Origin of the sequence: Achromobacter denitrificans NBRC 15125 (genome assembly GCF_001571365.1) — a bacterium.
Taxonomy (GTDB): Bacteria; Pseudomonadota; Gammaproteobacteria; order Burkholderiales; family Burkholderiaceae_B; genus Achromobacter; species Achromobacter denitrificans.
This window is the reverse complement of record NZ_BCTQ01000001.1, coordinates 389,750-500,431: the sequence shown is the minus strand read 5'-3', so window position 1 is coordinate 500,431 and position 110,682 is coordinate 389,750. Positions and strand designations below refer to the sequence as shown.

The window sequence follows — 110,682 nt, the reverse complement described above, 5'->3', positions numbered from 1 at the left end:
TCGCTGGCCACCGCGACCAGCGCCTACGATTCGATGACCAAGGCCGCCAAGCAGGCCGCCGAAGTCGCCGAGTCGAACCTGAACGCCGCCGCCAACGCGACCTTCAAGGCTGCCTCGGACGCTGCCGACGCCGCCACCAAGGTTGCCGCCCGCAGCCGCCGCAGCGCCTAAGTATTTGGCGCGCGATGGTGCGCAAACCGCAGTAATGTAGTACTGTTGAGTGACAGAGCAGAGCTGGAATTAGGGCCACCCACCGGGTGGCCCCTTTTTTTTGCCCTTCAGCGGGCCACCGCCCGCACGCATTCGCCCACCAGCGCCGGGCCGCGGTAGATCAGGCCGGTGTAGAGCTGGACCGCGTCGGCGCCGGCTTCCATCTTCTCGCGGGCCTGGCGGCCCGACAGCACGCCGCCCACGCCGATGATGGCCAGGCTGCCGCCCAATTGTTCCTTCAGCCGGCGGATCACCGCCAACGACAACTCATGCACTGGCGCGCCGGACAGGCCGCCCGCTTCCTCGGCATGCGCCTGGCCCGCCACGGCGTCGCGCGACAGCGTGGTGTTGGTGGCGATGACGCCGTCGATGCCGTGGCGCGGCAGCGTGTCGGCGATGGCGTCGATCTGTTCCCGCGTGAGGTCGGGGGCGATCTTCACCGCCATCGGCACGCGCCGCTGGTGCCGGTCTTCGAGCGCCTTGCGCTTGTCCGCCAGCTGGGCCAGCAATGCCGAGAGTTCGTCGCCGCTTTGCAGCGCGCGCAGGTTCTTGGTGTTGGGCGAAGAGATGTTCACCGTGACGTAGTCGGCGTAGGGATACACGCCTTCCAGCCCGATCAGGTAATCGTCCGCGGCCCGCTCGATCGGCGTGTCCGCGTTCTTGCCGATATTCAGCCCGAGGATCCCCCCCTGCGTGCGCCAGACGCTGCGCTGCACGTTGGCCAGGAACGCATCCAGACCCTGGTTGTTGAAGCCCAGGCGGTTGATGAGCGCGTTGGCGCGCGGCAGCCGGAACATGCGGGGCTTGGGGTTGCCGGGCTGCGCGCGCGGCGTGACCGTGCCCACCTCGATGAAACCGAATCCCAGGTTGCCCAGCGCGTCGATGTAGGCGCCGTTCTTGTCCAGCCCGGCCGCCAGCCCGATCGGATTGGCCATCCGCATCCCCATCAAGGTGCAGGGCGCCTGGGGCTGCGCGTGCAGCAGCTTGCGCGTGGCGCCGCATTCATAGGCGCGCTGCAGGCCGGACAGGGTCACTTCGTGGGCGGTTTCCGCGTCCATGGCGAATAGCGCCGGGCGGGCCAGGGGATAGGCGTGGAAGAGGATAGACATGGGGCGGAATTGTAGAGCGAATTCTGGCGGCCCAGCATCCGGCCGGGCTCGGCGGACGCCGCGACGCGGCGAATCAGGGGGCGGGCGGCGCGGGCTGGTCGCGCCAGGCGCCGTCGACCAGGAACTGGGCGGGGTGGAAGCTCGACTTATAGGACATCTTGCGGCTGTCGGCGATCCAGTAGCCCAGGTACAGCCAGGGCAGATTCAGGCTGCGGCACTGCTCGACCTGCCACAGGATGCTGTAGGTGCCCAGGCTGCCGGCGATGTCGGGATCGTAGAATGTGTAGACGGAGGACAGGCCGTCGTCCAGCACGTCGATGATGGACACCATGACCAGCACGCCCTCCGGCGTGCGGAATTCCACGAGTCGGGTGTTGACCCGGCTGGTGAGCAGGAACTGCGCGTACTGCGTGCGGCTGTCTTCGTCCATGCCGCCGCCCGGATGGCGGCCCTGCTGGTAGCGCGTATAGAGCCGGTAGTGCTCGGGCGACCAGGCCAGCTCGGCCACGAAGGACTGCAGGTCCTGGTGCTGGCGCCAGGCGCGGCGCTGGCTGCGGTTGGGCTCGAAGCCCGCTTCGGCGGAAACCCTGTTCCACCAGCTGGGAATACGTGCCCGCGTTGATCAGGTGGCCGGGCGCGGCGACCTGCGACCGAGCCTGGCGACCCGGCAGGTAGCTGCAAGGGTAGGGAGCGGTTGCGTAGAACTGTAGGGTAGAGAAGGGAAGTTCTTTGAGCTGGCTCATGGGCGATCCCGGAAGACGGCGGCAAGCCCGTGACGGGATGGCTACATATTAACGCCTAACCCGGGGCCGGACGCAGCCTCCGGATGCAGGAGCCCGGCGCTGTCCAGCCAGCCGCGCGCCCACGGGACGGGAGGCTGCGCCGTGGCCCCGCGGATGTGCTGGAGGAAGGCCGCGCGGGAGATGGGGCGGGCCCCCAGGCTCGCCAGGTGGCGCGTCTGCTGCTGGCAATCGATGCGTTCGACGCCCTGGGCGGCCAGGTAGCCCACCAGGTAGGCCAGCGCCACCTTGGAGGCGTTGGGCGCGCGGGTGAACATGGATTCGCCGAAGAACATGCGGCCCAGGCTGATGCCGTAGAGGCCGCCGGCCAGTTCGCCGTCTATCCATGTTTCGATGCTGTGCACGTATCCGGCCTCGTGCCAGGCGCGATACGCCTGCTGCATGGCGCCGGTGATCCAGGTGCCCGGCTGGCCGTCGCGGGGCGCGGCGCATTCGGCCATCACCTGCGCGAAAGCGGTGTCCACGCGCACTTGCACGCGCGGGGCGGCCTGGGATTCCTGGCCGGCGATCTGGCGCAGCAGCTTGCGCAGGGAGTGCGAGGGCGCGAAATCCCGGGTGGCCAGCACCATGCGGGGATCGGGGCTCCACCACAGGATGGGCTCGCCTTCCGAATACCAGGGGAAGATGCCGTTGGAATAGGCCTGGATCAGCCGCGGGATGGACAGGTCCGCGCCCGCCGCCAGCAGGCCGTCCGGATCCGTCAGCGCGAACTCAGCTGGCGGGAACGGCGTGTCGACGGCAAGCCAGGGCAGCTTCAACGGTGCGATTCTAGGGTGTAGTGATGCGGGCCGAACTCGCCAAGCTTGCGGTCCTCGAAATAGTGGCGCAGCGTCGTCGCCACGGTGCGGAACGCCAGGTCGTCCCAGGGGATCTCGGATTCCTCGTAATAGCGCGCTTCGAGGCTTTCGGGGCCCGGGTCCAGGTCGGGGGACAGCGCCTGGGCCAGGTAGAAGACGTGAACCTGGTCGATCTGGGGCAGGTCGATGATCGTGTAGAGCTCGCCCAGCCGGATGCGCGCGCCGGCTTCCTCCAGGGTTTCGCGGGCCGCGCCCTGCGCGGTGCTTTCGCCCAGTTCCATGAAGCCGGCGGGCAGCGTCCAGGTATTGTAGCGCGGCTCGATCGCGCGGCGGCAAAGCAGGACGCGGTTCTCCCAGACCGGCAACGTGCCGACCACCAGCCGGGGATTCTGGTAATGGATGGCGCCGCAGTGATCGCAGATGTCGCGTTCGCGGTTGTCGCCCTCGGGCACCCGGCGATTGACGGGCGAGCCGCATTGGCTGCAGAAATGCGAACGGCGCGGCGCGGGGAAGTATTCGATGGGCGATTTTGCGGTCATGGGTACGATTCTAACGGCTGCGGCGAGGACTGGCGCGCCGCCCGGGGGCCGGGACGGGCGGCGTCCCGAACCGGTCTTCCAGGTGTTCGACGAACGACCGCACCTTGGGCGACAGGAAGCGCCGGTGGGGATAGATGGCGCACATGGAGATCGGCGTGTGCGCGTAGTCGGCCAGCAGGGTGACCAGCCGCCCCGCGCGGATGTCCTCGCCCACCAGGAATTCGGGCTGCAGGATGATTCCATGGCCCGCCAGCGAGGCCGTGCGCAGCACGTCCCCGTTATTGGCGCGCAGGGCCGCGTTCACGCGGACCAGGTGGGTCACGCCGTCTTTCTCGAAATGCCATTCGTTGCCGGTGCTGGCGTAGGCGTAGTGCAGGCAGCGGTGCTGCTTCAGTTCTTCCGGCGTTTGCGGCGTGCCGTGGCGCGCCAGGTACGAGGGGGCGGCGCAGACCAGCAATTGCTGGGGCGCGAGCGGCCGCGCCACCAGCGAGGAATCCAGCAGCGGGCCGATGCGCACGGCCACGTCGAAGCCGTCTTCGACCAGGTCGACCACGCGGTCGTTGAGGTCCAGGTCGATGATCACGTCGGGGTAGCGCTGCAGATACTCGGCGATGGCGGGCCCCAGGTGCAGGATGCCGAACGATACTGGCGCGCTCACCCGCAGGCGGCCGCTGGGCCGCTGGCCTTCGGCCTGCAGCGATAGCTCCAGGTCCGCCACTTCGGCCAGGATGGGGCGCACGCGCTCGTAGAAGGCGCGCCCGGCGTCGGTCATGCTCAGTTTGCGCGTGGTGCGGTTCAGCAGGCGCACGCCGTACTTCTGCTCCAGATAGGCGATCTGGCGCGTGACCACGGAGCGGGCCTGGCCCATCTTGTCGGCGGCCGCCGCGAACGAGCCCAGCTCCACGACCTTGGCGTAGGTCTGCATGGCGGTATGGGTGTCCATGATTGTTTCCTATCGGGGAACAATAATTTGCAATTCTGCATGTTTATCTTTGTTTTTGGAATCGCAAGAATAGCGCTTCCGAAGAATCTTCCCGTCCTGGGCGATTCCCCAACCGCTCTAGGAGAGTGCAATGGTTGAAACCCGTACCGCGCCCTATGCCGCGCTGCTGCTGCGCGTCGCGCTCGGCGTCATGTTCCTGGCCCACGGCCTGACCAAGCTGCTGGTCTTCACGCTGCCGGGCACCGCTCAGTTCTTCGCCAAGATCGGCTTCGCCGGCTGGCTGGCCTATCCGGTGACTTTCTTCGAAATCGGCGCGGGCGTGATGCTGATCCTGGGCATCCTGCCGCGCTGGGTTGCCGCCGTCGCGGCCGTGCAGTTGTTCGTCGCGTCGACCGTGCACTTCGGCAATGGCTGGGGTTTCGGCAATCCGGGCGGCGGCTGGGAATATCCCATCTTCCTGACGGTGGCGGCCGCCGCGCTGGCGCTGCTGGGCGACGGCAAGTTCGCGCTGCGCAAGAGCGGCCGCGGCTGAATGCCGCGCGCACCCGAAGTCCATAGCCAGGGGAGGCCGCCATGTTCCTGACCATTTCTTGCTTCAAGCGCGCCGCGGGCGCGGCGCTGCTGGCCGCCGCCCTGTCGCCGGCCGCCCACGCATCCGCCGGGCAGGAAGCTGCCAACAAGGCGGCCGTGCTGGCCTTCTACGAGCAGGGCCTGAACCGGAAGGACGCGGACGCCGCGCTGAAGTACCTGGGCGAGCGCTACGTGCAGCACAATCCGAACGCCGCGGACGGGCCCGAGGGCTTCCGCAAGTTCGTCGCGTTCCTGCGCGAAAAGTATCCCCGGTCGCACAGCGAAATCAAGCGCGTTTTTACCGATGGCGATTACGTGATCCTGCACGTGCATGCGGTGCGCGAACCCGGCACGCGTGGGAGCGCCATCGTCGACATCTTCCGCCTGGAGCAGGGCAAGATCGTCGAGCATTGGGATGCGGTGCAGCCCATTCCCGAGCGGTCCGCCAACGCCAACGGCATGTTCTGAAGCTAGGGCCTGGGATCGGGATCGAAACCGAGTTCGCGCGCGACGTCCTGTCGCGCCACGGCCGACAAGGGCGCGGCGGCATAGGCGCCGGGGAAGGCGACCCCCAGCGTGTCGCCGGGAGCCAGGCCGGCCAGCGCATCGAGCAGCGGCGCGCCGTCTTCGGTGACCAGCTTTTCGAGCAGCATGGGAAGGTCGCGGTCCAGCACGATGCCGGCCCCCAGCGGCGTCATCGCGTACAGCTGGCCGGCGTCGTCCAGCCGCCAGGCATCGACCGCGTCGACCGTGGCGTCGGTATGGGTGAGCAGGCGGAGATTGTCGTCGCTCAGCCGCAGCGTGTAGGGCGCCGCGTCCAGCCGCAGGTACACCCGTTGCGGGCCGTTCTGGAAATACCAGCGGCCCGCTTCGTCATGATCGTAGTTGCGGTTGATGAATGCCAGGATCTGGCTGTTGGTGATCGACTCGCCCGGCCCGCCTTGCGCGGACTGGCCCTGCGGATGCAGGCGCCAGCGGCCCCTGGCGTCCAGCGACAGCCAGCCGTAGACCGCTGGCACGTCGGGCCAGCGGACCAGGGCGTCTTTCACCGATTGATCCATGGTCAGGGGCGAATGATGATGGGGGGCGGGTTGATCACGATGGCGGGCGCCGGCATTACGGGCACCACGACCGGCTGCGGCGCGTAGCCGTAGCGGTATTCGTCGCGGCACTTGCGCTTTTCCTGGTAGTCGCCGTTGCGCTTCCACTTGCGCTCGACTTTACAGGCGCCGTCCCAGTACTGCTCCTTGTATTCGCGGCCATGCCGATGGCGATGCTTGTCCGAATCGGCCTGCGCCGCCATCGGCGCCAGCGCGAACACAGCGGCGGCCGACAAGGCCAGCAGCGGGGAGGGAAGGCGGGAGCGGGAACTCGGAATGGTGCGCATGGGATCGTCGTCAAATGAAAACGGCGTCACCATAGCAATCATTCGATTGACGGGGCGTAGGGAAGGGTAACTAGATGCAGGGAAGCTGCTGGAGGCGCAAGCCGGAATCGAACCGACGTACACGGATTTGCAATCCGCTGCATAACCACTCTGCCATTGCGCCAGCACTTCAAGAAAAAAGGAAGCGCGGTGTTGGCCGTTGCTTCCTTTTTGTATTTGGAGCGGGAGACGAGTCTCGAACTCGCGACCTCAACCTTGGCAAGGTTGCGCTCTACCAACTGAGCTACTCCCGCATATGGGCATGCATTGCTGCATCGCCGCTTTGGTGCGTTTCCTGAAGTCTTCCATTGAAGCGCTTTCAGAAAGGGCCGTGTTCACCAAAGACAGCGATTATACACAGAAATTTTGACTTGTGCTGCGTAGGTGAAAAAACGCGGAAAGAAAAAGCGCCCGCGCGAATAGTCGCGCGGGCGCCGGGGTTCGTCCGCGCCCGGATCGGGGTCAGGGCGTTTCGGCAGGCTGCGTGTCGGCGGCCTGGGCGTCGGCGGGCTGGGCGTCGTCGGGCTGCGGGGCAGCTGCCCCGGCTTGCGGCGCGGCGGCCTTCTTCGCGGGACGGCCCTTGGGGCCGCCCGGCCGGCGGCTGGCCTGCCGGCGCGCGTAAGCGGCCTGCTGCGCGGTCACCTTGCCGACGGGCTGTCCTTGCAGGTCGACGCGAGGCGCGTCTTCCGTCAGGCAGGCCCAGTAGCGGCTGCCCTTGCACCAGGCGGCAATGGCCAGCTTCAGCTGCTCTTCCGTCATGGACAGCGCATCGAGATGCTGCGCGGCATCCGCCAGGATGCCTTCCTTGAGCGGCACCTTGGGCGCGGGATTCTTCGGGAAAGCCAGCGGGAACTGCTTCTGCAGGCGCCAGATCGCTTCGACCGTCGGATCGACCGGTTCCCGCTGCTTCGCGGGTTCCTGCTTTCTTGCGGACTCACGCTGCCTGGCGGGATCTCGTTGCTTCGAGGGGTCCCGCTGCTTGGAAGATTCCCGGCGCTTGGCCTGGCCCGCCGCCTTCGGCTGGGCCGGCGCCGCTTGCTGAGCTTGCGCCCGGAGCTGCTCTCGCAGGTCGGCAAGTTTTTCAAAACCCATTGTTCTTTCCAACACCTCTGATTTGTGCAACCAGAAGGTTACCCCATGTACGTGACTGGAGGCACTGTGAGCGGTTGCGGATTTGCCGGTCGATATCGCCGGCGACGGCGGGATTCCGGGTCGCATGGCCGGCGGTGCCGGCAGCGAAGGAGATCCGTCGAAATGAAAAAAGGGCCCGGGGGCCCTTTTTCCTGGACTTCCAGGAAACCGCGAAGGCGGCTGGAAATCGAAATCTGGAGCGGGAGACGAGTCTCGAACTCGCGACCTCAACCTTGGCAAGGTTGCGCTCTACCAACTGAGCTACTCCCGCATTTTCCTGCGCCGAACGCCTCTGGATCGATCCGATCCGGCAGCTGTTCTTTGCAAGAGAGGCGGAAGTATACCCAAATTCTGAAACTTTGCACGCGCAGGTGCCGGGCTTTGCGCATGGACCGGGCAATGCGGCAGGCATCGGCTTGATCTATATCAATGTTCCTGCGTTGCGTTGATGGACACCGCCGCGCCTCTGGTTCCATACTTTGCACCAGATAAAATGATACAAAAAAATAATGAATCCAATAAATTTGGTATCACGTAATCGGGTCGCGATCCCCGCGATCGAACCGTGCCACGCACAACCGAGGAGGAAATGTAGCCATGGAAAAGCAACGCTATGCGGCCACGCAGGAACTGCCGCCCCCGATAGAGCAGCCCAATGTGTACCCGCTGTCCTGGGTCTGTAAGACCAAGAAGCTGCAGGAGGTCTGGGAGGCATCGCTGCGCGAGAACTGGGATCCGGAGAAGCTGCCCTGGGATACCCTGGACCTGGAAAGCTATACCTGGGAAGAGCGCGAATCGATCGCCTACTGGTGGACGCTGCTGTCCGTGTTCGACGCGTCGGCGCCGCCCGTGTTCGCCGAGGCCCTGGTCAAGACCTACGAGGTGCACGAGGAAGACGTCGTTCGCAAATGCTTCTTCTCCGTCACGCGCGACGAGCAGAACCACGAGATCATGTGCGGCCTGGCGATCACGCGCCTGCTCGGCCATTCCGATCCCCTGACCTACGTGCCCAAGACCGAATTGGGCAAGCGGCTGCAGAAGAACGCGCAGTGGCTGTATTTCAACGGCGCCCGCTACTGGACAGGCTACAAGAAGGCCGTGCCCAAGTATGACCTCGCCGTGCTGTTCAGCTCGTTCCTGATGGGCGAAATCGCGGCCGCGACGATCTTCAAGCAGATGTACGAAAACTCGCGCGAGGCCGTGTTCAAGGAAGGCTTCAAGAACATCGGCCGCGACGAGGGGCGCCACATGGCGATCTGCATGGCCGTCATGGAGCGCGACTATCCCGGCCTCAAGGACGACATCAAGGCGGTGGTGACCAAGCAGATCCGCGCGGGCTATCTGTTCCTGTCCGCGGTGCTGTTCGAGCCGCCGATGGAATTCTGGGACCTGCCCGCCGACTTCATCGCGAACCAGCGCGAGGCGGAAGAGGTGGCTCGCGCCGCCGGCTTCGGCATCCCCAGCTATGAGGCCAAGCTGGAGAACTGGCGCAACGCGATGATCAACCTGAAGAGCGTCCTGGATCGCTACAACATCCCGTTCCCCGCCATTCCCGAAGTCGGCATCACGGGGCAGGAAGTCTCGGACGTGGACCTGGAAGACATCATTCCCGTGTTCTGAGCACATGGCGAGGCGGCCGGCGGACGCATTCGCATTCCGCCGGCCGCACAGGGAGCAGCCTAGACATGGCAATCATCACGATACAGCCGTCCGGCAGGACGGTGGAGTGCTCGCCCGGCGATACGGTGCTGACCGCGCTGGAGCGGGCGGGATATGCGTTACCGAACAACTGCCGCGCAGGGGCCTGCGGCGAATGCAAGGTCAAGGTGCTTGCGGGCGCCTTCGACCAGGGCACCGTGCTCGACATGGCCCTGACCGCCGACGAGCGCGCCCAGGGCTATGGCCTCATGTGCATGGCCAAGCCGCTGGCGGACAACCTGGAGATCGAGTGGGGCACCGCCGACGCGCGGCCCAAGCTTTTCCCGCCGCGCGAGAACATGCTGTTCGTCGTGACGGACAAGCGGCGGCTGACGCCGCGCGTCATGGAGTTGCGCCTGCGCCCCTTGGGCAAGCCCATGCGCTACTGGCCCGGCCAGTATGTGATGCTGGGCAATCCGGATGCCGGCATCCCGCCCCGGGCCTACTCGGTTTCGAACGCGCCGCGTCCCGACGGCGAGCTCGTCTTGCAGGTGGCCCTGATGGAGGGCGGCGCCACCAGCGCGTGGGTGCATGACACGCTGATGCCGGGCGAGGGCATCAAGCTCTCGGGGCCCTATGGCACGTTCATCGGCGATCCCGCGGTGGACTCCCCGATACTCTGCCTGGCCGCGGGAACCGGGCTCGCGCCGATACTCGCCCTGACCGAGGCGGCCATGCGGCGCGGATTCCGCCAGCCGGTGATGCTGCTGGTCTCGGCGCGCACGCTTGAAGACGTGTACGGGCTGGGTCTGCTGGCGTGGTGGCGGGCCAGGCATCGGAAGTTCGATTACCGCGTCACCCTGACCCGGGAAGAGCGCGACGGCTGCCTCGCGGGCCGCGTCGGCGACGTCCTGCCCGCCGTGGCCGCGGACCTGTCCAGGCATACGGTATTCGCGGCCGGCAGCCCGGGCTTTGTCACGGCGAGCGTCGAGGCGGCCCTGCGCCTGGGCGCGAAGCCGGAAGCGGTATACACGGAAGGGTTCCATGCCCAGCAGCGGCCGACGGTCGTCGATGACGAGCATCTGCTGTTGGGGGGCGAGGCGGCCTAGCGATTCCAACGGCCCGCGCTCCCCGCGCGGGCCGCGCAGCGACGCTTGCGCCGAAGGATGACCCCATGCGCGGCGGCGGCCGCGCACCGCCGCGCATGGCCAGGCGACTGTTCCTGGCGTGATCGCATTCGCGATCGGACTTGAGGCTGGGCCCGGCCAGGGCCATTCATCATATCAATGATGATATACGCATTATCAATTTGTCGGATGAGTGACCGGACGAGTTTAATCCGGTGAAACACCACGACCGATTCCACTCCTCAAGAACCGATGACAGCAGACCTCGACCAAGCCATACGTCCTTGGCAAAAGGATATACACGCCGCCTTCCAGGGATGCGGCGTGGGACACGTTGCCTACGTGCCCGATGGAGGGCATCGCGGACTCATCAACCTTTGCGCCGACGATCCGTCGATCGGCACGACGGTGCTGACCACCGAAGAGGAGGGCGTGGGCCTGTCCGCGGGGCTGTGGCTCGGCGGCGTGCGCAGCGTGCTGCTGATGCAATCGTCCGGCGTCGGCAACTGCCTCAATCTCTTTTCCCTGGCCGAGAATTGCCGCATGCCCCTGGTGCTGCTCGTCACCATGCGAGGCGAGTTCGCGGAGTACATCCCGTGGCAGATACCGATGGGAAAGCGGGCTGGCGCCGCGCTCGAACTGATGGGGTTCGACGTCTTCCGCGCCGAGTCGGCGGATGGCGTGGGAGATCTCTGCGCGGGGGCCATGGACCAAGCCTTCCATTCCAGGCGCAGCGTTGCGGTGCTGTTGTCCCAGCGGCTGATCGGCCGCAAGAACTGGTCGAAGTAAGCCAATCCGAAACCGTTACTGACATGACTACACGAATCGAACGCAGGCCCGCCGTGGCCCGACTGCTGCAAGGGCGCGCGGATATGCTGGTGGTGGCCGGGCTGGGCTCCCCGGTTTACGACGTGTTCGCCGCCGGCGACCATCCGCTGAACTTCTACGACTGGGGCGCCATGGGGTCGGCTGCCATGGTGGGACTGGGGCTGGCGCTTGCGCAACCGGAGCGCCCCGTGACCGTCTTCACCGGGGACGGCGAGATGCTGATGGGGCTGGGCGCGTTCTCGACCATCGCCCAGCATCGCCCGCCGAATCTCTCCATCGTCATCCTCGACAACGAGCAATACGCCGAGACCGGGATGCAGCAAACCGCTACCGGGTTCGGTACGAACCTGGCCGCTGTCGCCCGCGCCTGCGGACTGGAAGACGCGTCGACCTGCTACTCGGCGGACGTCCTGGACACCTTGCGCGAAAAGATCCATGGGCGTTGCGGCACCCTGGTCGCCGTGTTGAAGATCGAGCCGGGCGACCAGCCGCGCACCGTGCCCGAAAGAGATGGGGCGACGATCACGGATCGCTTCAAGCACGCGCTGCAGGCCTGAGCAGTTCGCCGTTCCTTCCCGATTCCCTAACGAAGCAGGGGTGCATCCATGCGCGCAGTGTATTTTCTGGGTGACCGGAAAGTGGAGATCAGAGACGTGCCGGACCCCACGCCGGGTCCTGGCGAGGTGATCATCGAGATCAAGGCCTCGGGCATGTGCGGCACGGACCTCAAATACTATCGGGCCAGCGACGGCGCCAGCGCGATCGGTTTCGCGTCCGCATCGGGCGCGCCGGTGATTGCGGGCCATGAACCTTGCGGCATCGTGTGCGAGGCGGGGCCGGGCGTGACCTCTCCGCTGGCGCGTATCGGCCGGCGCGTCATGAACCATCATTACTCCGGTTGCGGTTGCTGCAATCCTTGCCGCACGGGCTGGACCCAGATGTGCGACGAGGGTTCGATCACCTTCGGCGCGAACGGCGACGGGGCGCATGCCCGGTATATGAAGGTGCCGGCCGACTCCCTCGTCGCGCTGCCCGACGAGCTGTCGTTCCAGGCCGGGGCCGCCATTTCGTGCGGGACAGGCACGGCCTGGGGCGGCCTGCATCGCCTGGGCCTGCGCGGCGAAGACACCATCGCGATCTTCGGCCAGGGGCCGGTCGGGCTGAGCGGGACGCAGCTGGCCGTGGCCATGGGGGCTCGCGTTATCGCGCTGGACTTCGACGACAGCCGGTTGGAACGCGCCAGGGAGTTTGGGGCCGATTGCGTGATCAATGCCCGCGCCGAGGATCCCGCCGCCGCCATCATCGAGGCCACCGGCGGACGAGGCGCGGCGTGCGCCATGGACTGCACCGGCTCATCGGCGGCCCGATCCGCGGCCGTGCGCAGCGCCGCCAAGTGGGGGCGCGTGGTCTTCCTCGGCGAGGGGGGCAATGTGACGATCGATGTGAGCACCGAGATGAACCGCAAGCAGCTGTCGATCTACGGCAGCTGGACTTTCAGCCGGAGCGGCCAGGCGGACTGCGCGCGTTTCGTCGCCGAGCGCGGGATCGATGTCGACCGGCTCTTCACGCATTCCTGGCCGTTGGAGCAGGCGGAGCAAGCCTATGGCCTCTTCGACACCCAGACGACAGGCAAGGGTGTGCTGATCCCGGCCTAGCGGGCCGCGAATCTCATCGCATGGAGAAAGACATGTTCAAAGTCGGATTGCGCGTTCTTGCCGCCGCCTTGGCCACGGCCTTCGCGCCCTGCCAGGCGGCGGATGGCATTTCGGGCGATGTCGTCAAAATCGGCGTGCTCGGCGATATGTCGGGCATGTACTCCAGCGGGTTCAGCGGGCCGGGAGCGGTCGCCGCGGTGAAAATGGCGGTCGAGGACTTCGGCGGCTCGGTGCTGGGCAAGAAGATCGAGGTGATCTTTTCCGATCACCAGAACAAGGTCGACATCGCCTCGGCGACGGCGCGCCAGTGGTTCGACACGGCCGACGTCGACATGATTACCGACCTCACGAACTCCTCGGTGGCGCTCGCCGTGCAGAAGCTGGCGGAAGACAAAGGCAGGATCACGATTGCGACGGGCCCCGGGGCGATCGATCTCACCGGCAAGGCCTGCACGAAGTACGGCGTGCATTACGGCTACAACACCTACGCGCTGGCAACGGGAACGGCCTCGGCAATCATGAAAGAGGGCGGAGATTCCTGGTTCATCCTGGCGGCCGACTACGCCTTCGGCCATGCGCTGGAACGCGATACCTCACGGGTCGTGACGGGCATGGGAGGCACGGTGAAGAAGAGCCTGCGCGTGCCTCTCAATACGGCGGACTATTCCTCCTACCTGTTGCAGGCCCAGGCTTCGGGTGCAAAGATCATCGGCTTGGCCAATGGCGGGACGGACACCGTGAACGCGATCAAGCAAGCGCACGAGTTCGGCATCGTCGCTGCCGGCCAGCGCCTGGCGGGCATGCTCATCCTGCTATCGGACGTGAAGAGCATAGGCGTGGATATCGCCAAGGACCTGCACTACACCGACGGCTGGTATTGGGACCTGGACGACGCGTCGCGCAACTGGAAAAAGCGCTACCTGGAATTTTCCAGGAATGCCGCGCCCACCGCCCCGCATGCCGCCATCTACTCCGCCACGATGGCTTATCTGCAAGCGGTCCGGGAGGCTGGCACCGACCGGGCCGATGCCGTGCGGGCGAAGCTCGGCGCGATGAAAATCGACGATTTCTATGCGAAGGGCGGCGCCGTTCGGGCAGACGGCATGCTGATCCACGATATGTACTTGTTGAAGGTGAAGGCCGACGGCGAGAGCGAGTGGGACCTGTCGGAACGGGTGGCGACGATTCCCGGCGAGCAAGCCTACATTTCTCCGCAAGCGAGCGAATGCGCCGCGCTGAAGTAGACGTTGCGCGAGCCCGGCGCGGAAGACGCGCAGTCTTCCGCGCCGGCTCGGCTTGAGGCCGCCTGGCGGCCGCTTTCTACTTCAGTCGCATGACGAACGGATTGCCAGGCGCCTGGGAGGAGTTGTTGATCCAGACGGTCTTCGCCTGCAAGTACGACTTGATCATCTCCTGCCCGCTCTCGCGCCCCAGGCCGCTGTCTTTCATCCCTCCGAATGGCGCCATGACATTCAGCGCCCGATAGGTATTGATCCACACCGTCCCGGACTGGATCCCTTCGGACATGCGAAAGGCGCGCGCCATATCCTTGGTCCATACGCCGGCGGCCAGCCCATACCTGGAGCCATTGGCAATCCGCAGCGCCTCTTCTTCGTCCTCGAAGGGGATGACGGCAAGCACGGGTCCGAATATCTCCTGCTGGGCGAGCCGGGAGTCGTTCGAGACGTCCTTGAAGATGGTCGGTTCCACGAACAGTCCGCCGCTGGGGTGTTCGATGGCCTTGCCGCCCCAGAAGACGGTTGCGCCTTCTTTTTTTGCATCGTCGATGCAGGACAGCACTTTGTTGTAATGCGGCAGGTTCGCCAACGGTCCGATCTGCGTTTCGGCGTCGAACGGGTCGCCGATCTTCACGCCTTGCATCATGGTCCGGAGCTTCTGGAGGAACGTGTCGTAGATCGACCGTTGCAGCAGCAATCTCGACCCGGCGATGCAAGTCTGGCCCGCCGCCGCGAAAATGCCCGACGCCACGCCCGCCAGCGCGGCGTCGAAATCCGCGTCTTCGAAAACGATATTGGGCGACTTCCCGCCCAGTTCCAGCGTGACCTGCTTGAGGTCCCCGGCCGCGGCCTTGTTGATCGCCTTCCCGGCCGTGTCGGAACCGGTGAAGGCGATCTTGGCGATGTCGGGGTGGCTGACGAGGGGGGCGCCCACGTTCTGGCCCGTGCCGCACACGACGTTCACGACGCCCGGCGGGAAACCCGCCAGCTCGAAGAGCTCGGCGAATGCGACGGTGGAAGCGCTGGTGAACTCGGACGGCTTGATGACGAAGGTGTTGCCGGCGGCCAGGCCCGGCGCCAGCTTCCACGTCAAGAGCAGCAGCGGCGAGTTCCATGCGGTGATGGCGGCCACCACGCCCAGGGGTTCCCATCGCGTGAAGACGAATTGGTCCGGCTTGTCTATCGGCAGGACGGCGCCTTCGATCTTGTCCGCCAGCCCCGCGTAGTAGTAGTACCACTGGGGGATGGTCTGCAGCTGGATCCGCATTTCGCCGAGCAGCTTGCCGTTGTCCCTGACCTCGATCTCGGCAAGCCTGTCCGCATTTTCGGCGATCAGATCTCCCACTCGGCGCAGCAGCGCCCCGCGGGCGGTGGCGGACATCTTCGCCCACTCGGGCGAATGGAATGCGGCCTTGGCGGCGGCGACGGCGGCGTCGACATCGCCCTGGTCGCTGTCCGGCACTTCGCACCAGTTCTCGTTCTTGTAGGGGTCGAGGCTGGCCATCCAACGGCCGGAGGCCGCCGGCGTCATTCTTCCTCCGATGAGGTTTTCAAATCTCTGCATCTTCTCGCTCCTGACAGTGGTTCATGCGTCGGGCGAGTGGCGCGGATCCATGGCCGCGCCACTCGGGCCGGCGGCCGGTGGTTCAATCCACCGAAATGCCCAGCTCCTTGACGGCCTGCGTCCAGCGCTCGATTTCGGCGTGAACGTAGGGGCCGGTTTCGGCGTAGGGCATGGTGGGGACTTCAGCGCCTTGCAGCTTCCAGGTCTCGGCCACCGCGGGATCCTTCAAGGTGTTGCGAATCGCCTCCGCCATGCGTTTCACGACCGCCGGCGGAGTGCCTTGCCGAGTCCACCAACCGTACCAGATGGTGGCGTCCATGTCAGGGCCGCCCGCTTCCTTGAGCGTCGGGATATCGGGAAACAAGGTGCTGCGGTTTTTGGTGACGACGGCCAGGGGACGGATGCTGCCGCTGCGGATCTGCGATGCGGACGTGCCGAGGCCGTCGAACATGAGGGAGCAATGGCCGGCGATGAGATCGGTCATCGCCGCGGCGGTGCCGCGATAGGGGACGTGCGTCACGTTGATGCCGGTCAGGCGCTTGAACTGTTCGCCCACGAGGTGTTGCGATGTGCCGTTGCCTGAAGAGCAGTAGTTGATATCTCCCGGGTGGGCTTTTGCGTAGGCGACGAATTCCCGGACCGTCTTGTAGGGCGCGTTGTTGGTGACCACCAGGACGGTCGGCACATAGGCGGTAAGCGCCACGGGCACGAAATCCTTGTCCAGGTCGTAATTGCGTTTCGGGTACAGCCCTTCCGCCATCGGTTGGTGCACCCCGCCGGACAGGTAGGTGTAGCCATCCGGATTCGCCTTGGAAACGTGCTGCACGCCTATGATGCCGCCGGCGCCGGGCCGGTTTTCGACGATCATCGGCTGGCCCAGCTCCTTCGACAATCCGGCAGCCAGCGGCCGGGTGAAAACATCGACGCCGCCACCGGGTCCGTAGGGCACGATCACGGTCATCGGCTTTCCGGGCCAATCCGCGCTTGTCGCAACGCCCGGCATTGCGGCGCATATTGCGCCGGCCGCCGCGAGCCTCTTCATCCGCTTCATCTTTGTCTCCTTTATCGTTTTAAAAAATGGGCGGCAGCCGTCTCCGGACGGCTACCTCCCGGCCCTACCTTTGGCTGTGACTTACGACTTGGACGAGCGCTCCGCGGGCGGTTTCAGACGTTTCCAGGTCGACGTGGCGAACGCCACCGTGTCGCCGTCGGCGTCGGTCATGACTGCACGCAAATAGGAAATGCCCTGGCCGAGCTTGATGAATTCACTGCAACAGCGCATCGTCCCTGCGCGTGCCGCCTTCACGTACTGCGTTTTCATCTCCAGCGTCGCGCCGGGCCCTTGCCGGCGGTTCAGAAGATGGCCCATCGAGATGTCCAGCACCGTCGCAATGATTCCGCCATGCAAGGAGCCCTGGGGGTTGAACATGAAGTCCTTGGCCTCGAACGTGATCACGCATTGCCGCTCCGGGTAGTCGAACCGAAGCGCCAGCAGCCGTGCCAGAAAGAAGTGTTCGAAGGCGGGTCTGTGCGTTGCCAGCGCTTGCTCGAAGGCCTGCCTGGCGGACATTTCATCCATGAGGCGCCTCCCGGCAGCGCACCACGCCGCGGGCGGCCAGCGACTTCACCGCTTCGCCGCTCATGCCGAGCAGGTCTTCCAGGATCTGCGCGGTGTGCTCGCCCAGCAGAGGCGGTGGCGAGTGGTCGTCATCGTTGCGGTCATCGAACCGGATGGGGCTGTCGATGTTCTTGACGACGCCCGCCGTGGGATGGACCATTTCGATGAGCATGCCGCGCGAGGTCAGCTGTTCGGCTTCGCACACCTCCCGCACCGACCGGATGTCCCCGTACGGCACGCCGGCTTCCGACAGCGCCGCGATCCAGTGCCGGCGCGGCTTGGACGCCACGATCCGGGCCACGATGGGCACCAGTTCTTCGCGCAGCCTGACGCGTTCGACCGCTTTGGCGTAGCGGGGATCGCCAGCCAGATCCGGCCGTTCGATCACCCCGCAGAAGCGTTGCCAGAACTTGTCGTTGGCGACGCCGATGTTCAACCAGCCGTCTGACGCCTTGAAGGTTTCGTAAGGAGCGATCGTGGCATGCGTATTGCCGCGTCGCTTGGGGCTGTTGCCGGTAGTGAAGTAGATGCCGGCGTTGAACGTCAGCAAGGAGGCCATGCTGTCCAGCATGGAGACATCCACGTGCCTGCCCTGGCCGGTGCGCGCGCGTTCGAGCAGCGCGGCCATGATGCCTTGGGTGGCGAATTGGCCGGTCAGCAGGTCGGCGATCGAAGTGCCCACTTTTGTTGGCGGCCCGTTCGGATCGCCGGTGATGTCCATGATGCCCGATTCGCCCTGGATGATGAGGTCGTAGCCGGGGCGCTGGGCATCGGGGCCCGTGCGGCCGAATCCGGTGATGGAGCAGCTGATCAGCTTCGGGTTGGCCGCGCGCAACGCGCGATGGTCCAAGCCCAGCCTTTCCATGGTGCCGGGCCGGAAGTTGTCGAGCAGCACGTCGCTTCGCTCGGCCAGGCTTTGCACGATGCTGACGCCGTCCTTGTCGCGCAGATTGACGGCGCAACTGCGCTTGTTTCGATTGACCGACAGGAAGTAGGCGCTTTCGCCGCCGCTGAAGGGCGGCCCGAAAGCGCGACTGTCGTCTCCGTGCTCGGGTTCTTCGATCTTGATGATCTCGGCGCCCAGGTCCCCCAGCAGCATGCTGCAGAAAGGACCGGACACCACCCGGCTCAGGTCGAGGACACGAATACCGGTGAGCGGCCCCATATCACACCATCAGGTCGGCCAGCGACTGCATATCGTCGACCCACAGATCGGGCTGGTGGGGCGTGCCTCCGAACGGACGCTTGCGACGGTCGATGAAGGCGCTGTGCATGCCGGCCGACTTGGCCCCCAGGCAGTCGAAGGCATGGTTGGCCACGAACAGCACTTCATCCATGCGCACGCCCATGATCTCGGCCGCTTTGGCGTAGGTGGCGACGTGCGGCTTGAACGAGTTCGCTTCGGCGACCGAAATGACGTTGTCGAACGGAATCTTGTGATAGGCCTTCGCTGCCTCCAGCATGTCGGGATCGCCATTGGACAGCACCACGATCTTGTAGCGGGTCTGCAGCCGGGCCAGCGCCTCGGGCACGTCCGGGAAGCAGGTCAGCTTCTCGATGCAGCCGACCAGGTAGCGCACCTCGTCCGGGGTGTGTTCGATGCCGGCCCGTTCCAGCGTGTACGAAACGGCGCGGTGGCCGATCTCGCGGTACGGCGTGTGTTCCTTGTGCAGCAGGGCGTCGATCATCGAGTTCTCGAAATGCGTCCGACGCCACCAGGTGACAAAGGAGCCCGGGTTGCCCGTCCATCCCTTTTCCTTGAGGAAGGGCGCGGCGATTTCGGTCAGCCCCTTTTGCATGTCGACCACCGTGCCATATTGGTCGAACATGACGACTTTGATCTTGTTTTTGAGAACGTCCGCAGATGCCATTGAAATACTCCGATTGGTAGAGATAAGCGCCGATTCGCGTGAAGTGAAATTTACGAGCGGGGCCAAAATCAATCCAATGGATGATTTGAATGGAATTATTGATGGCATCAATAGTGGTGGCGTGAAGGCGGCCGTCCTCGCGCGGTAAGGGGGGGCGATCCAGCGTCCGTGGGAGGGGCGATGGAGACTGCGCGGATGGAGAGAGCGGAATACTATAGTGGGCCTGTTTTTATTGTTTTCATGAATAGTAGGGGCTCGATGCGAATCAACCTTCGTTCCGTGGATCTGAACCTCCTGGTCATGTTCGACGCCCTGATGGCTGAACGTCATGTGACTCGGGCGGCGGCGCGGGCCGCCATGAGCCAGCCGGCCATGAGCAATGCGCTGACGCGGTTGCGCGCGCTATTCAAGGACGAACTGTTGGTGCGCACCGCCAACGGGATGGAGCCCACTCCCCGGGCGCTGGAGCTCAGGGACGCCATTCATCAGATCCTGCTGCAGGCCGAGCGGCTGATGCACAGCGATGCGCTCTTCGAGCCGGCGACATCCAAGCGCTCCTTCACCATCCGGATGTCGGACCTGGTGGGCTCGCTGGTGCTGCCGGGCTGCATGCACCGGCTTTCCTCCGTTGCCCCGGGCATTTCCCTGGATGTGCTGCACATCGCGCCGGAGCGCTCCATTCGCGCCCTGGAGGAGGACCAGCTCGATTTTGCCGTCAGCTTCGAGCTCTCCCATGGGCGCACGATCCGTTCGGAATCATTGCTGTCGGACAGGATGGTGTGCGCGATGCGGCGCGGCCATCCGCTGAGCAAGGGCCGATTGACGCTGAAGCGCTTCCTCGAAGCCCGCCATCTTCGCGTGGCGATGAGCCCCACCGATCTGCGTTTCGTGGATAGCAAGCTCGCCGCGCAAGGCCTGAGCCGCGAGATCGCGGTCAATGTGCCCCAGTGGCTGCTGATGCCTGAGATGTTGCGGGAGACGGATTTGCTGGGAGTGGTCTCCGAGCGCTTCGGAAGCAAGCTGACGTCGCAGGGCATCGTCTGCAAGCCGCTGCCGTTCGAGTCGCCCGAATTTGAATGGCGGATCTACTTCCACCAACGGCATGCGCACAGCAAGGCGCATTCGTGGATGAAGCAGCTCGTCATCGATGTCGCGCAGGCATTGCCCCGCGGTGAGGCGTAGCAGGGGAGCGCGGCGGCTGCCCGGAAATGCAAAAAGGCCGAAAGTATGATCTTTCGGCCTTTTCAATTGCCCTTGGACATTTAGGAATGCCCAGGAGCAAGAATCCTGGAGCGGGAGACGAGTCTCGAACTCGCGACCTCAACCTTGGCAAGGTTGCGCTCTACCAACTGAGCTACTCCCGCATGAGTTCCGTGCTGCATTGCTGCGATGCTCAGAACCGTTTCTTATTCACTCCGACCAACTTGGTTATCGATCAGAAGGCGCGCATATTACATGGTTTTTTTGAGTTTGTCATTTGGCCTGATGTTTTCGGTCTTGGGTTTTGGACATTGAACCTTGGGCCTTGCTCACTCTCACTGCGCGTGCGCAGTTATCGAACAAGCCCGGATCAAAGTCAAAGCCAAAGTCAAAGCGCGTTCCGGTTAAGGATCGATCCGCTAAAGACCATTCAGCGCAAACACTCAATCAAGTAATATGAGCGAAGACAGAAACTATAGCACAGCCCGTCGTACCCATGTCAAATTCCTCCGCGTCTCCTACCTTGTCCCCCGTCATCCAGGACCTCACCCGGCTGAATACGCTGGGCCTGGTGTCGCGGGCCGACGCGTTCGTGACGCTGACCGATGCGGCGCAATTGCCGGCGCTATCGCGGCTGGCGAGCGAGGCGTCGTCCCTGCTGGTGCTGGGCGGCGGCAGCAATCTGGTGCTGCCGCAGCGGGTGCCGGGGCTGGTGGCGCGGGTGGCGTTCAAGGGCGTGCGTTTGCTGGAGGCGCGGCCGGACGCCTGGGTGGTCGAGGCCGCTGGCGGCGAGACCTGGCATGGTTTCGTGGAAACCTGCGTCGGCCAGGGATGGGACGGCCTGGAAAACCTGGCGCTGATCCCCGGCACCGTGGGTGCGGCGCCGGTGCAGAACATCGGCGCCTATGGCGTCGAACTGCAGGAACGCTTTCTGGGCTTGACCGCCTGGGACGTGCGCGCGGGCCGCCTCGTCGACATGAACGCGGCGGACTGCCGCTATTCGTACCGCGACAGCGTGTTCAAGCATGACGAGCCGGGACGCTGGGTGATCGTGAGCGTGCGTTTCGCCTTGCCGCGGCCCTGGCGGCCGGTGCTGGGCTATCCCGACCTGCAGCGCCACGCGAGGCTTGCGGAGGGCGCGCCGACGGCGCGCGACGTCTTCGACGCCGTGTGCGAGATCCGCCGCGCCAAGCTGCCCGATCCGGCCGTGACGGGCAATGCAGGCAGTTTCTTCAAGAATCCCATCGTGTCGGCCAGCGCGCGCGATGCGCTGGCGGAACGTTTCCCCAGCCTGGTCTCGTACGCGCAGGCGGACGGCCGCTACAAGCTGGCCGCGGGCTGGCTGATCGACCAGTGCGGCTGGAAGGGGCGGGCGCTGGGTGCGGCGGGCGTGCACGACCGGCAGGCCCTGGTGCTGATCAATCGCGGCGGCGCCGGCGCGGCCGACATCATGGCGCTGGCGCGCGCCATCCAGGCCGCGGTGTACGAACGCTACGGCGTGCGGCTGGAGCCGGAGCCCGTGGTGGTCTGATACGCCGGCCGGCCACGTCGAGCGGCTTCCGGCTTCCCGACGACGCAAAAAAAGGACCCCGAGGGGTCCTTTTCGTTGCCGGGGCGGGATCAGAGGCCGAGCACCGATTGCATGTCGTACAGGCCATTGTGCTTGCTTTCCAGGAAGCGGGCCGCGCGCAACGCGCCTTCCGCGTAGGTGGCGCGGCTGGACGAGCGATGCGTGATCTCGACGCGTTCACCGATGCCGCAGAACGACACGGTGTGGTCGCCGACGATGTCGCCGCCGCGCAGGACGGAGAAGCCGATAGTGCCGGGCTTGCGCACGCCGGTGTCGCCGTGGCGGCTCCAGGTAGCGACGTCCGGCAGCGCCACGTCCCAGGCCGAGGCGATGGTCTCGCCCATTTTCAAGGCGGTGCCCGAGGGCGCGTCCACCTTGTTGCGGTGATGGGCTTCGAAGACTTCGACGTCGTAGCCGGCGTTCAGGATGCGGGCGGCCATGTCGAGCAGCTTGAGCGTGGCGTTGACGCCCACGCTCATGTTGGGCGCGAACACGATGCCGATCTTCTGCGCGGCGACTTCGATCGCGGCGCGGCCGTTGTCGTCGAAGCCGGTGGTGCCGATGACGGCCTTCACGCCGTGCTTGACGCAGGCTTGCAGATGTTCGAGCGTGCCTTCCGGGCGGGTGAAGTCGACCAGGCAATCGGCCTGGGCGAGGGCGTCGAGATCGTCCGTGATGGCCACGCCGGTCTGCTTGCCGAGCGGGGCGCCGGCATCCTGGCCCAGCGAGGCCGAACCCTGGCGGTCCAGCGCGACCGTCAGCTGCAGGTCGGTGGAGTTCAGGACGGCGTCGATCAGCATCTGGCCCATACGGCCGCTGGCGCCGGCGATTGCGATACGCATGGCGGGGTCCTTGGAATTAATTGAGCGGCTCGGGCGCGTTGCCCGGTTGGCCGGGGTACTGGTTCAGCGGGCTGACGGGCGCGGCGGAGTCGCGCCGGCTTTCGGCCTCGTCTTCCTTCTGGCGGGCCTCGTCTTCGCTCAGGCGCTTTTCCGCCTTCTCGTCGGCCGCCGCGTTGGGCGTGTTGATCTGGTAGGGCTGCAGGTCGGGCTGCTTGTCGCCTTCCCAGCGCACCAGCCGGTCGTTTTCGAACCAGACGGTGAATTTGCGCTCCTGCGCGTCGCCGTAGCCCGGCTTGAAGTAGTAGGGGTAGTCCCAGCGATTGGCGTGCAGCACGCTGGTCAGCGTGGGGCTGCCGAGGGCGAAGCGCACCTGCTCGCGAGTCATGCCCGGTTGCAGCAGGGCGACCTGTTCCTGGGTGATCCAGTTTCCTTGCTGGACACCGGCCTTGTAGGGGAAGCCCCACTTGTCCCCCGTGCATCCGGCCAGGGCGACGGCCAGGGCGGCGACGGCCAAACCGGTCTTGAGCGAGCGGGAGGGAATTCGTGCAATCATGGACACTACGCGCCCCTATTATTTGGAAGCAGACAAAACCGTTATCATAAAGGTTTCATAAGGATAGTTCCGCGTGGCGGCAGGAATTCGGTGAGCCGGCTCGCGGTGCACCCATCCTTGCCCATGCCAACGCGGACGGAGAGCGATTACACCATGAGCGACCAAAGCGAACTGAAGAACATGGGTTTGAAGGCGACGTTCCCGCGCCTGAAAATTCTTGATATTTTCCGGAAATCGGACCAGCGGCACCTCAGCGCCGAAGACGTCTATCGCGCCCTGATCGGCGAAAACGTCGAAATCGGCCTGGCCACCGTGTATCGAGTCCTGACCCAGTTCGAACAGGCCGGCATCCTTGCCCGCAGCCAGTTCGACAGCGGCAAGGCCGTGTTTGAACTCAACGACGGGGACCACCACGATCACCTGATCTGCACGAATTGCGGCAAGGTGGTCGAGTTTTCCGATCCGGAGATCGAAAAGCGCCAGCAAAAGATCGCCAAGGACAACGCCTTTGCCCTGGAAAGCCATGCCATGGTGCTCTACGGCATCTGCGGCAGTTGCCTGAAAGGACGCTGATCCGAGGCAGGTCCTCCGGTCCGTGGCTGCGCTCGCAGCGGGCCAGTGAATTCCAAAGCCCCTTCGCATCGAAGGGGCTTTTTTTGTGGCCGTCGGCGGCAAGGAAGCGCCCCTAGGACAAAAAGCTCCCTTGGGGGCAGCTAGCCCCGGAGGGGCGCGGCGTGGGGGCTCCTTTTTTCCGCCGGGCCGCCCCAAGGAAAAAAAGCCCCCTTGGGGGGCAGCTAGCCCCGGAAGGGGCGCGGCGTGGGGGCTCCTTTTTTCCGCCGGGCCGCCCCAAGGAAAAAAAGCCCCCTTGGGGGGCAGCTAGCCCCGGAAGGGGCGCGGCGTGGGGGCCCTCTACACGCTTGCCTGGCCGAAGCCTTGCAGCATTTCCCTGGCGTGTTCGCGCGTGGTGGCGGTGAGCTTGATCCCGCCCAGCATGCGGGCGATTTCTTCGACGCGGGCGGGGGCGTCCAGCTCTTCGATGCTGGACCGGGTGGTTCCCCGCGATTCGGATTTGCTGACCAGGAACTGGTTGTTGGCGCAGGCCGCGACCTGGGGCAGGTGGGTCACGCACAGGACCTGGTGGCGTTCGCCGAGTTCGCGCAGCAGCTTGCCCACGACCTCGGCCACCGCGCCGCCCACGCCGCTGTCGACTTCGTCGAATATCAGGGTGGGCACGCGCGCGGCGCGGCTGGCGATGACGGACAGCGCCAGCGAGATGCGCGACAGTTCGCCGCCCGAGGCCACCTTGGCCAGGGGGCGCGGCGTGGTGCCGGCATGGCCGGCGACCAGGAATTCGACCTGCTCATTGCCGTGGGCGGCAGGCGCCGAAGGGGTGAGCACCGGTTCGAACTTGCCGCCCTGCATGGCCAGCGTCTGCATGGCCTGGGTGACCAGCTTGCCCAGGTCCTTGGCGGTTTTGCGGCGGGCGGCCGTGAGCTTCGCGGCGGCCGCGTCGTATTGCGCCTGGGCGGCTTGCGCCTGGGCGCGCAGCGCATCGATGTCGCCCGCGGCCTGCAGCGCCGCCAGTTGGGCATGCAGGGTTTCGCGCAGTTCGCACAGGGCGTCGGGCTCGGTGCGGAATTTCCGGGCGGTCTCGAAGACCAGCCCCAGCCGGTTTTCCACGGTGCCGAGCCGCTGCGGATCGAGGTCGACGCGGCTGACGTAGTTGTTCAGGTCGGACACGGCTTCGCTGATCGCGATGCGCGCGGATTCCAGTTCGTCGTACACGCCTTGCAGGCCGGGATCGTGGCGCAGCATCTGATGGATGCGCTGGTTGGCCTGCGTGACCCGGTGATGCGCCGAATCGCCTTCGCCGTCCAGGGCTTCCAGGATCTGCGTGGCGCCGTCCAGCAGGGACTGCGCATGCGACAGGCGCGTGTGCTCGGATTGCAGCGATTCCCATTCGTCCGGGCCGAGGGCCAGATGGTCCAGTTCGTCGACCTGCCATTGCAGGCGGTCGCGCTCGGAAGCCAGGCTTTCGGCGTCTTTTTCGGCGGATTCCAGCTGGCGCGCCAGCGCGCGCCATTGCTTCCAGGCCTGGCCGGCCGCGTGGCGCAGTTCGCCATGGCCGCCGTGGGCGTCGAGCAGGTCGCGCTGGGCGTCGGGGCGCATCAGGCTCTGGTGCGCGTGCTGGCCGTGGATGTCGACCAGGCTGTCGCCCAGCTCGCGCAACTGCGCGACGGTGGCGGGGGTGCCGTTGATGTAGGCGCGGCTGCGGCCCTGCGCATCGATGACACGGCGCAGCGAGAGCTCGGCGTCGGCGTCGATCTCGCGTTCCGCCAGCCAGGCATGCAGCGCCTTGGGGGTATCGAAGACGGCGGTGATGTCCGCGCGCGGCGCGCCTTCGCGCAGCATGCTCGCGTCGCCGCGTTCGCCGAGGGTGAGCGCCAGCGCGTCCACCAGGATGGATTTGCCCGCGCCGGTCTCGCCGGAGAAGACGGTGAAACCGGGGCCGAAATGGATCTCGGTCTGTTCGACGATGACGAAATCGCGGATATGCAGGGTGCGCAGCATGTCGGGGCGCTTACTACTCTACGTTGTCGGAGGCTTGGGGCATCAGGTTCCAGTGCAGCTTGCGGCGCAGGGTGGAGAAGAAGCTGTAGCCCTCGGGGTGCACGAAGCGGATGGCATAAGGCGCGCGCTGCACGACGATGCGGTCGCCCGGTTGGAGGTCGGACCAGGTCTGCATGTCGAAATGCACGCTGGCGCCCACCTCCACGCGGCCCATGGCCGTCAGCGTCATGTTGAGCACGCCCGTGTCGGGAATGACGATGGGGCGGTTGGACAGCGTCTGCGGCGCGACCGGCACGAGCACCATGGCGTTCATGCCGGGATGCAGGATGGGGCCGTTGGCCGACAGCGCGTAGGCGGTGGAGCCGGTGGGCGTGGCGATGATGAGGCCGTCGGCGCGCTGCGTGTACATGAAGGCGCCGTCGAGCTCCACCCGCACTTCGATCATGCCGCCGCGCCCCGCGCGGTTCAGGACCACGTCGTTCAGGGCGGTGGCGGAGTACATTTTCTGGTCGCCGCGCCACACGCTGCCTTCGAGCAGGGTGCGTTCCTCGATCTGGAAGCTGCCTTCGAGCACGCGCGCCAGCGCGCCGTGCGCGTCCTGCAGCGCGATGTCGGTAATGAAGCCGAGCCGCCCGTGGTTGATGCCGATCAGCGGCACGCCGAAGGGCGCCAGGTGGCGGCCGGCGCCGAGTACCGTGCCATCGCCGCCCATCACGACGGCCAGCGACGCGGTCTGGCCGATTTCTTCAAGCGTGGCGACGGGGTACTCGGTCAGCCCGGTGTTGCGCGCCGTGTCCGCGTCGATGAGCACGTGCCGGCCTGCCTGCGCCAGCGCATGGGCGAGCGCGCGCAGCGGTGTGTCCAGGCCGGTGTCCTGGTATCTGCCGATCAGGGCGACGGTAGGAAAATGCATGGCTGCGTATCCAAAAAAGGCGGGCCGGGAGGCCGAAACCCGCCCGGAATGGGCTGTTTAGCCGATTATATGGGGCCGCATATCGGCTTGCGGGACAAAAATCGCCTCAATCGGAAAAGTTTCCCTAAAATACCTGTTATGGATGACCGTGCACGCGCACTACTGAAAGCGTTGATCGAACGCTATATCGCCGATGGGCAGCCAGTCGGCTCGCGGACGCTATCGAAAGTCTTCGATTTGTCCCCTGCCACGATCCGCAACGTCATGGCGGACCTCGAAGAACTGGGCCTGATCCACAGTCCGCATACCTCCGCCGGCCGCATTCCCACGCCGCGGGGCTACCGCATGTTCGTCGATTCCCTGCTGGCGGTGCAGTCCTACCAGCTGGAGCCCCACAACATGGGCGAGATGCTGGCGGCGGCGGAGCCCACCCGGGCCGTCAACGCGGCGGCGGCGCTGCTCTCCAACCTGACCCAGTTCGCCGGCGTGGTGTTGACGCCCAAGCGCGCGCAGGTATTCCGCCAGATCGAATTCATCCGCCTGTCCGACAAGCGGGTGTTGCTCATCATCGTCACGCCCGACGGCGACGTCCAGAACCGCATTCTTTTCGTCCAGCGCGATTACGCCGAGTCGGAATTGCTGGAAGCCGGCAATTTCTTCAACATGCACTTCGCCGGCAAGTCCTTCAACGCCGTGCGCCAGACCCTGTCCACCGAACTGGCCCAGTTGCGGGAAGACATTTCGCGCCTGATGCAGGCGGCCGTCGAGGCCAGCGCGGAAGCCGCCGAGGACGGCGACGCCATGGTGATTTCCGGCGAGCGCAAGCTGCTGGACGTGACCGACATCGCGTCCGACATGGATCGCCTGCGCAAGATGTTCTCGCTGTTCGAGAAAAAGACCGATCTGCTGCAGCTCCTGGATGTCTCCAGCCGCGCCCAGGGCGTGCAGATCTATATCGGCGGCGATTCGCAGCTGGTCCCGATGGAAGAAGTCTCCGTCATCACCGCGCCCTACGGGGTGGACGGCAAGGTGGTGGGCACGCTGGGCGTGATCGGCCCGACGCGCATGGCGTACGAGCGCGTCATTCCCATCGTGGACATCACGGCGCGTCTGCTGTCCAACGCCCTCAGCCACAATCAGTAGGTCCCATTCACAGCGACGTCCTCCTTGCGGAGGAAGGGGAGTTTTTGTGTTTCTTCGCCTGTTCAAGTACTTGTGGCCTGAACGGTACCTGCCGGAACCCGAGCAGGACGACCCCTTCAATGAAGACCCGCCGCCGCGCGGACCCGGCAAGGTCGGGGTGCTGCTGGTGAATCTGGGCACGCCCGACACGCCGGGCAGGAAGGACATCCGCAAGTACCTGGGCGAATTCCTGTCCGATCCCCGGGTGATCGAAATTCCCCGCTATCTCTGGAAGCCGATCCTGCATGGGTTGGTGCTGACGATGCGGCCCAAGAAGCTGGAGCCGCGCTATACCGGCGTCTGGATGAAGGAAGGCTCGCCGCTGATGGTCTACAGCGAGCGCCAGGCCGATGGCGTGCGTGCCGCCCTGCGGGCGGCTGGCATGGACGTCGTGGTGGAGCTGGGCATGCGCTACGGCAACCCGTCCATTCCCGACGCCATCGCCCGGCTGCGCGAACAAGGCTGCGAGCGCATCCTGACCGTGCCGCTCTATCCCCAGTACGCGGCCAGCACCACGGCCACGGTGGTGGACGCGGTGACTCGCCACGCGGCGCGGCTGCGCGACCAGCCCGAACTGCGCTTCATCAAGCGCTTCCATGAAGAACCCGGCTACCTGGACGCGTTGGCGGGCCGCATCGAGCGGTTCTGGCAGGAGAACGGCAAGCCGCAGAAGCTGGTCATGAGCTTTCACGGCCTGCCGCGCTATTCGATCGAGCTGGGAGATCCGTACTACCGCGATTGCATGGATACCGCGCGCCTGCTGTCGGACCGGCTGTCCTTGCCGCGCGAGCAGATCGAGGTGACGTTCCAGAGCCGCTTCGGCACCGCCCGCTGGCTGGAACCCTATACGGAACCCACCCTGAAGGCGCTGGCGGCGTCGGGCACCACGGAGGTCGATGTGGTGTGCCCGGGTTTTGTGGCAGACTGTCTGGAAACCCTGGAAGAGATCAGCCTGGAATGCCGCGACGCCTTCATCGGGGCGGGCGGCAGGCAGTTCCGCTACATCCCCGCGATCAACGACGATCCCGCCTGGATCGCCGGGCTGTCCGGCCTGGTGGAACGGCACTTGCAGGGGTGGCCCACGCAATCACGGACTTGAAGGAGAAGGCGCATGCACCATGATCCCAAGACTGGCAAGGTAGTGAAAAAGGGGACGGTTAGCACCCCGGTGGACGAGGATCAGGTCGAGCACGAGCTCGACGAGGCGCTTGCGGAAACCTTTCCGGCCAGCGACCCCATCGCTGTCCACCCCGAGCCCGACGACGACGACGAGCGCATGGACCGCGCGCTGAAGGAGAGCTTCCCGGCCAGCGATCCGGCCGCGCCCGCGCAGCCTTCCAAGAAATAGGGACATAGCCGGGCGGGGCGGCCGGCCTTCCGGGGCCCCCGCCCAGGGAATATTTCGCTTTCCCGGGCTTGAAATAGGGGTATTGGCCCCCATTCATGTCTGCGAAAGCCATTCTTTTTGGAGGATTCCCCATGACGGCACCCCACGAGCCTGCTGACCAGGCGCCCGAAATCGGCCAGAGCGCCGACGCGGCCCCCGCCGCCCAGGACGCGCAGGCCGAGCTGAACGAGTTGCGCGCCCAGCTGGACGCCGCCCAGGCTACCGTCAATGAACAGCGCGACCAGGTCCTGCGCGCGCAGGCCGAAGTCGAGAACGTGCGCCGCCGCGCCCAGGAAGACGTGTCCAAGGCGCGCAAGTTCGGCATCGAGTCGTTCGCCGAAAGCCTGGTTCCCGTGAAAGACAGCCTGGAAGCCGCCCTGGCCCAGCCCGACCAGACGGTCGAAGCGCTGCGCGAGGGCGTGGAAGTGACGCTCAAGCAGCTGACCGCCGGCTTCGAGCGCAACCTGCTCAAGGAAATCGCGCCGGCGCAGGGCGACAAGTTCGACCCGCACCTGCATCAGGCCATTTCGTCCATCCCCAACGAGCAGCCCGCCAATACCGTGGTCCAGCTGCTGCAGAAGGGCTATTCCATCGCCGACCGGACCCTGCGCCCGGCGCTGGTGGTGGTGTCCGCCGGACAGGGCTGAGCGGCCCGCGCGCCATGACCGACCCCCGCTTCGACCCGGCCCAGGTATTCCAGGTGTTCGGCATGCGCCATGTCGACACTGCGGGCTTTGACGCCGCGGTGGTGCAGGCGCCGGGGGCGGACCTGCGCTGCGTGTTCCTGTGGGGCCAGGATTGCTATAACTGCAACCTCTTCAAACAGGCCGCGCTGCTGCATCGGGAAACGCTGCTGGGGCTGGACCTGACCTGGTTCGAGGCCGACGTCTACGCGGACGAACCGCTGGGCCGGCGCTTCTCCCTGCATGGTGTCCCCACTTTTGTGCTGTACCGGGCCGGAAAGCGCCTGGGACGTATCACCGGCTGGCCCGGGCTGCCCCAATTCACGGCGGCAATCCGGCGCCTGCAGGAAACGCCTACGGAAAATTCGAGCCAGGCGTCTTGAAAAACCCTGCGGGCAGCCCCAGTTACGTGGGGACAAGAAGTTTCTCCCTATTTACACAGATTCAATCAAGGTAACCCACCATGAGCAAGATTATTGGCATTGACCTGGGCACGACCAACAGCTGCGTGGCTGTCATGGACGGCGGGCAGGTCAAAATCATTGAAAACGCGGAAGGCGCTCGTACCACTCCCTCCATCGTTGCCTACATGGACGATGGCGAAACCCTGGTCGGCGCGCCGGCCAAGCGCCAGGCTGTGACCAACCCGCGCAACACCCTGTACGCGGTGAAGCGCCTGATCGGCCGCAAGTTCGAGGAAAAGGCGGTGCAGAAGGACATCAACCTGATGCCCTATGCCATCGTCAAGGCCGACAACGGCGACGCCTGGGTGGAAGTGCGCGGCAAGAAGATGGCGCCTCCCCAAGTGTCGGCCGACGTGCTGCGCAAGATGAAGAAGACCGCCGAGGACTACCTGGGCGAAGAAGTGACCGAGGCCGTCATCACCGTGCCCGCCTACTTCAACGACAGCCAGCGCCAGGCCACCAAGGACGCCGGCCGCATCGCCGGCCTGGAAGTCAAGCGCATCATCAACGAACCCACCGCTGCCGCGCTGGCGTTCGGCCTGGACAAGACCGAAAAGGGCGACCGCAAGATCGCCGTCTATGACCTGGGCGGCGGCACGTTCGACGTGTCCATCATCGAAATCGCCGACGTCGATGGCGAGAAGCAGTTCGAAGTGCTGTCGACCAACGGCGACACCTTCCTGGGCGGCGAAGACTTCGACCAGCGCATCATCGACTACATCATCGGCGAGTTCAAGAAGGAACAGGGCGTCGACCTGTCCAAGGACGTGCTGGCCCTGCAGCGCCTGAAGGAAGCGGCCGAAAAGGCCAAGATCGAGCTGTCCTCGGCCCAGCAGACCGAAATCAACCTGCCGTACATCACGGCCGACGCCTCGGGTCCGAAGCACTTGAACCTGAAGATCACGCGCGCCAAGCTGGAAGCGCTGGTCGAAGAACTGATCGAACGCACGATCGAACCCTGCCGCGTGGCCATCAAGGACGCCGGCGTGAAGGTTTCCGACATCGACGACGTGATCCTGGTCGGCGGCATGACCCGCATGCCCAAGGTCCAGGAGAAGGTGAAGGAATTCTTCGGCAAGGATCCGCGCAAGGACGTGAACCCCGATGAAGCCGTCGCCGCTGGCGCCGCCATCCAGGGCTCCGTGCTGTCGGGCGACCGCAAGGACGTGCTGCTGCTGGACGTGACGCCGCTGTCGCTGGGTATCGAAACCCTGGGCGGCGTGATGACGAAGATGATCCAGAAGAACACGACGATCCCGACCCGGTTCTCGCAGACCTTCTCGACCGCCGACGACAACCAGCCGGCCGTGACGATCAAGGTGTTCCAGGGCGAGCGCGAAATCGCCGCGGGCAACAAGGCCCTGGGCGAGTTCAACCTCGAAGGGATCCCGCCGTCGCCTCGCGGCATGCCGCAGATCGAAGTCACGTTCGACATCGACGCCAACGGCATCCTGCACGTGTCGGCCAAGGACAAGGGCACCGGCAAGGAAAACAAGATCACCATCAAGGCCAACTCGGGTCTGTCGGAAGACGAGATCCAGCGCATGGTCAAGGATGCCGAGGCGAATGCCGAGGAAGATCACCGCGTTGCCGAACTGGCCCAGTCGCGCAACCAGGCCGACGCGCTGGTGCACGCCACCCGCAAGTCGCTGACCGAGTATGGCGATAAGCTCGAAGCTTCCGAAAAGGAAAGCATCGAAGCCGCCATCAAGGAACTGGAAGACACGCTGAAGGAAGGCGACAAGGCCGCGATCGACGCCAAGGTGGAAGCCTTGTCCACGGCCTCGCAGAAGCTGGGCGAGAAGATGTACGCCGACATGCAGGTGCAGCAAGCCGCCGGCCAGCAGCAAGCGGCCGACAACGCGAAGCCGGTGGACGACAACGTCGTCGACGCCGACTTCAAGGAAGTCAAGCGCGACCAATAATGGCCGGGCGCTGACCTGCCTCTGCCGCCCGGTAGCCGGAGAAATCCGCCTACCGGGCGTACTCATTCTGTAGCACTGAAAAGAAGGCTCGTTTTCGAGCCCACGGATCATGGCAAAACGTGACTATTACGACGTCCTGGGTGTGGCGAAGAACGCCTCGGACGACGACCTCAAGAAGGCCTATCGCAAGCTGGCCATGAAGTATCACCCGGACCGCAATCCGGACAGCAAAGAAGCCGAAGAGAAGTTCAAGGAAGCCAAGGAAGCCTACGAGGTCCTGGGCGATGAACAGAAGCGCGCCGCGTATGACCGCTATGGCCATGCGGGCGTGGACCCCAACGCCGCCGGCATGGGCGGCGGCATGGGCGGCGGCTTCGCCGATGCCTTCGGCGATATCTTCGGAGAAATCTTCGGCGGCGGCGGCGGGCGCCGCGGCGGGGGCCCGCAGGTCTACCGCGGCGCCGACCTGAAGTACGCGCTGGAAATCACCCTGGAGCAGGCGGCGGCGGGATTCGATACCGAAATCCGCGTGCCCAGCTGGGAAAACTGCGACACCTGCCACGGTTCGGGCGCCAAGCCCGGCACCTCGCCCAAGACCTGCCGCACCTGCGGTGGATCCGGCGCCGTGCGCATGCAGCAGGGTTTCTTCAGCGTGCAGCAGACCTGCCCGACCTGCCACGGCAATGGCAAGGAGATCACGGATCCTTGCGTGGCCTGCGATGGCGTGGGCCGCATCCGCCGCAACAAGACGTTGCAGGTCAAGATTCCGGCCGGCATCGACGACGGCATGCGCATCCGCTCCAGCGGCAACGGCGAACCGGGCATCAACGGCGGTCCTCCGGGCGATCTGTATGTGGAAATCCACATCAAGCAGCACAAGATCTTCCAGCGCGACGGCGACGACCTGCATTGCGAGTTGACCATCCCGTTCACCACCGCGGCCCTGGGCGGCGAGCTCCAGGTGCCGACGCTGGGCGGCAAGGCCGAGATCTCGATTCCCGAAGGCACGCAGTCCGGCAAGACCTTCCGCCTGCGCGGCAAGGGCATCCGGGGCGTGCGCGGCAGCTATCCGGGCGACCTGTACTGCCACGTCGTGGTGGAAACGCCGGTGCGCCTGAGCGACGACCAGAAGAACATCCTGCGCCAGTTCGAGGCTTCGCTGAACGACGGCGGCGACCGCCACTCGCCGCAAAGCAAGTCCTGGACGGACCGCGTGAAGGAATTCTTCAGCTGAATCCGCCGGGGATAGGAAAAAACCGCGACGACGTCGCGGTTTTTTTTCGGGCCGATGGTCCGGGCCGACGGCCCGAGCCGACGCGGCCGGGATGGCCAGGGCAAAAAAAACCGCGGCTTGCGCCGCGGTCGTACTTCAACTGCCTGCTTCTACAGCAACTTCAACTTCAACTTCAACTTCAACTTCAACTGCTACTGCTACTGCTACTGCTACTGCAACGTCAACTTCCAACTTCTACTGCTACTGCTACTTCGACCGCTGCTGTCGCCGAAAAAACCGGCCTCAAACCATGATGCTGCCTGAGGCCGGCCGGGCCACAGCAAGCAGCTCACCGGACGATCGGCGGGTATTCCAGCTCGCCGAACGTGTATTGGCCGCTGGCCTTGGCCTGCGCCAGTTCCGCCTGGACATCGGCGCGCGACTTGGCGCCGGCCGATGCCGTCGAGACGGGCGGGTATTCCAGTTCACCGAACGTGTATTGGCCGTTGAACTTGGCCTGCTGCAGCTGGGACTGGACTTCCTGCGAGCTCAGGCTGGTGGCCTGGGGCAGGGCGGGCGGATAGTCCAGCTCGCCGAAGGTGTACTGGCCGCTGGCCTTGGCCTGTTGCAGCTCGGTCGCCACTTGGGCGCTGCTCTTGGCTTGTTCCACGCCGGCCGCCTGGGCGCCGACGCCTGCCAGGGCTAGGGAAAGCAGAAGGGTGGTGGCTAGGGTTTTCATGGTAGACCTCCAATTCATCTTGAGTGGGGACCGAATCCGGCGGCCCTCCGTCGTGGTTCGTTGTTGTTCCCGATGACTGAATTGTGATCGCTATCCAACCTGGGATAAACCCGTATTTCTTGAAAACATCTTTCCATATAACCGAGTAATTGATTCTTTTCTTCCAATTGTCACCATGGGTGGCATGGTTATCGGCGCCAGGCCTAACCCGGCGGGCAGGCGCGGTGGAGGGAAGGCGAAAAAAAGCCCCGCCGGGGGCGGGGCCTGCAGGGGGTGGCGCAGGACGTTCAGGGCGAGGTCTTCGGCTTGAAATCGCCGGCCACCGCGGTGCTGAATCCGTCCGCGCGCAGGTACTTGCGCAGGGCGGCGTTGACCGCCTCGGGCGTCAGCGCGGAGATCTTCTTATCCATCTCGGCCGACCAGGCGAACGTGCGGCCCCGCTGCAGGTAGTCCAGCCAGGTGCTGGCCAGGACGTCGTCCTGGGCGCGCGCCAGGTTGCGGTAGTTCAGCAAGGCGTTGATGCCGTCCGAGATTTCCTTGTCGGAGAAGCCTTCCTTCAGGACGCGGTCCAGTTCCTCGCCGATGGCCTTTTCGAGGCGTGCGCGGTTCTGCGGCGCGTAGATGGCGTACATGGTCCAGCTGGCCGTGGGCTCGAAAGAGGAGACCGACAGCGAGCTGCGCACGTTGTAGGACAGGCCCTCGGTTTCGCGCACGCGATTCCACAGGCGCGAGGTTTCCGACGCGCCGAACAGGTAGTTGCCCAGGTACAGCGCCGCATAGTCGGGATCCGTGTCCTGCAGCTTCAGCGGCATGCGCGAGATGTAGAAGGCGTTGGCCTTGTCGGGCGTGTCGATGTCGAACTGCTTGGCGGGGATATCGCGGTACGGATTGGGCACGCGTGTGTAGGCGGGCGCCTTCTTCCAGCCGGCCAGTCCGGTCTTGAGCGCCTTTTCCACCGCCGCGGGTTCGAAGTCGCCGACGGCCGAGTACTCGATATTGCCCGCGCCGTAGAACTTGGCGTGGAACTTGGCGAGCGCCTCGCGCGTGAGGCCGCGGGCGCTGGCGAGCGCTTCCTCGAAGGTCGGCACGTAGCGCAGGTCATCGGCGGGCCAGGGGTTGTCCTGGCGCGACAGGGCGCGTCCCGCCAGGGCCGAGGGCTCGGTCATGGCGTTCTGGATCGAGGTTTCCAGCTGGCGCTGGTATTCCTCAAGTTGCTCCTTCGGGAAGTTGGCGTTGCGCACGATGTCCAGCGCCAGGGCGGTGAGCTCGGGCAGGTTTTCGCCCTTGGTCGACATGGCGATCTTGAGCGTGGTGCCGCTGCCGCTGAAGCCGAGTTCGGCCTGCAGCGCGTCCAGGCGGTCCTGGATGTCCTGGCGCGAGAGCTTGGCCGTGCCGCGCGACAGCAGGTCGGCCGCGGCGCTGGCGTTCACGCGCTGGCCGAGCAGGTCTTTCTCGTTGCCGAACTGGATGAGCATCTGCGCCTGCACGCGGTTGCCGCGCGTGGCCTTGGGCAGCAGCGCCAGCTGCACCGGGCCATTGGGCAGCTCAAGCTTCTTGCGTTGCGTCAGCTTGTCGATATTCTCGGGCGAGGGGTCGAAGGCCGAGGCGGCCTTGAAGTCCGGATCGCCCTTGTAGTCCTTGAACACGGCCGTGAGGTCCACGCGTTGCGCGAGCGGCGCGCGCACGGGCTTCTCGGTGGGGATGTAGCGGCCCTCGATGCGGTTGCTCTGCACCAGGTAAGTGGTCGCGGCCTGCTGCACTTCGGCCAGGGTGGCCTTGCGGGCGCGGTCGCGCTGCAGGAAGAACAGGCGCCAGTCGCCGGCGGCGATGGCTTCCGACAGCGCCACGCCGACCTGCTCCGGATCGCTGTAGGTCTGTTCCCACGACGTGAGCCACTTGCTGCGGGCCCGATCCAGTTCCTGCTGCGTGAAGGGCTTCGCGCCGAGCGATTCGAGGGTGCCCGTGAGCGCCTTCATCGCGGCATCCAGGCTCTTGCCCGGGGTCAGCTGCGCGGCGAACATCGCCAGGCCGGGGTCCAGGTTCTCCATGGTGAAGCCGAAGACGCCGGAGGCCAGCTTGGTCGGGACCAGGGCGTGGTACAGGCGGCCGGAAGGCGTGTCGGCCAGGATGGTCGCGGCCAGGTCCAGGGGCACGAAATCGGGGCTGCCGGCGGCGGGGATGTGGTACATCGCGGCCACCAGGGGCGTGCCGCCGGCGCGGCGCAAGGTCACGGAGCGTTCGCCGTCCTGGGCGGGTTCGACGGTGTATTCGGGCGGAAGCTTGCGCTCGGGCTTGGGCAGCTTGCCCAATGTTTCCTCGATATCGGCCAGCGTGGCCTGCGGGTCGAACTTGCCCGCCACGATCAGGACGGCGTTATCGGGCTGGTAGTACTCGTGATAGAAGGCGCGCAGCTGCGCGATGTCGACGTTCTCCACGTCGGAGCGGGCGCCGATGGTGTTCTTGCCGTAGCTGTGCCACTGATACGCCACCGACTGCATCTTCTGCATCAGGATGCGGAAGGGGCTGTTTTCGCCGCTTTCCATTTCGTTGCGGACCACGGTCATTTCCGAATCCAGGTCTTCCTTGGCGATCAGGGAATTGACCATGGCGTCGGCCTGCCAGCCGAGGTACCACTTCAGGGTGTCGGGGTTGGCGGCGAAACTGGCGAAATAGTTGGTGCGGTCGCTGGAGGTGGAGCCGTTGGCCTGCAGCCCGCGGCGCGAGAACTCGCCCATGGCGTTGCGCGTGGTCGAGGTGCCCTTGAACAGCATGTGTTCCAACAGGTGAGCCATGCCCGTCTGGCCGTAGTTCTCGTTGCGCGAGCCCACCAGGTAGGTCATGTTGACCGTCGTGGAGGGCTTGGATTCGTCGGGAACCAGCAGCACCCTCAGGCCGTTGGCCAAGCGGTATTCGGTGATGCCTTCGATCGAGGCGGCCTCCGAGACGCCGGCCGGCAGGCTGGCGGCCCCGGCCTGGAAGGCCAGGAAGGAGGTAAACAGCAGCGCGCCCAGCGGGCGCGGCAGCTTCGATAGGGACAGGCGCATGGCAGACAATTCCTTTGGCATGGCAGAATCCGTTGGAGTGTATACGTTGGCAATGGTTCAGGGGGCCGCCGGGCGATCACGCCGCCCGGGCGCTTTCCGGAACCGCAGGCAAGGAAATCCGGCATGTCCATATCCATCGAGGTCGAAACGCCGCGCCTGGTGCTGCGCCAATGGCTCGCGGCCGACCGCCAGCCGTTCGCGACGCTGAACGCGGACCCGAGCGTCACCGAGTACCTGCTTCCGCTGACCGGGTCCGAGAGCGACGCGCTGGCCTCCCGGCTGGCCGCCGGCATCGACGAGCACGGCTGGGGATTCTGGGCGGTGGAGGCGCCGGGCGTCGCGCCCTTCATCGGGTTCGTGGGCATCAAGCCATTGCCGCCCGCGCTGCCGTTCGCGCCCGGCGTGGAGATCGGCTGGCGCCTGGCGCGGCCGCACTGGGGCAAGGGCTACGCCAGCGAGGCGGCCCGCGCCGCGCTCAAGGTGGGGTTCGAGCAGGTGGGCCTGGACGAGATCGTGGCCTTCACGGTGACGGGCAACCTGCGTTCGCGCGCGGTGATGGAGCGCCTGGGCATGAAGGCGGACCCGCAGTGCTTCGACCATCCCGCCGTGCCGCCCGGCAGTCCGCTGCGTCGGCACGTGCTCTACCGGATCGGCCGCCAGGACTGGCGGGGCCAGGAAAATGGTGACGCAGGCGCGGACGCCGCGCCCGTCGCGGCGGCGTAAGCGGGGCGGAAAGAGGGACGGCAAGGGGCGATTTGAGGTATGCCGGCTTGCGGGTGTAAGCTTTTCAGCAAGTAGTAGCAGTCCGCTGACGGGATGCGCGATAGCCAGCCTGCTGGCTTCCCGTCCAACGCCAGGCGCCGCCCTTAGCGCGCGGCGCTGGCGCTTGTCGTTCGCGCCTTCGCTGCCGGCATCCTGCCGGCGCATCTTTCGGAGGAACGACCCATGCTGACCGAGATCGTCACGCGTGCGCTGTCCCAACTGACCGGAGCCCCCCTGAGCGGCGACGGAATCAAAGGGCAGTTTCAGTACGCTTATGCCAGCGATGACGGCCAATTCGTAGCCATACTGACCCACGATATGACCACCTACGTGGTGGACTTGAGCACGCAACGATATTTTGCGGAGTGCGGCGGTTCGCCCAGGGGGTTTGCCGGGCACGTGCTGGAGATGGAGGGTGTCGCGGCCCGCAGCCATCCCTGGCCCGCCGCGAATGATCTGTTCGACCTGGACATGGATGCCGACGAGCTGTCCTGGCGCCAGTGTCCCGGGCTGCGCCAGGGCCCCGCAGCCGACCGATCTGTGGAGAGCCGCGCCGCCTGAGAGTGGCCAGAAGCGGCAACATTTCACTGAACCGGCGCCTGCGCCGGTTTTTTTTCGGCCCTGTGGCGCGCCGCAGACAGCGCCGGAAAAGGATGCGCCGAGGCGTCCGGGCGCTCGCTACAATTCCCGCCATGACTACGCACGCCGAACCCCGCGCGCCCGAAGGCGCCACCCTGGTCGATTGCACGCACGAGCGTCACGCGGACCAGATCCTCGCCATTTTCAATGAGGCGATCGCCACGTCGACCGCGCTCTACGATTACAAGCCCAGGCCGCCCGAGGCAATGGCCGGCTGGTTCCAGGCGAAGCGGCAGGGCGGTTTTCCAGTGGTGGGCTACGAGAACGCCGCCGGCGAGCTGATGGCGTTCGCCAGCTACGGTACGTTCCGCGCGTGGCCCGCCTACAAGTATTCGGTCGAGCATTCGGTGTACGTGGACGGGCGCTTCCGCGGGAAGGGGCTGGGCGAGGCGCTGATGCGCGAGCTGATCGCGCGGGCGCGGACGAACCAGGTGCACGTGGTGATCGGCGGCATCGACGCGGCCAACCAGGGCAGCATCCGCCTGCACGAGAAGCTGGGCTTCACGCATGCGGGCACGATCCGCGAGGCGGGCTTCAAGTTCGGACGCTGGCTGGACCTGGCGTTCTACCAGCTGACGCTGGAGACGCCGGAGCGGCCGGTAGATGGTTGACGGCCGATGCGATGGGTTGCGCGCGCTTGAGATGGGAGTGCTTGCTCAAGAACTCTCGCGCTGCACCCATCCTACTTTGACAGGACGCGCATGGCCTGTTCCAGGCCGGCGACGGTGACCGGGTACATGCGGCCCTGCATGATGTCGCGCAGCAGGGCGATGGACTGGCGGTACTGCCAGGACGCCGTGGGCTCCGGATTGAGCCAGACCGATTTGGGCCAGGCCTCCAGCAGGCGCCGCACCCACTCCGCGCCGGGCTCCTTGTTGTAGTGCTCGACCGAGCCGCCCGGCTGCAGGATTTCGTACGGGCTCATGGTGGCGTCGCCCACGATGATCAGGCGCCAGTCGGGGTTGTACTTGCGCAGCACGTCCCAGGTGTCGAAGCGTTCGTTCTGGCGCCGCCGGTTGCTCTGCCACAGGCTTTCGTACGGGCAGTTGTGGAAGTAATAGACTTCCAGGTTGCGGAATTCGCTGCGGGCCGCCGAGAACAGTTCCTCGACGCGGCCGATGTGGTCGTCCATGCTGCCGCCCACGTCCAGCAGCATCAGCACCTTGACCGTGTTGTGGCGTTCCGGAACCATGCGCAGGTCGAGGTGGCCGGCATTGCGCGCGGTGCTGGCGATGGTGTCGTCCAGGTCCAGTTCCATATCCGCGCCCTGCCGCGCGAAGCGCCGCAGCCGGCGCAGGGCGACCTTGAAATTGCGCGTGCCCAGTTCGACCTGATCGTCGTAGTCCTTGAACTGGCGCATGTCCCACACTTTGACCGCGCTGCGGTTGCCGGCGGATTCGCCGCCCACGCGGATGCCCTCGGGGTGGTAGCCGCCGTTGCCGAAAGGCGAAGTGCCGCCGGTGCCGATCCACTTGTTGCCGCCGGCATGGCGTTCCTTCTGCTCTTCCATGCGTTCCTTGAAGAGCTCCATCAGCTTGTCCCAGCCGTGCTTCTCGATGGCGGCCTTTTCCTCGGGCGTGAGGCTTTTCTCGAACTGCTTGATGAGCCAGTCCAGCGGGATTTCCTTGCCCGGGGGCAGGGCGGCGGCGATGCCCCGGTAGTACGCGCCGAACGCCTTGTCGTAGCGGTCGTAGAGCGCTTCGTCCTTGACGAGCGTGGCGCGCGCGAGGAAGTAGAAGTCGTCCAGCGTGGGCGCCATGAGGTCCTGGCGCAGGGCGTCCACCAGGGTCAGGTATTCCTTGACCGAGACGGGGAGCTTGTGCGCCCTGAGATGGTAGAAGAAGTCGATCAGCATTTGCGGGCCGCCCCTGGTTGCCGGATCAGCGGCGCTGGCCGCCGCGCGTCATGGCCGCCAGGCGTTCGAGCAGATGCACGTCCTGCTCGTTCTTGAGCAGCGCGCCGGCCATCAGCGGCACGGCGGTGGCGGTGTGCGCGTCGATCTCGGCGGCGGTGGCGTTCTCGGCCAGCAGCAGGCGCAGCCAGTCCAGCAGTTCGGAGGTGGAAGGCTTTTTCTTCAGGCCCGGCGCGTCGCGCAGCGCGAAGAAGGTGTCCAGCGCCGCGCGCAGCACGTCCTGCTTCAGGTCCGGATAGTGCACGGCGACGATGTCGCGCATGGTCTCGCGGTCCGGGAAGCGGATGTAGTGGAAGAAGCAGCGCCGCAGGAAGGCGTCGGGCAGGTCCTTCTCGTTGTTGGACGTGATGATGACCAGCGGACGATGCCGCGCCGAGATGGTCTCGCGCGTTTCGTACACGTGGAATTCCATGCGGTCCAGTTCGCGCAGCAGGTCGTTGGGGAATTCGATGTCGGCCTTGTCGATCTCGTCGATCAGCAGCACCGACGGCTCCGGCGACTGGAACGCCTGCCACAGCGTGCCCTGCACGATGTAGTTGCGGATGTCGCGGACCTTCTCGTCGCCCAGCTGCGAGTCGCGCAGGCGGGAGACGGCGTCGTATTCGTACAGGCCCTGGTGGGCCTTGGTGGTGGACTTGATGTGCCATTGCAGCAGCGGGCGGCCCAGCGCGCGCGCCACCTCCTCGGCCAGCATGGTTTTCCCGGTGCCCGGTTCTCCCTTGATCAGGAGCGGGCGCTGGAGGATGAGGGCGGCGTTGACGGCGAGTTTCAGGTCATCGGTGGCGACATAGCTGTCGGTCCCGTCGAAGCGGTCAGGCGAAGCGGAAGTGGCGGACTGGGCTGCGGACATGGTCTGATGGCATCTCGAATTTGACGGTGATCAATACCATCGTAAGGTATTAATCCTGAGCAATTATCGTACAATCGGGCAGTTTTGCTTTGGGTTCGACCCGCAACGTGTTTGCCGAGGGCCTTTTCATGCGAGCTGGCCCTAGTCCTTAGCCATACGAAGAAGAGCCACTCCAATGAAGTTGCGAACCTCTCTGAAGTACAAGCTATCCGTGTTGGCCGCCGTGGGATCCTGTGCGATCGCCGGCCAGGCTGTCGCTGCGGATGCAGCAGTGGTCGGTAATGTCCAGAACGCCCGCGACAAGGTTTCCATGTGCATCGGTTGCCACGGCATCGAAGGCTACAAGGCGACGTTTCCCGAGCTATACCACGTTCCGATGATTGCTGGCCAGAACGCCAAGTACATCGAAACCGCCCTCAACGAGTACAAGAAAGGCGCGCGCAGCCATCCCACGATGGACGCCATCGCCGGCAGCCTGTCCGACCAGGACATCGCCGACCTTGCCGCGTACTACTCGAATCTCAAATAAGGGGCAAAACCATGAATCGCATCATGCTTGCCCTCGCGGGCGCGACCCTGGCCATGGCGGGCGCCGCGGCCCAGGCCCAGGATCTGGCGGCCGGCAAGGCCGTGTTCGACAAGTTCAATTGCGCGTCCTGCCATGGCGCGGACGCCAAGACGGCCGTGGATCCGGCCTATCCCACGCTGGCCGGCCAGCATGCGGATTACCTGGTCCATGCCCTGAAGGCCTACAAGCGCGGCGCTTCGGGCAGCGCGGCCACCGCCAACGTGCGCAAGAATCCCATCATGGGCGCGTTCGCCACGCAGCTGTCCGACCAGGACATCTCCAACGTCGCGGCCTGGCTGTCGGCCCAGCCGAGCGACCTGGGCGTGCGCAGGTAGGCGCCTGTTCCGGTCCGGGAATGACAAACCCCTCGGCGTGCCGAGGGGTTTTCTGCTTTTGGAGCGCCGCCGCGCTTCAGCGGCCGACGCGCTGGCGGATCAGGTCGATATAGGTATCGCTGTCCAGCGGCGTGCCCAGGCGCTGGGCTTCCCAGACCACCTGGCCCAGGCATTCCATGATTTCGTGCGCCGCCTGGTGCGCATCGGTGCGCGCCACCAGTTGCTGGTAGGCGCTCCGGATGCCGGGCGGATGGTCGATCGACAATTGCTCGGCGATGGCCAGGTGCATGGACAGGTGGAGGAAGGGATTGGTGCGCCCTTTTTCCACCGCGTATTCGGCCGTCATGGCCTCCGGGCTTTCCAGATCCTTGTGGTATTCCGGATGCTCGATGATCCAGTCGAGCGCGATGGCTTCGAGCGGCGTCAGGACTTCCGCCGCGCGGTGCTTGCGCCAGGTTTCGATAAAGAATTCGCGGACTTGGTCGCGTGAGGGATTGAACATCTGCGGGGGACGGAAAGCGGGCTGTCGATGCTTTATTTTACCGTCCGGCGCGGCCCTCCGGGCCGGCCAGCCCCTTTGCGATATAGAATGGGTTGCTATCCGCCATCCGGTGTGCGGTTCGCGAGGACGGTATTCCCCGTGGAATCGGACGCTTTCCGATGCCGGCGCGTGCAGAAAAACCACCCGGAGCAAATGGAGCATTCATGTCCTACCAACATATCAAGGTTCCCGCTGGCGGCCAGAAGATCACGGTCAACGCCGACTTCTCGCTGAATGTGCCCGAGCAGCCCATCGTCCCCTTCATCGAAGGCGATGGCACCGGCGCCGACATCACCCCGGTGATGATCAAGGTCGTTGACGCGGCGGTGCAGAAGGCCTACGGTGGCAAGCGCAAGATCCACTGGATGGAAGTCTATGCCGGCGAAAAGGCCACCAAGGTCTACGGCCCGGACGTGTGGCTGCCCGACGAAACCCTGGAAGTCGTCAAAGACTACGTGGTCTCGATCAAGGGCCCGCTGACCACGCCGGTGGGCGGCGGCATCCGTTCGCTGAACGTGGCGCTGCGCCAGCAGCTGGACCTGTACGTCTGCCTGCGCCCGGTGGCCTACTTCAAGGGCGTGCCTTCGCCGGTGCGCGAACCTGAGAAGACCAACATGGTGATCTTCCGCGAAAACTCGGAAGACATCTATGCCGGCATCGAATACATGGCGGAAAGCGAGCAGGCCAAGGAGCTGATCCAGTTCCTGCAGACCAAGCTCGGCGTGAAGAAGATCCGTTTCCCGAACACCTCGTCCATCGGCATCAAGCCGGTCTCGCGCGAAGGCACCGAACGCCTGGTGCGCAAGGCCGCGCAATACGTCATCGACAACGACCGCACGTCGCTGACCCTGGTGCACAAGGGCAACATCATGAAGTTCACGGAAGGCGGCTTCCGCGACTGGGGATATGCCCTGCTGCAGAAAGAGTTCGGCGCCCAGCTGATCGATGGCGGCCCGTGGTGCAAGTTCAAGAATCCGAAGACGGGCCGCGAAGTCATCGTGAAGGACGTGATCGCCGACGCCTTCCTGCAGCAGATCCTGCTGCGTCCGGCCGAATACGACGTGATCGCCACGCTGAACCTGAACGGCGACTACATCTCCGACGCGCTGGCCGCGCAGGTGGGCGGCATCGGCATCGCCCCGGGCGCGAACCTGTCGGATTCCGTCGCCATGTTCGAGGCCACCCACGGCACCGCGCCGAAGTACGCCGGCAAGGACTACGTGAACCCGGGTTCCGAGATCCTGTCGGCCGAAATGATGCTGCGCCACATGGGCTGGACCGAAGCCGCCGACCTGATCATCTCCAGCATGGAGAAGTCCATCTTGTCCAAGAAGGTCACGTACGACTTCGCCCGACTCCTCGAAGGCGCGACCCAGGTGTCGTGCTCGGGTTTCGGCCAGGTCATGATCGAAAACATGTAATCCGCGGCTTTCCGCGAGCGCGTCCCGCAAAACCCGCCCGCCGTCATGGCGGGCGGGTTTTGTCTACCTATTCAGCATGACGCATGCTGCTCCCACATTGTCCGTTTTAGGTTGATCGTTGTGCCCCGAATGTATACTTCCTTGGCCACCTGGCTAGTGCTCCTGGTTCCGGCGCTGGCGCTGGCGAGTCCGGTAGGCGGACCGGCCATTGTTTATCTTGCAGGTTTGATCTCCTTGGCGGCGCTGGCTGCCAACGCGATACGGCATTACGAGCCCATGGATTTCCGGGCCTTGTGGCCCATGGCCGTGGCGCTGCTGCTACCGCTGGCCTGTATGTTCATCACGTCCGCTGCGCGGAACGTGTGGAGCGGCTCGGAACTGGAGAAATTGGTCCGGTTCGGACTGGGCGTGCCGGTGCTCTGGCTGCTACTGAGGGCACCGCGACCATGGCTGAAACACATCCAATGGAGCCTGCTGGCCGGCGCGCTCGCCGGTTCGGCGATGCTGATCGTCACCATGACCTGGTGGGATCGCGGCACGGTGGCGGAAATCGGCGGCCGCTACAACGCCGTCGCCTTCGCCAACCTGACCCTGCTGTTCGGCATGATGTCGCTGCTGACGCTAGGCTGGGGCGCCAGCACGCGCTGGCCGCGCGCCGAAACCGCCCTCAAGCTGCTGGCCGCGGCGCTGAGCGTCTGGGCCACCTGGCTGTCCGAAACGCGCAGCAGCTGGATGCTGCTGCCCATCCTGACCGTGGTCGTCCTGCTGGGATTGCGCGGCTGGAGCCGGCGCCACAAAGTGTATTGCGCGCTGGCGCTGGGCCTGGTGCTGGCCGTCACCGCGGCCGGCATCTGGAACTTCAGCAGCCGCATGCAGATGACCAAGACAGAGCTCCAAGGATTCACCACGTCGGCGGACCGAGACACCTCGTTCGGCATCCGGCTGCAGCTGTGGCACGCCTCGTTGCTCATGTTCGAAAAGAGTCCGATCGTGGGGATAGGGCCGAACAATTTCCGCGGCGAACTCGCGCAGCTCGAAAAGCAAGGGGTCGTGTCGCGGGAGGTCGTCGAAGGCTTTGGCGAGCCCCACAACGACCTGCTCGCGGCCCTCTCGGGATACGGCCTGCTGGGCCTGGCGAGCATCCTGGCCCTGTACCTCGTGCCGGCGGCGATCTTCCTGCGCCGGCTGGCGAGCGACGACCGCGTCATACGGGTCGGCGCGCAGATAGGCCTGTTGTTCTGCCTGGGCTACTGCGCATTCAGCCTGACGGAAATGATGTTCCGCAATATGCGCAGCGTGCCCACCTATTCGCTGATCGTCGTGGCGCTGATCGCGCTCACGACGCCGCGGCCGGACAGGGCGGCGCCGGGCTCGGCCTAGCCCCGCCGCGCCGGGCTTCCGGTGCTGCGTCATCTCTCCAACGCCAGGCGCCTGCCTGGCGTTTTTCCCATAGTCCTTGCGCTAGATCAAGCTCGCCTCGTGATCTTGGTGAAAACCCTGTTCTGACCCCTTATTCTCTCGATATTGGATATATACATCGTCACATAACGCTGCTTTTGGTTTCAAGAAGCGCATGGGCACAGAACAGAGGGGCTATGAAGAATTCCAGCTTGCGCAGGGAACTGCTGTGGTTCGTGTTTGCCATCGGGGCCGCGGTGCTGGCCTTGGGGGCCTGGGATGCGTGGGAACGCCGCGCCGACATGGTGGCCGAGCGCAAGACGGAATTGCGCCACGTCCTGGACCTGGCGTCCGGCATCATCCGGAACGGCAAGCAGAGCGTGCGCGAGGGCATGCCCCTGGAGGACGCCAAGCGCAACGTCGCGCGCCGGCTGGCGCAGCTGCGCTATGGCGAAGACGGCTATGTGGGCGCGTTCGACGGCCGTTACGACCTGCTGGTGCACCCGGACGACAAACTGGTGGGCACCAACGTGCGGGCGATCAAGGACAGCGAGGGGCTGCCGATCTTCGAGGAACTGTATGCGCGGGGCAAGGCGGGCGGCGGCTACGTGCGCTACCTGTTTCCCCGCCCGGGCGCGGAAGAGGCGCTGCCCAAGATCAGTTATGCAGCCTATGAGCCGGAATGGGGCTGGCTGGTCTTCACGGGGCTGTACGTCGATGACGTGGACCGCGCTTTCTACGCCACCTTGTGGCGGCAGGGTGGCGTGACGATAGGCCTGCTGGTGCTTGTCCTGGCCGCCACGCTGCGCTTCTTCCGCACGCACGTGCTGAACCCGCTGGACGAGGCGGTGGCGATCTGCGAACGCGTGGCCAACGGCGACCTGTCGGGCGAGGTGCCCGGCCAGCGGCGCGGCGAGATCGGGCGCCTGTTCGACGCGATGGCGCGGATGCAGCAACGCCTGGATTCCGCGGTGCGCAGCATCGTGCAGTCGGCGGGCTCCATCGCGGCCGCCTCGCGGCAGATCGCGGCGGGCAGCATGGACCTGGCCGAACGCACCGAGAAGCAGGCCGCCGCGCTGGAGCAGACCGCGGCCAGCGTGGAGGAAATCACCGCGACGGCGCGGCAAAGCGCGGAGCACGTGCGCGAGGTCAGCGCGCTGGCGGGCGAAGCGGCGCAACTGGCGCGGCAGGGCAGCGAAGAAACCCAGTTCGCCATCGACGCCATGCGCGCCATCGCGCAAAGCTCGCAGCGCATCGACGAGATCATCCGCCTGATCGACGAGATCGCGTTCCAGACCAACATCCTGGCGCTGAATGCCGCCGTGGAGGCGGCCCGGGCGGGGGAGCAGGGACGCGGCTTCGCCGTGGTGGCGGGGGAAGTGCGCGCGCTGGCGCAGCGCTCGGCCACGGCCGCCAAGGAGATCAAGACCCTGATCGAAGCCTCGGCGGACTCGGTGGCGCAAGGCAGCCAGCGCGTCGAGCAGGCCAGCGCGACCATGGGCAGCGTGCTGGAGTCGGCCGCCACCAGCGCGCCGCTCATGGGCGAGATCGCCACGGCGTCCGCGGAGCAGAGCGTGGGCATCGAGCAGATCAACCAGGCCGTGACGCACCTGGACGGGGTGACGCAGCAGAACGCCGCGCTGGTGGAAGCGTTCGCGGCCTCGGCCGCCGCGCTGCACCAGGAGGCCGACGGCCTGGCCGGCGCGGTGTCGGTGTTCAAGCTGTCCGCAGCCGGCTAGGCGAGTCCTGCACCGCGTTCATCGCGCGCTGCAGGCGCTGTCCCAGTTCGCGGCTGGCGCTGGTCATGGGCATGCGCAGTTCGTCGGCGATGAGGCCTTGCAGGGCGAGGGCGCGCTTGATCGGGGCGGGATTGGGCTCGGCGAACAGCAGGCGGATCAGGCCGCGCAAGGGCTCGAACAGCTCGCGCGCGGCCTCGGCGTGGCCGTCGCGGGCCAGCTGCATGATTTCCACGTGGCGGTCGGGGAAGAGATGCGCGGCGGCCGGAATCGCGCCGCGCCCGCCTGCCAGGAAATGATCCGGCAGCGCAAGGTCCTCGCCGCATAGCGCCGTCAGCGTGCCGCGCGCGTTCAGCGCGGCCAGCACCGAGGGATTGCATTCCTTCACGGCGGTGAAGTTGGGCTGGGCGGCCAGCGCTTCCATCGTCTCGACCGTCATCGTGACGCCGGCGCGCTTGGGGATGTTGTAGAGGATGATGGGGCGGTCCGTGGCCCATGCGATCTGCCGGTAGTGCCACAGGATGCCGGCCTGAGCGGGGCCCAGGTAGTAGGGCGGGGGAACCAGGTAGCCGGCCGGGCGGTACTTGTCCAGGCGCCGGATCGCCGCGGCCACGCCGCGCGTATCGACGCCGCCCGCGCCGAACACCAGCGGCAGCGCGTGCGGATCGCTCGCGATGGCCTCAATCATTTCGATCTTTTCCGGCAGGCTCAGCAGATTGCCTTCGCCGGTCGAGCCGAACAGCACCAGGCCCGCCAGTCCGGCATTGCGGTAGTAGCGCGCCAGCGCCTGCGCGGCGTCGAGATCCAGCCGGCCGCCGCGCATGGGCGTGACCATGGGCAGCCAGATGCCTTCGAATGCGGTCTTGCTCGGCATGTCCATGGCTTATCGCGCCGCCATTGCATGCGCCGGGAGCACCGCGCCGAACTCCGCGCGGGGCAGGCCGGACATCACCGCGTGCATCAGCGCGTCGAGCTGGCCGCGCTCGCATTGCAGCTGCAGGACGCTTTGCGCATGGGCGTGATCCACCGAGAGGATGTAGATGCCGATGCGGGAGCCCAGTTCACGGTGCAGCGCCAGCCGCACGTTCAAGGCGTCCAGCGTGTCTATCCTGATGGTCAGCGCGACCAGCCCCGTCCGGGCGGGCGCGCGGTGCGCGGGCCGGCATTCGGGCTGCGGGGAATGGCGGAGTTCCTGTCGAGGGATCATGGCTGGGGGAGGCGGATGCGCCGCTTGCGGCGATCCGCGAGTCCGGTGGGTTGATAACGGTTTCACTATAGGAACCGCGCCGTAAATCCTGCCGATAAAAGTGGAGCGGACGCGTAAAAAGCGCGTCAACGCCGGGCGGCGTCAGAACGTCTTGGTCAGCGACAGCAGGCCCGTCGCGCGCCCCATGTCGCGGCCGCGCGTGTTGGTGTAGACGGCGCGGTCGGCGTTGGTGTCCAGGTAGGCCAGCGATACCGACAGGCCCTGGCCGAAGTCCTTGGTCACGCCGAGCTTCCAGTCCGTGTAGGAGCCGTCGTCCACGTTGCGCACCGCCTGCCGGCCCACATGCGCGTTGAGGATCAGGCCCCAGACGCCGGTGTCCAGATTGCCGGACAGGTCGAAGTACTGGCTGTACTTGCTGTCCGCGAAGCCGAACAGGTTGGTCAGGGCGATGGAATACTTGAACATCAAGGGGCCGTAGCCGATGCCGGCGTACAGCTCGGTGGTGTCGGGGCTGGTGTAGCCGGACGGGTAATCGCCGGGATAGTAGTACTGCAGCACGCCCAGGTCGACCGGCACGTTCGGGGCAAGCTGGCCCTTGTAGCCGCCGTAGAAATCCATTTCCACGGGCGCGGAGACCGCGTCGTTGCCGTCGTTGAGCCAGCTGATGCTGGAGTTCCAGTTACCCAGGTAGAAGCCGCTGGCATGGGTGAAATCGAATCCGCCCTGGACGGCGGGCTTGCCATTGCTTTGCATCAGGCCGCGATAGCGGTACTGGCTGGCCAGGGTGAGGTTGGCGGTCAGCGCTTGGCCGGACGCTTCGGCCGGCGCTTCGGTTTCCGGCGTGGCGGCGGGCGCATCCGCGGCGAGCGCGCCGCCGGCCTGCGCGGCGGCCAGGGTCAGCAGCGCGAGGGCGGCCAGGGTGGGGCGGGACATGAAGAACTCCTAGTGTCGGTCGGGATCGCAACAATAGGAGGAACGGCATAAAGGCCGAGACAAGACTTGCGATGGGCGTGTAAACGCGGCGTCAAGGCGCGGCCGCGCGGGGCCTGGCTCAGCCCGCGTAGCGGTAGCCCACGCCGATCTCGGTGAGCAGATAGACCGGCTGCGCGGGATCGACCTCCAGCTTCTGGCGCAGATGGCCCATGTAGATCCGCAGGTAATGCACGCTCTCCACGTGCGACGGCCCCCACACGGCGCGCAGCAGCTCGCGGTGCGTCATGACCTTGCCGCGGTGCGCCAGCAGGGCCGCCAGCAGCCGGTATTCCATGGGCGTCAGGTGCACGTGCTGGCCGCCGCGCTCGACCACGCGCCGGGCGAAGTCCACGCGCACGTCGCCGAACGAAATCTCCGAGGCGTTTCCCGCGCCGCCCCTGGCATGGCGGCGCAGCAGCACGCGCAGCCGCGCCAGCAGTTCGCTGACCCCGAAGGGCTTGGTCAGGTAGTCGTCCGCGCCGGCATCCAGGGCGGCGACCTTGTCGGATTCTGCGGTGCGAGCGGACAACACCAGCACCGGCACTTCGGTCCAGCCGCGCAGTTCGCGGATCAGGGTCATGCCGTCCTCGTCGGGCAGGCCCAGGTCCAGTACCACCGCGTCCGGCTGCCGCGTGCCGGCCTCGATCAGGCCGCGCTTGACGGTGTCGGCCTCGTGGACCGCGCAGCCCTCGCTTTCCAGGGCGTGGCGCACGAAGCGCCGGATGTTGGCGTCGTCTTCAATGATCAGGACGGTAGGCTGGTAATCGAACATGCGGTGCGCCGTTAAGCAGGATCGGGTTGAATGGGGGGCGGCGTGCGCAGCGGAAGCGTGAAGACGAACTGCGCCCCGGATTCCTGGCCGGGCGCCTGCTCGACCCAGATCCGTCCGCGGTGGGCGCTGACGATGGCCTCGCATACGGCCAGGCCCAGGCCGACGCCGGGCGTGGCCGACTCGCGGTCGCCGCGCGTGAATTTCTCGAAGATGCGGCGCTCCGCGCCGGGCTCCACGCCCGGCCCGTCGTCGGCCACGGCGACGCGCAATTCGCCGTCCTGGACGGCCGCGCTCAGGCGCAGCGAACTGCCCGCCGGGGTGTACTTGGCCGCGTTTTCCAGCAGGTTGCACAGCACCCGTTCGATCAGCACGCCGTCGCATTCCACCAGGGGCAGGTCCGACAGGCTGTCCACGGTGACGCGGTGCGCGGCCAGCGGCTCGCGCAGGTCGGCCAGCGCGGCCCCCACCAGCTCCTCGATGGACTGCCACTCCAGGCGCAGCGGCGTATCGCGGCTTTGCAGCCGCGCCATGTCGAGCAGATTGGCCACCAGCGCATGCATGCGCTGGGCCTGGTCGCGCATGGCGCGCAGGGTGTCGTGCACGTCGGGCGGCAGCGCCGCCTGCTGGCGCATCAGCGTGTCCGTCATGCCGACCAGGCTGGTCAGCGGCGTGCGCAGGTCGTGCGAGACGGCGGCCAGCAGCGAGTTGCGCAGCTTCTCCGATTCCATGCTGACCAGGGCCTGCTGCGCGACCTCCACATAGTGCAGGCGTTCCAGCGCGATGGCGATGAGGGTGGCGTAGGCCTCGATCTGGCGGCGCGAATCGGGGTGGGAGAACAGGCTGCGGCGGGGCGCCGCCAGCGCCAGCACGCCGCGGGTCCGCATGGGCGCCTTCAGCGGCAGGTACAGCAGGTTGCTGTTGGAAAGCGTGGCCGTGCCCGCGCCCGCCGGCTGGCCGTGATCGTAGACCCATTGCGCCAGGGCGGACTCCAGCGCGGGCATGTCCGCGTCGGGCGGGGAGGCGAGCTTCAGCCTGTCGTCCATGCCCAGGATGTACAGCGCGCAACGCGAGCCGAAGGTGGCGTGGACGAACGCGCCCGCCAGCGCGACGATCTGTTCGGGCTGCAGCGCGGACGAGAGCTCGCGCGCGAATTCGTAAAGGCTGCGCGCGTCGGCTTCCCGCTTGACCGAAGCCTGCGCCTGCAGGCGCAGGCCCGCGGTGAGCTGCCCGATCAGCAGGCCCACCCCCAGCAGCACGCCGAAGGTCAGCAGGTATTGCACGTCCGATACGGCAAACGACGCCAGCGGCTGCACGAAGAAGAAATCGAAGAGCCCGACGCTGACGACCGACGCCAGCGCCGCGGGCCCGCGGCCATGGCGCAGGGCCACGGCCACCACCGCCAGCAGGAACAGCATGACGATGTTGGTCTGGTGCAGGGCGGGGAAGGCGAACGCGGAGAGCGCCGTGGCGGCCGCGCAATAGCACAGGGCCCAGGCATAGCCCGCCAGCGGCCGGGAGCCGCGCTCGTCGGCGGCCTGGCGGGCGCCGCGTCCCAGCGTGAGCGGATCGCGGCCCGGCGCGGGGTTGGCGGGTAGCGGAGGCGCGCCCAGCCGGATGACGTCGATTTCCGGGCAGCCTGCGGCGAGCATGTCGGCGAAGCTGTGGCGGCGCCACAGCCAGCCCGGCGCGATGGCGGCCGTCAGCACGGCGGACAGCGAGAGCCGCAGGCGCTGCAGGCCGCTAGCGCGGGTCCGGCCAAGGATGGCCTTGGTGATGTTGTGCCGGCGCACGTATCGCACGACCGCGTCGACCATGTCGCCGCCCGCCAGCGTTTCGCTGCGGGCGCCCAGCGAATCGGCCAGGGCCAGGCTGCGCTGCATGCGCTCCTGCTCGGACGGGGGCGGGGGCGCGGCCCGCGGGGTGTCGATGGTGACGACGTGCAGATCGCATTCCAGCTGCTGGCTGAGCCGGTGGGCGCTGCGGATGACGTATTCGGCGTCCACGTCCGCGCCGATGCAGGCGACCACGGCCTCGCGCGTGCGCCATACGGACTCGATGGCGCGATCGCGGCGATAGGCCTGCACGTCGTCGTCGACGTGGTCCGCGGTGCGGCGCAGCGCCAGTTCCCTCAGGGCGATCAGATTGCCCTTGCGGAAGAAATTGCGCGTGGCGTGGCGCGCCTGATCGGGCAGGTAGACCTTGCCTTCCTTCAGGCGTCGCAAGAGTTCGTCGGCGGAAAGATCGACCAGGATGACTTCGTCGGCCGAATCGAAGACCTCGTCCGGCACCGTCTCCCAGACCCGTACGCCGGTGATGCTGCCCACCGCCTCGTTGAGGCTGTCGAGGTGCTGCACGTTGAGCGTGGTCCAGACGTCGATGCCGGCCGCGAGTAGCTCCTGGATGTCCTGCCAGCGCTTGGCGTGGCGGGAGCCGGGCGCGTTCGAATGCGCGAGTTCATCGACCAGCACCAGGCCCGGGCGTCGGGCCAGCGCGCCGTCCAGGTCGAACTCCTTCAGAAGGTGGCCGCGGTAGGCGACCTCCTTCAGCGGCAGCGCGGGCAGGCCTTCAAGCAGCGAGGCCGTTTCGCGCCGTCCGTGCGTTTCGACGATGCCCGCGAGCACCTCGATCCCCTGGGCGGCCTGCGCGCGGGCCGCCACCAGCATGGCGTAGGTCTTGCCCACGCCGGCCGAGGACCCGAAGTAGACGCGCAGCTTGCCGCGCACCGCCTGCCGCGCGGCGTCGTCCAGGGTTTTCAAGAGCGCGTCGGGGTCGGGACGCTCGCCAGCGATATCAGCCATGAACGCGCAAGAGGTGGAAGGAAACGGCTGGCAATACTATACGCCGCGACATCAGCGCGCCGCGGGCAGTTGGTCCAGCGCCAGGTTCAGCGTCAGCACGTTGACCGTCGGGTCGCCCAGCAGGCCCAGCCAGGGCGTGTCCGTGTGGGCCCGGATCAGGGCGTCCACCTGCTCGCGCGGCAGCTGGCGGGCGCGCGCGACCCGCGCCGCCTGGTAGGCCGCCGCGGCCGGGCTGATGTGCGGATCCAGCCCGCTGCCGGACGCGGTCAGCAGCTCCGCGGGCACGGGGAGCGGATTGCCGGGATCGGCCGCCTTCAGCGCGGCGATGCGGGCCTGGATGGCCTCGGCCAGCGCCGGGTTGCGCGGACCGAGGTTCGAGCCGCCGGAGCCGGCCGCGTTGTACGGCATGGGCGCGGTGGCGGAGGGGCGGCCCCAGAAGTAGCCGGGCGAACTGAATTCCTGGCCGATCAGTTCCGAGCCCACGAGCCGCTCGCCCTGCTTGATGAGCGATCCGGCCGCCTCGTGGGGGAAGACGGCGGCCGCGATGCCGGAGGTCAGGAAGGGATAGGCCAGGCCGGTCACCAGCGACAGCGCGGCGAAGACGACGAGCGCCGGGCGCAGGATGCCGCCTTGGCGCGGCGAGGAAGCGGAGGGATTCATGACGGGTTCCTTGTGGAAGCGAAAGGGGCTAGATCCAGCCCAGCGCGGCCAGCACCATGTCGACCAGCTTGATGCCGGCGAAGGGCACCAGCAGGCCGCCCAGGCCGTAGATGAGCAGGTTGCGGCGCAGCAGCACCGAGGCGCCGAGCGGGCGGTAGCGCACGCCCTTGAGCGCAAGCGGAATCAGCACGACGATGATCAGCGCGTTGAAGATCACGGCCGACAGGATGGCCGAGGAGGGCGTGGTCAGGCCCATCACGTTCAGCACGTTCAGCTGGGGATAGACGGTGGCGAACGCGGCCGGGATGATGGCGAAGTACTTGGCCACGTCGTTGGCCACGCTGAAAGTGGTGAGCGCGCCCCGGGTCATCAGCATCTGCTTGCCGATCTCGACGATCTCGATGAGCTTGGTGGGGTTGGAGTCCAGGTCCACCATGTTGCCGGCCTCCTTGGCCGCCTGGGTGCCCGAATTCATCGCCACCGCCACGTCGGCCTGCGCGAGCGCGGGCGCATCATTGGTGCCGTCGCCCGTCATCGCCACCAGCCGGCCTTCTGCCTGGTAGGCGCGGATGAGCTTGAGCTTGGCTTCCGGGGTGGCTTGAGCCAGGAAATCGTCGACCCCCGCCTCGGCGGCGATGGAGGCGGCGGTGAGCTTGTTGTCGCCCGTGATCATCACGGTCTTGATGCCCATGCGGCGCAGTTCGGCGAAGCGCGCCTGGATGCCGGGCTTGACGATGTCCTTCAGTTCGACCACGCCGAGCGCGCGGCCGCCGTCGCTGACCATCAGCGGCGTGCTGCCGCGGCGGGCCACGTCCTCGGCCAGCTGCAGCGCTTGCGCGGGCACCGTTGAATCCTGGACGCCCAGCCAGGCCTGGACGGCGTCGACCGCGCCCTTGCGGATCATCCGGCCGTTCACGTTCACGCCGCTCATGCGCGACTGCGCGGTGAAGGGCACGAACTCCGCGCCGGACAGGGACGCGGCCGGCGCGTGCAGGGTCTTGTCGGCCAGGGCGACGATGCTGCGGCCCTCGGGCGTTTCGTCGGCCAGCGAAGCGAGGCGGGCCGCGTCGGCCAGTTCGCGCGCCGACACGCCCGGCGCCGGCAGGAAGGCCGATGCCTGGCGGTTGCCGAAGGTGATGGTGCCCGTCTTGTCCAACAGCAGCACGTCCACGTCGCCGGCGGCTTCGACGGCGCGGCCGGAGGTGGCGATGACGTTGGCGCCCATCATGCGGCTCATGCCCGCCACGCCGATGGCCGACAGCAAACCGCCGATGGTGGTGGGAATCAGGCAGACGAGCAGGGCGACCAGCACGGTCACGGTGACCGCGGCGCCGCCGCCGGCGGCGGCCACCGCGTAGATCGAGAACGGCATCAGGGTCACGACGACCAGCAGGAACACCACCGTCAGCCCCACCAGCAGGATGGTGAGGGCGAGCTCGTTCGGGGTCTTCTGGCGCTTGGCGCCTTCCACCATGGCGATCATGCGGTCCAGGAAGCTCTCGCCGGGATCGGCGGCGATGCGCACGAAGATCCAGTCGGACAGCACCCGGGTGCCGCCGGTGACGGACGAAAAGTCGCCGCCGGATTCGCGGATCACTGGCGCGGATTCGCCGGTGATGGCGCTTTCGTCCACCGAGGCGACGCCGGCCAGGACCTGGCCGTCGCCGGGGATGGTCTCGCCCGCCTCGACCAGCACCACGTCGCCCCGGCGCAGCAGGCCCGACGGCTGGCTGACGGCCCGGCCGCGCCAGTCGGCCGGCTGCGCTTGGCCGGCGTCGTCGTCGCGGAAGCCCTTGAGCAGGCGGGCGTCCACGGTGGTGCGCAGGCCGCGCAGGGCGGCGGCCTGCTGTTTGCCGCGGCCTTCGGCCAGGGCCTCGGCGAAGTTGGCGAACAGCACCGTGAACCACAGCCAGATGCTGATCGCCAGGATGAACCCGGCGGGGGCTTCCGCGGCGCCGCGCAGCGCGATGACCCACAGCGCGGTCGTCAGGATGCTGCCCACGTAGACGACGAACATCACGGGGTTCTTCAACTGGGCGGCGGGCGATAGCTTGCGCAGGCTATCCAGCAGGGCCGGGCCGACCAGGGCGCTCGACCACATGCCGAACGCGCGTTCAGGGGCGCCGCTCGACGCGGCGCGAACGGCGCCGCCTCCGACGCCGGAAGTAGAGGTTTCGATCTTGGCCATTTTCAGTCCTAGAGCGCAGCGCGCTACGGGGGTGGGCTTCATTGCAGGTGCTCCGCGACGGGGCCGAGGGCCAGCGCCGGCACGTACGTCAGGGCGCCCACCATCAGCACCGCGCCGATCAGCAGGACCACGAAGAGCGGGCCGGTGGTGGGCATGCTGCCCGGGCCGGCGGGAAGGCGGCGCTTGGCGGCCAGCGAGCCCGCCATCGCCAGGATGGCGACGATGATGGCGTAGCGGCCGAACCACATGGCGATGCCCAGCAGCACGTTGTAGAAGGGCGTGTTGGCCGACAGGCCGGCGAAGGCGCTGCCGTTGTTGTTGGCGGCGGAGGTCAGGGCATACAGGATTTCGGAGAAACCGTGGATGCCCGGGTTCAGCACGCCCGCCTGGCCCGCCGGCACCGACACGGCCAGCGCGGTGCCGGCCAGCACCAGCAGCGGCGTCGCCAGGATGACGATGGAAACCATCTTCATGTCGTAGGCTTCGATCTTCTTGCCCAGGTACTCGGGGGTGCGGCCGATCATGAGGCCGGCGATGAAAACGCCCAGGATGGCGAACGCCAGCATGCCGTACAGGCCGGAGCCCACGCCGCCGTAGACCACCTCGCCCAGCTGCATCAGCAGCATCGGCGACAGGCCGCCCATCGGATTCAGCGAGTCGTGCATGCCGTTCACCGCGCCGCAGGACGCCGCGGTGGTGACGGTCGCGAAGAGCGAGGTCGCCGCGATGCCGAAGCGGGTTTCCTTGCCTTCCATGTTGCCGCCTGGCGAGATCCCGCCTTCGGCGCCCGCCTGCGCGACCATGGGGTTGGCCTGCTGCTCGAAATAGGCGGTGGACAGCGCGAACCCCGCGAACAGCACGGTCATGGCCGCCAGGATGGCGATTCCCTGGCGCCGGCTGCCCACCATCTCGCCGAAGGTGAAGCACAGCGCGGCGGGGATCGCCAGAATCGCGAGCATCTCCAGGAAGTTCGCCAGCGGGGTCGGGTTTTCGTAGGGATGGGCCGAGTTGGCGTTGAAGAAGCCGCCGCCGTTGGTGCCCAGCAGCTTGATCGATTCCTGCGAGGCGACCGGCCCCATGGCGAGCACCTGCGCGCGGGCCACGGCGGGGTCCGTGACGGCCTGGCCCTGCGCGTCCAGCACGGGCTGGCCCCGGGCATCCAGGCGCGGCTGGCTGTAGTGCACCGGCTCGATCGTCTGGGCTTCCAGGTAGGGGCTGACGTTCTGGATCACCCCTTGGCTGACCAGGGCGAGCGCCAACGCCAGGGACAGGGGCAGCAGCACGTAGAGCGTGCTGCGGACCATGTCGGCCCAGAAGTTGCCGACCGTGGCCGAGCAATGCCGCGACAGGCCGCGGATCAGGGCGAACAGCACGGCGATGCCGGTCGCGGCCGACACGAAGTTCTGCACCGTCAGCGCCAGCATCTGCGTCAGGTAGCTCATCGTCGACTCGCCGGCGTAGCCCTGCCAATTGGTGTTGGCGACGAAGCTGATGGCGGTATTCAGGGCCGAATCGGGCGACACCGCGCCCAGGCCGGCCGGGTTCAGGGGCAGCCAGCCCTGGACGCGCTGCAAGCCGTAGACCGCGGCGATTCCCACGATGTTGAAGGCCAGCACGGCCGAGGCATACCGCTTCCAGCCCATTTCGGCTCGCGGGTCGATGCCCGCCAGCCGGTAGATGCCGCGCTCCAGCGGGCGGCCCCAGGCGGTCAGCCGCGACTGCCCGTCCTCCACGGCGATACGGATGTAGCGCCCGAGCAGGGGCGCGATGGCGAGCAGGACTGCGAGGTAGACGGCCAGCAATCCGACGAATTGGGCGGTCATCAGAATTTCTCCGGTTTGAACAGCGCGACCAGCAGGTACACGAATAGCAGCGCGGCCGTCAGGCCGCTCAGCCAGTAGAGCCAACTCATGGTTGTTCTCCCGAAGACAAGGCTTCGCAGAACCGGAGCAGGGCGAAAGTCAGCCCCGCCATGACGGCGAAGAGGGCGATATAGAGGGCATCCACGTTTTTCCTCCCGGGAGCGGCGCTCCCACGAACGACGGGCCTGCGCGGCAAAGAGGGATGCGCGCCGGCAGGCGTAGCGACCAATCAGGACACCGGCAGGTTACGGATCAGGGGGTAAAAATGGGGTATAGCTTTGGGAGGGGGGGATAAAGGAAATATAAAAAATGGCGCGCGGCGGGCCATGCCCGGATACGGGCACCGACGATGCCCGGCTGCGGCGAGCCGCCCCGTCGGGGGCGGGCGGGGGGCGGATGCGGACACGAATTCCGGCCCGGTAAGCCGGAAAATCCCAATATTTAGAACTTTCAGGCCAAAATGCACTTATATGGTGCAGGGAATATGTAAATGAATGCTCCTTCTTAGGGCATTCCCCTAGTGTGACGATCCCGCATCTGGTGCAGAATCTCATCCCATGCAGGTGAGGAGACAAAGCCCTGCATGGGCAAATACCGGCGGCACCGGTACATAAAAAAAGTAAGCAGTACCCAGAAAAAAAGCAAAACGCACAGCGGCTGGCACCTGGTAGTGCCAGCCGTTGTCGCATAAAAAGCCGGCATTGCTTCCGCAGGGGCTTTTCAAGCGCCGCGTTTCGCGATATTTAGGTAGGGCCCCGCTCATCCTAGTTATGCCGGAATCGCGCCTTTCACACCCCAGACCCGCACCCACCCCTTATTGGCGCCGCAACCTGTGGCTGATCCTGCTGCTGCTCGTCGCCTGGGCCTCGCTGACATTCATTCCCTCGTATTTCGCCCGCAGCCTGGCCTTCGACTTCATGGACTGGCCGTTCGCGTTCTGGATGGCCGCCTACGGCGCGCCGCTGGCCTATCTCATCATCATTGCCATCTACGCCCGGGTCATGAATCGCGCCGATGAGCGCGACGACGCCGGGGAGAGCCGCTGATGCCGTTTTTCAGCGGAGACACGCCCCAGGAATTCCGAGTCCGGCTGCGCCGAATCTACGTGCTGTACACGGCCGGTTTCGCGCTGATGATCCTGCTGCTGGCGCTGGCCGAGATCCTGGGCATGCCGCGCAACTGGATCGGCTACGTGTTCCTGCTGGTCACGGTCAGCCTGTACGCGGGCATCGGCATCGTCTGCCGCACCTCGGACCAGGTGGAATACTACGTGGCCGGCCGCCGCGTGCCGGCCATCTACAACGGCATGGCCACCGCCGCCGACTGGATGTCGGTGGCTTCCTTCATCGGCGTGGCCGGCACGCTGTACCTGACCGGCTATGGCGGCCTCGCCTACATCATGGGCTGGACGGGCGGCTACGTGCTGGTGGCGATGCTGCTGGCGCCCTATCTGCGCCGCTTCGGCCAATACACCATTCCCGACTTCATGGGCGCGCGCTACGGCGGCAACATGCCGCGGCTGGCGGGCGTGGCCTGCGCCATCCTCTGTTCCTTCACCTACCTGGTCGCGCAGATCTACGGCGTGGGCATCATCACCACGCGCATGACGGGTATTTCATTCGAGCTGGGCATCTTCGTGGCGCTCGGGGGGATGCTGGTCTGTTCGTTCCTGGGCGGCATGCGCGCCGTGACGTGGACCCAGGTGGGCCAGTACATCATCCTGGTCATCGCCTACCTGGTGCCGGTGATCTGGCTGTCGGTCAAGCACACCCACGTGCCCGTGCCGCAGCTCTCGGCCGGCGCCGTGCTGCAGCAGGTCACCGAGAAAGAGGTGTACCTGCAGAACGACCCTTCCGAAATCGAGGTGCGCCGCCTGTGGCAGCAGCACGCCGATGAAATGGCGCGCCGGGTGGCGGCCCTGCCCGAATCCTGGGCCTTGGAAAAGGACAAGCTGCGCAGCCGGCTGGCCCAGCTGAACGCCAACGACGCGCCCATGGTGGAGATCCGTTCGGCCGAGCGCGAGCTGGCCGGCTACCCCGCCGGGGTGGAAGAGGCGCGCATCGCGTGGTCGCAGGCCAAGGCGTCTTTCGAGGCGCGCGCCGCCCCGCCCACGCCGCATGCCGAGCCCTTCCCCGCCAAGGACCCCGAGGAACGCCGCAACATGCGGATCAATTTCCTGGCGCTGGTGCTCTGCCTGATGCTGGGCACGGCGGGCATGCCGCACATCCTCATGCGCTCATACACCACGCCGTCCGTCATCGAGGCGCGGCGCTCGGTATGCTGGTCGCTGCTGTTCATCCTGCTGCTGTATTTCATGGCGCCCGCGCTGGCCCTGCTGGTGAAGTACGAGGTCTACACGCAGGTGGTGGGGTCCAGCTTCCTGAGCCTGCCCAACTGGGTGCACGCCTGGAGCGCGGTCGACACCAACCTGCTGGACGTCACCGACGTCAATCGCGACGGCATCGTGCAGCTCAGCGAGATCAGCATGGGCGCCGACGTGGTGGTGCTGGCCATGCCGGAGATCGGCGGGCTGCCCTACGTGATTTCCGGCCTGGTCGCCGCGGGCGGGCTGGCCGCCGCGCTGTCCACCGCCGACGGCCTGCTGCTGACCCTGTCCAACTCCCTGTCGCACGACATGTGGTACCGGATGGTGTCGCCGCGCATGTCGGCCGCGCGCCGCGTGATGGTGTCCAAGATACTGCTGCTGGTGGTGGCGTTCGGCGCGGCCTGGGTGGCGGCGCGCAAGCCCGCCGACATCCTCTTCATGGTGTCGGCCGCATTCTCCTTCGCGGCGTCCTCGTTCTTCCCGGCGCTGGTCATGGGGGTGTTCTGGCGGCGCGCCAATAAATGGGGAGCGACCCTGGGGATGGCGGCGGGGCTGGCGGTGACGTTCGCCTACATGACGCACACGCATCCATGGCTGCGCGAATGGGTGCTGGGCGTCTCGCGCGCCCAGCCGGTGGATCTGTGGTGGGGCATCCAGCCGATCGCGGCAGGCGTGTTCGGCGCGCCGGTGGCTTTCCTGACCATCATCGTGGTGTCGCTGCTGACGCCGCCGCCGGACCGGGCGACGCTGGCGCTGGTGGATTACTTGCGCAGCCCGGGCGCGGCGCGGCCGCAAGGCGAAAACGCCTAGCGGCGCCTCAGTGCGCGACCGATTTCGAAAACACGTTCATCACCACCACGCCGGCGATGATGAGGCCGATGCCGATCATGGCGGGCGTGTCCAGGTGCTGCTTGAAGAGCACCGCGCCCACGATGGAGATCAGCACGATGCCGACGCCGGACCAGATGGCGTAGGCGATGCCCACGGGGATCTCGCGCAGCGTCAGCGACAGGAAATAGAACGAGATCAGATAGCCGAACACCGTAACGATGGACGGCATCAGGCGGGTGAAACCCTCGGATCCCTTGAGCGCGCTCGTCGCGAAGATCTCGGCGACGATGGCCACGCCCAGATAAAGCCATTTCATTTGCGGGTTCCTTCCGATTGCCGCAGCAGCACCAGCAGCGCTCCCGCGCCGCCTTCGCGTTCCGGGGCTTCCGAAAACGCCAGCACGTCGTTCTTCTGCACCAGCCAGGTGCGCGCCTTGTCCTTGAGCACCGGCTCCAGCCCTTGCGAGCCGTAGCCCTTGCCGTGCACCACGCGGATGCAGCGGATGCCGTGTTCCAGGCATTCGTCCAGGAAGGACAGCAGGGCGTGGCGGGCCTGCTCGACGCGCAGGCCGTGCAGGTCCAGTTCGGCGCCGGCCCGCCATTGGCCGCGGCGAAGATTGCGGGCGGTGTCGGGGGCGGCGTCGCCGCGCACGAAGGCGGTGCCGCCCTCGGACAGCAGATGGGTGATCTCGCCGCCGTCGGAGACCCCGGCGTCGGCGCGCGAGGGCGTTTCTCCCAGCGCGTTGGCGCGGCGCAACGCGGGCGCGGGCTGCGCGACCGGCTTGTGCTCCACGCGGGCGGACGATTTGAGCGGCGTGACCGATTGCGTCGAGCGCTTGAACGCGGCCAGCGCGTCCTCCGGGGTGGATTCGCTCCTGGCCGCCGCGGCCGCCGTCGCCCGCGGCGGGGCGAGGGCGGCGCGCTCGCGCTCCTCCTGGAGGTCTTTCTTCAGGCGTTTCAGGTCGGCCAGGCCGACCTTATTGCCCCGCATTCTCCAGCCACCGTTGTGCGTCCAGCGCGGCCATGCAGCCCGTGCCGGCGCTGGTGATGGCCTGGCGGTAGACGTGGTCCTGCACGTCGCCGGCGGCGAACACGCCCGGGACGGACGTCATGGTCGCCATGCCCGACAGGCCGCTCTTGGTGACGATGTAGCCATCCTTCATTTCGAGCTGGCCCTGGAAGATTTCGGTGTTGGGCTGGTGCCCGATGGCGATGAACGCGCCGGTGGCGGCCATGTCCTCGGTAGCGCCGGTGTCCACGTGGCGTACGCGCACGCCGGTGACCCCGCTGTCGTCGCCCAGCACTTCTTCCAGCGTATGGAACAGCTTCAGTTCCATATTGCCGTTCTCGACCTTGCTCATGAGCTTGTCGACCAGGATGGGTTCCGCGCGGAACTTGTCGCGGCGGTGGATCAGGGTGACCTTGCGGCAGATGTTGGAGAGGTACAGGGCTTCTTCGACGGCGGTGTTGCCGCCGCCCACCACGACCACGTCCTGGTTGCGGTAGAAGAAGCCGTCGCAGGTGGCGCAGCCCGACACGCCGCGCCCCATGAAGGACTGCTCCGAGGGCAGGCCGAGGTACTTGGCCGAGGCGCCGGTGGCGATGATCAGGGCGTCGCAGGTATAGACCTTGCCGGTGTCGCCCGTCAGCGTGAACGGCCGCTTGGACAGGTCCACCTTGGCGATGTGGTCGAAGAGCATTTCGGTGTTGAAGCGCTCCGCGTGCTTCTGGAAGCGCTGCATCAGGTCCGGGCCCTGCACGCCGTCCGCGTCCGCCGGCCAATTGTCGACATCCGTGGTGGTCATGAGCTGGCCGCCTTGGGCCAGACCTGTAACAAGAACAGGGCTCAGATTGGCGCGTGCCGCATAGACGGCCGCCGTGTAACCGGCGGGGCCGGAACCGAGTATCAAAACTTTAGCGTGCGTAGGCGTGGACATGGGCGGGTATCTTTAGGTTAACGCCCAATTATAATGAGCCGCATGCCGCGTATCTCGACTGCTTCTCCGCGCGCCTCGCGCAATACCCGAAATGGGCCTTCGCCCCTGCAGACGCGTCTGTCCGCGTTGCTGCGCGAGGCCCGCTGGATCCTCTTCGCCGCCCTGGCGGCGTGGCTCACCCTGGTGCTCGCCACCTGGAGCCCGTCCGACCCAGGCTGGTCGCACTCCGTCCCCGCCGGCGCCATTCACAACCGCGGCGGGACCCTGGGCGCCTATCTGGCGGACATCCTGCTCTATCTGTTCGGCTTTTCCGCCTGGTGGTGGGTGGTCCTGCTGCTGCACCGGGTGCGCGCGGGCTACCGGCGCCTCGCCAGCCATTTGCGCGTTACCAATAGTAAGCAACCGGAAGTGTTGCCGCGCGTCCACTGGGAAGAAGGCATCGGCTTCTTCCTGCTGCTGATCGGCTCGCTGGGCATGGAAGCCCTGCGCCTGGCCAGCCGCGGCACGCACCTGCCGGGCGCGTCCGAAACCACCAGCGGGGCGGGCGGCGTCATCGGCCAGACCCTGGCCGACCTGATCGGCCGCAGCATCGGCTTCACCGGCAGCACGCTGGCCTTCCTGGTCATGCTGGCCATCGGCCTGAGCCTGTTCTTCTCGTTCTCGTGGCTGTCCGTCGCCGAGCGCGTGGGGTCGTGGCTGGAGGGCCTGGTGCGCCGTGTCCGCAATTCCTACGCCGCGCGCGAGGACCGCAAGGTCGGCGAGGTGGCCAAGGCCGTGCGTACCGAGCAGGTCGTGGCCAAGCAGGAAAAGCTGGTCCACGAGCAGCCGGTCCGGATCGAACCGGCGATCACCGTCGTGCCCAAGTCCGAACGCGTCGAAAAGGAAAAGCAGCAGTCGCTGTTCTTCGCGCCCGCTCCCGGCGCCGAGGGAGACCTGCCGGCCATCAGCCTGCTGGATCCGCCGCTGGCCAACCAGGAAACCGTATCGGCCGAAACCATCGAATTCACCTCGCGCCTGATCGAAAAGAAGCTGGCCGACTTCGGCGTGTCCGTCACCGTGGTGGCGGCGCAGGCCGGGCCGGTCATCACGCGTTACGAAATCGAGCCGGCCACCGGCGTCAAGGGCAGCCAGATCGTCAACCTGGCCAAGGACCTGGCCCGGGCGCTCAGCCTGGTCAGCATCCGCGTGGTGGAAACCATTCCCGGCAAGAACCTGATGGGCCTGGAACTGCCGAACCCGCGCCGCCAGATGGTGCGCCTGTCGGAAATCCTGGGCTCGCAGACCTACCACGCCAGCCATTCCGTCGTGACGATGGCGCTGGGCAAGGACATCGCGGGCAATCCCGTGGTGGCCGACCTGGCCAAGATGCCCCACCTGCTGGTGGCGGGCACGACCGGCTCGGGCAAGTCGGTGGGGATCAACGCCATGATCCTGTCGCTGCTGTACAAGGCCGACGCCTCGCACACGCGCCTGATCCTGATCGACCCGAAGATGCTGGAAATGAGCGTCTACGAGGGCATTCCGCACTTGCTGGCGCCGGTCGTCACCGACATGCGCCACGCGTCCAACGCGCTGAACTGGTGCGTGGGCGAAATGGAAAAGCGCTACCGCCTGATGAGCAAGATGGGCGTGCGCAACCTGGCCGGCTACAACACCAAGATCCGCGAGGCCATCAAGCGCGAGGAGCCGATCCCGAATCCCTTCTCGCTCACCCCCGACGAGCCGGAACCCCTGGCGCCGCTGCCCACCATCGTCGTGGTCATCGACGAGCTGGCCGACTTGATGATGGTGGTGGGCAAGAAGATCGAAGAGCTGATCGCCCGCCTCGCGCAGAAGGCGCGTGCCGCCGGCATCCACCTGATCCTCGCCACCCAGCGCCCCAGCGTGGACGTGATCACCGGCCTGATCAAGGCCAACATCCCCACCCGGATCGCGTTCCAGGTGTCGTCCAAGATCGACTCGCGCACCATTCTCGACCAGATGGGCGCGGAAACCCTGCTGGGCCAGGGCGACATGCTCTACATGCCGCCCGGCACCGGCCTGCCGGTGCGGGTGCACGGCGCCTTCGTGAACGATGATGAAGTGCACCGCGTGGTGGAGAGCCTGAAGGCGCAGGGCGAGCCCAACTACATCGAAGGCCTGCTGGAAGGCGGCCTGGACGGCGATGCCGAAGGCGCCAGCAGCGTCACCGGCATCGGCGGCGACGCCGAATCCGACCCGATGTACGACCAGGCCTGCGAGGTGGTGCTCAAGCACCGCCGGGCCTCGATTTCCCTGGTGCAGCGCCATCTGCGGATTGGTTACAACCGTGCGGCGCGGTTACTGGAACAGATGGAGCAATCGGGTATCGTGTCGGCGATGCAGTCCAATGGCAACCGCGAGATCCTGGTTCCCGCAGCGGCCGCCCGAGAGGAAGCCTGATGAAGACGTTACGCCGACTGGCCGCGGTCGCGGCCTTGACCCTCGCGCCCGCCGTGGCGCTGGCCGCCAGCGCGCAGGAGCAATTGCGCGCCTTCGTCGCCACGGTCACGGCCGCCACCGGCTCGTTCTCGCAATACACGGTGAACAACCAGGGCCGCACGCAGCCCGCCCAGACCGGCGTGTTTTCGTTCCAGCGTCCGGGCAAGTTCAAGTGGGCGGTGCAAAGGCCTTATGAGCAGCTCGTCATCTCCGACGGCCGCAAGGTGTTCCAGTTCGACCCGGATCTGGCCCAGGTGACGGAGCGCAAGGTGGACGCCGCGATCGGCACGTCGCCGGCCGCCATCCTGTTCGGTTCGGGCTCGCTGGAGCAATCGTTCGATGTCTCGGCCCTGCCGTCCAAGGACGGGATCGATTGGCTGCGCGCCAAGCCGCGCACCGCCGACGCGGGTTTCTCGCGCGTGGACATCGGCATGAAGGACAACCTGCCCGTGCGCGTGGAATTGCTGGACTCGTTCGGCCAGACCACCCGCGTGGACCTGTCCGGCATCGCCGCCAACCCGCAGCTGCCGGCCTCCGAATTCCAGTTCGTCGCGCCCAAGGGCGTGGATGTGGTGAAGATGTGAACCCGTAGGATGGGTGGAGCGCGGCAGTTCCTAGGTAAGAACTCAGGTATCCAGCGCGCGAAACCCATGCGGCCGCAATCGATTGTTTTCCGGCCGGTGCGGGGCACTGTCTGCTCATGGCCGCATGGGTTACGCGCGTTCAGCGCTGGGGTTCTTGCTTAAGGACTCTCGCGCTCCACCCATCCTACGCAAGCTCAAGGGCGTTTGTACGCGATACAGTCGACCTCGACCTTCGCGTCCACGACCAGCGACGACTGCACGCAGGCGCGGGCCGGCGGATTCTCGCCGAAGTATTCCTTGAACACCTTGTTGAACGACGCGAAATCGCGCGCGTCGTCCAGCCATACGCCGCAACGGATCACGTGCTCCGGTCCGTAGCCGGCTTCCTTCAGGATGGCCAGCACTTGCTGGATGGCCTTGTGGCTCTGGGTCACGATGCCGCCTTCGACGACTTCGCCGTTTTCCATCGGCACCTGGCCGGACACGTGCAGCCAGCCGTCGGCCGCGACCGCGCGGGCAAACGGCATGTGTGAGCCGCCCTGGCCGGTGCCGCCTGCGACGCCGTAGCGGGTGATGCCGTTGTTGTCGGCGGTGGGAGCAGCGCTCATGGTTCTCTCCTTGAAATGAAGGCTTTTGTTGCGCCGGGCGGCGTCCACCCGGGGGTCAGCGGAAATTCTTGCGCAGGTCGCCGCTGCGCGGCAGCCAGCGGCCAGCACGGTCTCCGGTGGGCTGCCCGTTGCGATAGGACAGCGCGCCGTTGACCCACACCGCCTCGATGCCGGCGGCCGTCTGCACGGGCTCGGAGAAGGTGGCGCGGTCGATGACCGTGGCCGGATTGAACAGCACCAGGTCGGCGTGGTAGCCCTCGCGCACCAGGCCGCGCTCGGCCAGGCCGAAGCGGGCGGCGGACAGGCCCGTCATCTTGTGCACCGCTTCGGCCAGCGGGAACAGGCCGACGTCGCGGCTGTAGTGGCCCAGCACGCGCGGGAAGGCGCCCCACAGGCGCGGATGCGGCATCGGGTCGTTGGGCAGGCCGTCCGAGCCCACCATGGTGAGGCGGTGCGAGAGCACGCGGCGCACGTCGTCCTCGTGCATGTTGTGATAGACGGCGCCGGCCGGCTGCAGGCGCGCGGCCGCTTCCATCAGGCTCACGCCCCAGTCGGCCGCGATGGCCGCCAGCTTGCGGCGTGCCTGCTCGGGATGGGGCACCGACCAGGTGATGTCGATATCGAATTCGTCGGTGACCTGCTTCAGGTCCAGCGTGGACGAACTGGCGGAGTAGGGGTAGCAGTCGCAGCCCACGTGCTGCAGGCGCCCCGCGTGCTCCAGCGTGGACAGCACTTCGCGCGTGCGGCCCCAGTTGCCGGCGCCCGCGCACTTGAGGTGCGACACCACCACCGGCACGCGGGCGTGCCGCGCGATGTCGAAGGCTTCCTGCATGGCTTCCAGGATGGCGGCGAATTCCGAGCGCAGGTGCGTGGTGTAGAGCGCGCCGAACTCGTCCAGCGCCTCCGCCAGCAGCTGGACCTCTTCGGTGTCCGCGTCGAAGGCCGACGCATAGGCCAGGCCGGTGCTCAGGCCGATGGCGCCGTGGGCCAGGGCGTCGCGCAGCTGGGCGCGCATCGCCAGGACTTCGTCGCGCGTGGCGGGGCGATCCAGCCGGTCCATGTGATTGCTGCGCAGCGCGGTGTGGCCGACCAGCGCCGCCACGTTGACCGCCGGCCGCGCCGCCTCGATGGCGCGCGTGTAGTCCGCGAACGTGGGGTAGCTGAAGTCCTCCTGCTTGCCCAGCAGGTTCATCGGGTCCGGCGGCTCGCCGCGCAGGGCCACGGGCGAGGCGCTGATGCCGCAGTTGCCCACCACCACGGTGGTGACGCCCTGGGACAGCTTGGGCAGCATGCCCGGCGTGCGGATGACGTTGGTGTCGTCATGCGTATGCACGTCGATGAAACCGGGCGCGAGCGCCAGGTCGGTGCCGTCGAAGAGGTGGCGCGCGGCGGCGCCGGGCAGCTCGCCGATGGCGGCGATGCGGCCGTCGGCCAGGGCGACGCTGGCCCGGTAGCCGGCGCTGCCGGTGCCGTCCAGGACCAGCACGTTGCCTATGAGGGTGTCGTACATCTCGTGTTCCAGGTTCAATCGCCCAGCGGCAAGCGGTTCGGGCCGCCGCGGTGTTCGTCCAGCGCCAGCTTGATGCGGCGCAGGCGTTCGCGGTTTTCTTCTTGGTTCAGCATGGCCAGCTCGGTCGAGAGCAGGTCGATCGCAAGCATCATCGCGTAGCGCGAGGCCGAGGGCTTGTAGATGAAGTCGGTTTCGTCCGTGCGGATGGGCAGCACCACGTCGGCCAGCCTGGCCAGTTCGGAGGTGGCGTCCGTAATGGCGACGAGGCGCGCATGGTATTGCTTCACGATGCGCGCCGCGCCCACGATTTCCGGCGTCAGGCCGGAAGCCGAGAGCACCAGCACGGCGTCGCGCTCGTCGAGCGTGGCCGCGACCATGCGCAGCAGCACGGCGTCGCTGTACACGGCGATGGGATAGCCCAGCCGCACCAGGCGGGACTGGACTTCCTGCGCCAGCACGGCGGACGCGCCGCCCATGCCGAACACGTAGATCATGCGGGCGCCGTCCAGGGCGGCGGCCGCGGTCTCGAACAGCGGCTCCGTGAAGACGGGCAGGTGGGCGCGCAGCGTGCTTTCGATGTCGGCGTAGATGCGGGCGTAGAAGGTGCTTTCCTCGGCCGGGGCGCTGGGGTCCAGGAAGCGGCTGCCCACGGTGCTGGCCTGCGCCAGCTTCATCTTCAGATCGCGGGTGTCGTCGCAGCCGACGGTGCGGGCGAAGCGCGAGATGGTGGCGATGCTCACGCCCGCCTTGGCGGCGAGCTGGTCCACCGTGGCGCTCGCGCTCCACATGATGTCTTCCAGAATGGCGTCGGCGACCTTGCGTTCGGTCACGCTCAATGCGTCCCGTCGACTGCGTATCTGGAAGACGATGTCGCGGATGATGTTCATAGTGATTCCTGGATTACTGGGCCAGCTCGGGGTCGTCGAGGCGCGAGCAGGCCGCGTAGTGGCCTGGGCCGACATTGACGGGTTGCACGGCGGAGGTTCCGCAGGCTTCGATCGCATGCGGGCAGCGGGTGCGGAACACGCAACCGGATGGCGGATTGACCGGGCTGGGGATATCTCCCTTGAGCAGGATACGCGAACGCGGGGCGCGCGGATCCGGCACGGGCGCGGCCGACAGCAGCGCGCGGGTGTAGGGGTGCCTGGGATGCGCGTAGACCTCGCGGGTCGGTCCACGTTCCATGACGCGGCCCAGGTACATGACGACGACTTCGTCGCAAAGATAGTCCACCACCGCCAGGTCGTGGGCCACGAACAGCATGGTCAGGCCCAGGTCGCGCTGCAGATCCTGCAGCAGGTTCAGCACCTGCGCCTGCACCGATACGTCCAGCGCGGAAACCGGTTCGTCGGCCACGATGAAGTCGGGCTCCACCGCCAGCGCGCGGGCGATGCCGATGCGCTGGCGCTGTCCGCCGGAGAATTCGTGCGGATAGCGCCGGCTGTGGTCCGCGTTCAGGCCCACGCGCTCCAGCAGCTCGCCGATGCGGGCCGCGCGGCGGTGCTGGGCCAGCTTGTGCGTGTCCAGCGCCTCGCCCAATATCTCGGCCACCGTCATGCGGGGGTTGAGGCTGGCGTAGGGGTCCTGGAACACGATCTGCATGCGGCGGCGCCACGGCAGCATCTGCTTTTCGGACAGCGTGGTGATGTCCTGGCCGTCGAACAGAATGCGGCCGTCGGTCGGGGCGAACAGGCGCAGCAGCGCGCGGCCCGTCGTGGTCTTGCCCGAGCCGGATTCGCCGACCAGGCCGACGATGGTGTTGCGCGGCACGTCGAAGCTGACGCCGTCCACGGCCTTGACCACGGGGGCGTTGCGCGCCTGCGAGGTCGGGAAATGAACCTTCAGGTCCTGGATCCGCACCAGCGGCGCTTCGGCGCGGATGGGGGCTTGGCTACTGGTCATATCGGGTTCACCTTGATGCAGCGAGCGCGGTGCGCGGCCTGCGCCGGCAGGAGTTCGGGCACGGCCGCGAGGCAGTCGGCGGCGGCGAGCGGGCAACGCGGCGCGAAGGTGCAGCCCGGCGGCAGCGACAGCACGCTGGGCACGTTGCCGGGAATGGCGCGCAAGCGTTCGCCGGACGCGAGCAGCGCGGCCGTGGGAATGCAGGACAGCAGGCCGCGGGTATAGGGGTGCGTGGGCCTTTCGAACAGATCGTAGACGCCGGCGTCTTCCACCACGCGGCCCGCGTACATCACCGCCACGCGATGCGCGATCTCGGCCACTACGCCCAGGTTGTGCGTGATGAACAGGATGCTCATGTTCATCTCGGCCTGCAGCCGGCGCAGCAGATCCAGGATCTGCGCCTGCACGGTTACGTCCAGCGCGGTGGTGGGTTCGTCGGCGATCAGCACGGCGGGGTTGCAGGCGAGCGCCAGCGCGATCATGACGCGCTGGCGCATGCCGCCCGACATCTGGTGCGGGTACTCGTTGACGCGCCGCTCGGCGGCCGGGATCTCGACGCGTTCCAGCATCTCGCGAGCGCGCTTGAGCGCATCGGCGCGGGAACCGCCTTCGTGCTGCAGCACGGCCTCGGCGATCTGGTCGCCCACCGTGTACAGCGGGTTCAGGCTGGTCATGGGCTCCTGGAAGATCATGGCGATCTCGGCGCCGCGGATGCGGCGCAGCGTGGCCGGCGAGGCCTGGGCCAGGTCATGCTGCGCGCCCTGGCGGTCGCGGAACAGGATCCTGCCTTCCTCGATGCGGCCGGCCGGCTTGGGCAGGAGGCCCATGATGGACAGGCTGGTCACGGACTTGCCGGAGCCGGATTCCCCCACGATGGCCAGCGTTTCGCCGCGGGCCAGGTCGAAGGTCACGCCGTCCACGGATTTGGCGACGCCGTCGCGGCTGTGGAACCAGGTCTTCAGTCCTTCCACGGAAAGCACGATGTCTCGGGTGCTTGCGGTCATGATTACAGCTCCTTGCGCAGGCGCGGATCGAGGACGTCGCGCAGGCCATCGCCCACCAGCTGGAGCGACAGCACGGACAGCACGATGGCGATGCCGGGGAAGATCATGATCCAGTCGGCCGAGCCCATGTATTGCTGGCCGGCGTTGATCATGGTGCCCCAGGTGGGAATGTCGGGAGACACGCCCACGCCAAGGAACGACAGCCCGGCTTCGGCCAGGATGGCGTAGGCGAAGATGAACGTGCCCTGCACCAGGATGGGCGACACCAGGTTGCGCAGCACGTGCACGGTCACGATGCGCCAGGTGGGAACGCCCAGCGCGCGGGCCGCTTCCACGAAGGGCAGTTCGCGGATCACCAGCGTCGAAGCGCGCACGATGCGGGCCAGGCGCGGCGTGTACACGATGCCCAGCGCAATCACCACGTTGACGAGCGAGGGGCCCAGCGCCGCCACCAGCGAAATCGCCAGCAGGATGTCGGGGAAGGCCATCATGGCATCGATCAGCCGCGAGACGAACTTGTCCGCGGACCGGAAGAAGCCTGCGATCAGGCCCAGCGCGATGCCCAGCACGCTGGACACGATCACCACCGAAAAGCCCACCATCAGCGACAGTCGGCCGCCGTAGATGACGCGGCTGAATACGTCGCGCCCGAAGTCGTCGGTGCCGAACCAGTGCGTCGCGCCCGGCGCCTTCAGCCGGTTCATGATGGACAGCTTGAACGGGTCGTAGGGGCTGATCCACGGCGCCAGCAGCGCCGCGGCGACCAGCACGACGATCACGATCAGGCTGATCAGCACCGTCTTGCGCGAGACCAGCAGGCGCAGCACCTGCCAGCGGTCGACGCCGGCACTTGCAGCAGTTGCGCTTGTCATTTCAGTTGCTCCACTTCCGGTGCATCGAATCGGGGCCGCGCGGAGCCGGCTTTGCCGGGCCGCAGGCGGCGCCCCCTTGAGGGGGAAGCGCCGCAGGCGCTTCGGGGGTGGGCCTCATCATCATCGTCATCATCAGTAGCGCACCCGGGGGTCGACCAGCAGGTACAGCAGGTCGATGAACAGATTGATCAGGACATAGATGGCCGCGATGATCAGCAGCGCGCCCTGGATGACGGGATAGTCGCGGCGCAACACCGCCGACACGACCAGGCTGCCCACGCCGGGCAGGCCGAATACCGTTTCTGTCACGACGGCGCCGCTGATCAGGAGGGCGGTGGTCAGGCCCAGCACCGTCAGGATGGGGATCAGCGCATTGCGCACGGCATGCTTCAGGATCACTTTGCTTTCGGGCAGGCCCTTGGCGCGCGCGGTGCGCACGTAGTCGTCGCGCAGCACGTCCAGCATGCTGGCGCGGATGAAGCGGGTGATCAGCGCGGAGTTCACCAGGCCCAGGACCACGGCGGGCAGGATCAGGTGCGACAGCCGGGTCGCGAGCGAGGCATCGGGGCCGCCGTAGCCGGCGACGGGCAGCCAGCCCAGCTTTACCGAAAACAATTGCATCAGCAGCAGGCCCAGCCAGAAGCTCGGGACGCTGGAGGTGAACATCGAGAACGACAGCACCGACTGGTCCAGCGTGGTGCCGCGTTTTACCGCCGACAGTATCCCCACCGGCAGCGCGATGGCGCTGGCGATCAGCAGGGACATGAGCGTCAGCAGCAGGGTGGGCTCGGCCCGGTCGGCCAGCGCCGCCAGCACGGGCTTGTTCATGAAGATGGACTGGCCGAGGTCGCCCTGCGCGAGCTTGCCCAGCCAGGACACGTACTGCACCGCCAAGGGCTGATCGAGCCCCAGCTGGGCGCGCAGCGCGGCGATGTCCTGCTGGCTGGCCTGCGGCCCCAGCATCACGGCGGCGGGGTCGCCGGGCGTGACGCGGATGATCACGAACACGATGGTCGCGACGATGAACATCACGGCCACCAGTCCGACCAGCCGGTTTAAGAGATAGCGCAACACGGTGAATGTCCTAAAAAATATCCGGGCGTAGGATGGGTGGAGCGCGAGAGTTCTTAAGGAAGAACTCAAGTATCCAGCGCGCGAAACCCATGCTGCCGCAAGAGCGTGTTTTCCGGCCGCTGCAGGGCACCGTCTGCCCACGGCCGCATGGGTTTCGCGCGCTGGGGACCAGGGTTCTTGCCTAGGAACTGCCGCGCTCCACCCATCCTACGCATGCCTCCATTCGTCAGATTTACTTCGCCGACTTCCAGGCGTTCCAGAAGTACGGCCACGGCACGGCCTTGCTGCCTTGCAGCGACGGCGAGCGGGCGGCCTGCGCGTTGAAGTCGCCAACCTTGATGAACGGCACTTCGTCGTACACGGCCTGCTGCACGTCGCCCCAGCGCTTCACGCGTTCTTCCTGGGTGCGGGCCTGGTTGAAGGCGCCCAGCACTTCGTTGCGGCGCGGGGTGTCCCACCAGCCCGGCGCATCCTTGGACGGGAAGTCGATCAGGGCGGGTTCGGGCAGGAAGGGGCTGTGGGTAATGAAGATGTCCCACACGGCCGGATCCTGGCGGCGCTGGGTCAGGGTGGCCCAGTCCACGACCTGCATGTCCACGGTGAAACCGGCGGCTTTCAGGTATTCGGCGGCCACCAGCGCCATCTTGTAGTGGAACTCGTATTGCTGGCTGGTCAGGATGCGGATCTTGCGGTCCTGCAGGTTGGCGCCGTCCACCAGTTTCTTGGCGGCCGCGGCGTCGGCCTTGTTGTAGACCTTGCTGCCCAGCGACGTGGCCCAGGGGTAGCCTTCCGGATAGAGGTCGCCGTTTAGCTTGTAGAAGTCCTTGTTGCCGAAGGCCGCGTACAGCATGTCCTCTTCATTGAGCGCCAGCTGCACGGCCTGGCGGACCGCCAGGTTGGACATGATGCCCTGCTTGGTGTTGAGCACCAGGCGCGGCCAGCCGAAGGGCTTGAGCATGACCGGGTCGGAGCGGCCGTTCTTGAGCTTGGGCAGCGACTCCACCGGCAGCGAGTCGACGTAGTCGAACTGGCCGGCCACCGCGCTTTCGACGCGGGTGTTGGCGTTGCTGACCGGCACGAAACGGATCTCGTCCAGATACTGTTTGCGCGCGCCGCCGTAGCCGTCGGGCTCGCCTTCGCGTTGCTTGTAGCCGTCGAAGCGGACCAGCTGGATGTACTGGTCGGGAACGCGGCTCTTCAGCTGATAGGGGCCGGTGCCCACGAATTCGGTCAGCGTCGGGGCGATCTTGGCCTTGGGCATGATGATGGCGGCGCTGTTGTTCATCGCCAGCAGCGCGGTCAGGGGCGCGTAGGGCTCCTTGAGCGTGATGCGAATGGTGTTGGCGTCCGGCGCTTCCATGCCGGCGATGATCTTCGCGGCCATCTTGCCGCGCGTGGCGGTCTCGGTCCAGCGCTTGAGCGAGGCCAGCACGTCCGACGAGTCCATCTTGGAGCCGTCATGGAAGGTGATGCCCTGGCGCAGCGGGATCGTGTAGGTCAGGCCATCGGCCGAGACCTCGGGCAGCTTGTCGGCCAAGAGCGGCGTCAGGTTCCACTTGCCGTCGAAGGTGTACAGCGTTTCGAAGAAATGCTGGGTCAGGATGCCCACCAGATCGGCGGTGCTGGTCATCGGGTCCAGCGTCGGCGGCTCGCCGATGGTGGCGACCGAGATCGTGCCTCCCTTGACGGGCTCGGCACAGAGGGCGGGGGTCGACAAAGCGGTCAAGCCAATTGCGCCGGCCAGCAGCAGGCTATTGAGCCCACCGCCTCGCCGGGAGGTGCGGAAGTTCATGTCTCTCTCCAGAGGGTCAAAAACAGAGGGTCGAAAATGCCCCCTTGCTGCGCCTTTGGCTTGCGGCCCCCGGGGAGGGGGCTTGCCTTGGGGCGGCCCGGCGGCAAAAAGTGTCGCGGGTGTATCGGGTCGGAACGGTGCTGCGGCGCTTCAGAAAAATGTGTCGGCCACGTCGGTCACGTGGTATTGCTCGTCGACCAGCAGCACCTGGCGCCACTTGTCGAAGGTCAGGCAGGGATGGGAGATATCGAAGGCGATCATGTCGCCGACCTGGATGTCGTCGCCTTCGCCGATCTGCATGAAAGCGTGCTGGTCCATCATGGCCGTGAGCTTCCAGTGGGCGGGCGCGGCGCCGGGCGCCTGCGCGCCGGGACGGTAGAGCAGGGCGGGCGTGGGCAGGCCGGCGTCGAAGGCGGCGTCGCGCTTGCCCATCGCGACGATGGCGCGGCCCGGCTCGGGCAGCGATTGCACATAGGCCCAGACCTGCAGGGCGGGTTGCAGGCCAGGCTCCATTTTCCGGGCGACGGGGTTGTGCGCGTTGATGCGTTCGGCCGCCGAGCGGTAGATGCCCACGTCGTGCGACAGGTAGCAGCCCGGACGCAGCACGATTTCCAGCGGCGCGCCGATGTCGAGCTGAGAGAATTCCTCGGCGACCACGTCGAACCACGCGGAGCCTGCGCCGGAAATCAGCGCCGGGCCGCTCTTGCGCAGGCGGCCGGCGGCGGCCAAGCCGCGCAGTGCATCCGTGGCGCGGCGCAGGAAGGCGCGGATGGCGCCTTCTTCCTGCAGCACGCCTTCATAGACTTCGATGCCGGCCAGCGCCAGCCCCGGCCAGCGGCCGATTTCATCCGCCACGGCCTGCAGCTGCGCCTCGTTGCGCACGCCGGTGCGGCCGCCGGCGGGACCCAGCTCGATCAGCACGGGCAGCACCAGGCCCTGTTCGCCGAAGTAGGCGCCCAACTGGGCCGCGTTGGCGGCGGAGTCCACGATGCAGCAGTAGGTGAAGGCGGGGTCGCGCAAGAGTTGCGCGATGATGGCCATGTTGGCGCGGCCGACCAGCTGGTTCGCCATCAGGATCTTGCGGATGCCGTGCCGGTACGCGGCCAGGACCTGCGGCGCGGTGGCCAGCGTGATGCCCCAGGCGCCGTTGTCGATCTGGCGTTTGAACAGGGCCGGGCTCATGGTGGTCTTGCCGTGCGGCGCCAGCTTGACCTGGTAGGCCTCCATGAAGCGCTGCATCCATTGCAGGTTGTGCCGCACGCGGGCCTCGTACAGCACGGCCACGGGCAGGCTGACGTCTTCGCGGAGCAGATTCCAACGCAGCGCCGCGACGCCCGCGGTGGTACAGGACTCGGGGAAGGCGCCCAGGCCTTTGCCGTTGGGGTCCAGCGGGGCGGCGGGAGAGGAAGCGTTCATCATGGGGCGCCTGTTATGGAAAATATTTACCGTCAAATCGGATTTTTTTCATTATCCTGAAAGAAATTTACAGACGGGAGCTAGGAGTTTCCCGTAGTCGGCACGCGGCGACGGTTGGCGCGACAATAGGAAAACGAGAAAGGAAAAGGAAGAGTCATGCTGAAAGTTGCCTTGGGCCAGTTCGCCGTCAGCCGGGTCTGGGAAGAAAACGCGCAGGTCTGCATCGATCTGATGGAGCGCGCCCGCGCGGGCGGCGCCGGCCTGCTGGTCCTGCCCGAGGGCATCCTGGCGCGCGACATCACCGATCCGCAGATCGTGCTGAAGGCCGCGCAGCCGCTGGACGGCCCTTTCATGAGCCGGCTGCTGGAAGCCAGCCGGGGGTCGCAGCTGGCCACGATGATGTGCGTCCACGTCCCGACGGGGGAAGGGCGCGTGTGGAACACGCTGGTCACCCTGCGCGACGGCAAGATCCTGTCGCAATACCGCAAGCTGCACCTGTACGACGCCTTCACCATGAAGGAATCCACCAATGTCACGCCTGGCGGGGAAATCCCGCCCCTGCTGGACATCGGCGGGCTGCGCGTGGGCCTGATGACCTGCTATGACGTGCGCTTCCCCGAACTCGCCCGCCGCCTGGCGCTGGACGGCGCCGACCTGCTGGTGCTGCCGGCCGCCTGGGTGCGCGGCCCGTTGAAGGAAAAGCACTGGGAGGTGCTGGTTACCGCCCGCGCGCTGGAGAACACCTGCTACGTGGCCGCCACGGGCGAATGCGGCGAGCGCAATATCGGCTGCAGCATGGTGGTGGATCCGCTGGGCGTGGTAACGGCGCGCGCGGGCGAGGCGCCGGCGCTGGTATTCGCCGATATCGACCCCGAACGCCTGGCCCATGCGCGCAAGGTGCTGCCGGTGCTGGCCAACCGCCGCTTCGCGCCGCCCGAGCTGGCCTAGGGGGACGGGCGGCGGATACGCCTGTCATGGTGTAATGCTGTCTTGATTTACTCGCTGTTTCCCCCCATCTGCTGCTAATGAGCAACGATCTCTTCGCGGCCGATCCCGCGCATCGGCCCTACGTGCCCCTGGCCGAACGGCTGCGCCCGCGCACCCTGTCCGACGTGGTCGGGCAGTCGCACCTGCTGGGTCCGGACAAGCCGCTGCGCGTCGCGTTCGAATCGGGCCGCCCGCACTCCATGATCTTCTGGGGGCCGCCGGGCGTGGGCAAGACCACGCTGGCCCGCCTGATGGCCGACGGCTTCGATGCCCAGTTCATCGCCATTTCGGCGGTGCTGGGCGGGGTCAAGGACATCCGCGACGCGGTCACGGTGGCCCAGGTGGCGCAGGGCCAGGGGCGCCGCACCATCCTCTTCGTCGATGAGGTGCATCGCTTCAACAAGGCCCAGCAGGACGCCTTCCTGCCCTACGTGGAAAGCGGGCTGTTCACCTTCATCGGCGCGACCACGGAGAACCCTTCCTTCGAGGTCAATTCGGCGCTGTTGTCGCGGGCGCGCGTCTACGTGCTGCAATCGCTGACGCCCGAAGAACTGCAATTGCTGGTCGATCGGTCCGAACAGGCCCTGAACGAAGGGCGGGAAGAGGGCGAGATCATCCGCATCGCGGCCGACGCGCGCGAGCAGCTGGCGGCCTGGGCCGACGGCGACGCGCGCCGCCTGATCAGCGCGGTGGAAGTGGTGGCCGAATCCGCGCAGGCGGCCGGCCGCGACACGGTGGACGCGGCCTGGCTGGAAATCTCGCTGTCGCAGAACCTGCGCCGCTTCGACAAGGGCGGGGACGCCTTCTACGACCAGATCAGCGCCTTGCACAAGTCGGTGCGCGGCTCCAATCCGGATGCCGCGCTGTACTGGTTCTGCCGCATGATCGACGGCGGCGCGGATCCCAAGTACCTGTCGCGCCGCCTGGTGCGCATGGCGGTGGAGGACATCGGCCTGGCCGATCCGCGCGCCACCGACCTGGCCGTCAACGGCGCCGACATCTACGAGCGCCTGGGCTCGCCGGAAGGCGAGCTGGCGCTGGCGCAGGCGGTGGTCTACATGGCCTGCGCGGCCAAGTCGAACGCCGTCTACAACGCCTACAACCAGGCGCGCAAGTTCGCGGCCGAGCACGGCAGCGCGCCGGTGCCCATCCACCTGCGCAACGCGCCCACCAAACTGATGAAGCAGTTGGGCCATGGGAAGGCCTATCGCTACGCGCACGACGAGCCCCACGGCTACGCCGCCGCCGAGCAATATTTCCCGGACGGACTGAATCCCTCCTTCTATCGGCCGACCGATCGCGGCCTGGAGGCTAAAATCCAGCAAAAGCTGGCATTCCTGCGCGAGCTGGACGCGCAGGAACGTGCCAAGAAACGGTAACGGGCCGCGCCCGTTGCTTCTCGCAACCTCACCGACATCACCATGCTAGACCCGATACTGCTGCGCAAAGACCTGCAAACCGTCGTAGACCGCCTCAAGACCCGCGGCGTGTCCTTCGACACGGAACGGTTCAACGACCTGGAGTCCCGCCGCAAGGCCGTCCAGACCGAAACCGAGTCCCTGCAAGCCCGCCGCAACGCGTTGGCCAAGCAGATCGGTCAGCTCAAGGCCAAGGGCGAAGACGCCAGCGCCGTCATGGCCGAATCGCAGGCCGTGCCCGTGCGCCTGAAGCAGCTGGAGGAAGAGCTGGCCGCCCTGCAGCAGCCGCTCAACGACCTGCTGATGTCGGTGCCGAACCTGCCGCACGCCAGCGTGCCGCTGGGCGAGTCCGCCGACGACAACGTCGAAGTGCGCCGCTGGCTGCCCGGCCCCGCCGGCGCCGACGGCAACCCGCCGGCCCTGCCGTTCGAGGCCCGCGACCACGTCGCCGTGGGCGAGCCGCTGGGGCTGGATTTCGACATGGCCGCCAAGCTGTCCGGCGCCCGCTTCTCGTTCATGCGCGGCCCCATCGCCCGCCTGCACCGCGCGCTGTCGCAATTCATGCTGGACCTGCAGACCGGCACGCACGGCTATACCGAGTGCTACACGCCGTACATCGTCAACGCCTCGACGCTCTACGGCACGGGCCAGTTGCCGAAGTTCAAGGACGACATGTTCGCCGTCTCCAAGGGCGGCGGCGACGACGATCCCAAGCAGGACGACCAGGGCAAGCCCTACGTCCGCGAAGATCAGTACCTGATCTCCACGTCCGAGATCACCCTGACCAGCGTCGCGCGGGACACGATCCAGGCCGCCGCGGATCTTCCGATCAAGCTCACGGCCCATACGCCCTGCTTCCGTTCCGAAGCCGGCAGCGGCGGCCGCGACACGCGCGGCATGATCCGCCAGCACCAGTTCGACAAGGTCGAAATGGTGCAGATCACGCACCCGGAGCAGTCGTACGAGGCGCTGGAAGACATGGTCGGCCATGCCGAGCGCGTGTTGCAGCTGCTGGGCCTGCCGTATCGCGTCGTCCTGCTGTGCGCGGGCGACATGGGTTTCGGCGCCGCCAAGACCTACGACCTGGAAGTCTGGCTGCCCGCCCAGAATACCTGGCGCGAGATTTCGTCGGTCTCGAACTGCGAAACCTTCCAGGCCCGCCGCATGCAGGCGCGTTTCCGCAACGCCCAGGGCAAGCCGGAATTCGTGCATACGCTCAACGGTTCGGGCCTGGCGGTCGGCCGCGCGCTGGTTGCCGTGCTGGAAAACCACCAGCAGGCCGATGGCAGTGTGCTGATTCCCGAGGCGCTGCAGCCTTATATGGGCGGCCAGACGGTATTGAAACCCTGACGCCTGAGGTGTCCATCCGCCATTCGGAGGATAAAAAGACGGAGCCCTCGGGCTCCGTTTTTTTTTATCATAGCGACATATTCCTGTCGTTTTGGGGCATTAACCTGACGACATGAGTGTCTGATTATGATGTGAGCAATTGTGTAATCCAATAAAAGGGCCGGATAGTTACGGCACAATACACGTTGTGTTCTACACGCTTCATTCACTTATATAACAAGGAGTTGTCCATGACTTCAAGAATGATTGGAGATTTTCGTGTGAGATGCTCCGTGGCTCGCGAAGACGACCAGGGCTACCGCGTGCAGATATGGACCCGCCGGATCGGCGGTACCGCGCCGGAAAAATGCTGGACTGTGCCCGGACAGGCGCCGTTCACGGATCTGCAGGAAGCGGAACAAGAGAGCCTGCAGTTGTTCCAGGGCATCAATGGCGTGCGTTTCAACGGTGAACCGGAGTTTGCTCATGCGTCCGCATAATGGCTGGTGGCGGGCGTCGAGCGCACCCCGCCGATGGATCGACCTCGTCCAGGAAGCGCCCCGTTGGGCCGACGGCAAGGCCAAGCAGGCGCCGCAGCAACCGGCCGTGCTGGCCGGAAAACCCGTCCAGCCCCCGGTGGCCTGACGGAATGCCAAGCAGGGCACCGGACATGCCCTCACTGCCCCGGCATCGCCCGGCGGCGAAAAAAAGGCCACTCGCGAGAGTGGCCTTTGTATTTTCAGCCTTGCGGGCGGGCTCAGTCGCGGTCGCCGTGCCCACGGCCGCGATAGTGGCCATGCCCGTGGCCGCGGCCATGGTAATACCCGCGGTCATAATAACGACCGCCACCGCCGCGATAATAGACGGGCGCGGGATAAACCACCGGAGGCGCCACGTAGACCGGCGCGGGGCGGTAATAAACCGGCGGAGGCGGCGGCACGTAGACGGGTTGGGGCGCCACGTACACCGGCGCGGGATAGATCACGCCCGGCACGCCGATGGAAATGCCGACGTCCACTCTGGCCAAGGCGGCGCTTGAGATCAGCAGACCCGCGGCACCGACACCAGCGATAAGCCATTTTTTCATGTTGCACCTGCCTACTGCGTGACGCAGCAAAGTTGAGTATTCGTTGAGTCCATTTTCGGCCTTTTTCATCAGCCATTCGTAAGCGGGTCGGCGTCAATCGCGACAATCCGCAACTGTCCCCAAAGAAATCGGCCATCGGTTGCTGCCTTGCAGCACCGGGGCCCCGCTATGACGGTGCTAGCGTTGAAATGGATTGAAATCGGCTGGAATGCGGTGAAGCCGGGGCGGGGAGTTACAGACGGTCACTATCGGCGGCCGCCGGCGCGTAACGGTGTTGCGCGGATGCGCCACCGGCGTGGGGGCTCAGCCCTCCTGGTCTTGCTGGCGGCGGAACTCCACCACCCATACCCAGGGATTGGCCGCCCAGGCATGCGAGCCGTAGCGCTCGCACCACGTCAGGGCGAAAGCGGTCTGCAGGGGCACGCCCGGCAGCAGGGACGACGACTGGTACAGCGCCTGTATGCCTTCGGCCCGGGCATCCGCCTCGGACAGGTTTTGCAGGCGCTGGATACGCACGCCCACGATCACGGCCGTGGTGAAGGGATTGCCGGCTTCGTCCGTCAAGACGATGCTTTCTCCCGACTTCCCATAGGGACACCGGACCCAGCTGGAGGTGCGGCGCAGCTCGGAAGGATTATCCAGGGAAGGCCCCATGGCCACCCACCTTCCTGAATCCGAGGCGTCGGCATACCAGACCGTGGTCGGTTTGCTCGGCTGCGGTTTCAATATGCGCCGGCTCTGTACTTTGCCGCCGTTCAAGACAGCCTGTTTAAGCGGTTCGCTGAATTGAAGTGATTGCCTTTTCATACGCTCGCGGTTCCTCTCACGATCAAGGCATATGCGCCATTGCGGCAATTGCCCAGCCGACGCATGCCGACAGCGCGCGGTTTGGGCCTGGCACTGAGCAGTATGCCGTGTCGCGCCCCTCATGTCAGGCACTCCCCCGGATTTAATGTGTCTTTTTGAATACGGAGCGGGGAAGTTTGTATACTCGAAGCATGACTACAGACCTGCATGATCTCAAGCCGGGGTATTACTGGTACACCATGGCGAACGACCCGCTGGCCATCATCCATATCCATGAAGATGGCGGCGCCACGCTCATGGGCACGGACTACCGCATCGGCGCCGAAGGCGTGGCCGACATGGTCCGCCAGGGCGAACGTTTCTTCTGGATCGAACCGCCTCAAGTCTGAGCCCTGGGCGGTTGCGCCAGGCTCGCGCCCGGCCGGCGGCCGCGCGGAGCCTGGGAATCCACCATGACCGACTTATTGTTGAAGAATGTCCGCGTCCAGGATGCGATCGCGGACGTGCAGGTGCGCGCCGGACGCATCCGGCAGATCGGCCCGGCGCTTGCGGCCGAACCCGGAATGGCCGTGGAAGACGGCGCGGGCGCCTTGCTGCTGCCCGGCCTGGTCGAAGGCCATGCCCACCTGGACAAGACCACTTGGGGTTCGCCTTGGTACGTGAACGAAGTGGGGTCGGCCCTGACCGACCGCATCCACAACGAACGGCAATGGCGCGCCAGCACCGGCCATGACGCCGCCAGCCATGCGCGCGCGCTCGCGCTGGCCTTCCTGCGCGAAGGCACGACCCGCATCCGCACCCACGTCGACGTCGATACCGACGCCGGATTGCGCCACCTGGACGGCGTGCATGCGGTGCGCCAGGAACTGGCGGGCCGGGTCGAGATCCAGACGGTGGCCTTTCCCCAGTCCGGCCTGCTGGTGCGGCCCGGCACCGCGGAGCTGCTGGACCAGGCGCTGGCGGCGGGCGCCGACGCGCTGGGCGGGCTGGACCCGTCCGCCATCGACCGCGATCCCGCCCGCTCGCTGGACGTGCTGTTCGGCATCGCCGACAAGCACGGCAAGCCGCTGGACATCCATCTGCACGAACCTGGCGAGCTCGGCGCGTTCACGCTGGAGCTGATCCTGGACCGCACCCAGGCGCTGGGCATGTACGGGAAGGTCGTCATCAGCCACGCCTTCTGTCTGGGCGGCGTGGACGCGAAGCGCCTGGACGGGCTGCTGCGCCGGCTCGCCGCCCTGGACGTGGCGCTGCTGACGACGGCGCCGCCCTCGCGGCCGGTGCCGCCCGTGCGCGCATGCCGCGAGGCGGGCGTTACCATTTTCGGCGGCAACGACGGTATCCGCGATACCTGGACGCCTTACGGCAGCCCCGATATGCTGGCTCGCGCCACGTTGATCGGCCTGCGCAACGACCTGCGCCGCGACGACGAGGTCGAATGGGCCTTCGATTGCGTGACCGCCGCCGCGGCGCGCGCCTGTGGTTTCGCCGATTACGGCCTGGCGCCGGGCGCGCGCGCCGACCTGGTCCTGGTCGACGCGAGCTGCGTGGCGGAAGCCGTGGTGACGCGGGCGCCTCGCCGCCTGGTGGTTTCCGGCGGCGCGATCGTGGCCCGCAACGGCCGGGACGCCGTCACGCCGGCCTGATCCGTCCGCGGTTCAGCCCAGGCCGAGCTGGGTCTCGGTCAGTTCGACGAAGGCCTGCATCAGGGCCGAGCGCACGCCTGCGCGCGGCCAGATCGCGCCCACGGTGCGCACCGGGCAGGGCGGCGGCAGCGGCCAGCGCCTGACGGCGGAGGACGGCGCGCCCGTCGTGGCCCAGTCCGGCAACAGCGCAACTCCCAATCCCTCGGCCACCAGCCTGGCGATGGATTCGATTCCATCGAGCTCGAATCTCACGTGCGGCCGCAGATTGCGCGCCCGCAGATAATCCTCGGCCATCTTGCCGCCCACCACGCTGCGGTCATAGCGGATATAGGGCTCCCGCGCCAGCACGGCCAGCGGGTCGCGCACCTCCATGTCGGCCGGGGTTGCCAGCACCAGCGGCTCTTGTCGCAGGTCGCGCCAGGCGCAGGTCTTGGGAATGGCGAACAGCGGATGCACCAGCAGCGCCCCGTCCAGTTCGCCCGACAGCACCTTGCTGTAGAGCAGGGTGGTGGGGGCGGGCTCTATATAGATTTCGATGTGCGGATGGCGCGCCACCCAGGTGCGCAGCACCGGCGGCATGATGCCCGTCAGGGCGGTGGGCGTGGCCCCCAGCCTGAGGGGGCCGGCGGGCAATTCGGTGTCCGAGGCCGCGGAGCGCAGGTCCCGCACATCGCGCAGGATGGCGCGGGCGCGCTCAAGGATCCGGGTGCCGGCCGGCGTGGGTTTCACGGTGCGGCCCGAACGCGCGATCAGCGCGCTGCCCATGTCCGTCTCCAGCGCGCGCAGCCGCTGCTGCACGGTGGCTGGCGTCAGGCCCTGGTGCCGCGCGGCCTGGGCGATCGAGCCCAGCTCCACCACGTGGACGTAGGTTTGCAGAAAGCGCGAGTCCATCGCCGGGAGTCTCCTGAAAAGATGTTTTTTTCATATTCTAAAGATGGATGAAGATAATTGTTGTTTTCTTTGGCCGCGGCAAGAATACGTCCAGGGCGTCGAGGCAGCGCAACCGTGCTGACGGCGCCAACCTGAACATTCCCGCTACCAAGGAGCCTGTTGTGCCCATCATCGAATCCATAGACGTCTGCGCCGCCGCGGTACCCCTGGACAAAGTCACTTCGTTTTCCAACCGCACGGTTTCGACGCGGCACTACGGCCTGGTCAAGATCCGGTCCACCGACGGCGTGGAAGGCATCGGCTTCTGCTACGTGGGCAGCGCCGGCGGCGCCATCTTCGAGGCCGCGGTAGAGAGCCTGCTGGCTCCGGTGCTCTTGGGCAAGGACTCGCACGCCGTCGAAGGGCTGTGGCAGGCCATGTACCAGGAAGCCCTGCTGCAGGGCCGCCAGGGCACGGTGATGCGGGCGCTGAGCGCGCTGGACATCGCGCTGTGGGACCTGAACGCCAAGGCCGCCGGCCTGCCGCTGCATCGCTACCTGGGCGCGGTCGAACTGGAATCCGTGCCGGCCTACGCCAGCGGCGGCTACTACCTGGACGGCAAGACCCCGCAGCACCTGGGCGAGGAAATGGCCAGCTACGTGGAGAAGGGCTTCCGCGCGGTGAAGATGAAGACGGGCCGCCTGTCCCCGCGCGAGGAAGAAGCGCGCCTGAAGGCAGCGCGCGAGGCCATCGGCCCGGATGTGGAACTGATGATGGACTGCAACAACGCCTGGGAGGACGTGACCCAGGCCATGCAATACATCCGCCGCTTCGAACAGTACGATCCGTACTTCATCGAGGAGCCCTTCGGCCCCGACGATATCGAGAGCCATGCCAAGCTGGCGCGGCTGACGCGCCTGCCCATCGCGACCGCCGAGATCGGCTACGGTCGCTGGTATCACAAGGAGCTGCTGGACAAGGGCGCGGCCGGCATCCTGCAGACCGACGCGGCCGTGTGCGGCGGCATCACCGAATGGAAGCGCATCGCGGCCACCGCCGCCAGCTACGGCGTCATGGTCTGCCCGCACTGGTTCCACGACGTGCATGCGCCGCTGGTGGCGGCAACGCCGAACGCGCGCTATGTGGAGTTCTTCTGGGACGACCAGGTCCTCAACTTCCGCAAGCTGGTCGATCGCCAGCTGACCCACAAGCAGGGCCGCGTGATCCTGCACCAGGAACCCGGCCTGGGATTCGGCTTCGACGAACGCATGGTCGAGCGCTTCGGCAAGTGGACCCGCGTGGCCCGCTAACCCAGGAGAGCCCGCATGAGCACCGCTGCGTCCGATCGCCCGCAGGGCGTCTATTCCCCCGTGTTGACGCCGTTCAACGCGGACCGCTCGCCCAGCGCGCCGCGCTTTGTCGAGCATTGCCGCGCCTTGCTCGAACAGGGCGCGGGGCTGGCGATTTTCGGCACCAACTCCGAGGCCAATTCGCTGACGGTGGCCGAGAAGCGAGCGCTGCTGGACGCCCTGCTGGAGGCGGGCCTGCCGGCCGGGCGCATGATGCCCGGCACGGGCGCCTGCGCCTTGCCCGACGCGGTGGAGCTGACGCGCCATGCCGTCCGGGCGGGCTGCGGGGGCGTGCTTATGCTGCCGCCGTTCTACTACAAGGGCGTCAGCGACGAGGGCCTGTTCCGCGCCTTCGCCCACGTGATCGAGCAGGTGGCCGACGAGCGCCTGCGCATCTACCTGTATCACATCCCCCCGGTATCGGGCGTGCCGGTCAGCCTGGCGCTGATCGACCGCCTGCTGGGTGAATTTCCCGGCATTGTCGCAGGCGTCAAGGACAGCTCCGGCGATTGGGCCAATACGGAAGCGATGCTGCGCGATTTCCAGCCGCGCGGCTTCGACGTGTTCGCCGGCACGGAGACGGTGCTGCTGGAGACCCTGCGCGCCGGCGGCGCCGGATGCATCACCGCCACCGGCAACGTCAATGCCGGCCCCATCGTCGAGCTCTATCGGCGTTGGCGCGAAGATGACGCGGAGGACCGGCAGCGCGCCTTGAACGAGACCCGCGCGGTATTCCAGTCCTACCCCATGATCCCCGCCATGAAAGCCGCGATCGCCGAGCGCCGCGGCGATCCGGCGTGGGCCACGGTGAGGCCGCCGCTGGTGGAGTTGGACGAGACCCAGTCCCGGCAGCTGGCGCAGCGGCTGGCGGCCCTTTCATAATCAATCGCCGGCGGCAAGACCGGCGCGAGGAGACGAGAATGCAACGCAGGCAATTCATGACCGGCGCCGCGGCGCTGGGGGCGGCGCTGGTGCTGCCGGCGGCGGCGCGGGCCCAGGACATGCCGTCTGGGCCGGTGAAGATCGTGGTGGGATTCCCGGCGGGCGGCGGCACCGACGTGCTGGCGCGCCTGCTGGGCCAGAAGCTGGGCGTGATGTGGAGCATCCCCGTCATCGTGGAAAACCGCGCGGGCGCGGCCGGCATCATCGCGGCCGAGCAGGTGGCCCGCCAGCCCAATGACGGCAACACGCTCCTGATGGCGCACGTCAATAGCCACGGGATCGCGCCCGGCCTGCAACCCAAGCTGGCGTATTCGGTGGAACGCGATTTCTCGCCCATCGCGCTGGTGGGCAAAACGCCCACCATCCTGATCGGCGGAGCGGGCCAGCCCGCCCGGACGCTGCCGGAATTGGTCAAGCTGTGCAAGGCCCAACCGGGAAAGATCGTGTTCGGCTCGGCCGGCAGCGGTTCCGCGCAGCACCTGGCGCTGGAAATCTTCAAGGCCCGCGCCGGCATCGACGTGCTGCACGTGCCCTACAAAGGATCGGCGCCCCTGATGAACGATCTGATGGGCGGGCACGTCCAGTACTGCTTCGAAGGCATGACCACCGCCACCCCGCTGCTGCAGTCCGGCAAGGTGATCGCGCTGGCCCAGACCCTGCAGCAGCGGTCCAAGAGCCAGCCGGACGTGCCCACGGTGGCCGAGCAGGGCTATCCGGGTTTCGAGGCCAGCATCTGGTTCGGCATGGTGGGGCCGGGCAGCATGCCGGCAGCCATGGTCCAGCGCATGAACCGGGACATCGACAAAGTCCTGGCGATGGCCGACGTCCAGGAAAAGCTGGCTCAGGTCGGCGCGGAGGACGGCGGCGGCAGCGTGCAGCGCTTCGCCGACTTCATGCGGCAGGAGCAGGAAAAGTACGCCAAGACCATCAAGGACGCGAAGATCGTCGCGGAAGGTTGAGTTGCCGGTCGGCCGCTCGGAAAAATGCCCCCATGCCTCCCGGGGCCTGGCAGCCCCCACGGGGGCATTTTTTTTGGCGCCGATGCCGAAAATCCCGGAGACACTTGCCCCTCAAAAAGTGTAAAAAGATATAACTTCGCCAGGTCGGCGATCCCAGGGGGCTGGCTTCGATGCCGCGCAAGTACGTAATCGGAATCGCCATCGCTTTCGCGGCCGCCGCGGCCTTGCTGCCCATCGGATTCGCGCTGCACATGTCCTGGTCCCGCGCCGTCGCGGTAGAGCAGCGCGATCTCCAAGGCCAGGCGGAGCGGACCCTGAAATTCACCCAGGGCCTGCTGGACCAGACGGTCGCCATGCTGCGCACCCTGAACGACGTGCCGTTCGAGCCCTGTTCGCCCCAGCACATCCGCCACTTGCGGGCCCTGGCCCTGAAGGACCGCGCCGTCGACGAGCTGGCCTACGTGGCCGGCAGGGTCGTGAAGTGCACCACCTGGGGCGTCCCCAGTTACGAAGAGGCCCTGGTCCCCACCCAGTACCTGCTGTCCAACGGCGGCCAGCTGGTGCTGGACGCCGTGCCGGTGGTCAGCCCCGGCATCCGCATGGTGGCCGTGCGCTACGGCGACTACAGCGCATTGCTGGAGCCGGGCCGCTTTACCGAAAAAGGCGCCGCCGACGGCGTCCAGCTAGCCGTGGTGCTGCCCGGCGTGGGCATGCTGGGCACCCGCAACCATCCCGACCTGGTGCTGGTGTCCCAGGCGCTCAACGGCGGCAAGCTGAACATCGACGAGGCCTATCTGAGCGCCGTCGCGCGCAACGCCGACCTGGCGGTCGTCCTGCTGGAGCCGCAAAGCGAGGCCCTGGGCGCGCTGCGGCGCGAGCGGCTGTTCTGGCTGCCCATGGGGGCGCTGGCCGCCGCGCTCATGATCGGGCTGGTGGCGTGGCTGTCGCGCCGGCGCCTGTCGCTCGCGGGCGAGCTGGCCGCCGCCGTCCGACGGCGGGAGTTCGTCGTCCATTACCAGCCCATCATCGATCTGCGCAGCGGGCGCTGCGTCGGCGCGGAGGCGCTGATCCGCTGGATCCGGCCGGGCGGCAAGACCCTGAGGCCCGACCTGTTCATCTCCATCGCCGAGGAGAATGGGCTGATGACGCGCATTACCGAAGAAGTGTTCCGCCTGGTGATCCGGGACATGGAGGACCTGCTCGCCGAGGACCGGGGCATGCACATCGCCGTCAACCTGAGCGCGGGAGACTTGAAGGACGGCAAGGTGCTGCGCGTGCTGCAAGAGATGCTGGAAGGCACGGCCATCGACGCCCGGCAGATCTGGCTGGAGGCCACCGAGCGCGGATTCATGGATGTGGATAAGGCGCGTTGCATCATCGAGCAGGCCCGCGAGCAGGGGCATGCGGTGGCCATCGACGATTTCGGCACCGGCTATTCCAGCCTGTCGTACCTGCAGCGCCTGCCGCTGGACACGTTGAAGATAGACAAGTCCTTCGTCGACACCATCGGCACGGACTCGGCGACCCACAAGGTCACGGACCACATCATCGACATGGCGAAGTCGCTGAACCTGCTGACCGTGGCCGAAGGCATCGAGCGCCAGGAGCAGGCCGACCACCTGAAGAACCGCAACGTGGATTTCGGCCAGGGCTGGCTGTTCGGCAAGCCCATGCCGGCGCCCGAATTCATCCTCTACTACCGGAAGAACGCGGCCACCACGCCGCCGCCGCAACGGCTGCCGGACGCGACCGCCTGAGCCGCGCGCGCCGCGGTCAGCGGCCCTCCGTCAGCGGCCCTCCGTTAGCGGCCCTCCGGATCCACCCAGCCGGCGGTGGCGGAAATCGAGCGGGCCTTTTCGCTCAGCAGCCGCGCGGTGTCGGATTGCAGGTCGTCGTCGATGGCGCCCACCGGGCCCATCAGCGTGATCGCGGCCTTCATTTCGCCCAGCATGTCGAAGATGGGCGCCGACAGGGAAGTGAAGTGGGGCAGCAGGGCGTCGCGGCAGCGGCTGAGGTGGTGCTTGCGCACTTCGTCGCGGATGGCCTGCACGTCCTGCGGCGTATAGGCGTTGCCGGGCGCCCCGCCATGCCCTTCGGGCGGCGGCGAGGCCATTTCCTGCGCCAGCAGTTCACGGGTGCTGGCCTCGGGCAGGTGGGCCAGGAAATTCCGGCCGAGCGCGGACGACAGCAAGGGAAGCACGCTGCCCACGCGCAATTCCAGCAGCGGACGGCTGCGCGCGCCTTCCACCCGGTAGACGATGGTCGGCCCCTTGTTGCCCCACACGCCCAGGAACACCGTATGGCCGGTGATCGCGGCAACTTCGGCCATGATGGGGCGGGCCGTGGTGAAGACGTCGAACTGTTCCAGGGCCGCCAGGCCCAGGCGCAAGGCATAGGGCCCGAGCCCGTAGTGGCCGGTGTCCGTGTGCTGCAACACCACGCCCACCTTCTGGAAGCTCACCAGGTAGTAATGGACGTTGGGCACCGTGAGTTCACAGGCGTCCGCGATGTCTTTCAAAGGCATCGGGCGGCCGGCCTTGCGGATCACGTCCAGGATCCGGAACCCCACTTCGATCGATTGGATGCCCCTGCGCGCAGCGGTTGGCGTCTGTTCTGCGTTCTTTTCGACCTTGCCGGCGGGCCTTGCCATTACTGCCTCCACTGTGTTTCTGGCGGGAGTGTAGCAGCGGCGCCAGCCGGTTCCGGCTGGCGGGCCAGGCCGCCGCGCCGGGTTTTCCCTAGCTTTTTCATGCCTGGCTTTAAGTTTGATAATAGTTAATGAATACAGCAATATCAATCTAAAGCGATTGGGGAAACCAAGCATGGAAGCGAATGTTGCAATGCAGCGCATCGGCGCGGAGCAGACGCTCAGCCGGAAAGAGGAACGCCAGGTGGTGGTGGCCTCGACCCTGGGCACTTTGTTCGAGTGGTACGACTTTTTCATCTACGGGACCCTGGCCGTCTTCATGAGCCAGGTGCTGTTCCCGCAGGACAACCCCACCGTGGCGCTGCTGGCCGCGCTGGGCGCGCTGGCCGTGGGCTTCATCATCCGGCCGCTGGGCGCGGTGATGTTCGGATACCTGGGTGACAAGCTGGGCCGCAAGTACACCTTCCTGATCACCGTGGTGATGATGGGCGGCGCGACCGTGCTGATCGGCTGCCTGCCCACCTATGAATCGGCGGGCCACCTGTCGTGGATCCTGCTGCTGACCCTGCGGGTCATCCAGGGCCTGGCCGTGGGCGGCGAATACGGCGGCGCGGTGATCTACGTAGCCGAGCACTGCGAGCCGAAGCGCCGCGGGCTGCTGACGGGCTGGATCCAGATCACCTCGTCGGCGGGCCTGATCCTGTCGTTGATCGTGATCCTGTGCACCCAGGCCGCGATGAGCGCCGAGGACTTCCGCCAGTGGGGCTGGCGCCTGCCGTTCATCCTGTCTATCGTGATGCTGGCGATCTCGATCTACGTGCGCGCCAAGCTGCACGAGTCGCCCGTGTTTACGCGGATGAAGCAGCAGAATCGCCTGTCGAAGAATCCGGTCAAGGAAACCTTCGGCCAATGGTCCAGCCTCAGGCTGGTGCTGCTGGCGCTGATCGGCGTCACCGCCGGCCAGGGCGCCACCTACTTCACCGGCCAGTTCTACGTCATGATCTTCCTGCAGCAGGCCGTGCAGCTGGACCAGACCAGCGTCTACACGCTGATCTTGATCGGCTTCATCATCGGCGCGCCGACCTTCGTGCTGTTCGGCTGGCTGTCCGACCGCATCGGCCGCAAGTGGATCATGATGGCGGGCCTGTTCGTCGCTGCCCTCGGCTACCACTCGATGTTCGACGTGCTGCTCAAGGCCGGCAACCCGGCGCTGGCGCAAGCCATGCAAAGCACGCCGGTGCGCGTGCATGCCGACGTCAGCGGCGGCGCCTGCGACTTCGGGCTGCAGGCCGCGATGATCGGCAGCCACGCCGACCATAAGAAGGTGTGCGTGCAGGCCAAGAAATTCCTGGTCGGCAAGGGCATCAACTTCGAATACGCCGCGCCGCTGCCGGGCCAGGACATCGCCATGAGCGTGGGCGGCAAGACCGTCAACGGCTTCGATCGCGCCGGCTACGCGGCCGCGCTGACCGCCGCCGGCTATCCGGACCGCGCCGATCCCGCCCGCGTCGACACCACGACCATCGTGCTGATCCTGGTGCTGATGACCGCCGTCGTCGCTATGGTCTACGGCCCGGTCGCGTCCTACCTGGTCGAACTGTTCCCGGCCCGTATCCGCTATACGGCGCTATCCTTCCCGTACCACATCGGCGCCGGCATCTTCGGCGGCATCGTGCCCTTTACCGCGACTTACCTGGCCCAGGCCAGCGGCAATATCTTCGGCGGCCTGATGTACCCGGTGGCGGTGACGGCCGTGGTGGGCGTCATCGGCAGCCTGTTCCTGCCGAACACCCGCGCCCAGGCCATCGACGAAGACCCGGCACACTGATAGAGAGGAGAGACATGTCCACGCAACTAAGCTTCAAGGCAGCCGTCATCCAGGCGGCGTCCATTCCGACCGACAGCATGGCCTGCGCCCAGAAGGCGGCATCGCTGATCCGCCAGGCGGCGGAGCAGGGCGCCCGCGTGCAGGTGTTCCCCGAGGCGTTCCTGGGAGGCTATCCCAAGGGCAACTCCTTCGGCGCGCCGATAGGCATGCGCAAGCCCGAGGGCCGCGACGCCTTCGCCAGCTACCATCGCCAGGCCATCCGGCTGGATGGCGAGGAGGTCGCGCTGATCGCCCAGGCCGCGGCCGAGACCGACAGCTTCGTGGTGATGGGCTGCATCGAGGCCGACGGCGGCACGCTCTATTGCACCGTGCTGTACTTCGATGGCCAGCAGGGCCTGGCGGGCAAGCATCGCAAGCTCATGCCCACCGCCGGCGAGCGCCTGATCTGGGGCTTCGGCGACGGCTCGACCCTGCCGGTCTTCGACACGCCCTACGGCAAGATCGGCGCGGTCATCTGCTGGGAAAACTACATGCCGATGTTGCGCATGTATATGTACAGCCAGGGCGTGGCGCTGTATTGCGCGCCCACCGCCGACGACCGCGATTCGTGGATCCCCAGCATGCGCCACATCGCGCTGGAAGGGCGCTGCTACGTGCTGACCTCGTGCCAGCACCTGCGCCGCGACGCCTATCCGGACGATTTCGAATGCGCCCTGGGCGACAAGCCGGACACCGTGCTGATGCGCGGGGGCAGCGCCATCATCGACCCGCTGGGCGAGGTGCTGGCAGGCCCCGACTTCTCCGGCGAGACCATCCTCTACGCGGAGATCCAGCCGAACCAGATCCTGCGCGGCAAGTACGATTTCGACGTCTCCGGCCACTACGCGCGCCCCGACGTCTTCCAGTTGCAGGTCGACACCCGCGCCAAGCGCGCCGTTTCAGCCATCGACGCCGGCCAGCAGCAGGAGGCTTGAGCCATGCATTTCGATTTCAGCGCCTTGCCAGCGCAGACGGTCTACAACGTGCTGACGTCGACCGTTACCCCGCGCCCCATCGCGTGGGTCACGACGGTATCCGGCAAAGGCGTCGTCAACGCGGCGCCGTTCAGCTTCTTCAATGTCATGGGGCACCAGCCGCCCACGGTCGCGATCGGGCTGATGCGCCATGCCAACGGCGAGCTGAAGGATTCCGGCGCCAACATCATCGAGAACGGCGAATTCGTCGTGAACCTGGTCCCGGAGTCGCTGGTCCACCAGATGAACCAGACCTGCGCCGACTATCCGCCGGACGTGGATGAGATGGCGGCGGCCGGCCTGAAGGCGAAGCCGGCCACCCACGTGCGTCCGCCGCTCATCGAAGGCTGCCCGGTGTCGCTGGAATGCGTCAGCCAGGCAACCGTCGTGACCGGCCCGCGGCAGATCGTGGTGATCGGCCGCGTCCTGGGGGCGCACGTCGACGACGCCTACGTGCAGGACGCCGCGCGCGGCTACATGGACACGCCGGCCATGGCGCTGATCGCGCGCATGCATGGAGGCGGCTGGTATGCTCGCAGCTCGGACCTGTTCCAGCTGGCCCGGCCGACGGCGCCGGTCTGACGGCGCACGGGTCCGTCCTTCCCGGATTTTGTCGCAAGGAGGCCCGGCCCCGATGGCATGCATTGCAAGAAGCGTTCGTTTCGTCCTGTTGAGCGCGGCACTGATGGCGGCCGCGCTGCCGGCCCACGCGGAAGACGTGGCCGGTTCCAAGGACCACCCGATGGTGGGGCGTTTTTCGGGCGCTGAAATCAACACCTACCAGCAGCTGGATTACGACGAGGCGATGTTGCCCGACCGGGCCGTCCCCAAGGAGTCCGAGGCCCAGGCCTTGGCGCTCGAAGGCAAGGTGACCCGTATCGGCTATCGCATCGAAGGCGGCAAGTCCGCGCTCCAGGTCTACCGCAATTACCAGGACACTTTGCGGGCTGGCGGTTTCAAGACCGTGTTCGAGTGCAAGGGCGACGAGCAGTGCGGCGGCGATTTCCAGTCCTTCGTCTTCAATAGCGGCAAGGTCCGCCGGCTTGGAGGGGGCGATGCCGTCTTTGGCGGCAAGTACTACGTCGCGCTTGCCAAGAAAGAAGCGCCGTCGGGCGACGTCTATGCATTCCTGGACGTGATGCAGGACGAGTCCAACAAACGTACGCCCGTGTTCCTGATGGTCGTCGAGGCCAAGGCCATGCAGACGGGCCAGGTCAGCTTGCCCGACGCGACGGCCATGCAAAAGGCGCTGACCGAGTCCGGGAAGGTCGCCGTCTACGGCGTGTATTTCGACACCGACCGCGCCGACGTCAAGGCGGAATCCAAGGCCGCGCTGGACGAAATGGGCAAGCTCCTGCAAGCCGATCCCGCGCTCAAGGTCTACATCGTCGGCCATACCGACAATCAGGGCAGCCTGGCCCGCAATATGGATCTGTCGCAAAAGCGTGCGGATGCGGTGGCCAAGGCATTGGCCGAGTCCTATCGTATCCCCGCCAGCCGGCTGTCCGCCAAGGGCGTGGCATCGCTGGCGCCCGTGGCGTCCAACGATGTCGAAGAGGGGCGCGCCAAGAACCGGCGCGTCGAACTGGTCAAGCAGTAAGGCTGCCCCGGAAAGCAAAAAGGCCAATCCCGAGGGATTGGCCTTTTCTTGAATACTGGCGGAGAGGGTGGGATTCGAACCCACGGTACGGGGATACCGTACGCCTGATTTCGAGTCAGGTACATTCGACCACTCTGCCACCTCTCCTTTCCGCTACCGGATTCGAAAATCCGAGCTCGAAAACGGCGGAAGTCGATTCGTTCATCGCTTGATGAAACGAGCCATTCCACAAAAGATCCCTGGTCGGAAGGATCTTCGTTGTCGAAGCAGCGAAGCCCGCAATTCTACAGGATTTTTTTCTTTTGTGTAAAGGGGGTGTCTGAAAGACGCCCATCGCGGGTTTCAACGGGCTTTCGGCTGCGGCATTCTTTGCCCAGAATCTGCACTGTGCCGGCCTCGCGCCGGGCCCCGATCGCCCTGGCGCCGAACCTCATCCCATGGATCTCATCCTTATCCTCCTGCTTGCGGCCGTGCTTTGCGTACCCGTGACGCAGCAGCTGGGCCTGGGCGCCATTCCGGGATACCTGATCGCGGGCGTGCTGGTGGGGCCGTCCTGCCTGAAGCTGGTCACGAACGTGGACACCATGATCGGGGTGTCTCAGTGGGGCGTGGTGATGATGCTGTTCATCATCGGGCTGGAGCTGTCGCCCAAGCGGCTGTGGGCCATGCGCAACGAAGTCTTCGTGCTGGGTTCGATGCAGATGCTGGTCTGCGGATTGTTGCTGGGGGTGGTGTTCGGCGCGGCGCTGCGGCATCTGGCCGGGATGGGGTGGCAGGCGGCGGTGCTTTGCGGCCTGTCGCTGGCGCTGTCGTCCACGGCGGTCGCCCTGCGCCTATTGGAAGAGCGCGGGCTGACGCGGATGCCGCTGGGGCGTTCGGCGCTCGGGCTGCTGCTGTTCCAGGACATGGCGGCGATACCGATGCTGCTGGCGGCGGGCCTGCTGGGGTCGGACGGCACCTCGGCGCCATCGTTCAAGGAGGCGCTGATCGCCGTGGTGGTGGTGGCCGTGGCCTATCGGTTGCGGTTGCTGGGCTGGGCGGCCAAGGCGCAGCTGAACGAGCTGTTCACCGCCGCGGCGCTGCTGATGGTGGTCGGCGCCGCCCAGCTGTTCGATTACGCGGGCCTGTCGGCCGGCCTGGGCGGGTTCCTGGTGGGCGTGCTGATGGCCGAATCCCGCTACCGCGACGAGCTGGAAAAGGCCATCGACCCGTTCAAGGGCCTGTTGCTGGGCCTGTTCTTCGTGGCCATCGGCATGTCGGTGAATCTGCGGGTGGTGGAGCACCACTGGATCTTCATCATCGTCGGCGTGACCTCGCTGTTGCTGGTCAAGGGCCTGGTGTTGTACGGCTTCGCGCGCTTCCTGGGCCTGCCGCGCTACCACCGCCTGCTGTTCGCCGTCGCGCTCGCCCAGGGCGGCGAATTCAGTTTCGCCATCTTCAACGAAGCCTGGGACAACCACCTGGTGGACCTGGAACAGCGCGACGTGCTGTCCGTGGTGGTGGCGATCTCGATGGGCGTGGTGCCGGTGCTCATCAAGCTGCTGGAACGCATCCCCGAGAACCGCGGGGGCATGGCGGACCTGCCGACCGCCGATCCGCCGGAAGCCGTTCCCGAGACGCGGCCGTCCAGCCAGGGCGGCAAGCCCCCCGCGGCCTGACCCGCCGGCCTTGCGGCCGTGGCATGATTGCCGTCTTGCCGGGCAGCTACACTTGACGCCTGCTTTGCTTCCCGCCTTATGTGCCAGATCACAGGAGAACGCTCATGCTTAAAGGAAAAGTCGCCCTTGTCACCGGTTCCACCAGCGGCATCGGCCTGGGTATCGCCACGGCCTTCGCCGCGCAGGGCGCCGATATCGTCTTGAACGGCTTCGGTGACGCGGCGGAGATCGAGAAAGTCCGCGCCGGCCTGGCCGACAAGCATGGCGTGAAGGTGGTCTACGACGGCGCCGACCTGTCCAAGGGCTCGGCCGTGCGCGACCTGGTCGAAAATGCCGTTCGCCAGCTGGGCCGTATCGACATCCTGGTCAACAACGCCGGCATCCAGCACACCGCGCAGATCGAGGACTTCCCGGTAGAAAAGTGGGACGCGATCCTGGCCTTGAACCTGTCGGCCGTATTCCACGGCACCGCGGCCGCGCTGCCGCACATGAAGAAGCAGGGCTTCGGCCGCATCATCAATATCGCCTCGGCCCACGGCCTGGTGGCGTCGGCCAACAAGTCGGCCTACGTGGCCGCCAAGCACGGCGTGGTGGGGTTCACCAAGGTGACGGCGCTGGAAACGGCTGGCCAGGGCATCACCGCCAACGCCATTTGCCCGGGCTGGGTCCGCACCCCGCTGGTGGAAAAGCAGATCACCGCGCTGGCGGAAAAGAACGGCATCGACCAGGAAGCCGCCGCGCGCGAACTGCTGGGCGAGAAGCAACCCTCGCTGCAATTCGTGACGCCGGAGCAATTGGGCGGCACAGCCGTATTCCTGGCCTCGGACGCCGCCGCGCAAATCACAGGAACGTCCGTCTCGGTCGATGGCGGCTGGACGGCGCGCTGAATAAAGGAATCCCGCAATGCTGTTTTTGCTTTCCCCCGCCAAGAAACTGGACTACGACTCGCCGCTGCACATCGAGACGCATACCCAGCCGTTGTTCGTGGACCAGGCTGCCGGCCTGATCAAGGTGCTGAAGACCAAATCGGCCGAGGACATCTCCGAACTCATGAGCCTGAGTCCGGCGCTGTCCGAGCTGAACGTGCAGCGCTATGCCCACTGGAAGCGCAGCTTCACCCAGGCCAATTCGCGCCAGGCGGTGCTGGCCTTCAACGGCGACGTGTACGAAGGGCTGGAGGCTTCCACCCTGTCGGCCAAGCAGCTGGATTGGGCGCAGGAGCACGTGGCCATCCTGAGCGGCCTGTACGGCGTCCTGCGTCCGCTGGACCTGATGCAGCCCTACCGCCTGGAAATGGGCACGCGGCTGGCCACGCCCAAGGGCAAGAACCTGTACGAGTACTGGGGCACGGCTATCGCCGATTACCTGAACGAGCGGCAGGCGGGCCAGAAGGCGCCGGTGATCGTCAACCTGGCGTCCGAGGAATACTTCAAGTCGGTCGACCTGAAGGCCTTGAAGGCGCGCGTGGTGCAGTGCGTCTTCCAGGACTGGAAGAACGGCGCCTGGAAAATCATCAGCTTCCACGCCAAGCGCGCGCGCGGCCTGATGGCGCGCTACGCGATCTTGCACAAGGTGTCCAAGCCCGAAGGCCTGCAGGGCTTCGACCTGGAAGGCTATGCGTACGACGCGTCGGCCTCGTCGGAAGACAAACTGGTGTTCAGGCGCAAGGCGTAGGATGGGTGGAGCGCGAGAGTTCTTAAGCTAGAACGCTATTGCCGAACGCGCGAAACCCATCGGCCGGCGCAAGCCGGCATATTTGCGCTTGCCACGAAAAACGGCGGCTGGCGCCGCCTGATGGGTTACGCGCGTTCGATATTTGAGTTCTTTCTTAAGAACTCTCGCGCTACACCCATCCTACAACTCTCGCGCTACACCCATCCCACAAATCCCGCGCTCCACCCATCCCACAACTCCCGCGCTGCACCCATCTGCGTACGCCTGCCGGGATTTCAGGCGGCCGCCGCCACCGGCGGCGTGTGCGCGGGGTCGTCCAGGGCCTGCAGTTCCTGCCGGATCATGTGGGCGGCCTTGAGCATCTGCTTGACGGGATAGACCAGGGCGGCCTGCTCGCCTTCGGTGGCGAACTGGGTGGGCAGGTTGGCGGGCGCCTGGGCGAGCTTTTCGTCCAGGATGTCCACCATGCCGGTCAGCGCCCGCTGCACGGCCTCGGGCGTGGCGGGCAGCGCCGCCAGGATGGGGATGGCCGCCGTGATCTGCGAGGCCAGGATGTGGTTCTGGATCAGCAGGTTGTTCAGTTCCGGCACGCTCACCTGGTGCGACTTGGGCTCGCTCATCATCCGGTAGAAGGCTTCGGCGAAATTGCTGAACGAGATGTGCACGTTCTTGCGCGCCAGCCGCCATGCGAGGTCGGCGTCGGTGACTGCCGGCGTGTCCCCGGCGGCCGCGCCCACCGGGGCGCCATGGGCCTGCATGGCGTCGACGTAGCGCAGGCCCGCCATCAGGTATTCGCGGTTGGCGCGCGTGGCCGCCGCCGCCAGCGGCTTCAGATAGCGGGCTTCCCACCACGGCAGGATGTAGCTGCAGACCAGCGCCAGCGCGCAGCCCAGCAGGGTGTCGATCGCGCGTTCGCCGATCACCGACATGGACACGGTGCCCGGCGACACGAAGTGGAACACCAGCACCACGAACAGCGTGTTGAAGATGGCGCTGGCCATGTAGTTCAACTGCACCAGGCTATTGCCCATGATGCACGCGCCCAGCAGCACGGCGAACAGGATCTCGGGCCGGTCGGTCAGGTGGAACAGCAGCAGGGCGCCGAGGCAGCCGATCAGCGTGCCCATCAGCCGCCAGCCGTTGCGCTGGCGCGTCAGCGCGAAGCCCGGCTTCATGATGATCACGATGGTGAGCATGATCCAGTAGTTGTGCGCGGAAAACTCCGGCGACAGCCAGCGGCTGGCCAGCGTCATCGCGATCGCCGCGGCCGCCGTCACGCGCAACGCGTAGCGAAAGTGCGGGGAGTCCAGGCGCAGGTTGCTGGTCAGCAGCCCCACGCGGAACTCCTGGCGCGAGATGAAGCGCGTGAGCGATTTGTTGATGCGCAGCACGTCGGTGGGCTTGGCGTCGGGCGAGGCCGCGGTGTGGTCGGCGAGGCGGTCGACGATGCGCGCCGAATTGCGCAGGCGGCGCAGCACCTGGATGATCAGCGCCAGCATCTCCGGCTCGCGCTCGCCCAGGCCCTGCTGCTTGAGCTGTTCGATCTCGTACTCGATGGCGCGCAGTTCGGCGCGGGCGCTGCTGCGGTACTGCACCTTGCGCCCGCGCGACACGTCCAGCGCGATGCGGTTGAGTTCCAGCGACATCTTCACCAGCGCATCGCGCATGAACATCAGGCAGTCGTTGCCGGCCAGCGCGCGGCGCAGCGCGGCATAGTCGGTATGCGTGGCGACCAGGGTGTCCAGGAGCTGCAGCATGTCCACGAACATGTTCCAGATCATCACGCGCTGGCGGTCGCCCAGGCCCTTGCCGCGGGGCAGGGCGCGCAGCACCATGTCGCGCGCCGCCTGGTGCTTTTCCGTCATGACGGACTGGCGCTGGATCAGCGTGCGGTAGGCCTCGTCCAGGTCCGCGGTGTCATCGTAGAAAGCGGCCCGCGCGGCCACGTAATCGGCGGTGGCGAAGAGGGCCACCGACATGGCCTGCTGCTCCTCGCGCAGCCAGAACAGGCGGGAAAAGCCCAGGCTGAACGCCACGTAGAACAGCGCGCCGCCCAGCGTGGCGGCCGCATGCGCCAGCACTTCGTGGGGTTCGAGCGGCGAATGCATGGTCAGCGTCATCAGCAGCAGGCCGGCGAAGCCGATCAGGCCGCCGCGCTTGCCGAACACGGTGAACATGGAATAGACGAAGCACTGCGCGATGACCGCCAGCCAGATCAGCACCGGGTGCGAGGACGCCAGCCCGGTGACGACGACGGTCAGCGTGCCCAGCGCCGCGCCGCCCAGCATCTCGTTGGTGCGATGGCGCTGCGGGCCGCCGGGCTGGTCGATGATGGCAAGGCACTGCGCGCCGAAGGTCGCCACCAGCCCCGTCGTGTAGTTGCCGAACACGCCGCCCAGCACCAGCACGGGCAACAGCATTCCCACCCCCTGGCGCACCCCTCCGAAGAAGTAATGGCTGTAGAGGAAGCGGCGGATGCTGGCGATGCGCAAATCCATGGGGCGACGACAAGGTTCAGGATGACGGAATCAAGTATAGAGAGAGCCGTGCATTTTTTGGGGTCAGATGGTTACCGAACCTTCTCCGCAACAGTCCTGGAAAGGCCGATTTGCCACCTTTGACGCAACGCGGTAAATTGCTCCACTTGCGCCGGCCTGCCTATCCGAAGCCGGTGCGTTGAGGCGGATGGCCAGGGACACCTCCCACCCATCCCGCAGCAGTTACACCTGCCGTTGGCCGCGCCACAAGCGTGTGTTGCCAAGGCTTCCATTTCGACCTCCAGCGTCCCCCAGGGGCGTTTGCACTGCGTTCTGTCGAGCGTGTGCCGGGTCGGCAAGGTGTCCGGGTGGCGTGGCTCCGTGAGCCGCTAAGCGCCGGATCATGTTGTCGTAGCCGGTATGGGTTCAGTTGCCGCCGTATCCGGGCGAGCAGCAGGCAGGGTTTGCAGGGCCGGTACTGAAAGGAATGACAACATGGAACTGAATGGCGCCGATATCGTCGTGCGCTGCCTGGCCGAAGAAGGCGTGGAACACGTTTTCGGCTACCCCGGCGGCGCGGTGCTTTACATCTACGACGCGATTTTCAAGCAAGACAAATTCCAGCATATCCTGGTGCGCCACGAGCAGGCCGCCGTGCATGCCGCCGATGCCTATTCGCGCTCGTCGCAGAAGGTAGGCGTCTGCATCGTGACCAGCGGCCCGGGCGTGACCAATGCCGTCACCGGCATCGCCACCGCCTATATGGACTCCATCCCGATGGTGATCATCAGCGGGCAGGTGCCCACTGCGGCCATCGGCGAGGACGCCTTTCAGGAATGCGACACCGTCGGCATCACGCGTCCCTGCGTCAAGCACAACTTCCTGGTGCGCGACGTCAAGGATCTGGCCGAAACCATGCGCCGCGCGTTCTACATCGCGCGCACCGGCCGTCCCGGCCCGGTGCTGGTGGATATCCCCAAGGACATCACCGTCGCGCAGTGCAAATACACGCCGCCCAAGGGCGAGATCTCGATGCGTTCCTACGCGCCCGTCAACAAGGGCCACCAGGGGCAGATCAAGAAGGCCGTGCAGATGCTGCTGGCGGCCGAGCGTCCGATGATCTACACGGGCGGCGGGGTCATCCTGTCGAACGCCGCGCCGGAGCTCAACAAGCTCGTGACGCAGCTGGGCGCGCCTTGTACCAGCACCCTGATGGGGCTGGGCGGCTATCCCGCCAGCAGCGGCCAGTTCGTGGGCATGCCCGGCATGCACGGCACGTACGAAGCCAATATGGCGATGCAGCACTGCGACGTGCTGCTGGCCATCGGCGCCCGCTTCGACGACCGCGTGATCGGCAATCCCAAGCACTTCGCGCAGAACGCCCGCAAGATCATCCATATCGACATCGATCCCTCGTCGATCTCCAAGCGCGTGCGCGTGGACGTGCCGATCGTGGGCAACGTGAAGGACGTCCTGGCCGACCTCAGCGCGCAGTACGACATCGCCGCCGCCGAGCACAAGCCCGCCTCCATCGCCAAGTGGTGGGAGCAGGTCGAGACCTGGCGCGGCAAGGAATGCCTGAAGTTCGCCAACTCGGACGAAGTCATCAAGCCGCAGTACGTGGTGGAGAAGCTCTGGGAAGTGACGGGCGGCGACGCCTTCGTGACCTCCGACGTGGGCCAGCACCAGATGTGGGCGGCGCAGTACTACAAGTTCGACAAGCCGCGCCGCTGGATCAACTCCGGCGGCCTGGGCACCATGGGCGTCGGCCTGCCGTACGCCATGGGCGTGCAGATGGCCAATCCCGGGCACGACGTGGCCGTCATCACCGGCGAAGCGTCCATCCAGATGAACATCCAGGAACTGTCGACCTGCCACCAGTACCGCCTGACGCCGAAGATCGTCTGCCTGAACAACCGCTTCCTGGGCATGGTCCGGCAGTGGCAGCAGATCGACTACGGTTCGCGCTATTCCGAGTCGTACATGGATTCGCTGCCCGATTTCGTCAAGGTGGCCGAGGCCTATGGCCACGTGGGTCTGCGCATCGAGCGCCCGGCTGACGTCGAGCCCGCGCTGCGCGAGGCGTTCAAGAAGCACAAGGACCGCCTGGTCTTCCTGGACTTCATCACCGACCGCACCGAAAACGTGTGGCCGATGGTCAAGGCCGGACGCGGGTTGACCGAAATGCTGCTCGGCTCTGAAGACCTGTAAGGAGGCCACCCATGAAGCACGTGATTTCCGTCCTCCTCGAAAACGAACCTGGCGCGCTGTCGCGCGTGGTGGGCCTGTTTTCCGCGCGGGGCTACAACATCGAGACCCTGACCGTGGCCCCCACCGAGGACGCCACGCTGTCGCGCATGACCATCGTGACCACCGGGTCCGACGAGATCATCGAGCAGATCACCAAGCACCTGAACCGCCTGGTGGACGTCGTCAAGGTCGTCGACCTGACCGAAGGCGCGCACATCGAGCGCGAGCTGATGCTCGTGAAGGTGCGGGCCGTCGGCAAGGAGCGCGAGGAAATGAAGCGCATGGCGGACATCTTCCGCGGCCGCATCATCGACGTGACCGACAAGTCCTACACCATCGAATTGACGGGGGTGCAGGAAAAAGTACAGGCCTTCCTGGAGGCCCTGGACCGCAGTGCCATCCTTGAAACCGTGCGCACCGGCGTGTCCGGCATCGGACGCGGTGAACGGATTCTGAAGATCTGACCGGCCTGCCGGCCGAGCCTCACCCTATATCTGAACTGAACAATATCCAAAATACTGGAATCTGGAGCACAACCATGAAAGTTTTCTACGACAAAGACTGCGACCTGTCCCTCATCAAAGGCAAGACCGTTGCCATCATCGGCTACGGTTCGCAAGGTCACGCGCACGCGCAGAACCTGCACGAATCGGGCGTGAAGGTCATCGTCGGCCTGCGCAAGGGCGGCGCCTCGTGGAACAAGGCCGCCAACGCCGGCCTGGAAGTCAAGGAAGTCGCGGACGCCGTCAAGTCGGCCGACATCGTCATGATGCTGCTGCCCGACGAGAACATCGCTTCGGTCTACAACAAGGAAGTGCACGCCAACATCAAGGCCGGCGCCGCCCTGGCGTTCGCCCACGGCTTCAACGTGCACTACGGCCAGGTCGTGCCGCGTGAAGACATCGACGTCATCATGATCGCGCCGAAGGCTCCGGGCCACACCGTGCGCAACACCTACAAGCAAGGCGGCGGCGTGCCCCACCTCGTGGCCGTGTACCAGGACAAGTCGGGCGCCGCGCGTGACGTGGCCCTGTCGTACGCCAGCGCCAACGGCGGCGGCCGTGCCGGCATCATCGAAACCAACTTCCGCGAAGAAACCGAAACCGACCTGTTCGGCGAACAGGCCGTGTTGTGCGGCGGTACCGTCGAGCTGATCAAGGCCGGTTTCGACACGCTGGTGGAAGCCGGCTACGCGCCCGAAATGGCGTACTTCGAGTGCCTGCACGAACTGAAGCTGATCGTCGACCTGATCTACGAAGGCGGCATCGCCAACATGAACTACTCGATTTCGAACAACGCCGAGTTCGGCGAGTACGAAACGGGTCCGAAGATCGTTACGGACGAAACCCGCAAGGCCATGCGCCAGTGCCTGACGGACATCCAGACCGGCGAATACGCCAAGAAGTTCATCCTGGAAAACACCGCCGGCGCCCCGACGCTGACCTCGCGCCGCCGCATCAACGCGGAATCGCAGATCGAGCAGGTGGGTGGCAAGCTGCGCGCCATGATGCCCTGGATCGCCGCCAACAAGCTGGTGGACAAGTCCAAGAACTGATCCCGGACACCGCGCGGGGTTCCGTCCCCGCGCAATCAGGGTCAGAACGGCATGCCTTATACGGGCATGCCGTTTTTTTTGCCGTTCCGGTTCAATCGCAGGTATGCCTCTTGCTGCGGCCCGCAAGCGGGGCCAGATGGGTTAACCTTTCAGTGTTCGTTGTAAGTTATTGAGACCATGCCCAATTTTTCCATGCGCGATTCCGAGAACCGCCACCGAAGCATCTACCTGCTGCCCAACGCGTTCACCACCGCGGCGTTGTTCGCGGGGTTCTACGCCGTCGTGCAGGCCATGAACGACCGCTTCGAAGTCGCCGCCATCGCCATCTTCGTCGCCATGGTGTTGGACGGCATGGATGGCCGCGTGGCGCGCCTGACCAACACCCAGTCGGCCTTCGGCGAACAGTACGACTCGCTTTCCGACATGACGTCTTTCGGCGTGGCCCCCGCGCTGGTCATGTACGAATGGATCCTGAACGACCTGGGCCGCTGGGGCTGGCTGGCCGCCTTCGTGTACGTATCGGGCGCCGCGCTGCGCCTGGCGCGCTTCAACACCAATATCGCCGTAGTGGACAAACGCTACTTCCAGGGGTTGCCCAGCCCGGCCGCGGCCGCGCTGGTGGCGGGCTTCGTGTGGCTGGCGGTGGACAACAAGCTGCCCATCCACGACAGCCTGATGGCATGGGTCGCGTTCACGCTCACCATGTACGCCGGCATCACCATGGTGTCGAACGCGCCGTTCTTCAGCGGCAAGAGCTTCGCGCTGGGCCGCAGCGTGCCGTTCTGGGGCATCCTGCTGGTGGTTGCCGTGTTCGTGTTCGTGTCCAGCGATCCTCCGGTGGTGCTGTTCGGCCTCTTCGTGCTGTACGGCCTGTCGGGCTGGATCACCTGGGCGTGGCGCTGGAACCGGGCGCGCCGCCTGACGCAAGAGCGCCGCGGCCATACGTCCTGACCGGCGCCGCGCAAAGAAAACGCGAGACCTACCACCACATGAACTTATCGTCGTCGTACATCGGGTCGGGACCCGGATGGAAGTGCGTGACCTTGTTGCCGTCGCGGCCCATGTAGACGTACATGAGCGAGTTCCAGACGCTGTTTTCCTTGTAGCGGTACGACCACACGACTTCGCGCTTTTCGCCCAGGCCGGCTTCCTCGATGCGGGCGGGCGGGCCGAATTCGCAGCGCACGCGGTCGGGGCCCCAGTCGCCGACTTCCAGCACCTTGAAGTGGGCGTCCGTCAGCAGCGGCACGACGCGGTCTACGCGGCCGTCTGTGCCGACGTTGGTGCCCCAGGCGTACTGGCCCATGGGCTGTTGCGTCCAGATGACGCGGCGCCCGCCGCCGGCCTGCGGGCATTCGAAGTTGGGACGGCCGAACTGGGTCAGGACGTCGGCGTAGGGCGTGCCAGGCTGGATTTGGGCCATGTTCGCGCAGGCCGCCAGGCCGGCCAGCGCCGCGGCGGCGAGCGTGGTGCGGGCGATTCTGTAATATTTAGACATATTTATCTCCTGCGGAGGTCGGATCGCGGCCTTCCGGCCCTGGGAGGGGGCTGGCCCGGCGCGTTGGGGTAATTCTAGCGAATCAGCTATAATCATCGAGCTTTATCAAGTGTATTGATTCTGCAAGATACTTTGCGCCGGCCACAGTGGCCTGGAAGTTAGGCTTTGACCCGTGCTTTGAGGAAGACTCGACTGAGGAAACTCGATTGAGGAAAACTCAAGACTAAAGGCGTCCAGGCATAGTCCAGGCACTGTTTGAGTCATCATTGGCAGCAGTGAGAAAGCGAATTCAGCCAGGTTCGCGCAAAATTTTTCCAAACCACGTCAGGGCGCCTCGGCCCTGTCGCATGTCCGAAGAGGTCATTAATGTCTGTAGCTGACATCAAGAAATCCGATATCGTTGCGCAATTCCAACGCGCTCAAGGCGATACCGGCTCCCCCGAAGTCCAGGTGGCTCTGCTCACCGCCCGTATCAACGAGCTGACCGGTCACTTCAAAGAACACATGAAGGATCACCACTCGCGCCGCGGTCTGCTGCGCATGGTCAGCCGTCGCCGCAAGCTGCTCGACTATCTCAAGGGCCGCAATCCCGATTCGTACCGCGCACTGATCGAAAAACTCGGTCTGCGCAAGTGATCGACGGGGCTGGCTCCCCATGACGCAACCGTGGTCGGTGCGACGTATGTCGCGACGGCCACGGTTTTTCATTTGTAAGGAATAATCGTCATGTTCAATAAAGTGACAAAATCGTTCCAGTACGGCCAGCATACGGTCGTCCTGGAAACTGGCGAGATCGCTCGCCAGGCCTCCGGCGCCGTGGTGGTGTCGATCGAGGACACCGTCGTCCTGGCCACTGTCGTGGCTTCCAAGAAGGCCAAGCCCGGCCAGACGTTTTTCCCGCTGACCGTCGACTACATCGAGAAGACCTACGCCGCCGGCCGTATCCCCGGCGGGTTCTTCAAGCGTGAAGGCAAGCCCTCCGAAAAGGAAACGCTGACCTCGCGCCTGATCGACCGTCCCCTGCGTCCGCTGTTCCCCGAAGACTTCTACAACGAAGTCCAGGTGGTCATCCACACGCTGTCGGTCAATCCCGAGATCGATCCCGACATCGCCGCCATGATCGGCGCCTCGGCCGCGCTGGCCATTTCGGGCATCCCGTTCAACGGCCCGATCGGCGCCGCGCGCGTGGGCTACATCGATGGCCAGTACGCCATCAACCCGACCGCCTCGCAGCTGAAGTCCTCCAAGCTGGACCTGGTCGTCGCCGGCACCGAAAACGCCGTGCTGATGGTGGAATCGGAAGCGCAGCAGCTGTCCGAAGAAATCATGCTGGGCGGCGTGGTCTACGGCCACGAGCAAATGCAGGCCGTCATCAACGCCATCCACGAACTGGTCAAGGACGCCGGCAAGCCCGATTGGGACTGGCAGCCGCCCGCCAAGGACGAGGCCCTGATCGCCGCTGTGACCGCAGCCGCCCAGGAAGGCCTGAACGCCGCCTACCAGATCCGCGAAAAGCAGGCCCGCACCGCCAAGCTGCGTGAAGTGTCGGCCGACGTGTCGGCCAAGCTGGCCGCCGCCGCCGCCGAAAAGGGCGAAGCGCTGCCGGACGCCGTCACCGTCGACAACATCATGTTCTCGCTCGAATCCTCGATCGTGCGCGGCCAGATCCTCAACGGCGAACCGCGTATCGACGGCCGCGACACCCGCACCGTGCGCCCCATCAGCGTGCGTCTGGGCGTGCTGCCCCGCGCGCACGGCAGCGCCCTGTTCACCCGCGGTGAAACCCAGGCGCTGGTCGTTGCCACGCTCGGCACCAAGCAGGACGAGCAGATCATCGACGCGCTCATGGGCGAGTACCGCGACCGCTTCATGCTGCACTACAACATGCCTCCGTTCGCCACCGGCGAAACGGGCCGCATCGGCGTGCCGAAGCGCCGCGAAATCGGCCACGGCCGCCTGGCCAAGCGCGCGCTGATCCCGCTGCTGCCGGCCCCTGAAGACTTCCAGTACACGATCCGCATCGTGTCGGAAATCACCGAGTCCAACGGCTCGTCGTCGATGGCTTCGGTCTGCGGCGGCTCGCTGGCCATGATGGACGCCGGCGTGCCGGTCAAGGATCACGTGGCCGGCGTGGCCATGGGCCTGATCCTGGACGGCGGCAAGTTCGCCGTGCTGACGGACATCCTGGGCGACGAAGATCACCTGGGCGACATGGACTTCAAGGTCGCGGGCACCGAAAACGGCGTCACCGCACTGCAGATGGACATCAAGATCCAGGGCATCACCAAGGAAATCATGCAGGTGGCGCTGGCCCAGGCCCGCGAAGGCCGTCTGCACATCCTCGGCAAGATGAAGGAAGCGCTGGACGGTTCGCGCGGCGAGCTGTCGGCTTTCGCTCCGCGCATGCTGACCATCAAGATCAACCCCGAGAAGATCCGCGACGTGATCGGCAAGGGCGGCGCCACCATCCGCGCGCTGACCGAAGAAACCGGCACGCAGATCGACATCTCCGACGACGGCACGATCGTGATCGCCAGCGTCGACGAAGCGCAGGCCAAGGAAGCCCAGCGTCGCATCGTCGAACTGACCGCCGACGTCGAAGTGGGCCAGATCTACGAAGGCTCGGTGTTGCGCCTGCTGGACTTCGGCGCCATCGTGCAAGTGCTGCCGGGCCGCGACGGCCTGCTGCACATCTCGGAGATCGCCAACTATCGCATCGCCAACATCAACGATGTGCTGAAGGTCGGCCAGCAAGTCCGCGTCAAGGTCATCGAGGCCGACGACAAGGGCCGTCTGCGCCTGTCGATCAAGGCCATCGGCGGGATCGAGCAGCAGCAAGCCGCTGCGGCTCCCGAAGCCGCTCCGCAATCCGAACCGCAAGCCGAATAAGCCTGCGTAACCGGTAGTGCAGGAAACGGCGCCTTTTTCAGGGCGCCGTTTTTTTTGGGCGCCTGGCGGCAGCGCCCGGCGGCCGGCGTCTCCCAAATGCCCCTACTTCCTGTAAAGTCTTGCGCGAAGAGCAAGGCCGACCCATGCCGAAGGCGGCCTTCGGGGCGTTTTCGCGCGGGGGGAAATGGATGATCAAGGCATGACCGGATGGCTGAAATCCGCTGGCGCGGCGGCGCTGCTCGCGACTTTGCTGGCGGGCTGCATGAGCAGTCCCGGGCCGGGCCAGCGCGGGCCCAAGAGCGAGGACATGTCCGCCGACCAGTTCGGCCAGACCGATTTCAACCGCACCGTCACGCTGGAGGTGCGCGACAACCTCGCCAGCCTCTATGTGCTCCTGGACAAGCTCTATCGGCGCAATCCGCGCGAGTGGCGCAAGACCGGCGCGGCGGACCAGGCGAAGGCGGTGGCGCTGGTCAAGCATGCCATCGAGGTCCGGATCCCGCCCGCCGACCTGGCCGGGCTGCGCGACATCCAGATCCTGGCCGTGTCGCTCGACCCCAACTATGCCGGCGACCGCGTCGGCGCGTTCATCTACGGCCTGGCCGACACCATCATCGCCGCGCACAACGGGAAAACCCGGCTGTACGCCACGGACGCGCTGGACGGGCAGCGGGTCTACAATGCCGCACGGAACGTCGAGGCCGCCGCCTGGCTGCTGGCGTCCCGCCGGAACAGCCAGGGCGAGCCCCTGCTGCTGGCCAACGAAATGTCCCAGAACGCCACGAACCTCAGCTTTGAGCGCGAATTCGGCGCCATCATCGGCCGGTTGGACCTGATCGCCAACCTGCTGGGCGAGAACGCGCGGCGCATCGGGATCAACTACGCGCAAGGCCTGCTGCTCTTCAATTTCCTGCCGGTGCGTTAACAGGATTTCCATCGTGATCGATATCGCCTCCATTCAGACTGCCCGCGAGAACCTGCGCGGCCAGGTGCTGAAGACCCCGTTTACCCTTTCCCGCACGCTGTCCGACATCTTCGGCGCCGAAATCTGGCTGAAGTTCGAGAACCTGCAGTTCACGGCGTCGTTCAAGGAGCGGGGAGCGCTGAACCGCATGCTGACGCTGTCGGACGCCGAGCGCGCGGCGGGCGTGATCGCCGTGTCGGCGGGCAACCATGCCCAGGGAGTGGCCTACCATGCGCAGCGCATGGGCGTGCCGGCGGTGATCGTGATGCCGCGCTTCACGCCCACCGTGAAGGTCGCCAATACGCGCCGTTTCGGCGCCGAAGTGGTGCTGGCGGGCGACACCTTCGACGACGCCAAGGCGCGCGGCTACGAACTGGCGCAGGAACGCGGGCTGACCATGATCCATCCGTATGACGACGAAGCCGTCATTTCGGGGCAGGGCACGGTGGCCCTTGAAATGCTGGAAGACCAGCCGCAACTGGACACGCTGGTCATCGCGATCGGCGGGGGCGGCCTGATTTCCGGGATCGCCACCGCGGCCAAGGCGCTCAAGCCCGGCATCGAGATCGTGGGCGTGCAGACCGAACGCTTTCCGTCCATGTATGCGGCGGTCAACGGCGTGTCCATGCCGCAGGGGCAGTACACCATCGCCGAAGGCATCGCCGTAAAATCGCCCGGCGCGCTGACGCAGCCTATCGTGAGCCAGCTGGTCGACCGGATCGAACTGGTGTCCGAGAGCGATATCGAGCACGCCATCGTGGTGTTGCTGGAAATCGAAAAGACCGTCGTCGAAGGCGCCGGCGCGGCGGGCCTGGCCGCGCTGCTGCATGCGCAGGAAGCCGGCGCCAGCCCCTACCAGGGCAAGCGCATCGGCCTGGTGCTGACCGGCGGCAATATCGACCCGCTGATGCTGGGCGAACTGATCGAGCGCGGCATGGTGCGCGCCGGG

At 66.2% G+C, this 110,682-nt stretch carries 106 protein-coding genes, 5 tRNA genes and 1 pseudogene (2 of these 112 only partly in view); 58 read left to right on the top strand and 54 right to left on the bottom strand.

What is annotated here, in order from left to right; genetic code table 11:
• A protein-coding gene (locus ADE01S_RS02360; protein WP_062679837.1) for a phasin family protein crosses the window boundary here: on the top strand, positions 1 to 171 show its end. The gene continues 408 nt to the left of window position 1, outside the view; the window shows 171 of its 579 coding nt (coding positions 409-579); its start codon lies off the left edge, out of view; its stop codon occupies positions 169 to 171.
• Between the two features lie 107 nt (positions 172 to 278).
• On the opposite strand, the gene ADE01S_RS02355 is transcribed toward ADE01S_RS02360, so the two are convergent.
• From ADE01S_RS02355 to ADE01S_RS02335, 5 genes and pseudogenes are all read right to left on the bottom strand, one after another.
• A complete protein-coding gene (locus ADE01S_RS02355) occupies positions 279 to 1,319 on the bottom strand; it encodes a quinone-dependent dihydroorotate dehydrogenase (protein ID WP_062679836.1) in 1,041 nt (346 codons plus the stop codon).
• A 73-nt stretch (positions 1,320 to 1,392) separates the two neighbouring features.
• A pseudogene (locus ADE01S_RS02350) lies at positions 1,393 to 2,062 on the bottom strand (aspartate/glutamate leucyltransferase).
• A gap of 41 nt (positions 2,063 to 2,103) precedes the next feature.
• Complete coding sequence (gene aat / locus ADE01S_RS02345; protein ID WP_062679835.1) at positions 2,104 to 2,877, bottom strand: leucyl/phenylalanyl-tRNA--protein transferase; 774 nt, start codon at positions 2,875 to 2,877, stop codon at positions 2,104 to 2,106.
• Positions 2,874 to 3,455 carry an NUDIX hydrolase gene (locus ADE01S_RS02340; RefSeq protein ID WP_062679834.1) on the bottom strand — a complete coding sequence of 194 codons (582 nt, stop codon included), beginning with the start codon at positions 3,453 to 3,455 and terminating at the stop codon, positions 2,874 to 2,876. The genes aat and ADE01S_RS02340 overlap by 4 nt, the downstream gene beginning before the upstream one ends.
• A gap of 10 nt (positions 3,456 to 3,465) precedes the next feature.
• Positions 3,466 to 4,398 (bottom strand): LysR family transcriptional regulator, encoded by a 933-nt coding sequence (locus ADE01S_RS02335; RefSeq protein WP_062679833.1) that lies wholly within the window; start codon positions 4,396 to 4,398, stop codon positions 3,466 to 3,468.
• A gap of 130 nt (positions 4,399 to 4,528) precedes the next feature.
• Between ADE01S_RS02335 and ADE01S_RS02330 the strand changes: the two genes are divergently transcribed.
• Both ADE01S_RS02330 and ADE01S_RS02325 read left to right on the top strand, forming a co-directional pair.
• Positions 4,529 to 4,930 carry a DoxX family protein gene (locus ADE01S_RS02330; RefSeq protein WP_062679832.1) on the top strand — a complete coding sequence of 134 codons (402 nt, stop codon included), beginning with the start codon at positions 4,529 to 4,531 and terminating at the stop codon, positions 4,928 to 4,930.
• A 41-nt stretch (positions 4,931 to 4,971) separates the two neighbouring features.
• A complete protein-coding gene (locus ADE01S_RS02325) occupies positions 4,972 to 5,436 on the top strand; it encodes a nuclear transport factor 2 family protein (protein WP_062679831.1) in 465 nt (154 codons plus the stop codon).
• Positions 5,437 to 5,438: 2 nt separating this feature from the next.
• On the opposite strand, the gene ADE01S_RS02320 is transcribed toward ADE01S_RS02325, so the two are convergent.
• The 6 genes from ADE01S_RS02320 to ADE01S_RS02295 form a co-directional block, all read right to left on the bottom strand.
• Positions 5,439 to 6,029 carry a DUF2946 family protein gene (locus tag ADE01S_RS02320; protein WP_062679830.1) on the bottom strand — a complete coding sequence of 197 codons (591 nt, stop codon included), beginning with the start codon at positions 6,027 to 6,029 and terminating at the stop codon, positions 5,439 to 5,441.
• Between the two features lie 2 nt (positions 6,030 to 6,031).
• The gene (locus ADE01S_RS02315) at positions 6,032 to 6,355 is read right to left on the bottom strand and encodes a hypothetical protein (protein WP_370511553.1); all 324 of its coding nucleotides are present in this window, start codon (positions 6,353 to 6,355) and stop codon (positions 6,032 to 6,034) included.
• An 89-nt stretch (positions 6,356 to 6,444) separates the two neighbouring features.
• Positions 6,445 to 6,518, bottom strand: a tRNA-Cys gene (locus ADE01S_RS02310).
• Positions 6,519 to 6,572: 54 nt separating this feature from the next.
• Positions 6,573 to 6,648 (bottom strand) — tRNA-Gly (locus tag ADE01S_RS02305).
• A gap of 208 nt (positions 6,649 to 6,856) precedes the next feature.
• Positions 6,857 to 7,486, bottom strand: a complete 630-nt coding sequence (locus ADE01S_RS02300; RefSeq protein ID WP_062679828.1) for a ProQ/FinO family protein — start codon at positions 7,484 to 7,486, stop codon at positions 6,857 to 6,859.
• Between the two features lie 234 nt (positions 7,487 to 7,720).
• A tRNA-Gly gene (locus tag ADE01S_RS02295) sits at positions 7,721 to 7,796 on the bottom strand.
• Between the two features lie 326 nt (positions 7,797 to 8,122).
• Here ADE01S_RS02295 and ADE01S_RS02290 point away from each other — a divergent pair.
• The 6 genes from ADE01S_RS02290 to ADE01S_RS02265 all read left to right on the top strand — a co-directional run bounded on the left by ADE01S_RS02290 (position 8,123) and on the right by ADE01S_RS02265 (position 14,017).
• Positions 8,123 to 9,145: a hypothetical protein gene (locus tag ADE01S_RS02290; RefSeq protein ID WP_062679827.1), complete on the top strand. Its 1,023-nt coding sequence runs from the start codon at positions 8,123 to 8,125 to the stop codon at positions 9,143 to 9,145.
• 65 nt (positions 9,146 to 9,210) lie between these two features.
• Complete coding sequence (locus ADE01S_RS02285; protein ID WP_062679826.1) at positions 9,211 to 10,272, top strand: 2Fe-2S iron-sulfur cluster-binding protein; 1,062 nt, start codon at positions 9,211 to 9,213, stop codon at positions 10,270 to 10,272.
• 342 nt (positions 10,273 to 10,614) lie between these two features.
• The gene (locus ADE01S_RS02280; RefSeq protein WP_228468144.1) at positions 10,615 to 11,079 is read left to right on the top strand and encodes a phosphonopyruvate decarboxylase; all 465 of its coding nucleotides are present in this window, start codon (positions 10,615 to 10,617) and stop codon (positions 11,077 to 11,079) included.
• 23 nt (positions 11,080 to 11,102) lie between these two features.
• Positions 11,103 to 11,675, top strand: coding sequence for a thiamine pyrophosphate-dependent enzyme (locus tag ADE01S_RS02275; protein WP_062679824.1), 573 nt, complete (start codon positions 11,103 to 11,105; stop codon positions 11,673 to 11,675).
• 96 nt (positions 11,676 to 11,771) lie between these two features.
• Positions 11,772 to 12,773 (top strand): zinc-dependent alcohol dehydrogenase family protein, encoded by a 1,002-nt coding sequence (locus ADE01S_RS02270; RefSeq protein WP_305954982.1) that lies wholly within the window; start codon positions 11,772 to 11,774, stop codon positions 12,771 to 12,773.
• Positions 12,774 to 12,805: 32 nt separating this feature from the next.
• Positions 12,806 to 14,017 (top strand): ABC transporter substrate-binding protein, encoded by a 1,212-nt coding sequence (locus tag ADE01S_RS02265; protein WP_062679822.1) that lies wholly within the window; start codon positions 12,806 to 12,808, stop codon positions 14,015 to 14,017.
• Positions 14,018 to 14,093: 76 nt separating this feature from the next.
• Here ADE01S_RS02265 and ADE01S_RS02260 read toward each other — a convergent pair whose 3' ends face one another.
• The 5 genes from ADE01S_RS02260 to ADE01S_RS02240 form a co-directional block, all read right to left on the bottom strand.
• On the bottom strand, positions 14,094 to 15,575 hold the full coding sequence (locus ADE01S_RS02260) for an aldehyde dehydrogenase (RefSeq protein WP_062679821.1): 1,482 nt from the start codon (positions 15,573 to 15,575) through the stop codon (positions 14,094 to 14,096).
• A gap of 82 nt (positions 15,576 to 15,657) precedes the next feature.
• The gene (locus tag ADE01S_RS02255) at positions 15,658 to 16,626 is read right to left on the bottom strand and encodes a Bug family tripartite tricarboxylate transporter substrate binding protein (protein ID WP_062679820.1); all 969 of its coding nucleotides are present in this window, start codon (positions 16,624 to 16,626) and stop codon (positions 15,658 to 15,660) included.
• A gap of 81 nt (positions 16,627 to 16,707) precedes the next feature.
• Positions 16,708 to 17,154: a PaaI family thioesterase gene (locus ADE01S_RS02250; RefSeq protein WP_062679819.1), complete on the bottom strand. Its 447-nt coding sequence runs from the start codon at positions 17,152 to 17,154 to the stop codon at positions 16,708 to 16,710.
• Complete coding sequence (locus ADE01S_RS02245; RefSeq protein WP_062679818.1) at positions 17,147 to 18,358, bottom strand: CaiB/BaiF CoA transferase family protein; 1,212 nt, start codon at positions 18,356 to 18,358, stop codon at positions 17,147 to 17,149. Before ADE01S_RS02245 ends, ADE01S_RS02250 begins: the two co-directional genes overlap by 8 nt.
• 1 nt (position 18,359) lies before the next feature.
• Positions 18,360 to 19,064, bottom strand: coding sequence for a haloacid dehalogenase type II (locus ADE01S_RS02240; protein WP_062679817.1), 705 nt, complete (start codon positions 19,062 to 19,064; stop codon positions 18,360 to 18,362).
• On the opposite strand from ADE01S_RS02240, the gene ADE01S_RS31715 reads away from it, so the two are divergent.
• A complete protein-coding gene (locus ADE01S_RS31715; protein WP_165695596.1) occupies positions 19,021 to 19,212 on the top strand; it encodes a hypothetical protein in 192 nt (63 codons plus the stop codon). The two genes, ADE01S_RS02240 and ADE01S_RS31715, sit on opposite strands and share 44 nt — an antisense overlap.
• Positions 19,213 to 19,304: 92 nt before the next feature.
• Positions 19,305 to 20,246 (top strand): LysR family transcriptional regulator, encoded by a 942-nt coding sequence (locus tag ADE01S_RS02235; protein ID WP_305954983.1) that lies wholly within the window; start codon positions 19,305 to 19,307, stop codon positions 20,244 to 20,246.
• Between the two features lie 106 nt (positions 20,247 to 20,352).
• Here the strand turns inward: ADE01S_RS02235 and ADE01S_RS02230 are convergent.
• A tRNA-Gly gene (locus ADE01S_RS02230) sits at positions 20,353 to 20,428 on the bottom strand.
• A gap of 332 nt (positions 20,429 to 20,760) precedes the next feature.
• Between ADE01S_RS02230 and murB the strand changes: the two genes are divergently transcribed.
• Positions 20,761 to 21,795 (top strand): UDP-N-acetylmuramate dehydrogenase, encoded by a 1,035-nt coding sequence (gene murB, locus ADE01S_RS02225; protein ID WP_062679816.1) that lies wholly within the window; start codon positions 20,761 to 20,763, stop codon positions 21,793 to 21,795.
• 89 nt (positions 21,796 to 21,884) lie between these two features.
• Here murB and dapB read toward each other — a convergent pair whose 3' ends face one another.
• Positions 21,885 to 22,676 carry a 4-hydroxy-tetrahydrodipicolinate reductase gene (gene dapB / locus ADE01S_RS02220; RefSeq protein ID WP_062679815.1) on the bottom strand — a complete coding sequence of 264 codons (792 nt, stop codon included), beginning with the start codon at positions 22,674 to 22,676 and terminating at the stop codon, positions 21,885 to 21,887.
• 16 nt (positions 22,677 to 22,692) lie between these two features.
• Positions 22,693 to 23,229: an outer membrane protein assembly factor BamE gene (locus ADE01S_RS02215; protein ID WP_062679814.1), complete on the bottom strand. Its 537-nt coding sequence runs from the start codon at positions 23,227 to 23,229 to the stop codon at positions 22,693 to 22,695.
• A 153-nt stretch (positions 23,230 to 23,382) separates the two neighbouring features.
• Here ADE01S_RS02215 and fur point away from each other — a divergent pair, with 153 nt between their 5' ends.
• Positions 23,383 to 23,802: a ferric iron uptake transcriptional regulator gene (fur, locus tag ADE01S_RS02210; RefSeq protein ID WP_062679813.1), complete on the top strand. Its 420-nt coding sequence runs from the start codon at positions 23,383 to 23,385 to the stop codon at positions 23,800 to 23,802.
• 336 nt (positions 23,803 to 24,138) lie between these two features.
• On the opposite strand, the gene recN is transcribed toward fur, so the two are convergent.
• On the bottom strand, positions 24,139 to 25,800 hold the full coding sequence (recN, locus tag ADE01S_RS02205) for a DNA repair protein RecN (RefSeq protein WP_062679812.1): 1,662 nt from the start codon (positions 25,798 to 25,800) through the stop codon (positions 24,139 to 24,141).
• 13 nt (positions 25,801 to 25,813) lie between these two features.
• Positions 25,814 to 26,713, bottom strand: coding sequence for an NAD kinase (locus tag ADE01S_RS02200; RefSeq protein WP_062679811.1), 900 nt, complete (start codon positions 26,711 to 26,713; stop codon positions 25,814 to 25,816).
• Positions 26,714 to 26,851: 138 nt separating this feature from the next.
• Here ADE01S_RS02200 and hrcA point away from each other — a divergent pair, with 138 nt between their 5' ends.
• The 7 genes from hrcA to dnaJ all read left to right on the top strand — a co-directional run bounded on the left by hrcA (position 26,852) and on the right by dnaJ (position 33,588).
• Entirely contained in the window at positions 26,852 to 27,856 is a 1,005-nt protein-coding gene (gene hrcA / locus ADE01S_RS02195) for a heat-inducible transcriptional repressor HrcA (protein WP_062679810.1), read from the top strand.
• Between the two features lie 46 nt (positions 27,857 to 27,902).
• The gene (gene hemH / locus ADE01S_RS02190) at positions 27,903 to 28,994 is read left to right on the top strand and encodes a ferrochelatase (RefSeq protein WP_062679809.1); all 1,092 of its coding nucleotides are present in this window, start codon (positions 27,903 to 27,905) and stop codon (positions 28,992 to 28,994) included.
• Between the two features lie 12 nt (positions 28,995 to 29,006).
• Positions 29,007 to 29,243: a hypothetical protein gene (locus ADE01S_RS02185; RefSeq protein WP_062679808.1), complete on the top strand. Its 237-nt coding sequence runs from the start codon at positions 29,007 to 29,009 to the stop codon at positions 29,241 to 29,243.
• Positions 29,244 to 29,374: 131 nt separating this feature from the next.
• Positions 29,375 to 29,929 carry a nucleotide exchange factor GrpE gene (grpE, locus tag ADE01S_RS02180; RefSeq protein WP_062679807.1) on the top strand — a complete coding sequence of 185 codons (555 nt, stop codon included), beginning with the start codon at positions 29,375 to 29,377 and terminating at the stop codon, positions 29,927 to 29,929.
• Positions 29,930 to 29,943: 14 nt separating this feature from the next.
• Positions 29,944 to 30,348 carry a thioredoxin family protein gene (locus ADE01S_RS02175; RefSeq protein ID WP_062679806.1) on the top strand — a complete coding sequence of 135 codons (405 nt, stop codon included), beginning with the start codon at positions 29,944 to 29,946 and terminating at the stop codon, positions 30,346 to 30,348.
• Between the two features lie 80 nt (positions 30,349 to 30,428).
• The gene (gene dnaK, locus ADE01S_RS02170) at positions 30,429 to 32,354 is read left to right on the top strand and encodes a molecular chaperone DnaK (protein WP_062679805.1); all 1,926 of its coding nucleotides are present in this window, start codon (positions 30,429 to 30,431) and stop codon (positions 32,352 to 32,354) included.
• Between the two features lie 109 nt (positions 32,355 to 32,463).
• Positions 32,464 to 33,588: a molecular chaperone DnaJ gene (gene dnaJ, locus ADE01S_RS02165; protein ID WP_062679804.1), complete on the top strand. Its 1,125-nt coding sequence runs from the start codon at positions 32,464 to 32,466 to the stop codon at positions 33,586 to 33,588.
• A gap of 328 nt (positions 33,589 to 33,916) precedes the next feature.
• Here dnaJ and ADE01S_RS02160 read toward each other — a convergent pair whose 3' ends face one another.
• Positions 33,917 to 34,306: a DUF4148 domain-containing protein gene (locus ADE01S_RS02160; RefSeq protein ID WP_062679803.1), complete on the bottom strand. Its 390-nt coding sequence runs from the start codon at positions 34,304 to 34,306 to the stop codon at positions 33,917 to 33,919.
• Between the two features lie 287 nt (positions 34,307 to 34,593).
• Positions 34,594 to 37,350: a M16 family metallopeptidase gene (locus tag ADE01S_RS02155; protein ID WP_062679802.1), complete on the bottom strand. Its 2,757-nt coding sequence runs from the start codon at positions 37,348 to 37,350 to the stop codon at positions 34,594 to 34,596.
• A gap of 123 nt (positions 37,351 to 37,473) precedes the next feature.
• On the opposite strand from ADE01S_RS02155, the gene ADE01S_RS02150 reads away from it, so the two are divergent.
• From ADE01S_RS02150 to ADE01S_RS02140, 3 genes are all read left to right on the top strand, one after another.
• Positions 37,474 to 38,073, top strand: coding sequence for a GNAT family N-acetyltransferase (locus ADE01S_RS02150; RefSeq protein WP_062679801.1), 600 nt, complete (start codon positions 37,474 to 37,476; stop codon positions 38,071 to 38,073).
• Positions 38,074 to 38,295: 222 nt separating this feature from the next.
• On the top strand, positions 38,296 to 38,673 hold the full coding sequence (locus tag ADE01S_RS02145) for a hypothetical protein (protein WP_062679800.1): 378 nt from the start codon (positions 38,296 to 38,298) through the stop codon (positions 38,671 to 38,673).
• A 131-nt stretch (positions 38,674 to 38,804) separates the two neighbouring features.
• The gene (locus ADE01S_RS02140) at positions 38,805 to 39,362 is read left to right on the top strand and encodes a GNAT family N-acetyltransferase (RefSeq protein ID WP_062679799.1); all 558 of its coding nucleotides are present in this window, start codon (positions 38,805 to 38,807) and stop codon (positions 39,360 to 39,362) included.
• Positions 39,363 to 39,433: 71 nt separating this feature from the next.
• Here the strand turns inward: ADE01S_RS02140 and ADE01S_RS02135 are convergent, their stop codons facing one another.
• On the bottom strand, positions 39,434 to 40,606 hold the full coding sequence (locus ADE01S_RS02135) for a vWA domain-containing protein (RefSeq protein ID WP_062679798.1): 1,173 nt from the start codon (positions 40,604 to 40,606) through the stop codon (positions 39,434 to 39,436).
• Positions 40,607 to 40,631: 25 nt separating this feature from the next.
• Positions 40,632 to 41,513: an AAA family ATPase gene (locus ADE01S_RS02130; protein ID WP_062679797.1), complete on the bottom strand. Its 882-nt coding sequence runs from the start codon at positions 41,511 to 41,513 to the stop codon at positions 40,632 to 40,634.
• A gap of 175 nt (positions 41,514 to 41,688) precedes the next feature.
• Between ADE01S_RS02130 and ADE01S_RS02125 the strand changes: the two genes are divergently transcribed.
• Positions 41,689 to 42,042, top strand: a complete 354-nt coding sequence (locus ADE01S_RS02125; RefSeq protein WP_062679796.1) for a c-type cytochrome — start codon at positions 41,689 to 41,691, stop codon at positions 42,040 to 42,042.
• 11 nt (positions 42,043 to 42,053) lie between these two features.
• Positions 42,054 to 42,416, top strand: coding sequence for a c-type cytochrome (locus ADE01S_RS02120; protein WP_062679795.1), 363 nt, complete (start codon positions 42,054 to 42,056; stop codon positions 42,414 to 42,416).
• Between the two features lie 76 nt (positions 42,417 to 42,492).
• On the opposite strand, the gene ADE01S_RS02115 is transcribed toward ADE01S_RS02120, so the two are convergent.
• Complete coding sequence (locus ADE01S_RS02115) at positions 42,493 to 42,918, bottom strand: DUF1841 family protein (protein WP_062679794.1); 426 nt, start codon at positions 42,916 to 42,918, stop codon at positions 42,493 to 42,495.
• Between the two features lie 203 nt (positions 42,919 to 43,121).
• Between ADE01S_RS02115 and icd the strand changes: the two genes are divergently transcribed.
• The 3 genes from icd to ADE01S_RS02100 all read left to right on the top strand — a co-directional run bounded on the left by icd (position 43,122) and on the right by ADE01S_RS02100 (position 47,515).
• A complete protein-coding gene (gene icd / locus ADE01S_RS02110; protein ID WP_043543705.1) occupies positions 43,122 to 44,378 on the top strand; it encodes an NADP-dependent isocitrate dehydrogenase in 1,257 nt (418 codons plus the stop codon).
• Positions 44,379 to 44,498: 120 nt separating this feature from the next.
• Entirely contained in the window at positions 44,499 to 45,758 is a 1,260-nt protein-coding gene (locus ADE01S_RS02105) for an O-antigen ligase family protein (protein WP_370511552.1), read from the top strand.
• 215 nt (positions 45,759 to 45,973) lie between these two features.
• Positions 45,974 to 47,515: a methyl-accepting chemotaxis protein gene (locus ADE01S_RS02100; RefSeq protein ID WP_062679792.1), complete on the top strand. Its 1,542-nt coding sequence runs from the start codon at positions 45,974 to 45,976 to the stop codon at positions 47,513 to 47,515.
• On the opposite strand, the gene ADE01S_RS02095 is transcribed toward ADE01S_RS02100, so the two are convergent.
• The 9 genes from ADE01S_RS02095 to kdpF all read right to left on the bottom strand — a co-directional run bounded on the left by ADE01S_RS02095 (position 47,493) and on the right by kdpF (position 58,021).
• On the bottom strand, positions 47,493 to 48,392 hold the full coding sequence (locus tag ADE01S_RS02095; RefSeq protein WP_062679791.1) for a 4-hydroxy-tetrahydrodipicolinate synthase family protein: 900 nt from the start codon (positions 48,390 to 48,392) through the stop codon (positions 47,493 to 47,495). The genes ADE01S_RS02100 and ADE01S_RS02095 overlap by 23 nt on opposite strands.
• A gap of 3 nt (positions 48,393 to 48,395) precedes the next feature.
• Positions 48,396 to 48,719 (bottom strand): hypothetical protein, encoded by a 324-nt coding sequence (locus ADE01S_RS02090; protein ID WP_228468147.1) that lies wholly within the window; start codon positions 48,717 to 48,719, stop codon positions 48,396 to 48,398.
• Between the two features lie 141 nt (positions 48,720 to 48,860).
• Positions 48,861 to 49,652, bottom strand: coding sequence for a TorF family putative porin (locus tag ADE01S_RS02085; RefSeq protein WP_062679790.1), 792 nt, complete (start codon positions 49,650 to 49,652; stop codon positions 48,861 to 48,863).
• A 118-nt stretch (positions 49,653 to 49,770) separates the two neighbouring features.
• A complete protein-coding gene (kdpE, locus tag ADE01S_RS02080) occupies positions 49,771 to 50,463 on the bottom strand; it encodes a two-component system response regulator KdpE (RefSeq protein WP_062679789.1) in 693 nt (230 codons plus the stop codon).
• An 11-nt stretch (positions 50,464 to 50,474) separates the two neighbouring features.
• Positions 50,475 to 53,261: a DUF4118 domain-containing protein gene (locus ADE01S_RS02075; RefSeq protein ID WP_062679788.1), complete on the bottom strand. Its 2,787-nt coding sequence runs from the start codon at positions 53,259 to 53,261 to the stop codon at positions 50,475 to 50,477.
• 51 nt (positions 53,262 to 53,312) lie between these two features.
• A complete protein-coding gene (gene kdpC / locus ADE01S_RS02070; RefSeq protein WP_062679787.1) occupies positions 53,313 to 53,921 on the bottom strand; it encodes a potassium-transporting ATPase subunit KdpC in 609 nt (202 codons plus the stop codon).
• A gap of 28 nt (positions 53,922 to 53,949) precedes the next feature.
• A complete protein-coding gene (kdpB, locus tag ADE01S_RS02065) occupies positions 53,950 to 56,109 on the bottom strand; it encodes a potassium-transporting ATPase subunit KdpB (protein ID WP_062679786.1) in 2,160 nt (719 codons plus the stop codon).
• Positions 56,110 to 56,147: 38 nt separating this feature from the next.
• Complete coding sequence (gene kdpA, locus ADE01S_RS02060; protein ID WP_062679785.1) at positions 56,148 to 57,932, bottom strand: potassium-transporting ATPase subunit KdpA; 1,785 nt, start codon at positions 57,930 to 57,932, stop codon at positions 56,148 to 56,150.
• Positions 57,932 to 58,021 carry a K(+)-transporting ATPase subunit F gene (kdpF, locus tag ADE01S_RS02055; RefSeq protein ID WP_035183859.1) on the bottom strand — a complete coding sequence of 30 codons (90 nt, stop codon included), beginning with the start codon at positions 58,019 to 58,021 and terminating at the stop codon, positions 57,932 to 57,934. Before kdpF ends, kdpA begins: the two co-directional genes overlap by 1 nt.
• Positions 58,022 to 58,741: 720 nt before the next feature.
• On the opposite strand from kdpF, the gene ADE01S_RS02050 reads away from it, so the two are divergent.
• Both ADE01S_RS02050 and ADE01S_RS02045 read left to right on the top strand, forming a co-directional pair.
• Positions 58,742 to 59,017: a DUF4212 domain-containing protein gene (locus ADE01S_RS02050; RefSeq protein WP_062679784.1), complete on the top strand. Its 276-nt coding sequence runs from the start codon at positions 58,742 to 58,744 to the stop codon at positions 59,015 to 59,017.
• Positions 59,017 to 61,107, top strand: coding sequence for a sodium:solute symporter family protein (locus ADE01S_RS02045; RefSeq protein WP_062679783.1), 2,091 nt, complete (start codon positions 59,017 to 59,019; stop codon positions 61,105 to 61,107). Before ADE01S_RS02050 ends, ADE01S_RS02045 begins: the two co-directional genes overlap by 1 nt.
• Positions 61,108 to 61,114: 7 nt before the next feature.
• Here ADE01S_RS02045 and ADE01S_RS02040 read toward each other — a convergent pair whose 3' ends face one another.
• Genes ADE01S_RS02040 through trxB form a run of 3 tightly spaced genes read right to left on the bottom strand, consistent with a single transcriptional unit; the run spans position 61,115 to position 63,064 of the window.
• The gene (locus ADE01S_RS02040) at positions 61,115 to 61,444 is read right to left on the bottom strand and encodes a DMT family transporter (RefSeq protein ID WP_062679782.1); all 330 of its coding nucleotides are present in this window, start codon (positions 61,442 to 61,444) and stop codon (positions 61,115 to 61,117) included.
• Entirely contained in the window at positions 61,441 to 62,118 is a 678-nt protein-coding gene (locus ADE01S_RS02035) for a Smr/MutS family protein (protein WP_062679781.1), read from the bottom strand. The genes ADE01S_RS02040 and ADE01S_RS02035 overlap by 4 nt, the downstream gene beginning before the upstream one ends.
• Positions 62,105 to 63,064 carry a thioredoxin-disulfide reductase gene (trxB, locus tag ADE01S_RS02030; RefSeq protein WP_043543697.1) on the bottom strand — a complete coding sequence of 320 codons (960 nt, stop codon included), beginning with the start codon at positions 63,062 to 63,064 and terminating at the stop codon, positions 62,105 to 62,107. Before trxB ends, ADE01S_RS02035 begins: the two co-directional genes overlap by 14 nt.
• Before the next feature lie 42 nt (positions 63,065 to 63,106).
• Here trxB and ADE01S_RS02025 point away from each other — a divergent pair, with 42 nt between their 5' ends.
• Positions 63,107 to 65,485, top strand: a complete 2,379-nt coding sequence (locus tag ADE01S_RS02025) for a DNA translocase FtsK (RefSeq protein ID WP_087881333.1) — start codon at positions 63,107 to 63,109, stop codon at positions 65,483 to 65,485.
• On the top strand, positions 65,485 to 66,108 hold the full coding sequence (lolA, locus tag ADE01S_RS02020; RefSeq protein WP_062679779.1) for an outer membrane lipoprotein chaperone LolA: 624 nt from the start codon (positions 65,485 to 65,487) through the stop codon (positions 66,106 to 66,108). Before ADE01S_RS02025 ends, lolA begins: the two co-directional genes overlap by 1 nt.
• A gap of 194 nt (positions 66,109 to 66,302) precedes the next feature.
• Here lolA and ADE01S_RS02015 read toward each other — a convergent pair whose 3' ends face one another.
• The 9 genes from ADE01S_RS02015 to ADE01S_RS01975 form a co-directional block, all read right to left on the bottom strand.
• Positions 66,303 to 66,716, bottom strand: a complete 414-nt coding sequence (locus ADE01S_RS02015) for a RidA family protein (RefSeq protein ID WP_062679778.1) — start codon at positions 66,714 to 66,716, stop codon at positions 66,303 to 66,305.
• A 55-nt stretch (positions 66,717 to 66,771) separates the two neighbouring features.
• Positions 66,772 to 68,226: an N-acyl-D-amino-acid deacylase family protein gene (locus ADE01S_RS02010; RefSeq protein ID WP_062679777.1), complete on the bottom strand. Its 1,455-nt coding sequence runs from the start codon at positions 68,224 to 68,226 to the stop codon at positions 66,772 to 66,774.
• A 14-nt stretch (positions 68,227 to 68,240) separates the two neighbouring features.
• Entirely contained in the window at positions 68,241 to 69,113 is an 873-nt protein-coding gene (locus ADE01S_RS02005) for a MurR/RpiR family transcriptional regulator (RefSeq protein WP_062679776.1), read from the bottom strand.
• Positions 69,114 to 69,126: 13 nt separating this feature from the next.
• Complete coding sequence (locus tag ADE01S_RS02000) at positions 69,127 to 70,128, bottom strand: ABC transporter ATP-binding protein (protein WP_062679775.1); 1,002 nt, start codon at positions 70,126 to 70,128, stop codon at positions 69,127 to 69,129.
• Positions 70,125 to 71,132: an ABC transporter ATP-binding protein gene (locus ADE01S_RS01995; protein ID WP_062679774.1), complete on the bottom strand. Its 1,008-nt coding sequence runs from the start codon at positions 71,130 to 71,132 to the stop codon at positions 70,125 to 70,127. Before ADE01S_RS01995 ends, ADE01S_RS02000 begins: the two co-directional genes overlap by 4 nt.
• Before the next feature lie 2 nt (positions 71,133 to 71,134).
• Positions 71,135 to 72,004 (bottom strand): ABC transporter permease, encoded by an 870-nt coding sequence (locus tag ADE01S_RS01990; RefSeq protein ID WP_062679773.1) that lies wholly within the window; start codon positions 72,002 to 72,004, stop codon positions 71,135 to 71,137.
• A gap of 132 nt (positions 72,005 to 72,136) precedes the next feature.
• Positions 72,137 to 73,078, bottom strand: coding sequence for an ABC transporter permease (locus ADE01S_RS01985; RefSeq protein WP_062679772.1), 942 nt, complete (start codon positions 73,076 to 73,078; stop codon positions 72,137 to 72,139).
• Between the two features lie 232 nt (positions 73,079 to 73,310).
• Positions 73,311 to 74,870 (bottom strand): ABC transporter substrate-binding protein, encoded by a 1,560-nt coding sequence (locus tag ADE01S_RS01980; protein ID WP_062679771.1) that lies wholly within the window; start codon positions 74,868 to 74,870, stop codon positions 73,311 to 73,313.
• A gap of 150 nt (positions 74,871 to 75,020) precedes the next feature.
• Complete coding sequence (locus tag ADE01S_RS01975; protein WP_062679770.1) at positions 75,021 to 76,289, bottom strand: amino acid deaminase; 1,269 nt, start codon at positions 76,287 to 76,289, stop codon at positions 75,021 to 75,023.
• A gap of 153 nt (positions 76,290 to 76,442) precedes the next feature.
• Between ADE01S_RS01975 and ADE01S_RS01970 the strand changes: the two genes are divergently transcribed.
• The 5 genes from ADE01S_RS01970 to ADE01S_RS31430 all read left to right on the top strand — a co-directional run bounded on the left by ADE01S_RS01970 (position 76,443) and on the right by ADE01S_RS31430 (position 80,665).
• Positions 76,443 to 77,234, top strand: a complete 792-nt coding sequence (locus tag ADE01S_RS01970) for a deaminated glutathione amidase (RefSeq protein ID WP_062679769.1) — start codon at positions 76,443 to 76,445, stop codon at positions 77,232 to 77,234.
• Between the two features lie 77 nt (positions 77,235 to 77,311).
• The gene (locus ADE01S_RS01965; RefSeq protein WP_062679768.1) at positions 77,312 to 78,652 is read left to right on the top strand and encodes a replication-associated recombination protein A; all 1,341 of its coding nucleotides are present in this window, start codon (positions 77,312 to 77,314) and stop codon (positions 78,650 to 78,652) included.
• Positions 78,653 to 78,694: 42 nt separating this feature from the next.
• Positions 78,695 to 80,041 carry a serine--tRNA ligase gene (gene serS, locus ADE01S_RS01960; protein WP_062679767.1) on the top strand — a complete coding sequence of 449 codons (1,347 nt, stop codon included), beginning with the start codon at positions 78,695 to 78,697 and terminating at the stop codon, positions 80,039 to 80,041.
• A 230-nt stretch (positions 80,042 to 80,271) separates the two neighbouring features.
• A complete protein-coding gene (locus tag ADE01S_RS01955) occupies positions 80,272 to 80,520 on the top strand; it encodes a hypothetical protein (protein ID WP_082775660.1) in 249 nt (82 codons plus the stop codon).
• On the top strand, positions 80,507 to 80,665 hold the full coding sequence (locus ADE01S_RS31430; protein ID WP_156494246.1) for a hypothetical protein: 159 nt from the start codon (positions 80,507 to 80,509) through the stop codon (positions 80,663 to 80,665). Before ADE01S_RS01955 ends, ADE01S_RS31430 begins: the two co-directional genes overlap by 14 nt.
• 112 nt (positions 80,666 to 80,777) lie before the next feature.
• Here ADE01S_RS31430 and ADE01S_RS01950 read toward each other — a convergent pair whose 3' ends face one another.
• Together ADE01S_RS01950 and ADE01S_RS01945 are read right to left on the bottom strand one after the other, a co-directional pair.
• Entirely contained in the window at positions 80,778 to 81,107 is a 330-nt protein-coding gene (locus ADE01S_RS01950; RefSeq protein WP_062679765.1) for a virulence factor, read from the bottom strand.
• 303 nt (positions 81,108 to 81,410) lie between these two features.
• Entirely contained in the window at positions 81,411 to 81,914 is a 504-nt protein-coding gene (locus ADE01S_RS01945) for an ASCH domain-containing protein (RefSeq protein WP_062679764.1), read from the bottom strand.
• A 191-nt stretch (positions 81,915 to 82,105) separates the two neighbouring features.
• Between ADE01S_RS01945 and ADE01S_RS31045 the strand changes: the two genes are divergently transcribed.
• Positions 82,106 to 82,303 (top strand): hypothetical protein, encoded by a 198-nt coding sequence (locus tag ADE01S_RS31045; protein WP_082775659.1) that lies wholly within the window; start codon positions 82,106 to 82,108, stop codon positions 82,301 to 82,303.
• A 63-nt stretch (positions 82,304 to 82,366) separates the two neighbouring features.
• On the top strand, positions 82,367 to 83,560 hold the full coding sequence (locus tag ADE01S_RS01940) for an amidohydrolase family protein (RefSeq protein ID WP_062679763.1): 1,194 nt from the start codon (positions 82,367 to 82,369) through the stop codon (positions 83,558 to 83,560).
• 12 nt (positions 83,561 to 83,572) lie between these two features.
• On the opposite strand, the gene ADE01S_RS01935 is transcribed toward ADE01S_RS01940, so the two are convergent.
• Positions 83,573 to 84,451, bottom strand: coding sequence for a LysR family transcriptional regulator (locus tag ADE01S_RS01935; RefSeq protein ID WP_062679762.1), 879 nt, complete (start codon positions 84,449 to 84,451; stop codon positions 83,573 to 83,575).
• A 161-nt stretch (positions 84,452 to 84,612) separates the two neighbouring features.
• On the opposite strand from ADE01S_RS01935, the gene ADE01S_RS01930 reads away from it, so the two are divergent.
• The 4 genes from ADE01S_RS01930 (at position 84,613) to ADE01S_RS01915 (ending at position 89,437) form a co-directional block, all read left to right on the top strand.
• The gene (locus tag ADE01S_RS01930) at positions 84,613 to 85,740 is read left to right on the top strand and encodes a mandelate racemase/muconate lactonizing enzyme family protein (protein WP_062679761.1); all 1,128 of its coding nucleotides are present in this window, start codon (positions 84,613 to 84,615) and stop codon (positions 85,738 to 85,740) included.
• A 15-nt stretch (positions 85,741 to 85,755) separates the two neighbouring features.
• Positions 85,756 to 86,661 carry a dihydrodipicolinate synthase family protein gene (locus tag ADE01S_RS01925; protein ID WP_062679760.1) on the top strand — a complete coding sequence of 302 codons (906 nt, stop codon included), beginning with the start codon at positions 85,756 to 85,758 and terminating at the stop codon, positions 86,659 to 86,661.
• 38 nt (positions 86,662 to 86,699) lie between these two features.
• Positions 86,700 to 87,680 (top strand): Bug family tripartite tricarboxylate transporter substrate binding protein, encoded by a 981-nt coding sequence (locus ADE01S_RS01920; RefSeq protein WP_062679759.1) that lies wholly within the window; start codon positions 86,700 to 86,702, stop codon positions 87,678 to 87,680.
• Between the two features lie 170 nt (positions 87,681 to 87,850).
• A complete protein-coding gene (locus ADE01S_RS01915; protein ID WP_062679758.1) occupies positions 87,851 to 89,437 on the top strand; it encodes an EAL domain-containing protein in 1,587 nt (528 codons plus the stop codon).
• A 44-nt stretch (positions 89,438 to 89,481) separates the two neighbouring features.
• Here ADE01S_RS01915 and ADE01S_RS01910 read toward each other — a convergent pair whose 3' ends face one another.
• Positions 89,482 to 90,330 (bottom strand): IclR family transcriptional regulator, encoded by an 849-nt coding sequence (locus tag ADE01S_RS01910; protein ID WP_062679757.1) that lies wholly within the window; start codon positions 90,328 to 90,330, stop codon positions 89,482 to 89,484.
• A 172-nt stretch (positions 90,331 to 90,502) separates the two neighbouring features.
• Between ADE01S_RS01910 and ADE01S_RS01905 the strand changes: the two genes are divergently transcribed.
• The 4 genes from ADE01S_RS01905 to ADE01S_RS01890 are packed head-to-tail and all read left to right on the top strand — an operon-like array spanning position 90,503 to position 94,768.
• Complete coding sequence (locus ADE01S_RS01905; protein ID WP_062679756.1) at positions 90,503 to 92,155, top strand: MFS transporter; 1,653 nt, start codon at positions 90,503 to 90,505, stop codon at positions 92,153 to 92,155.
• A 14-nt stretch (positions 92,156 to 92,169) separates the two neighbouring features.
• On the top strand, positions 92,170 to 93,129 hold the full coding sequence (locus tag ADE01S_RS01900; protein ID WP_062679755.1) for a carbon-nitrogen hydrolase family protein: 960 nt from the start codon (positions 92,170 to 92,172) through the stop codon (positions 93,127 to 93,129).
• 3 nt (positions 93,130 to 93,132) lie between these two features.
• Positions 93,133 to 93,750: a flavin reductase family protein gene (locus tag ADE01S_RS01895; protein ID WP_062679754.1), complete on the top strand. Its 618-nt coding sequence runs from the start codon at positions 93,133 to 93,135 to the stop codon at positions 93,748 to 93,750.
• Between the two features lie 52 nt (positions 93,751 to 93,802).
• The gene (locus tag ADE01S_RS01890) at positions 93,803 to 94,768 is read left to right on the top strand and encodes an OmpA family protein (protein WP_062679753.1); all 966 of its coding nucleotides are present in this window, start codon (positions 93,803 to 93,805) and stop codon (positions 94,766 to 94,768) included.
• 56 nt (positions 94,769 to 94,824) lie between these two features.
• Here ADE01S_RS01890 and ADE01S_RS01885 read toward each other — a convergent pair.
• Positions 94,825 to 94,915 (bottom strand) — tRNA-Ser (locus ADE01S_RS01885).
• A 290-nt stretch (positions 94,916 to 95,205) separates the two neighbouring features.
• On the opposite strand from ADE01S_RS01885, the gene ADE01S_RS01880 reads away from it, so the two are divergent.
• From ADE01S_RS01880 to yaaA, 3 genes are all read left to right on the top strand, one after another.
• Entirely contained in the window at positions 95,206 to 96,426 is a 1,221-nt protein-coding gene (locus ADE01S_RS01880) for a cation:proton antiporter domain-containing protein (RefSeq protein WP_062679752.1), read from the top strand.
• A gap of 104 nt (positions 96,427 to 96,530) precedes the next feature.
• The gene (locus ADE01S_RS01875) at positions 96,531 to 97,313 is read left to right on the top strand and encodes a 3-hydroxybutyrate dehydrogenase (RefSeq protein WP_062679751.1); all 783 of its coding nucleotides are present in this window, start codon (positions 96,531 to 96,533) and stop codon (positions 97,311 to 97,313) included.
• A gap of 16 nt (positions 97,314 to 97,329) precedes the next feature.
• On the top strand, positions 97,330 to 98,100 hold the full coding sequence (yaaA, locus tag ADE01S_RS01870; protein WP_062679750.1) for a peroxide stress protein YaaA: 771 nt from the start codon (positions 97,330 to 97,332) through the stop codon (positions 98,098 to 98,100).
• A gap of 275 nt (positions 98,101 to 98,375) precedes the next feature.
• On the opposite strand, the gene ADE01S_RS01865 is transcribed toward yaaA, so the two are convergent.
• On the bottom strand, positions 98,376 to 100,598 hold the full coding sequence (locus ADE01S_RS01865; RefSeq protein ID WP_062679749.1) for an FUSC family protein: 2,223 nt from the start codon (positions 100,596 to 100,598) through the stop codon (positions 98,376 to 98,378).
• Positions 100,599 to 100,997: 399 nt separating this feature from the next.
• Between ADE01S_RS01865 and ADE01S_RS01860 the strand changes: the two genes are divergently transcribed.
• The 4 genes from ADE01S_RS01860 (at position 100,998) to pssA (ending at position 105,333) form a co-directional block, all read left to right on the top strand.
• Entirely contained in the window at positions 100,998 to 102,788 is a 1,791-nt protein-coding gene (locus ADE01S_RS01860) for an acetolactate synthase 3 catalytic subunit (RefSeq protein WP_165695597.1), read from the top strand.
• An 11-nt stretch (positions 102,789 to 102,799) separates the two neighbouring features.
• Positions 102,800 to 103,291, top strand: a complete 492-nt coding sequence (ilvN, locus tag ADE01S_RS01855; protein WP_053246174.1) for an acetolactate synthase small subunit — start codon at positions 102,800 to 102,802, stop codon at positions 103,289 to 103,291.
• Positions 103,292 to 103,335: 44 nt separating this feature from the next.
• Positions 103,336 to 104,382 (top strand): ketol-acid reductoisomerase, encoded by a 1,047-nt coding sequence (ilvC, locus tag ADE01S_RS01850; protein WP_341351715.1) that lies wholly within the window; start codon positions 103,336 to 103,338, stop codon positions 104,380 to 104,382.
• 177 nt (positions 104,383 to 104,559) lie between these two features.
• Positions 104,560 to 105,333: a CDP-diacylglycerol--serine O-phosphatidyltransferase gene (gene pssA / locus ADE01S_RS01845; protein ID WP_062679747.1), complete on the top strand. Its 774-nt coding sequence runs from the start codon at positions 104,560 to 104,562 to the stop codon at positions 105,331 to 105,333.
• A gap of 28 nt (positions 105,334 to 105,361) precedes the next feature.
• Here the strand turns inward: pssA and ADE01S_RS01840 are convergent, their stop codons facing one another.
• On the bottom strand, positions 105,362 to 105,880 hold the full coding sequence (locus ADE01S_RS01840) for a hypothetical protein (protein ID WP_062679746.1): 519 nt from the start codon (positions 105,878 to 105,880) through the stop codon (positions 105,362 to 105,364).
• Between the two features lie 366 nt (positions 105,881 to 106,246).
• On the opposite strand from ADE01S_RS01840, the gene rpsO reads away from it, so the two are divergent.
• The 4 genes from rpsO to ADE01S_RS01820 form a co-directional block, all read left to right on the top strand.
• Positions 106,247 to 106,516 (top strand): 30S ribosomal protein S15, encoded by a 270-nt coding sequence (gene rpsO / locus ADE01S_RS01835; protein ID WP_006223612.1) that lies wholly within the window; start codon positions 106,247 to 106,249, stop codon positions 106,514 to 106,516.
• A 90-nt stretch (positions 106,517 to 106,606) separates the two neighbouring features.
• Positions 106,607 to 108,769 (top strand): polyribonucleotide nucleotidyltransferase, encoded by a 2,163-nt coding sequence (pnp, locus tag ADE01S_RS01830; RefSeq protein ID WP_062679745.1) that lies wholly within the window; start codon positions 106,607 to 106,609, stop codon positions 108,767 to 108,769.
• Positions 108,770 to 108,968: 199 nt separating this feature from the next.
• Positions 108,969 to 109,694 (top strand): hypothetical protein, encoded by a 726-nt coding sequence (locus ADE01S_RS01825; protein WP_062679744.1) that lies wholly within the window; start codon positions 108,969 to 108,971, stop codon positions 109,692 to 109,694.
• Positions 109,695 to 109,707: 13 nt separating this feature from the next.
• Positions 109,708 to 110,682 carry the 5' portion of a threonine ammonia-lyase gene (locus ADE01S_RS01820; RefSeq protein WP_062679743.1) on the top strand. 243 nt of this gene lie beyond the right edge of the window, so 975 of the gene's 1,218 nt are visible here — the first part of the coding sequence; it begins with the start codon at positions 109,708 to 109,710; its stop codon lies beyond the right edge, outside the window.

Bases quoted from the DNA above. Each gene is read 5' to 3' on its own strand.
- ADE01S_RS02255 (WP_062679820.1), bottom strand. From the start codon at position 16,626: ATGAAGCGGATGAAGAGGCTCGCGGCGGCCGGCGCAATATGCGCCGCA.
- ADE01S_RS01860 (WP_165695597.1), top strand. From the start codon at position 100,998: ATGGGTTCAGTTGCCGCCGTATCCGGGCGAGCAGCAGGCAGGGTTTGC.
- ADE01S_RS02010 (WP_062679777.1), bottom strand. From the start codon at position 68,226: ATGTACGACACCCTCATAGGCAACGTGCTGGTCCTGGACGGCACCGGC.
- ADE01S_RS02075 (WP_062679788.1), bottom strand. From the start codon at position 53,261: ATGGCTGATATCGCTGGCGAGCGTCCCGACCCCGACGCGCTCTTGAAA.
- ADE01S_RS02235 (WP_305954983.1), top strand. From the start codon at position 19,305: ATGAATAGTAGGGGCTCGATGCGAATCAACCTTCGTTCCGTGGATCTG.
- ADE01S_RS02005 (WP_062679776.1), bottom strand. From the start codon at position 69,113: ATGAACATCATCCGCGACATCGTCTTCCAGATACGCAGTCGACGGGAC.
- ADE01S_RS02285 (WP_062679826.1), top strand. From the start codon at position 9,211: ATGGCAATCATCACGATACAGCCGTCCGGCAGGACGGTGGAGTGCTCG.
- hrcA (WP_062679810.1), top strand. From the start codon at position 26,852: ATGGATGACCGTGCACGCGCACTACTGAAAGCGTTGATCGAACGCTAT.
- ADE01S_RS02320 (WP_062679830.1), bottom strand. From the start codon at position 6,029: ATGGATCAATCGGTGAAAGACGCCCTGGTCCGCTGGCCCGACGTGCCA.
- ADE01S_RS02315 (WP_370511553.1), bottom strand. From the start codon at position 6,355: ATGCGCACCATTCCGAGTTCCCGCTCCCGCCTTCCCTCCCCGCTGCTG.
- yaaA (WP_062679750.1), top strand. From the start codon at position 97,330: ATGCTGTTTTTGCTTTCCCCCGCCAAGAAACTGGACTACGACTCGCCG.
- ADE01S_RS01920 (WP_062679759.1), top strand. From the start codon at position 86,700: ATGCAACGCAGGCAATTCATGACCGGCGCCGCGGCGCTGGGGGCGGCG.
- lolA (WP_062679779.1), top strand. From the start codon at position 65,485: ATGAAGACGTTACGCCGACTGGCCGCGGTCGCGGCCTTGACCCTCGCG.
- ADE01S_RS01990 (WP_062679773.1), bottom strand. From the start codon at position 72,004: ATGACAAGCGCAACTGCTGCAAGTGCCGGCGTCGACCGCTGGCAGGTG.
- serS (WP_062679767.1), top strand. From the start codon at position 78,695: ATGCTAGACCCGATACTGCTGCGCAAAGACCTGCAAACCGTCGTAGAC.
- ADE01S_RS01865 (WP_062679749.1), bottom strand. From the start codon at position 100,598: ATGGATTTGCGCATCGCCAGCATCCGCCGCTTCCTCTACAGCCATTAC.
- ADE01S_RS02025 (WP_087881333.1), top strand. From the start codon at position 63,107: ATGCCGCGTATCTCGACTGCTTCTCCGCGCGCCTCGCGCAATACCCGA.
- ADE01S_RS01940 (WP_062679763.1), top strand. From the start codon at position 82,367: ATGACCGACTTATTGTTGAAGAATGTCCGCGTCCAGGATGCGATCGCG.
- ADE01S_RS01890 (WP_062679753.1), top strand. From the start codon at position 93,803: ATGGCATGCATTGCAAGAAGCGTTCGTTTCGTCCTGTTGAGCGCGGCA.
- pssA (WP_062679747.1), top strand. From the start codon at position 104,560: ATGCCCAATTTTTCCATGCGCGATTCCGAGAACCGCCACCGAAGCATC.
- ADE01S_RS02215 (WP_062679814.1), bottom strand. From the start codon at position 23,229: ATGATTGCACGAATTCCCTCCCGCTCGCTCAAGACCGGTTTGGCCGTC.
- ADE01S_RS02355 (WP_062679836.1), bottom strand. From the start codon at position 1,319: ATGTCTATCCTCTTCCACGCCTATCCCCTGGCCCGCCCGGCGCTATTC.
- ilvN (WP_053246174.1), top strand. From the start codon at position 102,800: ATGAAGCACGTGATTTCCGTCCTCCTCGAAAACGAACCTGGCGCGCTG.
- ADE01S_RS02160 (WP_062679803.1), bottom strand. From the start codon at position 34,306: ATGAAAACCCTAGCCACCACCCTTCTGCTTTCCCTAGCCCTGGCAGGC.
- ADE01S_RS02115 (WP_062679794.1), bottom strand. From the start codon at position 42,918: ATGTTCAATCCCTCACGCGACCAAGTCCGCGAATTCTTTATCGAAACC.
- ADE01S_RS01980 (WP_062679771.1), bottom strand. From the start codon at position 74,870: ATGAACTTCCGCACCTCCCGGCGAGGCGGTGGGCTCAATAGCCTGCTG.
- ADE01S_RS02330 (WP_062679832.1), top strand. From the start codon at position 4,529: ATGGTTGAAACCCGTACCGCGCCCTATGCCGCGCTGCTGCTGCGCGTC.
- dapB (WP_062679815.1), bottom strand. From the start codon at position 22,676: ATGCGTATCGCAATCGCCGGCGCCAGCGGCCGTATGGGCCAGATGCTG.
- rpsO (WP_006223612.1), top strand. From the start codon at position 106,247: ATGTCTGTAGCTGACATCAAGAAATCCGATATCGTTGCGCAATTCCAA.
- kdpA (WP_062679785.1), bottom strand. From the start codon at position 57,932: ATGACCGCCCAATTCGTCGGATTGCTGGCCGTCTACCTCGCAGTCCTG.
- trxB (WP_043543697.1), bottom strand. From the start codon at position 63,064: ATGTCCACGCCTACGCACGCTAAAGTTTTGATACTCGGTTCCGGCCCC.
- ADE01S_RS02240 (WP_062679817.1), bottom strand. From the start codon at position 19,064: ATGGCATCTGCGGACGTTCTCAAAAACAAGATCAAAGTCGTCATGTTC.
- ADE01S_RS01950 (WP_062679765.1), bottom strand. From the start codon at position 81,107: ATGAAAAAATGGCTTATCGCTGGTGTCGGTGCCGCGGGTCTGCTGATC.
- ADE01S_RS31430 (WP_156494246.1), top strand. From the start codon at position 80,507: ATGCGTCCGCATAATGGCTGGTGGCGGGCGTCGAGCGCACCCCGCCGA.
- grpE (WP_062679807.1), top strand. From the start codon at position 29,375: ATGACGGCACCCCACGAGCCTGCTGACCAGGCGCCCGAAATCGGCCAG.
- ADE01S_RS02135 (WP_062679798.1), bottom strand. From the start codon at position 40,606: ATGCTGATCGACTTCTTCTACCATCTCAGGGCGCACAAGCTCCCCGTC.
- ADE01S_RS02155 (WP_062679802.1), bottom strand. From the start codon at position 37,350: ATGCGCCTGTCCCTATCGAAGCTGCCGCGCCCGCTGGGCGCGCTGCTG.
- ADE01S_RS02290 (WP_062679827.1), top strand. From the start codon at position 8,123: ATGGAAAAGCAACGCTATGCGGCCACGCAGGAACTGCCGCCCCCGATA.
- ADE01S_RS01965 (WP_062679768.1), top strand. From the start codon at position 77,312: ATGAGCAACGATCTCTTCGCGGCCGATCCCGCGCATCGGCCCTACGTG.
- ADE01S_RS02300 (WP_062679828.1), bottom strand. From the start codon at position 7,486: ATGGGTTTTGAAAAACTTGCCGACCTGCGAGAGCAGCTCCGGGCGCAA.
- pnp (WP_062679745.1), top strand. From the start codon at position 106,607: ATGTTCAATAAAGTGACAAAATCGTTCCAGTACGGCCAGCATACGGTC.
- ADE01S_RS02045 (WP_062679783.1), top strand. From the start codon at position 59,017: ATGCCGTTTTTCAGCGGAGACACGCCCCAGGAATTCCGAGTCCGGCTG.
- kdpE (WP_062679789.1), bottom strand. From the start codon at position 50,463: ATGTTCGATTACCAGCCTACCGTCCTGATCATTGAAGACGACGCCAAC.
- dnaK (WP_062679805.1), top strand. From the start codon at position 30,429: ATGAGCAAGATTATTGGCATTGACCTGGGCACGACCAACAGCTGCGTG.
- ADE01S_RS01935 (WP_062679762.1), bottom strand. From the start codon at position 84,451: ATGGACTCGCGCTTTCTGCAAACCTACGTCCACGTGGTGGAGCTGGGC.
- ADE01S_RS01895 (WP_062679754.1), top strand. From the start codon at position 93,133: ATGCATTTCGATTTCAGCGCCTTGCCAGCGCAGACGGTCTACAACGTG.
- ADE01S_RS02245 (WP_062679818.1), bottom strand. From the start codon at position 18,358: ATGGGGCCGCTCACCGGTATTCGTGTCCTCGACCTGAGCCGGGTGGTG.
- kdpF (WP_035183859.1), bottom strand. From the start codon at position 58,021: ATGAGTTGGCTCTACTGGCTGAGCGGCCTGACGGCCGCGCTGCTATTC.
- ADE01S_RS02040 (WP_062679782.1), bottom strand. From the start codon at position 61,444: ATGAAATGGCTTTATCTGGGCGTGGCCATCGTCGCCGAGATCTTCGCG.
- ADE01S_RS01875 (WP_062679751.1), top strand. From the start codon at position 96,531: ATGCTTAAAGGAAAAGTCGCCCTTGTCACCGGTTCCACCAGCGGCATC.
- ADE01S_RS02150 (WP_062679801.1), top strand. From the start codon at position 37,474: ATGTCCATATCCATCGAGGTCGAAACGCCGCGCCTGGTGCTGCGCCAA.
- ADE01S_RS31045 (WP_082775659.1), top strand. From the start codon at position 82,106: ATGACTACAGACCTGCATGATCTCAAGCCGGGGTATTACTGGTACACC.
- ADE01S_RS01915 (WP_062679758.1), top strand. From the start codon at position 87,851: ATGCCGCGCAAGTACGTAATCGGAATCGCCATCGCTTTCGCGGCCGCC.
- ADE01S_RS02250 (WP_062679819.1), bottom strand. From the start codon at position 17,154: ATGGATGAAATGTCCGCCAGGCAGGCCTTCGAGCAAGCGCTGGCAACG.
- ADE01S_RS02200 (WP_062679811.1), bottom strand. From the start codon at position 26,713: ATGCATTTTCCTACCGTCGCCCTGATCGGCAGATACCAGGACACCGGC.
- ADE01S_RS01905 (WP_062679756.1), top strand. From the start codon at position 90,503: ATGGAAGCGAATGTTGCAATGCAGCGCATCGGCGCGGAGCAGACGCTC.
- ADE01S_RS02015 (WP_062679778.1), bottom strand. From the start codon at position 66,716: ATGAGCGCTGCTCCCACCGCCGACAACAACGGCATCACCCGCTACGGC.
- ADE01S_RS01910 (WP_062679757.1), bottom strand. From the start codon at position 90,330: ATGGCAAGGCCCGCCGGCAAGGTCGAAAAGAACGCAGAACAGACGCCA.
- ADE01S_RS02325 (WP_062679831.1), top strand. From the start codon at position 4,972: ATGTTCCTGACCATTTCTTGCTTCAAGCGCGCCGCGGGCGCGGCGCTG.
- recN (WP_062679812.1), bottom strand. From the start codon at position 25,800: ATGCTGCGCACCCTGCATATCCGCGATTTCGTCATCGTCGAACAGACC.
- ADE01S_RS02335 (WP_062679833.1), bottom strand. From the start codon at position 4,398: ATGGACACCCATACCGCCATGCAGACCTACGCCAAGGTCGTGGAGCTG.
- ADE01S_RS01975 (WP_062679770.1), bottom strand. From the start codon at position 76,289: ATGATGAACGCTTCCTCTCCCGCCGCCCCGCTGGACCCCAACGGCAAA.
- ADE01S_RS02120 (WP_062679795.1), top strand. From the start codon at position 42,054: ATGAATCGCATCATGCTTGCCCTCGCGGGCGCGACCCTGGCCATGGCG.
- fur (WP_062679813.1), top strand. From the start codon at position 23,383: ATGAGCGACCAAAGCGAACTGAAGAACATGGGTTTGAAGGCGACGTTC.
- murB (WP_062679816.1), top strand. From the start codon at position 20,761: ATGTCAAATTCCTCCGCGTCTCCTACCTTGTCCCCCGTCATCCAGGAC.
- ADE01S_RS01970 (WP_062679769.1), top strand. From the start codon at position 76,443: ATGCTGAAAGTTGCCTTGGGCCAGTTCGCCGTCAGCCGGGTCTGGGAA.
- ADE01S_RS02265 (WP_062679822.1), top strand. From the start codon at position 12,806: ATGTTCAAAGTCGGATTGCGCGTTCTTGCCGCCGCCTTGGCCACGGCC.
- ADE01S_RS01880 (WP_062679752.1), top strand. From the start codon at position 95,206: ATGGATCTCATCCTTATCCTCCTGCTTGCGGCCGTGCTTTGCGTACCC.
- ADE01S_RS01955 (WP_082775660.1), top strand. From the start codon at position 80,272: ATGACTTCAAGAATGATTGGAGATTTTCGTGTGAGATGCTCCGTGGCT.
- ADE01S_RS02090 (WP_228468147.1), bottom strand. From the start codon at position 48,719: ATGATCCCTCGACAGGAACTCCGCCATTCCCCGCAGCCCGAATGCCGG.
- ADE01S_RS01945 (WP_062679764.1), bottom strand. From the start codon at position 81,914: ATGAAAAGGCAATCACTTCAATTCAGCGAACCGCTTAAACAGGCTGTC.
- kdpC (WP_062679787.1), bottom strand. From the start codon at position 53,921: ATGAATCCCTCCGCTTCCTCGCCGCGCCAAGGCGGCATCCTGCGCCCG.
- ADE01S_RS01995 (WP_062679774.1), bottom strand. From the start codon at position 71,132: ATGACCGCAAGCACCCGAGACATCGTGCTTTCCGTGGAAGGACTGAAG.
- ADE01S_RS02340 (WP_062679834.1), bottom strand. From the start codon at position 3,455: ATGACCGCAAAATCGCCCATCGAATACTTCCCCGCGCCGCGCCGTTCG.
- ADE01S_RS02145 (WP_062679800.1), top strand. From the start codon at position 38,296: ATGCTGACCGAGATCGTCACGCGTGCGCTGTCCCAACTGACCGGAGCC.
- ADE01S_RS02095 (WP_062679791.1), bottom strand. From the start codon at position 48,392: ATGGACATGCCGAGCAAGACCGCATTCGAAGGCATCTGGCTGCCCATG.
- ADE01S_RS01925 (WP_062679760.1), top strand. From the start codon at position 85,756: ATGAGCACCGCTGCGTCCGATCGCCCGCAGGGCGTCTATTCCCCCGTG.
- ADE01S_RS31715 (WP_165695596.1), top strand. From the start codon at position 19,021: ATGACGACTTTGATCTTGTTTTTGAGAACGTCCGCAGATGCCATTGAA.
- ADE01S_RS01825 (WP_062679744.1), top strand. From the start codon at position 108,969: ATGACCGGATGGCTGAAATCCGCTGGCGCGGCGGCGCTGCTCGCGACT.
- ADE01S_RS02000 (WP_062679775.1), bottom strand. From the start codon at position 70,128: ATGACCAGTAGCCAAGCCCCCATCCGCGCCGAAGCGCCGCTGGTGCGG.
- ADE01S_RS02140 (WP_062679799.1), top strand. From the start codon at position 38,805: ATGACTACGCACGCCGAACCCCGCGCGCCCGAAGGCGCCACCCTGGTC.
- ADE01S_RS02175 (WP_062679806.1), top strand. From the start codon at position 29,944: ATGACCGACCCCCGCTTCGACCCGGCCCAGGTATTCCAGGTGTTCGGC.
- dnaJ (WP_062679804.1), top strand. From the start codon at position 32,464: ATGGCAAAACGTGACTATTACGACGTCCTGGGTGTGGCGAAGAACGCC.
- ADE01S_RS02275 (WP_062679824.1), top strand. From the start codon at position 11,103: ATGACTACACGAATCGAACGCAGGCCCGCCGTGGCCCGACTGCTGCAA.
- ADE01S_RS01900 (WP_062679755.1), top strand. From the start codon at position 92,170: ATGTCCACGCAACTAAGCTTCAAGGCAGCCGTCATCCAGGCGGCGTCC.
- ADE01S_RS02085 (WP_062679790.1), bottom strand. From the start codon at position 49,652: ATGTCCCGCCCCACCCTGGCCGCCCTCGCGCTGCTGACCCTGGCCGCC.
- kdpB (WP_062679786.1), bottom strand. From the start codon at position 56,109: ATGGCCAAGATCGAAACCTCTACTTCCGGCGTCGGAGGCGGCGCCGTT.
- ADE01S_RS02125 (WP_062679796.1), top strand. From the start codon at position 41,689: ATGAAGTTGCGAACCTCTCTGAAGTACAAGCTATCCGTGTTGGCCGCC.
- ADE01S_RS02050 (WP_062679784.1), top strand. From the start codon at position 58,742: ATGCCGGAATCGCGCCTTTCACACCCCAGACCCGCACCCACCCCTTAT.
- icd (WP_043543705.1), top strand. From the start codon at position 43,122: ATGTCCTACCAACATATCAAGGTTCCCGCTGGCGGCCAGAAGATCACG.
- ADE01S_RS02260 (WP_062679821.1), bottom strand. From the start codon at position 15,575: ATGCAGAGATTTGAAAACCTCATCGGAGGAAGAATGACGCCGGCGGCC.
- ADE01S_RS02100 (WP_062679792.1), top strand. From the start codon at position 45,974: ATGAAGAATTCCAGCTTGCGCAGGGAACTGCTGTGGTTCGTGTTTGCC.
- ADE01S_RS02035 (WP_062679781.1), bottom strand. From the start codon at position 62,118: ATGCGGGGCAATAAGGTCGGCCTGGCCGACCTGAAACGCCTGAAGAAA.
- ADE01S_RS02185 (WP_062679808.1), top strand. From the start codon at position 29,007: ATGCACCATGATCCCAAGACTGGCAAGGTAGTGAAAAAGGGGACGGTT.
- ADE01S_RS01840 (WP_062679746.1), bottom strand. From the start codon at position 105,880: ATGTCTAAATATTACAGAATCGCCCGCACCACGCTCGCCGCCGCGGCG.
- ADE01S_RS02130 (WP_062679797.1), bottom strand. From the start codon at position 41,513: ATGTCCGCAGCCCAGTCCGCCACTTCCGCTTCGCCTGACCGCTTCGAC.